Here is a 110113-nt window from a genome sequence, read left to right on the forward strand (position 1 = left end):
TCCCAGCAGTGCCAGCGTCGCCCGTTGGACCTGCGCCGCATCTCCGTTGCCCTGCGCCACCACCGCCATCAGATCGCAACGGTGCGACAGCGCGATGCCGATCGCGATGCGCTTCTCTTTGGGCATCCCGAGGTCATAGGCCCTGATCCGTCCGTGCATGTCGGCGACATCGACCACATCGCCCGCCTTGCGCGCCGCGAAGCGCGGGCTGATCATGTCGACGTCGGAGACGCGATCGACTTCGTCGTCATCGGCGACGCCGCTGTCGCAATTACAGAAGCCGAGCTTTGGCCGGAGATAGATCTCGACCTCGGCGCCGCACTCCGCCGCACCGCAGCGGAAGGCGCGGCCGGCAGGCCAGCCGTCGCGCGGGAACGGCCAGGCGATCTCGCGCCACTGCGCCGCGCGCGGCGGCGCCATCTCGTAGCCGGCAACGGTCGAGAGGCCGCCGAGCGCCAGGAACATCGCCGCGATGACCGGCCACGCGCGCGTCATCGAACGCTCACGGCAGGCCGGCGATGGCGCGCGCCTCGCCGGTCAGTTCGAGGATATGCAGGCCGGTGTCGGCACGATCGACCGCATAGATGTAGCCGCGCTCGTCGGTCTCCACATTGTTGGTCTGGATCGCGACTTTGCAGCGGTCACGGCCGTCGATCGTGACGCAGCGCTTGTCGGTCGCCGCGGTGATGGAGGGAATGAAGTACCCGACTTCCTTTGGGTGATAGGGATCACGGATGTCGAGCGCCCGGACGCCGGCGTTGAAGAAGGCAATGAAGGCGAGCTTCTTGTAATAGACCGGCGCCATGCTCTCGTTCGACGAATGCGAGCCGAACCGGCCGCCGCGCGCGCAGAACGCGCCGGAGGCCTCCGGTACCGTGTAGCTCGAGATCAGCATCGGCCGCGCCTCGGTGGTGACGTCGGCGAACCACACCATCTGCCGCGCCTCGCCGCATTCGTTCTGGATCGCCTCGTCGACGATCATGACGATGTCGCGGGTCTTGCCGTCCTTGTCATGGGCGAATTCCGCGATCGGCATGCCCGGCATCGGAAACACCGTGTGCGCGCCGTTCATCGCCGAGAGCGGCATCCGCGCGATCTCCGGGAATTGCAGATTGTCCGGCGTCGGCTCCTTCGGCCCGTTGAGCAGCTTGTCGCGATCGACGATCTGCAGGAAGCCGCCCTTGTCGGTGCCGTAGCCGAAATAGACGCGGTTGCCTTGCGGCCCGGTCGAGATCGGCCCGTGCAGTTCGGTCGGCACCGCGCCGGTCGCGCCCGGCTGCTGCCCGGGCAGGCCGAAATCCCTGATCTTCACCGGATGCGCCGGATCGGAGAGATCATAGATCTGCGTCATCCGCCTTGTGCGCCAGTCCGGCGCGCCCGACACCAGATAAGCGATGCCGGTGCTGCACTCCCAGAAATTCTTGTGCGTGTCCTTCAGGCCCTCGCCAATGCGGGTGACGAGAACCGGATTGGCGGGGTCGGCCACGTTCCAGATCTCGTGCCCTTCGGTACCAACCGCGCGCAGCATGTAAACCGCATTGCGGTCACCCTTCGGCAGATCCTTGCCGTCGCAGATCCGCACCATCTGTGCGCCGCCGGATTCATACTTGCCTTCCTGCCCGGGAATGTGCCGCAGATATTTGGGATGCGCGGGATCGGTGACGTCGACGATCGAGGTGCCATTTGGTTCAGGCTTGCCGGTCATCGGATTGACGGGATCCGGAATATCGTCGGTGCCGCCGTGATGGCCGATATAGGCGATCCATTTGTCGCCCTGGTGATGGATGGTCGGCTGATAGGGGCTGCGGGCCTGCAGATCGCTGGTTCCAACCAGCCGCATGTTGGAGGCTTCGGGCGGGTCGCCGATCTTCTGCTGCGCGCTCGCGCCATTCGCGAGCAGGACGAGAACAAACGTGCAGCAGACTGCCGTAACGCGACCACCCATGCGCACCACCCCGAATTCCCCGCCAATCTGCGTCGGCTGCGCGGGACGCTAGCACGGCGGTAGCAGCGCCCAAACACACGCTCTTGACATGCAACCATTTGGTTGCCTATTATCCGACCCATGGATGAAGTCTTCAAAGCCCTCGCGGATGCCTCACGGCGAACGCTGCTTGACCGGCTTCACGAACAAAACGGGCAGACGCTCGGTGAGCTCTGCGACGGCCTCGACATGACGCGCCAGGCCGTCACCAAGCACCTTGTGATTCTCGAGGAGGCCAACCTCGTCACCACGATCAAGCATGGCCGCGAGAAGCTGCATTACCTCAACCCGGTTCCGATCCATCAGATCGGCGAGCGGTGGATCAGGAAGTTCGAGCGCGGGAAACTCGTCGCGCTCAGCGAATTGAAACGGCAATTGGAGAAGCGTGATGAGTAAACCGGACTACGTCTACGTCACCTATATCGAGACCACGGCCGAGAAGCTGTGGAACGCGCTGACCTCGAGCGAGTTCACCGAACGCTTCTGGTTCGGCTATCGCGCCACCTCCGACTGGAAGGTCGGCTCTCCCTGCAACCTCTCCAAGGACGACCGACGCAGCGTGCAAGGCGAGGTGCTGATCGCCGATCCGCCGAACCGGCTCGCCTACAGCTGGGACGTGGTGAAGGAAGGCGCCGCGCGCGAGCAGGTGTCGCGGGTGACCTTCGACATCGAACCATATGGCGGGGTCGTCAAGCTAACCGTGACGCATGATAATCTCGGTCCGAAGACGCTGCGCGACATCTCCGGCGGCTGGCCGATGGTGATCGCAAGCCTGAAGAGCTTCCTCGAGACCGGGCGCGAACTGCCGGCCGACCTGCTCACCAGCGGCGCCAGGGAGCCCTACCATGCCTAAGCCCGAATTCGTCTATGTCACCTATATCGAGACCACGCCGGAGCAGCTGTGGGACGCGCTGACCGAGAGCACGTTCACCCGGCAGTACTGGTTCGACACCGAGCTGCAATCGGACTGGAAGGTCGGCTCGCCGCTGGCGCTGGTGATGGGCGGCAAGACCACCGACACCGGCGAGATCCTCGAGGCCGACCGGCCGCGGCGCCTCGCCTACACCTTCAAGCATGTGCTCGACGAGGACATGCGCAAGGAGCCGGCGACCAAAGTGATCTTCACACTCGAGTCCCATGGCAAGATCGTGAAGCTGATCGTGACCCATGAGGGCTTCGGCGTGGGCAGCAAGCTGCTCGACGGCATTTCCAAGGGCTGGCCGGCGATCCTGTCCGGGCTCAAGAGCCTGCTCGAAACCGGCAAGGCGGTCACCATCCCGCCTGCCGCGCTTGGGATCGACGGCTTCGAATGACAATGAAGATCTATCGAAGGACACGTGCGGACATGAACATCGAAAAATTCAGACCGGCGATCGTCTACGCCATCTACATCGCCGCCACGCCCGAGAAGGTGTGGCAGGCGCTGACCCTGGCCGAGCTGAGCCGGCAGTATTTCTCCGGCAACACAGTCGAGGTCGACCTTCGCGTCGGCGGCGCTTACATCGTGCGCACGCCGGATGGCGCGCTGCATATTTCAGGCGAAGTAATCGAGTGCGATCCGCTGAAGCGGCTGACCGTTACCTTCAACGTCAACTGGCCGCAGCTGGTCGAAAAGCTCGGGCCGACGCTCGTCACCTGGGAGATCGAGCCGGCCGGCGACGGTGTGAAGCTGACCTTGCTGCAATCGCATGACCGCCCGATCAGCGACGACATCCTGTCCGGCGGCCGCACCGGCTGGCCGGCGATCCTCTCCAGCCTCAAGAGCATGCTGGAGACCGGCAAGGCCATGGTGATCCCGATGCAGCCGCCGCAGCGCATGCTGGCCGCGCTGAAGGAACTGGGAATCCCGATGCCGGGGTGAGGTTTACTCCGCCGTCGTCCCGGCGAAGGCCGGGACCCATAACCACAAATGCTTGTGTTGCGCGACGCTGTGGCCCCAGCGAACTCTAATCGCTTAGAGCGGTGGTAATGGGTCCCGGCCTTCGCCGGGACGACGGTGGAGAGAGCTAGCCCAGCGCCCGCAGCTCGCGGCGCAACACCTTGCCGGTCGCCGTCATCGGCAGAGTGTCGGCGAACTGCACGAAGCGCGGATATTCGTGGGCGGCGAGCTGGACCTTGACGAACTCCTGGATCTCGCGCGCCAGCTCATCGCTCGGCGCGAAGCCAGGGCGCAGCACGATCCAGGCCTTGATCGATTCGGTGCGGATCGGATCGGGGATGCCGACCACCGCCGACATCGCGACCGCCGGATGCTTCATCAGCGTGTGCTCGATCTCGGACGGACCGACGCGATAGCCCGCGGTGGTGATGACGTCGTCCTCGCGGCTGACGTACCAGAAATAGCCGTCCTCATCCTGCACGCCGAGATCGCCGGTCAACAGGAATTCGCCGGCATACTTCTTCGCGGTGGCTTCCGGATTGCGCCAGTACTCGATCATGGTGCAAGGGCACGGCTGGCGCACGCCGATGATGCCGCGCTGTCCGCGCGGCAGTTCCTCGCCCCTGTCGTTGACGATGCGGACGTCGAAGCCCGGCGTGGCGCGCCCCATCGCGCCCGGACGGATCGGAAACAGATTGGAGTTGCTGCCGATCACGAGATTGCATTCGGTCTGGCCGAACACCTCGTGAGCGTCGATGCCGAAGGTCTCGCGGACCCAGCCGAGCAATTCGCCGCCGAGCGACTCGCCGCCGGTGAAGATGCTGCGCAGCCTGACGCCGGCATTCTTCACGTCGGCCTGACGCATCAGCTTCAGCGCGGTCGGCGGCAGGAACACGTTGCGGATGCCGAGCTCCGCCATCATCTGCATCGCGGCCTGCGGTTCGAACTTGCGGGCGCGGTGACCGACCATCGGGATGCCGTGGTACCAGAACGCGAACAATCCGTTTATCAGGCCGCCGATCCAGGCCCAGTCGGCCGGCGTCCACATCAGGTCGCCGGGCCTGGGCAGGAAGTCGTGGCACATCTCGACATTGGGGAGATGGCCGAGCACGACGCGATGCGCATGCAGCGCACCCTTCGGATTGCCCGTGGTGCCGGAGGTGTAGATGATCAGGGCGGGATCGTCGGCCGAGGTGTCGACGGTGGCAAATTCCGGCGACGCCGCCTTGATCGCGCTCCAGAACGGTTTTGTCCCCGCCGGCGTCTTGTCGCCGACGATATAGACGCTCTTCAACTCGGGCAGCCGGTCGCGGATCTTCGCTATCTTCTCCCAGCCGGCCTCATCGGTGATGACGGCTTTCGCCGCCGAGTTCGATAGCCGGAATTCCAGCGCGTCCTCGCCGAACAGCGCGAACAGCGGGATCGAGATCAGCGCGGCGCGGAATGCCGCGAGATGCGCAACCGGCAATTCGAGCGATTGCGACAGAAACACCGCGACGCGGTCGCCGCGCACCAGGCCGTCGGCGGTCAGGACGTTGGCGAAGCGGCGCGAGGCGTCGGCGACCTCGTCGAACGAGGTCCGCGTGGTGCCGCCATCCTCGTCGACATAGATCAGCGCAAGCCGACCGGTGCCGTCAGCATGGCGATCGCAGCACGCGGTCGCCATGTTGAAGCGTGCCGGAATCTCCCAGCGGAAGTTGCGGTAGATCTCGTCGTAGGTGGCGGCTTGCTTGAGCATGGCGGCGGCGTTCCTCGATATCGGCCATGCCGCGGCATGGCTTGCAGGGCTTGTCGGCGCCCCTTGGCAGTGGAGTTCACTCTCCCTGCATATAGCGGACCGGATTTTCCTTGTCCGCCTTGAAGATGTCGGCGGCCTCGGCGAACAGCGCAGCGATGGCGGGGCCGTTCAGGTCGCCGAACGCGACAAAGCTGAAATTGTTGCCGCCCGCGCGCAATTCACCGAGCTTGCCGGCGTAGCAGGACACCAGCGGCTTGCCGCCACGGGTCACCGCGACATAGATGCTGATGTAGTTCTTCTGCAGCGCCAGCCCGATCACCGGCCAGACCGCCGTCTTGCCGGACTTGATCGCGTAGCGAAACTGACCGTAGCCGATCAGATTCATGCGCATGCCGGCCTCGCCGGTGGGCGAGCCGGCATGAAAGTGCCGCTTGAGCGAAGGCGCGGCCTTTCGCATCACCGCATGGACTTGTTCGAGATCCGCGGTCCGGCCGGGATCGAAGGCGAGGTAGGCTTCCAGACTGTCCGCCGCGACACGAAACATCGGAAGCCTCCGCCATCCGACCCGCATAGGGCAGGTCATGCGTAGCCCGGATGAAGCGAAGCGTAATCCGGGGTCTCACCAAACGGATAGCTTCACCCGGATTTCGCTTCGCTGCATCCGGGCTACGAAATCAGGACGATAGCGCCGCCTTGACCAGGCCGCTGGCCTTGCCGAAATCCATCTGGCCGGCGTATTTCGCCTTCAGCGCGCCGATCACCTTGCCCATGTCCTTGATCCCGGCAGCATTGGTCTCGGCGATGATGGCCGCGATCGCGGCCTTCACATCGTCATCCGACATCTGCTTCGGCAGATAGGCGGAGATCACGGCGATCTCCTCGCGCTCCTGGGCAGCGAGCTCGGCGCGGCCGCCCTTGTCGTAGAGCTCGACCGACTCCTGGCGCTGCTTGATCATCTTCTGCAACACGCCGAGGATGTCGGCATCCGACAGCGGCGGCTTGCCCTGCCCGCGCGCATCGATATCGGCGTTCTTGATGGTCGAATTGACCATGCGCAGCGTGGAGAGCTTGCGCTCATCCTTCGCCTTCATCGCTTCCTTGACCGCAGTGTTGATATCGTCGCGCAGCATTCTGGTGTCCTTAAACTAGCAATCCACTCATGTAGGCAGTTTGCGGCGACAGAACAACCTAACTCCGCAACCATTCGACCAGCGCATCGGCGCACGCCTTCGGCTGCTCCAGCTGCGGCAGATGACCACAATTCGAGAGGACGACGAGCTTTGCCCCGGGAATGCCGCCCGCCATCTCGTCCGACAATGAATTCGGCACGGTGTTGTCGGTATCCGAGGTCAGCACCAGGGTCGGGCACTTGATCCAGGCCATGCTCGGCCGCGAATCCGGCCGGCTCAGCACCGCGTTCTGCTGGCGGATGAAGGCCTCGGCGCCGACGTCCTCGCTCATGTCGTCGACAATCTGGCGCAGGCCGGCGTCGCCCTGCCGCGACGGATGCACGAAGCCGGGAAACAGCTCGTCGACCACGCTGCGATATTGGCCGGTTTTGGCACGCTCGATCATGCCGCGGCGGCGTACGGTCGCCTCCGGCGTGTCGGCCCGCGCCTGGGTGCTCATCAGCGCCAGTTTCGCGACCCGCTCCGGGGCCTGCCGCATGATCTCGAAGGCGATGTAGCCGCCCATCGAGTGCCCGGCGAGGGCGAAGCGCGGCGGCGCCTCGGCCAGGATCCGGCGGGCGATGGCCCCCATATTGTCGTCCCGGACGTGGTTGGCGACCGTGACCGGCCCGAGCCGCCACAGCGCCGGGATGACCGGGGCAAAGATCCGCGGCGAGCAGATAAGGCCCGGGACGAGCAGGATCGGCATCGTGTTGTCCATACGGGAGCTCCGGACCGGGTCATTTTCGGCAAGCAAACGGCCGCTTCAGGGAACTTTAGATTAAAAGGCCGTTCCGGCCTGTCAAATCGACGGACATTGCCGTGTGAATCCCTGCCCTTTCGCTTTGACGCCGCAGGGTGCGGCGACTATTTAAAGGGCTCATGACAACCCCCGAAAACGCTCCCGCCTGGCCGGACCACAAACCGACCGCGGTCCTTGTGCTCGCCGATGGTACCGTGCTGGAAGGCTTCGGTCTCGGCGCCGAAGGCCACGCCGTCGGCGAGGTCTGCTTCAACACCGCGATGACCGGCTATGAGGAGATCCTCACCGATCCGTCCTATGCCGGCCAGATCATCACCTTCACCTTCCCGCATATCGGCAATGTCGGTACCAACGAGGAAGACATCGAGACGGTGAATATGGCCGCGACACCCGGCGCGCGCGGCGTGATCCTGCGCTCGGCGATCACGGATCCCTCGAATTATCGCGCCACCCGCCACCTCGACCAGTGGTTGAAGGCGCGCGGCATCATCGGCCTGTCCGGCATCGACACCCGCGCGCTGACCGCGCTGATCCGCTCCAAGGGCATGCCCAATGCGGTGATCGCGCACGCAAAGAGCGGCGAGTTCGACCTGCACGCCCTGAAGGAAGAGGCCCGCGAATGGCCCGGCCTCGAGGGCATGGACCTGGTGCCGATGGTCACCTCCGGCCAGCGCTTCACCTGGGACGAGACCCCCTGGGTGTGGGGCAAGGGTTTTGGCCAGCAGACCGCACCGGAATTCAACGTGGTCGCGATCGACTACGGCATCAAGCGCAACATCCTGCGCCTGCTCGCCGGCGTCGGCGCCAAGGTAACCGTGGTGCCGGCGACAACGGCGGCCGAGGACATCCTGGCGATGAAGCCGGACGGCGTGTTCCTGTCGAACGGCCCCGGCGATCCCGCCGCGACCGGCAAATATGCCGTGCCCGTCATCCAGAAGGTGATCGCTTCGGGGACGCCGACCTTCGGCATCTGCCTCGGCCACCAGATGCTCGGCCTCGCCGTCGGCGCCAGGACCATGAAGATGCATCAGGGCCATCACGGCGCCAACCATCCGGTCAAGGACGAGACAACCGGCAAGGTCGAGATCACCTCGATGAACCACGGCTTCGCGGTGGACCAGGCGACGCTGCCAAAGGGCGCAACGCAGACCCACATCTCGCTGTTCGACGGCTCCAATTGCGGCATCGCGCTCGAGGGCAAGCCGGTGTTCTCGGTGCAATACCACCCGGAAGCCTCGCCCGGCCCGCGCGACTCGCACTACCTGTTCCAGCGCTTCGCCGATCTGATGCGGAAGAAGAAGCAGGCCGCGTAGACCGCGGCCATCAGCGCAGTCCTTCAGAGAATGCCGCATGCCCGGACCACCAGGTCCGGGCATGATCTTTTGTCACGCCTTGCATGAGCGGACACTGGCAAGCTACTCGTCGTATGACGACGATCGTCACGCAGCAGGATTGCCCGCCATGACCGACAGCGCCACCCCGAAGCCCGTCTACGGCGTCTCCTCGCTGGCGGTGACGGCATCGATGCCGGGGCTCGACTTCGTGCGCGGCATCTTCGCCCGCACCCTGCCGGAGCCGCCGATCATGGAGACGGTCGAGCCGTTCGACTGCACCGCCGAGACCGGCCACGTGGTGATCCACAGCATCCCCGGCCTGCGCCACTACAATCCGATCGGCTCGGTGCATGGCGGCTACGCCGCGATCCTGCTGGATTCCGCGATGGGGCTCGCGGTGCAGAGCACGCTGCCGCAGGGCTTTGGCTACACCACGCTGGAGTTCAAGATCTCGTTCGTCCGCGGCATGAGCCAGGACACCGGCACGATCCGCACCGAGGGCCAGGTGCTCAACGCCGGGCGCCGGGTTGCGACCGCCGAAGCGCGGATCACCGACAACAAAGGCAAGCTGCTCGCGCATGCCACCACGACCTGCCTGGTGTTCGAGCTGCCCAAGAATTCCTGAAAGCAATCGCGTCTTCGCGCAAGGGAGGCATGACGAAGCGCGCTGGATTGGCGGCCGCGCTCTGTGATTGAGTCTCCCTGTCCGAGATCAGGCAACATGATCCGGCCTGCGAAGGGAAACGCCCGATGATTTCAGCCAATCCAGACATGACCATCCGCGACATCCGCGTGACGATGCTGCGGCTGCCCTGGGCGGCCGATCCCTGGCTGAAGGGCGCAGCGCTCGGCGCGACGCGCGACATCCTGGTCTGCGACGTCGAGACGTCAGGCGGCATCACCGGCATGGGCTATCTGTTCGTGTTCCGCCCGGCGATGCAATCGATCGCAGCCTGTCTGCACGAGTGCATCATCCCGCGCGTGATCGGCAAGGACGCCACCGCGATCGAGGCGATCTGGCGCGACCTATGGACGGCAACGATGACCTATGGCCGCGGCGGCATTGCCGCGATGGCGATGTCTGCGCTCGACATCGCGCTGTGGGACGCGGTCGGGAAGCGCGCCGGGCTGCCGCTGCACCGGCTGTGGGGACACTATCGCTCGGAAATCCCGATCTATGGTTCCGGCTGCTTCCGGGGCGCCGGTGGCGACGGGATGATCGAGAAGGCGCTGCATTTCGTGAAGCAGGGCTACAAGGCGATCAAGATGCAGGTCGCCCATGTCCACACGCCGGCGCAGGACCTCGACAATGTGCGCCGCATGCGCGAGGCGCTCGGACCCGACATCGACATCATGATCGACGTCAACATGGGCTGGAGCGCCGATGTCGCCATCGAGATGGGACGCAAGTTCGAGAAGTACGACATCTACTGGCTCGAGGAGCCGGTGCCGGCCGATGATTTCGCCGGCTATCAGCGCATCGCGGCGGCGCTCGACATGCGCGTCGTCGGCGGCGAGACCCATTTCACGCGCTACGACCTGCGGCCGTTCTTCCTCAATCCCTGCCTGCCGATCCTGCAACCCGATCCGATGCGCGGCGGCATGACCGATCTGCGCAAGATCTCAGCGCTCGCGGACACGTTCGGCATCACCATCGCACCGCATCTGTTTCCCGAGCTCAATGTGCACCTGCTGGCTTCGATCCCGAACGGCATCTGGTGCGAGAACATGGCGCTGATCGACGACCTCTGGGTCGATCCGCCGCAGATTGCCAACGGCATGATCACCGCGCCGGAGCGGCCGGGACACGGGCTCAGGTTCAAGGACGAGGTGCTGAAATTCAAGATCTAGCGGGAACGGTTTCCGGACCGACGGTTTGGTTTGTCCTGATATCATCGCCGCTCGCAACGCTGGAGAGCCGCTATGCCGGTGGTGAGCAAGGATGTCGAACCCCTGACCATCGTGTTCAAGGACGATGGTCTCGTGCCAAACAATCCGATGCCGTTCCTGGTCTACAAGGGCGCGGTCGACATCGGCAGAAATCCTGAGGCCACGATCGAGCAGCTGTTCGGCGACAATGGCTGGGGCGCGATGTGGCGCAACGGCGTCTACGACTTCGCCCATTACCATGCCACCGTCCACGAGGTGCTGGGCGTCGCCCGCGGCCGCGCGCGCGTGCAATTCGGCGGCCCGCATGGGCGTGCGCTCGAGATCGCGGCCGGTGATGTTGCGATCCTGCCGGCCGGCACCGGACATCAATGCCTGTCGGCGAGCGACGATTTCAGCGTGGTCGGCGCCTATCCGCCGGGCCCGCCCATGGACCTGCAACGGCCGACGCCGGAGAACCATGCGAAGGCGGTGAAGACGATCCCGCTGGTTGCGATCCCCGCGACCGATCCGGTGATGGGCAAGGATGGCCCGCTGCCGCGGCTGTGGCAGCGCTGACGCCTACGCCGCGTTGCTGCCTTCCTGGCGGCTTGCCTCGAACAGGAACCAGGTGCGCCGCTCGGTTTCGTCGATGAAGGTCTCGAGCAGGCCGGCGGTGCCGGAATCCTCATGGTCGTCGGCAAGCTTGTGCGCCTTGCGCATCGCCGCCGCCATGTGCTTGTTGTCCTCCATCAGCTCGCGCAGCATTTCGCGCGGCGGGACGTAAGCCTCGTCATTGTCCTTGATGGTCTGATGCCTGGCGACGTCGCCGATCGACCGCAGCGTGGCGCCGCCGAGCTTGCGCACCCGCTCGGCGAGCTGGTCGGTGGTCGCGAAGATCGCGTCCGACTGCTCGTCCAGCAACAGATGGTAATCATGGAAATGCCGGCCGCTGACATGCCAATGGAAATTCTTGGTTTTCAGGTACAGCGCGAAGGCGTCGGCCAGCAGCGTATTGAGCGAGGCCGAGATCGTGTCCACCGCAGCCTGCGACAAGTCACTCGGCGTATCGAGATCGGGCGATATCTTCTCAGTCTTGGCTTTGCTCACGGTAAACCTTCCTGTTAGGAACCCCGTATTTCGGCGCATTGAACATTGGCCGCCGGACCGCTAACGCATCATCAGCCCACCCGTTCCTGGACGTCAGGAACCCGTTCTGCCGGATACCAAGCGCGATGGATGAATGGATCGATTATTACGATTCCACACATACGATTTATGCGAGCCGACTGCACCGCGACCTGCATTTCCAGGTCATCGCAAACGACATCATCGGCTACATCTCCTCGCCCAACGCCGTGGTGCTCGACTATGCCTGCGGTGAGGCACTGTCGGCGACGAAGGTCGCTAATGCCTGTGCGCAGCTCTATCTGGCGGAGCCTGCGCCCGGCGTCCGTGGGCGGCTGGTCGCGCGCTTTGCACCCGACACCAGGATCCGCGTCCGCTCGCTCGACGATCTGAAGCACATGGAGGCCGATACGATCGACCTCGTGGTGATGAATTCGGTGGCGCAATACATGACGCCGCAGGAACTCGACAATGCATTCGACGTGATCCACCGCCTGCTGAAGCCCTCGGGCCGCTTCGTGCTCGGCGACATCCTGCGGCCCGAAGTCGGCATGGCGAGGGATGTCATCGCGCTGCTGCGCTTTGCGGCGACCCACGGCTTCCTGCGCGATGCGCTGGTCGGGCTCGCTTCGACCGCGCTGTCCGATTACCGGCAGCTGCGTACCAAGATCGGGCTGCAGCGCTACCGCGAGGACGAGATGATCGCAAAGCTTGGCGCCGCCGGCTTCAGCGCCACGCGCGCGCCGCGCAACATCGGGCACAACCCGTGGCGGATGACATTCGTGGCCCACCACTGACCCAAGGTTGCAGAAAAAATTAGGGTTAACCAAAAGTAAACGTGGCGGCCGCTGAAATAATCAGCAATGATCCACTCGGCCCGGTGGCGGAAGCGTCGACGCGGCAGTGGTGCAACACTGTTTATCCTGGTTCAAATCCAGGCCGGGCCTCCACGCTTCGCCCTGACGGGCTACGCGTGGCGCAGCCACGCTGAGCGGCGGGGCAAAGCGTGTCCGGCGTAGCTTGAGCGTAGCGAAAGCGTAGACGGACTGGGGCGGCGAGCCAGCCGGGCCCCCTCCGAGCACTCCCCCTGAGCACCCCCAACCGGGCATACGCCGAATGCGGATTTTCCCCCAGAATCGCGGTTGATTGGGCGTTTTTGGGGGTTTCGCGGGTGCGGAAACTGGTCTAAAGACCACCCGCGCGCGAGGGATCGCGCTTCCGGCGCTACAAGATGTAGCGCATGGCTCGAGGGACGCGCGGGAAGCGCGCCCTTTTTTTGTGCCCAAATTCCAGTCCGCGAGAGCTGATGCCCAAAAGAACCGACATCTCCACCATCCTGATCATCGGCGCCGGTCCCATCGTGATCGGCCAGGCCTGCGAATTCGACTATTCCGGAACGCAGGCGGTGAAGGCTCTGAAGGAGGAGGGTTACCGCGTCGTCCTCGTCAATTCCAATCCGGCCACCATCATGACCGACCCGGAACTGGCGGACGCGACCTACATCGAACCGATCACGCCCGAAATCGTCGGCAAGATCATCGAAAAGGAGCGCTACGTCATCCCGGGCGGCTTCGCGCTGTTGCCGACCATGGGTGGCCAGACCGCGCTGAACTGCGCGCTGTCGCTGCGCCGTCAGGGCACGCTCGACAAGTTCGACGTCGAGATGATCGGCGCCACCGCCGACGCCATCGACAAGGCCGAGGACCGCCAGCTGTTCCGCGAGGCCATGACCAAGATCGGGCTCGAGACGCCGAAATCGCGGCTCGCCAACGCCTCGGCGCTGAAGAAAACCTACCGCGACAAATACCTCGCCGAACGCGAGAAGCTGTCCGGCGAGGCGCTGGAAGAACTCGAACGGCAGTGGACGCTCGGCGAGAACGACCGCCGCAAGCGCTATCAGGAGCACGCCTTCGGCGAGGCGCTGATGGCGCTGTCCGAGATCGGCCTGCCCGCGATCATCCGTCCTTCCTTCACGATGGGCGGCACCGGCGGCGGCATTGCCTACAACAAGGAGGAATTCCTCGACATCATCGAGCGCGGGCTCGATGCCTCGCCGACCAACGAGGTGCTGATCGAGGAAAGCGTGCTCGGCTGGAAAGAGTACGAGATGGAGGTGGTGCGCGATAAAAAGGACAATTGCATCATCATCTGCTCGATCGAGAACCTCGATCCGATGGGCGTGCACACCGGCGATTCCATCACCATCGCGCCAGCCCTGACCTTGACCGACAAGGAATATCAGGTGATGCGCGACGCCTCGCTGGCGGTACTGCGCGAGATCGGGGTCGAGACCGGCGGCTCCAACGTCCAGTTCGGCATCAACCCCGTCGACGGCCGCATGGTCGTGATCGAAATGAACCCGCGCGTGTCGCGCTCGTCGGCGCTTGCGTCAAAGGCCACCGGCTTCCCGATTGCCAAGGTCGCGGCTAAGCTCGCGGTCGGCTACACGCTCGACGAAATCGCCAACGACATCACCGGCGGCGCCACGCCCGCCTCGTTCGAGCCGACGATCGACTATGTCGTCACCAAGATTCCGCGCTTTGCGTTCGAGAAATTCCCCGGCGCTTCCTCCACGCTGACCACCTCGATGAAGTCGGTCGGCGAAGTGATGGCGATCGGCCGCACCTTCCAGGAAAGCCTGCAGAAGGCGCTGCGCGGCCTCGAGACCGGGCTGACCGGCCTCGACGAAATCGAGATCGAGGGGCTTGGCCGCGGCGACGACAAGAACGCGATCCGCGCCGCGCTCGGCACCCCGACGCCGAACCGCATCCTGCAGGTCGCGCAGGCGATGCGACTCGGCTGGACCGACGAGGAGATCTTCAACTCCTGCAAGATCGATCCCTGGTTCCTTGCGGAGATGCGCGCCATCGTCGAGATGGAAGACAAGGTCCGCAGCAACGGCCTGCCGCCGAACGCGTTCGGAATGCGGACGCTGAAGGCAATGGGCTTCTCGGATGCGCGGCTCGCCGTGCTCACGGAGAGCACCGAAGCGGACGTCACCGCCAAGCGCCACGCACTCGGCGTGCGTCCGGTGTTCAAGCGCATCGACACCTGCGCGGCGGAGTTCGCCTCGCCCACCGCCTACATGTATTCGACCTATGAGCGGCCGTTCGCCGGCGAGCTCGCCGACGAGAGCGCGCCGTCAGACCGCAAGAAGGTGATCATCCTGGGCGGCGGACCAAACCGCATCGGCCAGGGCATCGAGTTCGACTATTGCTGCTGCCACGCCTGTTTCGCGCTCGAGGACGCCGGCTACGAGACCATCATGGTCAATTGCAACCCGGAAACGGTGTCGACCGACTATGACACCGCGAATCGGCTGTACTTCGAACCGCTCACCGCAGAGGACGTGCTGGAGATCGTCGCGACCGAGCGCAAGAACGGCACGCTGCATGGCGTGATCGTGCAGTTCGGCGGTCAGACCCCGCTGAAGCTTGCCCGCGCGCTCGAAGCCGCCGAAGTGCCGATCCTCGGCACCTCGCCCGACGCGATCGATCTCGCCGAGGACCGCGACCGCTTCAAGCGCGTGCTCGACAAGCTGCGCCTCAAGCAGCCGAAGAACGGCATCGCCTATTCGGTCGAGCAGGCGCGCCTGGTCGCCGCCGATCTCGATCTGCCGCTGGTGGTGCGTCCGTCCTACGTGCTCGGCGGCCGCGCGATGCAGATCATCCGCGAGGAGACCCAGCTCAACGACTATCTGCTCGGCACCCTGCCCGAGCTGGTGCCCGCCGACGTCAAGGCGCGCTACCCGAACGACAAGACCGGGCAGATCAACACCGTGCTCGGCAAGAACCCGCTGCTGTTCGACCGCTATTTGTCCGACGCGACCGAAGTCGACGTCGACTGCCTGTCCGACGGCAAGGACACCTTCGTCGTCGGCATCATGGAGCACATCGAGGAAGCCGGCATCCACTCCGGTGATTCCGCGTGCTCGCTGCCGCCGCACTCGCTCGACGCAGGCATGATCGAGGAGCTGGAGCGGCAGACCCGCGAACTGGCGCTCGGCCTCGACGTGGTCGGCCTGATGAACGTGCAATACGCCATCAAGGACGGCGAGATCTACGTGCTCGAGGTCAACCCGCGCGCGTCCCGCACCGTGCCGTTCGTCGCCAAGGTGGTCGGCACGCCGGTCGCCAAGATCGCGGCGCGGATCATGGCCGGCGAGAAGCTCGCCGACTTCAAGCTGAAGAAGAAGAAGCTCGGCCATGTCGGCGTCAAGGAATCGGTGTTCCCGTTCGCGCGCTTCCCCGGCGTCGACACCGTGCTCGGACCGGAGATGCGCTCGACCGGCGAAGTGATGGGCCTCGACCGTTCCTTCGAGGTCGCGTTCGCCAAGAGCCAGCTCGGCGGCGGCACGCGCGTGCCGCGGCAGGGCACGGTGTTCGTCTCGGTGCGCGGCGACGACAAGATGCGCATCGCGGACGCGGTGCGCCTGTTGCACTCGCTCGGCTTCAAGGTGATGGCAACCTCGGGCACGCAACGCTATCTCAGCGACAACGGCGTGCCGACGGAAAAGGTGAACAAGGTGCTCGAAGGCCGACCGCACATCGTCGACGCCATCACCAATGGCGACGTCCAGCTGGTCTTCAATACCACCGAAGGTCCGCAGGCGCTGGCCGACAGCCGCTCGCTGCGGCGGGCTGCCCTCTTGCATAAAGTGCCATATTACACCACTCTTTCAGGCGCGGTGGCGGCCGCACGGGGGATCCGGGCCTATCGGGACGGGGACCTTGAGGTCCGCACGCTTCAGAGTTACTTTTCCGAAAGCTGACCGCTGCCTGGGCTGAAGGCTCGGCGCGGTCAATTAGCCGAATGGCTGGAACTCACCGCGCGCTTGGATTGTTGTCACGGCCCTTAGCGGGGCCGATAATCACTGGGCTTCCGGGCGCATTCACGCCCTGATTCCTGCGTTAGCTGAACTGGATATTCGTGCACGGCCGCCGGGCGCGCACGATGAAGGACGAAGATGATGGATAAGGTTCCGATGACCGCGGGCGGATACGCCGCGCTGACGGACGAGTTGAAGCGACGCCAGTCGGAGGATCGTCCGCGCATCATCGAACACATCGCGGAAGCGCGCTCGCACGGCGATCTCTCGGAGAACGCCGAGTACCACGCCGCCAAGGAAGAGCAGTCGCATAACGAGGGCCGCATCGCCGAGCTCGAGGACAAGCTCGCGCGCGCCGACATCATCGACATTTCGAAACTGTCCGGCGACACCATCAAATTCGGCGCGACCGTGACGCTGATCGACGAGGACACCGAGAAGAAGGCGGTGTGGCAGATCGTCGGCGAGGTCGAGGCCGACGCCAAGAAGGGCCGCATCTCCATCACCTCGCCGCTCGCGCGCGCGCTGATCGGCAAGAAGAAGGGCACCACCGTCGAGGTGATGGCGCCGGGCGGCGCCAAGGCCTACGAGATCACCAAGGTCGAGTGGCGGTAGTTACCTTGATGTGACTGGTGCAAAAAGGCCGCGTCCTGCACGCGGCTTTTTTTGTGCCCGCAGTCTGACGGCAATGTGAGTGGAGAGGCGTCGCGGTCCATACTAGGGAGGCCGCGACATGTTTATGCAGTATAATCATGTCGGGGGCGGAGTTCGGGCCGACGATTGCGCCGCAACACGCGGCGCTGCGTGTCACCGTGTCACTGCCGCGTTGTCCCGCAACGGCCGTCGCGCGAGGAATGATTCCAGGCGCGAGGTGTTGACATCACACTCCGGCGGCGGACACCGTGTGTTTCTGCTTCGTGCAACGTTCCAGTGTGTCAAACAGGGGGTAAATGACAATGGACCAGATGTTCTCCAGATTTCAACCGATGGCGCTCAGCCTGTTCCGGTTCATCACCGGACTGCTGCTGTTTCAGTTCGGCGTCGCCAAGCTTTTCAAATTCCCGCCAGGGACGATGTTCGAGAAGGTCGAGCTGTTCTCATTGATCGGGGCGGCCGGCACGCTCGAACTGATCCTGGGGGGGCTCCTGATGATCGGCCTCTTCTCGCGGATCGTGGCCTTCATCCTGGCAGGCGAAATGGCCTTCGCCTACTTCATGGGCCATTTCCCCAAGGGCTTCTATCCGCTGCTGAACAACGGCAGTCTGGCGATCGCGTTCTGTTTTGCCTGCCTGTATCTCGCGACCTCGGGCCCCGGTCCGATCAGCGTCGATGCCGCCATGGGCAAGCGGTAACGAACAACATCGTTGTTGCAAGCCAACGGGTCGCGCGAATGCGCGCCCGATGACAGGCTCCGCGAAGCAATCCACCTCACCGCAAGCGGGAGCATGGATTGCTTCGTCGCTTCAGCGCAAAATTGCTCCGCAATTTTGTCGCGAGCTCCTCGCAATGACGATTGAATGCGGCGTCAGCCCGCCACCTTGACGCCGAGCGGCACCGCGGCTTCGTATTTCGAATTGTGCAGCACCAGCGACGTCCTGACGTTGCGCACATGCGGCGCGGCGGTCAGGTGGGTGACGAAATCCTGGAACGTCGCCATGTCGGGGGCGACGCATTTGAGGATGAAATCGACTTCGCCCGACAGCATCCAGCATTCGCGCACCAGCGGCTCGGCGCGCACGAAATTCTCGAAGGCGCGCAGATCGGCGTCGGCCTGGCTCGACAGGTGCACCGAGGCGAACACCGTGACGTCGTAGCCGAGGCGGCGCGGATCCAGCAGGCCGCGGTAGCCCTGGATGTAGCCCTCCTCCTCCAGCGCCCGGACCCTGCGCAGGCAGGGCGGCGGCGAGATTCCGACGCGCTTGGCGAGTTCCACATTGGTGATTCGGCCATCAGCCTGGATCTCGGCGAGGATTTTGAGGTCGATCTCGTCAAGGTTCTTCGACACGCGACTTGGGTTCCCTAAGGGTTTGGAAGGCTTGGCAGGTCCGCCGGCAACTCTCATAGCGCAGCCAGCCGGCATTGCGCAATTTTATTGCGCGTGCAGCGCAGGATTTCGCGAATGTGACTTCAGTTCCGGGGAAAAATCGCTGCCATGGATTGCAAATCTTGCATAGCTTGCCAGATATCCTAGACTTGGATTTGACACTTTTAGCACCGCCGTGACCCGCTCCGGGGTGCTTCCCACACAAGTCCCCGTCAAAGTCCCCAGCAGAGAGGGATCAGCTAATGCCCGCGCCTGTCCACGCCAAGGTCGTCATCATCGGGTCCGGCCCCGCCGGTTACACCGCAGCGATCTACGCGGCACGCGCGATGCTCGAACCGATCCTGATCCAGGGCATCCAGCCGGGCGGGCAGCTCACCATCACCACCGACGTCGAGAACTATCCGGGCTTCGCCGATGTGATCCAGGGCCCCTGGCTGATGGAGCAGATGGAGAAGCAGGCGGCCCATGTCGGCACCAAGATCGTCACCGACCTCGTCAACAAGCTGGAACTCGGCCAGCGCCCGTTTCGCCTGACCTGCGATTCCGGCGACGTCTATCTCGCGGAGACCGTGATCCTCGCCACCGGCGCCCAGGCACGCTGGCTTGGGCTGCCCTCGGAGGAGAAGTTCCAGGGCGGCGGCGTATCGGCCTGCGCGACCTGCGACGGCTTCTTCTACCGCGGCAAGGAAGTCGTGGTGGTCGGCGGCGGCAACACCGCGGTCGAGGAAGCGCTGTACCTGACCAATCACGCCTCCCAGGTCACCATCGTGCATCGCCGCGATCACTTCCGCGCCGAGCGCATCCTGCAGGAGAGGCTGTTCAAGCATCCCAAGATCAAGGTGGTGTGGGATTCCGCGATCGACGAGATCTGCGGCACCGAGAACCCGAACAAGGTCACCCATGTGCGGCTGAAGAACGTCAAGACCGGCGCACTGACCGACCTCAAGACCGACGGCGTCTTCGTCGCGATCGGCCATGCGCCGGCGACGGAGCTCGTCAAAGGCCAGATCAAGCTGAAGCCATCGGGCTATGTCGAGGTGGCGCCGAATTCCACGGCGACCTCGGTGCCCGGCCTGTTCGCCGCGGGCGACGTGGCGGATGAAACCTTCCGGCAGGCGGTCACCGCCGCCGGCCTCGGCTGCATGGCAGCACTCGAGGCCGAACGTTTCATAGCTCTTCGCGCGAGCGATCGCGCAGCGGCGGAATAATCATGGCACGATCTCGCGACGGATTTACGGATATGGATTGGGACAAGCTGAAGGTCTTTCACGCAGCGGCGGAAGCTGGCAGCTTCACGCATGCCGGCGAGCAGCTTGGCCTGTCGCAATCGGCGGTCTCCCGCCAGGTCAGCGCACTGGAGCAGGAGCTCTCGGTCTCGCTGTTTCACCGCCATGCCCGCGGCCTGATCCTCACCGAGCAGGGCGACCTCTTGTTCCGCACCGCGCATGACGTCTTCATGCAGCTGCAGGCGGCGCGCGCCAAGCTCACCGACAGCCGCGAGCGGCCGAGCGGCGACCTCAAGATCACGACGCCGCCGGCGCTCGGCATCAACTGGCTGATCCCGCGGCTCGACGAATTCACCGCGCTCTACCCCGACATCCGGATCTCGCTGATCGTCACCGACGAGGATCTCGATCTGTCGATGCGCGAGGCCGACGTTGCGATCCGCACCCGCAAGCCGACCCAGCCGGACCTGATCCAGCGCAAGCTGTTCTCGATCGGCTTCCATGCCTATTGCTCGCCGGAATACATCAAGCGCTTCGGCACGCCGCGGACGCTGGACGATCTCGACTCGCACCGCATCATCATGCTCGGCGACTCGCAGGTGCCGCCGCATCTGCAGAACCGCAGCTGGCTGATCGATGCCGGCCGCAACGGCTCCGGTCCGCGCGAACCCTACTTCAAGGTCAACAACATCCTGGGCCTCGTGCGCGCCTGCCAGCAGGGCCTCGGCATCGCCGCGCTGCCGGACTATCTGGTCGAACAGAACAACCTCGTGCAGCTGTTTGGCGAGTCCGACTCGATCGCGCTCGACACCTACTTCGTTTATCCGGAAGAGCTGAAGACGGTGGCCCGGGTGCAGGTGTTCCGCGACTTCGTGGTCAGCAAGGCGCAGCGCTGGCCGTCCTGATTAAGCCGGCCTTATAGGACTGGTTTATAGGGATTCCGCTCTGCCCGAAGAGCCCCCTGAATCTCCGCATGACTGACATGCGACCTGGATAGTTGCTGCATGGCGTCGATGGGGATCATAGTGTTGATACGCTGAGCGGTCGCGTCGCGCATATGTCCCCCTCCTCCAGTGGCGCGGAAGTTCAGTAATCCCTCTTGGAAGGTGATTGTGTCGGCCTCACGTGGCCAATACCTTAAGCCGGGCTCATTCGAGCCCGGCTTTTTTTCTTCGGTATGCCTTTCACCTCAATGTCATGCGCAAACGTGCCGCACGCCACGGTCAGCATGTGCATTGACAACAACCTCGCAGCGCAGCATCATTGTCGCATGATCACGACTTCGTGCGCCGTTCTGTCGTCGAAAAAAGCTCCCCTCCCGGGGACACGAGATCGCGCGCGATAAGATCACCTTCGCATTCAACCGATCCCGAGACCCCGCCGCTTGGACGGGGTTTTTTGTTGGTCCCGTCTCCGGCTTTGCCTTCTCAAGGAGATGGAACATGACTGAGCTACACCAGCAATTGCAGGGCCTCTGGCTGCCCCTGATCACGCCGTTCCGCGACGGCGAACTCGACGCCACCTCGCTGCGCCGCCTCGTGCGGCATTATGCCGGCGGCCCCGTCGACGGCTTCATCCTCGGCGCAACCTCCGGTGAAGGCATGGCGCTGAGCACCGATGAGCTGGAAGGGCTGGTCAGCGTCGTGCTCGACGAGCTCAGTGCCAACTCCCGCCATCTGCCGGTCTGCCTCGGGCTCTCCGGCGCCTCGACCGCCAAGATGAAGGAGACGCTGGATGATACGGCCGATTGGCCGATCAACGGCTATCTGATCGCGAGCCCCTACTACACCAGGCCGTCGCAACGCGGGCTGGTGCAGCACTTCAACGCGCTGGCCGATCACGCGTCGTGGCCGATCGTGCTCTACAACATCCCCTATCGAACGGCGGTGAACCTCACCAACGAGACACTGCTGACGCTCGCCGAACATCCCAACATCGCCGGCATGAAGGATTGCAGCGCCGACCGCGCACAGTCGATCGACTTCCTCAACCGGCGGCCGGCCGGCTTCCGCGTGCTGACCGGCGAGGATGCGCAAACCTTCGACGCACTCTCGGACGGCGCCGACGGCGCGATCCTGCTGTCCGCACATCTGGAGACCAACATTTTCGCCTCGATCCGCACGCTGCTGCAGCAGGGCAAGCGCGATGCCGCGCTGACGGCCTGGCAGAGCGTCGTCGGCCTGACCCGGCTGCTGTTCGCCGAACCGAGCCCCGCACCGGCCAAGCACTGGCTGTGGCGGCAGGGGCTGATCGACAGCCCCGAGGTGCGGCTGCCGATGGTCGAGGTGAGCGAGGATCTCGCGACCTGGCTCGATGCCGAAATGGAGTGCCGTGCGCAGCTGTTGCTGCCGGCGTGACTCTTGTAGGCTCGTAGCCCGGATGGAGCGAAGCGTAATCCGGGGTCGTCACCACGCGGTGAGACCGACCCGGATTACGCTGCGCTTCATCCGGGCTACGCACCGCATGTCCCTCGCCCAGCGTGCAGGCGAGGGACAAAGACTTCAATCCAGCTTCACCCTCGACAGCCTGAGCGCGTTGCCGATCACGCTGACCGAAGACAGCGCCATCGCGGCGGCGCCGACCATCGGCGACAGCAGGATGCCGAACAGCGGATAGAGCACGCCGGCGGCGATCGGCACGCCGGCGGCATTGTAGACGAAGGCGAACGCCAGGTTCTGGCGGATGTTGCGCATGGTCGCGACCGACAGGCGCCGCGCACGGATCAGGCCCATCAGGTCGCCGGTCAGCAGCGTGATCCCTGCGCTCTCGATCGCGACATCGGTGCCGCCGCCCATCGCGATGCCGACATCGGAAGCCGCCAGCGCCGGCGCGTCGTTGACGCCGTCGCCCGCCATCGCGACAATGCGGCCCTCGCCGCGCAGCCGCTGCACCACCTCGCTCTTGCGCTCCGGCAGCACGCCGGCCTCGACCTCGTCGATGCCGAGCGTCTTCGCCACCGCGCGCGCGGTGGTCTCGTTGTCGCCGGTCAGCATCACGATGCGCAGGCCCTCGGCACGCAGCGCCTGCAGCGCGCCGGCCGCCGACGGCTTGACCGGATCGGCGATCGCGATCACGCCGGCGACGCGGCCGTCGACCGCGACATAGATCGCCGTCGCGCCGTCGCGGCGCGCGGCTTCGGCGGCCTCATCGAGCGCTGACGTTGCCACCTTCAGTTCGCCCATCAGCATCGCATTGCCGAGCGCAACCTGCTTGCCCTCGACCGCGCCGGTCGCGCCCTTGCCGGAGGGCGAGGCAAAGTTGCTGACGGCGGAGGTAGCGAGCTTGCGTTCCCCGGCGGATGCGATGATGGCCCGCGCCAGCGGATGCTCGCTGCCCTGCTCGACGCTGGCGGCAAGGCGCAGCAGATCACCCTCATCGAACCCCTCGGCGGCGATGATGCGCACGACCTTCGGCTTGCCCTCGGTGAGCGTGCCGGTCTTGTCGATGACGAGCGTGTCGATCGCCTCCATGCGCTCCAGCGCCTGGGCGTCGCGGATCAGGATGCCGGAATGCGCGCCGCGGCCGACGCCGACCATGATCGACATTGGCGTGGCCAGTCCCAGCGCGCACGGGCAGGCGATGATCAAGACGGTCACAGCGGCGACCAGCGCGAAGGTCAGCCGCGGCTCGGGGCCGAACACCGTCCAGGCGATGAAGGCGAGCGCGGCGGCGGCGATCACCGCCGGCACGAACCAGCCGGCGACGCGATCGGCGAGCCGCTGGATCGGCGCGCGCGAGCGCTGCGCCTTCGCCACCATGTCGACGATCCGCGACAGCATGGTGTCGCGGCCGACCTTGTCGGCGCGCATCACGAGGCCGCCGCTCTGGTTGACGGTGCCGCCGATCACATTCGCGCCTTCGGCCTTCGTGACCGGCATCGATTCACCCGTGACCATGGATTCGTCGATCACGGCGCTGCCCTCGATGACGACGCCGTCGACCGGCACCTTCTCGCCGGGACGCACGCGCAGGCGATCGCCGACCTTGATGGCGTCGATGTCGATATCCTCGTCACCATGTTCGGTGATGCGGCGCGCGGTCTTGGGCGCGAGACCGAGCAGCGCGCGGATCGCGCCCGAGGTCTGCGCGCGGGCGCGCAGTTCCAGCACCTGGCCGAGCAGCACCAGCACCGTGATCACGGCGGCCGCCTCGAAATACACCGCGACCGCGCCATGCATGTCGCGGAATGCCGGCGGGAACAGCTGCGGCGCCAGCGTCGCGACCACGCTGTAGAGATAGGCGACGCCGGTGCCCATCGCGATCAGCGTGAACATGTTGAGATTGCGCGTCACGACCGATTGCCAGCCGCGCACGAAGAACGGCGCGCCGGCCCACAGCACGACCGGCGTCGCCAGCACGAACGAGATCCAGTTCGACCAGCCCATCGGCACCAGCTGCATCAGCCCGAGATGGCTGCCCATCTCGAGCACGAACACCGGCAAGGTCAGCGCGAGACCGATCCAGAACCGCCTGGTCATATCGATCAATTCGGGATCGGGGCCGTCGTCGAGCGAGACCTGCTCGGGCTCCAGCGCCATCCCGCAGATCGGGCAGGAGCCGGGGCCGACCTGGCGCACCTCAGGATGCATCGGGCAGGTGTAGATCGTGCCGGCGGGCATCGGCGGCTCAGCCTCGCGCGGCTTGAGGTACTTGTCCGGCTCGGCCTCGAAACGCTCGCGGCAGCGGCCGCTGCAGAACAAATACTCCTCGCCCTGGTAGCTGAAGCGATGCTTGGCGGTCGCCGGGTTGACCTTCATGCCGCAGACCGGATCGATCGCGAACGCGGCCTCGGCCGGCGTGGCGGCGTGCTCATGCTTGCCGCCGCAGCAGGAATGCCCGGCCGCGCCATGATGGTGGTGATCCGCGTGCGAATGGTCGTGCTCTGCGTGTGCCACGAAACTCTTCCCGGCCGGTATTCCGGCCTCTTGATTTACATACCCTAGGGGGGTATATGAGCCCCATGAGAGACGACGTCAAGACATCCTGTTTAAAACGGCTCAAACGGATCGAGGGTCAGATCCGCGGATTGGCTGCCATGGTCGAGGACGACCGCTATTGCATCGATGTGGTGACGCAGATCGCCGCCGCGCGCGCAGCACTGCGCCGCGTCGAGGAGGAAGTGCTGCGCGATCATGTCGCGCATTGCGTGGAGCATGCGATCTCGTCCGGCGACAAGGCCGACCAGCGGCGCAAGATCGCCGAGCTGATGGACGTGATCGGGCGGGCGGATAGGTAGAGTGCTGTTTGGCTGTGCGCTCTCAGCACACCCCGTGTCGTCCCCGGTCGCGCTTCGCTTGCCCGGGACGACGAATGGAGAAATCGAAGCTAGACCGCGCTCAGGTATTGAACCTGAAATGCATCACGTCGCCGTCGGCGACGACGTACTCCTTGCCTTCCAGCCGCAGCTTGCCGGCATCGCGGGCGCCGGCTTCGCCGTTGCCGGCGATGTAATCGTCGTACGCAATGGTCTCGGCGCGGATAAAGCCCTTCTCGAAATCGGTATGGATCACGCCGGCGGCGGCGGGCGCCTTGGTGCCGCGGTCGATGGTCCAGGCGCGGGCTTCCTTCGGGCCGACGGTGAAATAGGTGATGAGGTCGAGCAGCCGGTAGCCGGCGCGGATCAGGCGATCGAGCCCGGCCTCTTCGAGGCCCAGCGTCTCCAGGAAATCGGTACGCTCCTCACGCGACAGCGTCGCGATCTCGGATTCGATCTTGGCCGAGATCACCACCGCGACCGCGCCCTCTTCCTTGGCGCGCTCGAACACCGCCTTGGAGAAATTGTTGCCGTCTTTCGCCGAGCCTTCCTCGACGTTGCAGACATAGAGCACGGGCTTCGAGGTCAGGAGCCCAAGCATCCGGAAGGCACGCTCCTCCTCCGGCTTGCGCTCCAGAGCACGCGCCGGCTTGCCGTCGCGCAGCAGCACCAGCGCGCGGTTGACCAGCTCGAGCTGCTCCTTGGCTTCCTTGTCGTTACCCTTGGCCTTCTTCGAGAGATTGTCGACGCGCTTCTCGAGGCTGTCGAGATCCGACAGCATCAGCTCGGTCTCGATGGTCTCGATGTCGGCGAGCGGCGCGATCTTGCCTTCGACATGGGTGATGTCGGAATCCTCGAAGCAGCGCACCACATGGGCGATGGCGTCGACCTCGCGGATGTTGGCGAGGAACTGGTTGCCGAGGCCTTCGCCCTGCGAGGCGCCGCGCACCAGGCCCGCGATATCGACGAAGGTCAGCCGGGTCGGGATGATCTGCGCGGACTTGGCGATCGCCGACAGCTTCTCCAGCCGCGGATCGGGCACCGCCACCTCGCCGACATTCGGCTCGATGGTGCAGAACGGATAGTTGGCCGCCTGGGCGGCCGCCGTCTCGGTCAGCGCATTGAACAGCGTCGACTTGCCGACGTTAGGCAGCCCGACGATCCCGCATTTGAATCCCATGTCTTCCTCTATCGATCCTCGTCATGCCCGGCGTCGTGCCGGGCGCGACCACAAGGGGATCAGGCCGGCTTCTCGCCGCCGTTCTCACCCTTGTCGAAAAATCCCTTGGCCTGCATCGTCAGATGCACCTTGTTCGCAAACGACGCGTCGTGCCCCGCCGCCAGCAGGCCGGCATTGTCGGCGACGGCCTGGCACAACGCCTCCACCCACCCCCGGTCGCTCTTGGCGAAGTCCGACAGCACGTGGCTGTGCACCAGCTCCTTGACGCCGGGATGACCGATCCCGAGCCGCACCCGCCGATATTCGTTGCCGATATGTGCCGAGATCGAGCGCAGCCCGTTATGGCCGGCAATCCCGCCGCCGATCTTGACCCGCACCTTGGCAGGCGGCAGTTCGAGCTCGTCCTGGAACACGGTGATATCGGCGGGGGCGAGCTTGAAGAAGTTCGCTGCTTCCTGCACCGCGCGCCCGGACTCGTTCATGTAGGTGGTCGGCTTCAGCAGCACGATCTTGTCACGATCGACGACGCCTTCGGAGGTCTCGCCCTGAAAGCGACGGCGCCATGGTGCGAAACCATGACGCCGTTGAATCTCGTCGACCGCCAGGAAACCGATATTGTGCCGGTTGCTGGCGTATTTCGCGCCGGGATTACCGAGACCGACAAAAAGGCGCATGGCACGGCATCCCGCGCCGGCGCGCCATCAGACGATCGCGCGCCGACCTGATCGATTACTTCTTCTTGTCGCCACCGGCGGGGGCCTTGGCACCCGCGGCCGGAGCCGCAGCACCCGCAGCCGGAGCGGCAGCAGCCGGAGCCGCAGCACCCGCGGCCGGAGCCGCAGCGCCACCGGCAGCCGCCGCAGCTGCGGCCTTCTGCTCTTCGGCGTAGCCGGACGGCGGCACGATGGTGACCAGCGTCGCGTCCTCGCAGGTCAGCGACTTCACGCCCTGAGGCAGTTTGACGTCGCTCAGATGCAGCGAATAGCTGATCTCCAGCGCACCGACATCGGCCTCGATATATTGCGGGATGTTATCGACCGCGCATTCGAGGTCGAGCGTGTGGGTGACGATGTTGACGGTGCCACCGCGCTTGACGCCCGGCGAGCTTTCGCCATTCACGATGTGCAGCGGCACGCTGACGCGGATGGTGGCGCCTTCGCCGAGCCGCATGAAGTCGACATGGACCGGGAAGTCCTTCACCGGATCGAGGTGGTAGTCGCGCGGAATCACGCGATGCTTCTTGCCCTCGAGATCGATGTCGAACAGCGTGGTCAGGAACCGGCCCGCCAGGATGCGCTGGCGCAGTTCACGATCGTCGACCGAGATGGTGACGGGGGGCTGGTTGTCTCCGTAGATCACTCCGGGAACTCTCCCGGCGCGACGCTCTGCCCGGGCGGCCCCCTTGCCGCTCTTCGGACGCGCGGTCGCCTTCAATTCCTTGACGGTCGCCATAGCGTTAAGTCCTTGTATTTAAAAAGTTAAAGGCCGCAGCGCGGCCCATGCTCAAGTCCACAGCAAGCCTCCAGGGGTGCGGGGGCCGCGGACGTGGCGGGCTTTTAGCCCCAAAGGGCAGAAATGACAAGGAAATGAAGGGATTTTTCTCACCCTCCCCTGGAGGGGGAGGGTCGGACCGCATGCAGCGAAGCGGAATGCGGGCCGGGGTGGGGTGATCTCTCAACACGGGCACCGTTTGGGGTGGAGGGACCGTCACCCCACCCCGCCTCACATTCGCTGCGCTCATTGTGAGGCGACCCTCCCTCTCCAGGGGAGGGTGAAAAAGATCAGCTCGCCGAACCGCCGAGCTTGGCTTCCAGCGCGGCGATCCGGGCCTTCAGCGCCTCGTTCTCCTCGCGGGCCAGGCGGGCCATGTCCTTGACCGCGTCGAATTCCTCGCGCTTGACCACGTCGAGGTCGCGCAGGATGCGCTCGGCCTGGTTGCGCATGACCGTGTCGACCTCGCGCTTGACGCCCTGGGCGGCGCCCGCGGCATCGTTCATCAGACGGCCGATCTCATCGAAAAACCGGTTGCTGGTCTGGGTCATCTCGCAAAACTCTCCGCATTCACTGGCTCGCGCAGAAGACAATGGCGATGTCCGCCATCCGGTTCAAGTCCGCCGCGAATGGCAGGCCTCCCGAGGCTTGCCTTGTCATGCTCCGGTTTCCTTGCAATCGTATGAACTCACAACAGAAATCGCACACATAACGCGAGCAGAAACGCCATGATCGAACAGACCGTCGAGATCCCGACCAAGGACGGCAAGACCACCACCTTCATCACCCATCCCGAGCGCGGCGGCCCCTTCCCGGTCGTCATCTTCTACATGGACGCACCGGCGATCCGCGAGGAGCTGCGCGACATGGCGCGCCGGCTCGGCACGTCAGGCTATTATGTGATGCTGCCGAACATGTATTACCGCGCCGGCGTGATGGAGCTCGGCCCGATCAATCCCGACCCGGAATCACCGGAGCGCAAGCGGATGTTCGAGCTGATGCACTCGCTCAACATTCCCCTCGTCATGGAAGACACCAGGGGCCTGCTCGCCTATGCCGAGACGCAGAAGGCGGCCAACACCAAGATCATCGGCACCGTCGGCTATTGCATGAGCGGCCGCTATGCGGTGAACGCGGCGACCCATTTCGGCGATCGGGTCAAGGCCGCCGCCTCGGTCTACGGCACGCATCTGGCGACCGACCAGCCCGACAGCCCGCATCTTGCCGCGCAAAAGACCAAGGCCGAACTCTATTTCGCCTGCGCCGAGACCGATATCTACGCGCCTCAGGAAATCATCGAGCAGGTGAAGGCCGGCATGAAGGGATCGAACAACGAGGTCGAGATCTATCCCGGCACCCATCACGGCTTTGCGTTCCCCAAGCGCCCGGTCTATGACCGCGACGCCGCCGAACGCCATTGGGAGCGGCTGCTCGCGCTTTACCGGCGCAACCTCGTGAACTGAGTCTCAACCCGCACGATGCCGTTCCTGCTGATCGACTTCCCGGTGTTCAACCCCGTCGCGCTCGCGCTCGGGCCGATCGTGATCCGCTGGTACGCACTGGCCTACATCGTCGGCATCGTGCTGGGCTGGATCTACGCCCGCTCGCTGATCAAGAAAGAAAGGCTGTGGGGCGGGCCGGCGCCGATCACGCTGCCGCAGCTCGACGATTTCATCCTCTGGGTCACCATCGGCATCATCGTCGGCGGCCGCACCGGCTACGTGCTGTTCTACAATCTGCCGTTCTTCATGGCGCACCCGTCCGAGATCCTGGAACTGTGGAAGGGCGGCATGTCGTTCCACGGCGGCTTCCTCGGCTGCGTCGCCGCGGTGATGCTGTTTGCCCGCCGCAACAACATCCCGATCCTGTCGCTCGGCGACATCACCACCGCGGTGGCGCCGATCGGGCTGTTCCTCGGCCGGCTCGCCAATTTCATCAACAGCGAATTGTGGGGCCGGCACGCCGAGGCGAGCCTGCCCTGGGCGATGATCTTCCCCAACGGCGGGCCGCTGCCGCGGCATCCGAGCCAGCTCTATGAGGCCGGGCTCGAGGGCATCGTGCTGTTTTTGGCGCTGGCGATCATGATCCGGATGGGCGCACTGAAGCGGCCCGGCCTGATCCTCGGCAGCTTCATTGCGATCTACGGCATCGCCCGAATCATCGGCGAGCATTTCAGGGAGCCCGATCCGCAACTCGGTTTCCTGTGGGGCGGATTAACCATGGGCATGCTGCTGTCGGTGCCAATGATCATCGTGGGCGCTATCATCATCACGGCCGCCGTCCGCCGCCCGGCGAACGAGCCGGCGCCAAGTTCGACCTCAACAAGTTCGACGTGACGCAAGTGCAATCCCAAGTGCAATCCAAGGAAGGCCGTGAACGAACCCTCCCCGCTGCTGGATGAGATCAGGAAGCTGATCAAGCTGTCCGGGCCGATGCCGGTCTGGCGCTACATGGAATTGTGCCTGATGCATCCGCAGTACGGCTATTACCTGTCGCGCGATCCGCTCGGCCGCGAGGGCGATTTCACCACCGCGCCCGAGGTCAGCCAGATGTTCGGCGAGCTGCTCGGGCTATGGAGCGCCTCGATCTGGCGCGCGATCGGCTCGCCGGAGACGCTCCGCCTGATCGAGCTCGGGCCCGGCCGCGGCACCATGATGTCGGATGCGCTGCGTGCGCTGCGCGTGCTGCCGCCGCTCTACCAGTCGCTCAGCATCCACCTCGTCGAGGTCAATCCGGTGCTGCGCGAGAAGCAGTACGCCACGCTGACCGGCGTGCGCAACATCACCTGGCACGACAGCATCGACGACGTGCCCGAGGGGCCGGCGGTGATCCTGGCCAACGAATATTTCGATGTGCTGCCGATCCACCAGATGGTCCGCCGCGAGACCGGCTGGCACGAGCGCACGGTCGGGATGGATGCCAATGGCAACCTGTATTTCGCGCCCGCCTCCGAGCCGACGCCGCATTTCGAGGTGTTGCTGCCGCCTTTGGTGCGCGCCGCCCCGCTCGGCGCGGTGTTCGAATGGCGGCCCGACAACGAGATCATGAAGCTCGCCACGCGGGTGCGCGACCAGGACGGCGCCGCGCTGATCATCGATTACGGCCATTTGCGCAGCGACGCCGGCGACACCTTCCAGGCGATCGCGCGCCACAGCTTCGCCGATCCGCTGAAGAACCCGGGACAGGCCGACGTCACGGCGCATGTCGATTTCCAGGCCCTGGCCCGCGCCGCCGAAGATGTCGGCGCCCGCGTCCACGGGCCGGCGACGCAGGGCGACTTCCTCAAGCGCCTCGGCGTCGAGGCGCGCGCCGCCGGGCTGATGGCGAAGGCAAGCCCCGAGGTCTCCGCCGACGTCGCCGGCGCGCTGAAACGCCTGACCGATTCCGGCCGTGGCGGGATGGGCTCGATGTTCAAGACGATCGCCGTCTCCAATCCGCATCTCACCACGATCGCTGGCCTCAGCGATCAGCCTGACGAGACCGAACAATGACCTTGGGATCATCGCTGCTGTCGGCCATTCCGGGCCTGCGCCATGCCTTCTTCTCGCGCGAGGGCGGCGTCTCGCACGGCATCTATGCCGGCCTCAATGGTGGGCTCGGCTCGCGCGACGATCCGGCCAGGGTCACGGAGAACCGGCGGCGGATGGCGGAGCAGCTCGGGGTGCCGCTCGACCATTTGATCAGCGTGCATCAGGTGCACTCGCCCGACGTCGTCGTGGTGGACAGCCCGTGGAACGGCGCGCCCCGTCCGAAGGCGGACGCACTCGTCACGCGCACCGAAGGGCTTGCGATCTCGGTCACGACGGCCGACTGCGGCCCGATCCTGTTCGTCGATCCCAATGCGCGGGTGATCGGCGCGGCGCATGCCGGCTGGAAGGGCGCGCTGACCGGCGTGCTGGAATCGACCATCGATGCGATGGAAAAGCTCGGCGCCGAGCGCGGCGGCATCGTCGCCGCGATCGGCCCGCTGATCCGCAAGGAGTCCTACGAAGTCGGCAACGAATTCGTCGAACGCTTCATCGAGGCCGACGCGGAGAACGGCATGTTCTTCATGCCTGCCGAACGCGACGGACATGCGATGTTCGATCTCGCCGGCTTCATCCGGATGCGGCTGGAAAATGCCGGCGTGCTGATGATCGACGATCTCGGCATCGACACTTATTCCGACGAGCGCTGCTTCAGCTACCGCCGCTCCGTGCACCGCAAGGAAGCCGATTACGGCCGGCTCGTTCACGCCATTGCGCTGGAAGGCTGACGCCGGGCGGCGTCCTCCTCATTTTTGTGCGACAAGCGTCTTGACTCTCCACCTGCTGGAGGCCGGACAAGCGGCGCATGACACAACGCACCTACAGCATCGGCGAGGCGGCGCGGCTCAGCGGAATCAGTGTCCGCAAGCTCCGCTTCTATTCGGACCAGGGGTTGCTGCCGCCGGCCGGCCGCACCGCGAGCGGCTATCGCGTCTTCACCGACGACGAGTTGGTCCGCCTCGACCTGATCCGCTGCCTGCGCGATGCGGGGCTCGGTCTCGACGCCATCCGTGAGGTCCTTTCCAAGGAGCTCTCGCTGGTCGAGGCACTGAAGCTCCGCCTCGAAACGCTGGAAGCGGAGATCGCGGCGCAGCGCCGGGTCGCCTCGGCGCTGCGGGCTGCGTTGCGCTCACCGCAACTCACCGAAGCAGATTTGAGGAGATTCCTGACCATGACGCAGCTGTCCCGCGCCGAGCGCCGCAACGTCGTCGAAAGCTTCTTCGAGAAAGTGTCCGATGGCATCAACATCGATCGGAAATGGGTACGGCAGATGATCGAGACGACGGTGCCGGAATTACCCGACGAGCCGACACCCGAGCAATGCGATGCTTGGATCGAGCTTTCCGCGATTCTCGACGATCCATCCTTTGTCGCCAACATGCGCGCCAATGCCAGCGACGCCTGGGATCGCGACGCCTTCGATATGGAGGCCTGCGGGCTGCGAGCGACGCCATCGTGCGCGAGGCAAAGCAGGCGATCGACGACGGGCTCGAACCAACGTCTGACAACGGCAGCGCGATCGCGCGACGATGGCTGGAAGCCTCGGCCCGATTGATGGGCCGGCAGCCCGACCTGGATTTCCGCAACTGGCTTCGCGCCAAATACGCCCAGCATGACGACCGCGCCGCACGGTATTGGGAATTGGTCGCTATCATGCGGGGGCAGCGGCCCGACAGCAGCCCAAACCGGGAATGGGCCTGGATCGTCGATGCCATGCGGCATCATCTCGCTGACTGACGAGGAATTCGATCCTGTCCCCGCGCCGCGGCCGACCGGTCGACTGTTAAGCGCTGTGGCCGTCCTGCCCTAGACGTTAAGCCATTTTAACGATATCGCAGGACGCAATGAGGGAAGCGTCAAACCACCAGTTTCAAACTGGGACAGTCGTGCGTGCCGCGATCGCAGCCGGATGGCTGGCGATCGCATGCACCCTTGGCGGCTGCGCGGCCGGCGGCAACGTCGCCGACTCCTACGCAATGGCCACGCCGGCGAGCGGCGGCGCAACCGTCGCGTTCGAATCGATCGACGGCCCGCCCCCCCAGGTGTTCGACCGCATGGTGGGCGTGCTCGACAGCGAATCCAAGCTGCGCAGCCTGTCGATCGTGTCGCGCGAGGGCACCGCCGCCTATCGCGTGCGCAGCTATCTGTCGGCGCAGGTGGTGCGCGGCCGCACCGTGATCGCGTGGGTGTGGGACGTCTACGACAGCAACCAGCAACGGGCTCTGCGGCTCTCCGGCGAGGAGCCCGCCGGCAAGGCCGGCCGCGACGCCTGGGCCGCCGCCGACGATCTGGTGCTGCGCAAGATCGCCCAGGCCGGCCTCAGCGGCCTGTCCGGCATGATCAATGGCGGCCCGGCCGATGGCCCGGCGCCCGCCCCGGCCCCCGAGCTCCGAGGACCCGCGATGGTCAGCGCCCCGGCCGCGCCGGAGACCGTGGCGCTCAGCTATTCCGCCAACTAACCCCCGGTATCTCCCGGGGAAAGGCGTTTTTTGCCCAGGAAAACCGCAGTCGAGGCGGGCTAATGGGTTGCCATCCGAGCCGCCTGCCTGATATTCCCTCGCGCACCGAAAACCCGCCGGTTCTGTAAGGACTTGAGATGCTGAACGTCGTATCCAGCAAGGCGCGGGGGGAAGCATCGATGTCGGCAAAGAACGGATCAATCAAGCTCGTCGCCGGCAACTCCAATCCTGCGCTGGCGCAGGACATCGCCAAGGGACTTGGCATCGAGTTGACCAAGGCCGTGGTCCGGCGCTTCGCCGACATGGAGATCTTCGTCGAGATCCAGGAGAACGTCCGCGGCTCGGACATGTTCATCCTGCAGTCGACGTCGTTTCCGGCGAACGACAATCTGATGGAACTCTTGATCATCACCGACGCGCTGCGCCGTTCCTCGGCGCGCCGCATCACCGCGGTGGTGCCGTATTTCGGCTACGCCCGGCAGGATCGCCGGTCCGGCTCGCGCACCCCGATCTCGGCGAAGCTCGTCGCCAACCTGATCTCGCACGCCGGCATCGACCGCGTCATGACGCTCGACCTGCACGCCGGCCAGATCCAGGGCTTCTTCGACATCCCGACCGACAACCTCTTCGCAGCACCCTTGATGGTGCGCGACATCAAGGAGAAGTTCGACCTCGCCAAGGTGATGGTGGTGTCGCCCGACGTCGGCGGCGTGGCGCGTGCCCGCGGCCTCGCCAAGCGCATCAACACCCCGCTCGCGATCGTCGACAAGCGCCGCGAGCGCCCCGGTGAGTCCGAGGTGATGAACGTGATCGGTGACGTCGCCGGCTACAACTGCATCCTGGTCGACGACATCGTCGATTCCGGCGGCACGCTGGTGAACGCGGCCGAGGCGCTGATCGCGCACGGCGCCAAGGAGGTCTCGGCCTACATCACCCACGGCGTGCTGTCCGGCGGCGCCGCCGCGCGGATCGCCTCGTCGCGCCTGAAGGAGCTGGTCATCACCGACTCGATCCTGCCGACGGAAGCCGTCAACAAGGCGCCGAACATCCGCCAGATCTCGATCGCCGGCCTGATCGCCGAAGCGATCGGCCGCACCGCGGCGGAAGAGTCGGTCTCGAGCCTGTTCGATTAAGCCCCACTGTCGTCCCGGCGGAAGCCGGGACCCATAACCACAGCCTGGGTCGTTGCGCGGGCTGTGGCTCCAGCGTTGTAAGCCAATACAAATTCGTGGTTATGGGTCCCGGCCTGCGCCGGGACGACACTGAATATGCGGCGGCTGCTTCGTCAAAACCCCGGCCGCGGCACGTGGCTCATCAGCGTCCGCGCATAGCCGCCATCGACGATGATCTCCTCACCATTGATGTAGGACGAGCGATCGCTCGCCAGGAACAGGGTCGCATCCGCCATGTCCTGCGGCGCGCCGATCCGGCGCATCGGCACCACGGCGGTGCGCCGCTCGGTGACCCCGGGCGTGTCGTAGAACGCCTGGCTCATCGGCGTCACGACGAGGCCCGGACTGACCACATTGCTGCGGATGCCGTGCGGTCCCCATTCGGCGGCGAGCTGCTGCGAGAGCATCACGACGGCGGCCTTGCCGACGCTGTAGGCGCCGCTCTGCCCTTGCGCGTTGCTGGCGGCGATCGAGGCGATGTGGATCAGGCTGCCGCCGCGCGCTTTACGCATCTGGCGGCCGAATGCCTGCGCGCAGATGAAATAGCCGGTGAGATTGATCGCGAGCACCGCGTTCCATTCGGCGAGCGGCAGCGTGTCGAGCCCGCCAGGGCGCAGCACGGCGGCGGTGTTGACCAGGATGTCGCAAGAACCGAGCGCGCGCCCGACGGCGTCAGCGGCGGCCGCGACGTTGTCCTCGCTGGTCGTGTCGCATGTTGCGACGAGATGGCCGTCGCCGAACTCGCGCAGCTTTGCCTTGGTCTCGGCAAGCCCGCGTTCGTCGCGATCGAGCGCGGCGACCTTGACGCCGGCGCGCGCAAAACTGACCGCGGTGGCACGGCCGATGCCGCCGCCTCCGCCGGTGACGACGGCAACGCGGCCCGAGAGGCCGAGCCAGTCGGAGGAATGTTGTTCGGTCATGAGCGCCTCCCGCGCGTTCTGATTTATGCCGGCAAGCATAACCGAACACGCGGGCGGCGAGAGCGACCCCGGCACGCATGCCGGAGCAGCTTTTGCGTTGGGCCTTGAGCTAGCCGGGAATCCCCGCCGCGACCTGGCCGCGCAATCGCTCGAGGCTGTGCAGCGTGTTGGCGCAGGCCTCCGCGACCTCGATCCCCTTGATCACGAAGTGCTTGCGGAAGAAGTCGTAATGCACCTCGGTCTCGTGGAATTGCTGCGGCGTCAACACCGCCGAGAACACCGGCACCTCGGTGCGCAGCTGCACATCCATCAGCGCCTTGATCACGGTGTCCGCGACGAATTCGTGGCGGTAGATGCCGCCATCGACGACGAGCCCGGCGGCGACGATCGCGGTGTAGCGGCGCGTCTTCGCCAGCAGCTGCGCGTGCAGCGGGATCTCGAACGAACCCGGCACCTCGAACACATCGACATTGGTGATGTGGCGCGCCTCGATCTCCTTCAGGAACGAGATGCGGCACTCTTCCACCACATCGCGGTGCCAGGACGATTGCACGAAGGCAACGCGCTGCGGCTTGGCAAAATGCGGATGCTCCGGCGTCGGCGGACTGGCCGGCGTATCGGGAACGCTTTCTGTCTGGGAGGTGTGGGCTTGAGAAGCTTGGACGTCTTGGTCTTGCAACATCTGATTCATGGCTTTCCTCTTTCAGGACCAGAATCAGGGCACACGGACAACGACACGAGCCCACGCGAAAATCGCGTCGGCTGCCGCAACCGTTCTCTTTCATCCGGACTGTAACCGTCGGCTTCGGAATTGCACCGAATCTGCTGACCCTTTTTCCGGCTTCGCGGAACAAGGCGCTCGCGGGCTTGGGCTCATCGCCCTTTACCGCCGGTGGGGATTTTCACCCCGCCCTGAGAACATCGGCACGCCCGGGATGGACGCGCCTGAGACGAAATATGACCAAAGCGCGACAGCCGGGCAAGGCCTTTGGCATGGGCAAACAGCATGTCCCCATGAGCGCGTTGCGGCCCTTGCGGGGGCGATGCGAGCGCCCGGAGGCTGATTCACGCGTGCGGCGAAACGCCTGCAAATGGTTAACAAATCGTTACTCGAACGCGGAGATTCCGATTTGTTCGCAAAATCACAAGTGTGGCGGAGATCAGCTGTGGACGATGCGCGCTTTGGCTGTGGACGGACTCGGCGTGCGGTTGCGCGGATTCCGCAAATCACATCACTTCATCGGCGTCAGGTCCAGGGGCATCCGGAAGCCCACATCAGGAGCTGTACTCGGCCACGACGCAGTATGTCGCAAGTGCCGGCTTCCGTGTGCGTATCAAGCGATCATAAGAACAAGGTCCGAGACGGCATGTCCCTCCTCGAAAGCATTATCGATTCCCGGAACAACCCGCTTGCGGTGGTCGAGGATATCGCCACCGACAACAACTGGGCGTTCGAGCGTTCCGGCGAAGACGAGGTGACGATCGTCTCCAAGGGAGACTGGATCGATTATCAGCTCTCCTTCACCTGGATGGGAGAGATCGAGGCGCTGCATCTTGCCTGCGCCTTCGACATGAAGATGCCGCAGGCGCGCCGCGCCGAGGTGCAGCGGCTGGTCGCCGCGATCAACGAACAATTGTGGGTCGGCCATTTCGATCTGTGGACCCACACCGGCATGGTGATGCATCGTCAGGCGCTGGTACTGCCCGGCGGGCTCACTGCGTCCACCGCGCAATGCGAGGCCATGGTGGTCAACGCGATCCACGCCTGCGAACGCTACTATCCGGCGTTCCAGTTCGTGGTGTGGGCCGGCAAGTCGACCGCCGAAGCGATGGCGGCTGCGATGTTCGACACCGAGGGCGAGGCGTAAGCGTTTCGCTTCAGCGGCTCCCCCCAAATTCGGTGTCGTCCCGGCCTAGTGCGCAATTGCGCACGGGGGCCGGGACCCATACTCCGCGGCCACGGAGTTTAGGCAAACTGCTTGTGGCTGATCGCTCGTCTCACTAGAACCGGCTGTGGTTATGGGTCCCGGCCTTCGCCGGGACGACGTGAGAATTTGCGGAGCCAGCCGTGAACACAAGCAGCGCACTAAAAAACACCACCGGCACCATCGCGCTTGCGGGCGCGGGCAAGATGGGCGGCGCCATGCTGACCGGCTGGCTCGCGCAGGGTCTTGCGCCCGCGCGTGTCGCGGTGATCGATCCGTATCTCTCGCCGGAGATTTCCGCGCTCGCCGCCAAGGGCGTGCGGCTCAACCCGCAGGCGGCGGAGCTCGGCACCGTCGACACGCTGGTCGTCGCGGTGAAGCCGCAATCGTTCCGCGACGCCGGCGCGGCGCTGAAGGCGCTCGTCGGTCCGTCGACGCTCGTGGTCTCGATCATGGCTGGCACGACGATGTCAGCGCTGGAAGAAGTGGTCGGCGGCGCGGTGGTGCGCGCGATGCCGAACACACCGGCGGCGATTGGCCGCGGCATCACGGTCGCCGTGCCGTCAGCGCGTGTCACTGCCGCGCAGCGCGCGATGACCGATGCGCTGCTGAAGGCGACCGGGCTGGTCGAATGGGTCGACGATGAAGGCTTGATGGACGCGGTGACCGCGGTCTCCGGCTCCGGCCCGGCCTATGTCTTCCTGCTCGCCGAGGAGCTCGCCCGCGCCGGCGTCGCGGCCGGCCTGCCCGAGCAGCTTGCGACCACGCTGGCGCGCGCGACCGTCGCCGGCTCCGGCGAATTGCTGCATCGCTCGGATCTGCCGTCGGTAACCCTGCGGCAGAACGTCACCTCGCCCGGCGGTACCACGGCGGCCGCACTCGAGGTGCTGATGGCGAGCGATGGGATGCAGCCGCTGATGACCCGCGCGATCGCCGCGGCGACAAGGCGCTCAAAGGAATTGGCGAAGTAGCACTCTAACAAACCCGTCACCCCCGCGCAAAGGCTTCGCCTTTGTCGCTGGAGGCGCTCGCGCCAGCGAGCCTCGAAGGGTGCACGGCCTGTGGCCCATCCTTCGAGGCTCGCTCCGCTCGCACCTCAGGATGACGTGGAGTATGCGGGCTACGTCGCCCCGAGCCGCTTGTTAAAACTCTCGACATTGATCAGGCCGCGGGCGTGGCGGCCTTCGCCGAGCTTGCGCGTGCCCTCGAAGGCTTCGACCTCGAAGCGGATCACGCGGCGCTCGACCGCGATCACCTTTGCGGTGGTCCGCACCGTAGCCCCGACCAGGGCAGCGGCGAGATGACGGATATCGACCTCGGTCCCGACGGTGACCCAGCCGGGCTGCAACGCGGCGCGGATCGCATCGCCTGACGCCATCTCCATCTCGAGGATCATCATCGGCGTCGCATAGACCATCGGCATGCCCGGCACGAAATGCCCGACGGTGCGCTCCGGCGGCACCACGAGCATGCGCTCGGCGCTCATGCCGATGGTGATGAAATCGCGTGCGTCCATGGGTGCCTCAAAACAGATGTCGTCCCGGGCAAGTGAAGCGCGACCCGGGACCCATAACCACGGATATCAATTGGTCGAAGGCTGGGGCTCCAGCGAGCGTAAGAACCGGCATCGGTGGTTATGGGTCCCTGCTTCAGTGCGCAATTGCGCACAAGGCAAGGACGACCCGTGGAGAGATGGGGGCTATTTCTTCGCCGCAGCGGCGCGCTCGACGAAGGTCTTGCCGCCCTTCATCTTGTGATGCAGCGGCGCTTCGTTGATCTGGATCACGACGGCATCAGCGTCGACGCCGAGGTTCTTCACCAGCGCCTGGGTGATGTCGCGCATCATGCCGGCCTTCTGCTCGTCGGTGCGGCCGGCGGCCATGCTCACGGTGATCTCAGGCATCGGAATAACTCCCTGGTTGTCGTTGACGCGCAAACCGATCATCTGCCGGTCCGGCGGGCGCGCCATCTTTTTGAAGATGGCTGCGCGGGTCAAGCCCGCGCATGGCAAACCAGCTATCCCCACGCCACGTCATGCCGCGCCAAGACCTCGCGGACCTTGGCGACCAGATCGGCCTCGGCGCAGGAGAATTGCGCCGGGCGCGTTTCGCGCCATTCCTGGTTGGAGGCGATCGCGGCCGCAGCCTTGGCGCCTTCGATCAGATCCTTGATCTGCACCTCGCCGCGCGCCTTCTCATCCGAGCCCTGGATGATCACGCAGGGCGAGTTGCGACGATCGGCATATTTGAGCTGGTTGCCCATGTTCTTCGGATTGCCGAGATAAAGCTCGGCGCGGATGCCGGCCTGGCGCAGCTGCGCGACCATCTTCTGATAGTCGGCGACGCGATCGCGGTCGAACACGGTGACGACGACGGGGCCGAACGCGGCCTGGGTATCGAGCTGGCTGAGCATCGTTAGCGCGGCCTGCAACCGCGAGACGCCGATCGAGAAGCCGGTCGCCGGCACCGGCTCGCCGCGGAAGCGCGAGACCAGGCCGTCATAGCGGCCGCCGCCGCCGACCGAGCCGAACCGCACCGGGCGGCCCTTCTCGTCCTTGGTGTCGAGCAGCAGCTCAACTTCGTAGACCGGGCCGGTGTAATATTCGAGGCCGCGAACAACGGTCGGATCGATGCGGATGCGATCGGCGCCGTAGCCGGACGCCGCGACCAGCTTGGCGATCTCTTCGAGTTCGCTCACGCCGGCCCGCCCGACTTCGCTCTTCGCCAGATAGGTCTCCGCCGCGGCAATGGCCTCGCGCCAATCCGCGCGCTGCTGCGTGACGGCCAGCACGATATCGGCATCCGCCGGGCTCAGCTCGGCGCCCTTGGTGAAGTCGCCCTTGCCCTCTTCGCCGCCATCCCAACGACCGGGGCCAAGCAGCTTGCGAACCTCGTCGGCGGGAAACTTGTCGAGCTTGTCGATCGCGCGCAGCACGGTGAGCCTGCGGCCTGCGTTGTCGTCGCCGCCGAGACCGATCGCCTCGAGCACACCGTCGAGCACCTTGCGGTTGTTCACCTTCACGACATAGGAGCCGCGCGGAATCCCGAGCGCTTCCATCGTGTCGGCCGCCATCATGCAGATCTCGGCGTCGGCCGCCGGCGTCGCCGAGCCAACCGTGTCGGCGTCGAACTGCATGAACTGGCGGAAGCGGCCGGGACCGGGCTTCTCGTTGCGGAAGACATAGCCGAACCGGTACGACCGGTACGGCTTCGGCAGCGCGTCGAAATTCTCAGCGACATAGCGCGCCAGCGGCGCGGTCAGGTCGTAGCGCAGCGAGATCCACTGCTCGTCATCGTCCTGGAACGAGAACACGCCCTCGTTGGGACGGTCCTGGTCGGGCAGGAATTTGCCGAGCGCGTCGGTATATTCCATCGCCGGTGTCTCGACCGGCTCGAAGCCGTAGAGCTCATAGACGGCGCGGATCTTCTCGACCATCGCCCGCGTGGCATTGATCGCGGCCGGGCCGCGATCTTCCAGTCCGCGCGGCAGGCGCGCCTTCAGTTTCTGGGGTTTTTTGGGTTTCTCGGCCATTGGCGGCATTTATCAGTGGACGCGCAAAGCGGCAACCCGCTCTGCGCCCCGCCGCGGCCAAAACGCCGGCCCTCAGGGCTGCTCCATCCGCGCGCGCAGGGCGTCGGCGTCGGCCTTCGGCATCGATTTCAACAGCGGCTTGATGGTCTCGCCGCCGACGATTTTGCCGTTGCGCATGAACATCCAGTCGGAGATGTCGGCCTCCTTGAATTCGACGAGGTCGCCGGCCCGCTTGCCCGGCAAGTCGCGCGGCTGGTTGGCGAACCGGCCCGAATAACTGCCATTGGGTAGCTTCTTCACTTCGCGCAGCCAGATGTGCTCGCCCTCGTTGCGATGGGTCGGAAAGCGGACCTTGAGCGAGTGCTGGGTCTCCGAGGGCTTCGGCGCCTCGTAGGAGGCCCAGAACGCCGAAAGGGTCTCGCGCGCATGGCCGATGGCGGCGTTCATCTCCGGGTCGGCGGTGCGGACATCGATCACCGGCGAGCGGTCCTCGGCGCGGGCGGTGTTGGTTCCGGCGAGCGCACATGCAGCCGCGATCAGCACGGCACAGGTCAGACGAGCTACGGGAGTTTTGGTCATGTCATCACGCAAATGGGGGATTGTTGGAAGCGGAGGCGAGACTTTGTCGCGCGCTCGCGGCAGGCCGTTCATGCGATGACGGCCGACAACACGGAAAAATGACGACCGAGGCGAAGCGTCTGCGTGCTTGCTGGAGTTCCAAAGCGAAAGCGCCTCTTCCTTTGCAAAGGAAGAGGCGCCAAATCGAAGTCAGCAGTGGAACCGCTTGCGCGTCAGGCGACGTTTCGGATCCAGTTATGCGGGTCGTTGGTGCGACCATACTGGATGTCGACCAGCTGCTTGCGCAGCCCCATCGCGACCGGGCCGGCGACGCCGCCGCTGATCTGGAAGTCGCCGCTCGCCGAGCACACCTTGCCGATCGGCGAGATCACGGCCGCGGTGCCGCAGGCGAACGCCTCCTTCAGCTTGCCGCTGGCGGCGTCAGTGCGCCATTGCTGGATCGTGTAGGGCTCCTCGCGCACGCGCGTGCCAGCATCCTTGGCAAGCGCGATGATCGAGTCGCGGGTGATGCCGGGCAGGATGGTGCCGAGCGGAGGCGTCGAGAGCGAGCCGTCTTCGAACGCGAAGAAGATGTTCATGCCGCCAAGCTCCTCGATGTAGCGGCGCTCGACCGCATCGAGGAACACGACCTGGTCGCAGCCGCGCTCGATCGCCTCGGCCTGCGCACGCAGGCTCGCGGCATAATTGCCGCCGCACTTGACGCCACCGGTGCCGCCGATCGCGGCGCGGGTGTAATTCTCCGACACCCAGATCGACACCGGCGCAGGGCCGCCCTTGAAATAGGAGCCGACCGGCGAGGCGATCACCGAGAAGATGTATTCGGCCGACGGCTTGACGCCGAGGAAGATCTCGCTCGCGATCATGAAGGGCCGCAGATACAGGCTGCCCTCGCCGCCCGGGATCCAGGCGCGATCGATCCGCACCAGTTGCTCGACCGCCTCGATGAACACTTCGTCGGGCAGCGGCGCCATCGCCATGCGCTCGGCCGAATCGCGGAAGCGGCGCGCATTGGCGTCGGGGCGGAACAGGTTCACGCCGCCATCGTCACGCTTGTAGGCCTTGAGACCTTCGAAAATTTCCTGGGCGTAGTGCAGCACCGCGCCGGCCGGATCGAGCGGAAAATTGGCGCGGGCCTCGACACGGGCGCTGTGCCAGCCCTTGCCCTGGCTGTAGCGCACGATCGCCATGTGATCGGTAAAGACACGGCCGAAGCCCGGGTCCACGAGCTTCGCCGCGCGATCCTTGTCGGATGTCGCATTCGGCGAAGGCTGGATGTCGAATTTCAAAGTCATTGTTCTTGCTTTCCGCTGTCGGAACCGGCGCCATATCGGGCGCCGGCCTGTTTCCCCGGAGCCATCAGGCTCGGCTGGCCCGGACCTCACCACAGCCGGCAACCCGGCCGGTTTCCATCGCCAACATGCCGTTGAGACATGCTTTTGCGGAGTGCTGAAGTCCAGTATGTTTGCCGAAATGCCGCTCGACAATCGCACGGTAGTCCAATTTGCGGCCCAAACCGCCTCACAGGCTCTTTCAGGCCGATTCAAACGCTGTCGAGGACAAAACGACCTAATGTTTCGTCGTGACAGGCAGTTTTGTAACATTGAACCCAAGATACGTCAATATGACTGACATAAATTTCTCAGGCATGGCTGCCAAGCCCGATTCGCAGGGAGATGACCACGCTCCCGCGGCGGGCGCACGCGACCTACGCTGGGACATCATTGAACTCTTGTTCTTCGCCTACCGCGACTTTGTCGGTGACGCCGACCAGGAGCTGGAGGCGTTCGGTTTCGGCCGCGCGCACCACCGCGTCATCCATTTCGTCACCCGCTATCCCGGCCTGAAGGTCGCCGACCTGCTCGACGTCCTGCGCATCACCAAGCAGTCGCTCGGGCGCGTGCTCAAGCAGCTGCTCGACGAAGGCTACATCGTGCAGAAGACCGGCAACAACGACCGCCGGCAGCGCCTGCTCTACGCCACGCCGAAGGGCGAGGCGCTGGTCGCCAAGCTCGCAGGGCTGCAGACCGATCGCATCAACCGCGCGATCGCCGGCATCGATCCGGCCGGGGTCGAGACGGTCCGCCAGTTCCTCCGCGCGATGATCGACCGCGACGATCCCGACAAGGTGCTCGAAGCGATCTTCGGCGGTGGCCGAAAAACAAGGGAGTGAACCTGGTGCAGGCTGCAACCATGATGCGGGCGCCGGTCGAGCCGGCCGATGACGCGCCGCATCTTCTGCTGGTCGACGACGACCGGCGCATTCGCGACCTGTTGTCGCGCTTTCTCTCCGGCGAGGGCTACCGGGTCACGACGGCCATGAGCGCCACCGACGCGCGCGCCAAGCTGCTCGGGCTGCATTTCGACCTGCTCATCCTCGACGTGATGATGCCCGGCGAGAACGGCTTCGATCTCGCGCGCTTCATCCGCAGCTCCTCGACCGTGCCGATCATCATGCTGACCGCGCGCCACGAGGCGGAAGCCCGCATCGAGGGCCTGCAGATCGGCGCCGACGATTATGTGGCAAAACCGTTCGAGCCGCGCGAGCTCGTGCTGCGCATCGGCAATATCCTCAAGCGCACCGCGCCGCCGCAGGTCGTGACCGTCGAGCAGATCGCGTTCGGCCCCTACATCTTCCACATCGAGCGCAGCGAGCTGCGCCAGGGCGAGGAGATCATCCATCTCACCGACCGCGAGCGCGAGATGCTGCGGATCCTCGCGAGCGCCCCCGGCGAGACCGTGCCGCGCGCCGAGCTGACCTCTGGCGGCACCGTCAACGAGCGCGCGGTCGACGTCCAGATCAACCGGCTGCGCCGCAAGATCGAGCACGATCCCGCCAATCCGCTGTTCCTGCAGGCGGTGCGCGGCATCGGCTATCGCCTGGTGGCTTCGCCATAGACATCGCATGAGCACGCTCGACTCCGGCCTTACCCTGATCAAGAACGCCTCGCAGCGCGTCTCGAAGGCGAACGGCTGGATGGGCAACGCGTTCAAGAGCTGGATGCCGACCGGCCTCTATGCCCGCGCGCTACTGATCATGATCGTGCCGATGGTGATCCTGCAGACCGTGGTGGCGTTCGTGTTCATGGAGCGGCACTGGAACACGGTGACGCGGCGCCTGTCGGCCGCGGTGGTGTCCGACATCGCCGCGCTGATCGACGTCTACAAGAATTATCCGCAGGACAAGGACCGCGCGCAGCTACGCCACATCGCCCAGAAGCTGCAGCTCGTGGTCGATTTCCTTCCTGCCGGAGACATGCCGCCGCCGGGACCGAAGCCGTTCTTCTCGCTGCTCGACCAGACGCTGTCGGTCCAGCTCGGCCGCCAGATCAGCCGTCCGTTCTGGATCGACACCGTCGGCAAGTCCAATTTGGTCGAGATCCGCGTGCAGCTCGACGATTCCGTGATGCGAATCTTCGCCCAGCGCAGCGCGGCCTACGCCTCCAATTCGGAGATCTTCATCTTCTGGATGGTCGGCACCTCGTCGATCCTGCTGATCGTCGCGGTGCTGTTCCTGCGCAATCAGATCAAGCCGATCCTCAGACTGGCCGATGCCGCCGAAAGTTTCGGCAAGGGCCGCGAGGCGCCGAACTTCCGGCCGCGCGGTGCGCGCGAGGTGCGGCGCGCGGCGCAGGCCTTCATCGAGATGAAGGCGCGCGTCGAGCGCTCGATCGAGCAGCGCACCGCGATGCTCGCCGGCGTGTCGCACGACCTGCGCACCATCCTGACCCGCTTCAAGCTCGAGCTGGCTTTGATCGGCGAAGGCCCGGAGATCGACGCGATGCGCAAGGACGTCGACGAGATGTCGATGATGCTGGAGGATTACCTGGCGTTCGCGCGCGGCGATTCCGGCGAGGTCGCGCAGCCGACCGACATGGCGATGGCGCTGGAGGAACTGCGCAGCGACGCCGAGCGCCACGGCCACACCGCGACCGTCGCGTTCCACGGCCTGCCGGTCGTCACGGTGAAGCCGGCCTCGTTCAAGCGCTGCCTCGGCAACCTCGTCTCCAACGCGGCGCGCCACGCCAACACGATCTCGATCACCGGCCAGCGCGACCACCGCTATCTCAACATCACGGTCGACGACGACGGGCCCGGCATTCCCGCCGCGATGCGCGAGGAAGTGTTCAAGCCGTTCCTGCGGCTCGACGATGCCCGCAACCAGGACGAGGGCGGCAGCGGGCTCGGGCTTGCGATCGCCCGCGACATCGCCCGCTCGCATGGCGGCGACATCATGCTCAGCGAAAGCCCGATGGGCGGCCTGCGGGCCGTGGTGCGGGTGCCGGTGTAACACAGCGTTTTCGAGCGAAGTGGACCCCGGTTCGCGTGAAGAAGACGCGTCCGAACAACAATCTTGAACTACCAGCGATAGGACAAGGTGCCGATGACCTGACGCCGTTCGCCGGCATAGCAGTAGCCGGACTGGCAGGTCTGGAAATGCGTGTCGAACAAATTGGTCGCGTTCAGACGCGCGCTGGCACCGAGCAAGCGCCGGTCGAGCTTGCCGAGATCGTAGTCGATCACGGCGTCGAACAACGTCGTCGCGGCATTCTGGAACGTGTTCTGGTCGTTGCCGAAGTTGGTTCCGATGTAGCGAACGCCGAGGCCGAGTCCGAGCCCTTCGGGGGCGCCGGACTGGAACGTGTACTTGCCGAACGCGGCGAATGAATTTCTCGGAATGCCCGAGAGCTCATTGCCGGTCGTGTCGGGATTGCCCTGGGTGATCACGACGTTGAGATGGGTGTAGGCGGCGGTGAGATCAAAGCCCTGCTTGAGCGCGAGCTTCGCCTCGAGCTCCACGCCCTTGGATTCGACCTGCCCGGTTGCGGCCTGGAACGCCATGTTGCCGGGATCGGTGCGCAGCACATTGTCTTGCGTGATATCGAACACCGCGGCGGTCAGCAGAACCGGCAGCTGCGGCATCTGGTACTTGATGCCGATTTCCTTCTGCTCGCCGGTGGTCGGCTTGAACGGCGATCCCGACGCGTCGACGCCGACCTGCGGGGCGAATGAAGTCGCGTAACTGATATAGGGCGCGATGCCGCTGTCGAAGACGTAAGCGAGGCCCGCACGGCCGGTGAAGGCGGTCGCCTTTTGCGTCGACGGCACGCCGTCGAGACCCGCCGTCGTCGTCTGCGATACCCAGCTCTGGCGGCCGTTCAGCGTCAGGACGAACCCGCCGAGCTTGGCCTGCTCCTGCGCGTAGACGCCGACCTCGTCGGTCGACTGCTTGTTGTAGATCGAGAACGCCGGCGTCGCGATCGCCTGGGCGCCGTAGTTCATGGTCAGGAGATTGAGATCCGGCGCCGGTCCGTAACCGATCTTGTCGTTATAGGTGGAGTGGCCGTAGTCGACGCCGAACAGCGCCGTGTTCTTGATCGCGCCGAGCATGAACTTGGCCTCGGCCTGGTTGTCGAGCGTCACGGTGTTGAAGCTGTCCAGGATCCGCCAGGCCGACCGCGATGCGAGATTGCTGCTGCTGTCGATCGAATCGACCTGGGTGTATCTCGCGTCGACGTCCACCTGGTAGAAGCGGAAGTTCTGCCGCACCGTCCAGACGTCGTCGACATTGTGCTCGAAGGCGTAACCGATGCGGTACTGCTTCTGATCCATCGCGCTGAACGCCGGATCGTTCGAGTAGATGTTGGTCAACTGTCCGTCAGGCGTACGGAAATTTCCGATACTCGCGGCGGTCCGGCTCTTTTGATATTCGCTGAGGATGGTCAAGGACGTGTCGGCATCCGGCCGCCAGGTCAGCGCCGGCGCGATGTAGGTTCGATCGTCGTCATTGCCGGGATACCAGGTCTTTGCCTCACGCAGCAGACCGGTCAGCCGGTAGTACAACTGATCGCTGCCGGGCACCGGGCCGCCGACATCGAAGCTGCCCTGGTAACGGTCGTAGGTGCCGCCCTGCAGCTGCACCTCGCCGAACGGCGTCAACGGCGGCCGCTTGGTGGTGACGTCCACGATGCCTCCTGGCGAGCCAAGCCCATAGAGACCCGAGGCCGGCCCGCGCAGGATCGACACGCTGTCGAGGCCGTAGGGCTCGATCTTGGGAATGGCGAAGTTGCCGCCGCCCTGGCGCAGGCCGTCGCGATAGATCCCGGTATAGGTCGCATCGAAACCACGGATGTAGAAACTATCGAACCGGGGATCGTAGCCGAACGCCGTGGTCGTCACGCCGGGCGTGTAGCTGACCGCATCCTTGAGCGTCTGAACATTGCGATCCCTGAGCTCCTTTTGCGTGACGACCGAAAGCGACTGCGGCGTCTCGATCAGCGCCGTGTTGGTCTTGGTGCCGGCGGTGCTGCCGGTCGCGACGTAGCCGGTCGTCACACCGGTCGCGCCCGTTGCGCCTTGCGATCGCGGCGCCGGGCTCGGTGCGGGTACCGCAGCAGCACGGCGCCGGCTCGCTGCGACCGCGCGCGAAGACCTGGTGTTCTGACTGGAGGTGGCGGCATTGCGCTTCTTTGCGGCACCGGGTTGATCCACCGTCACGGCAGGAAGCACGCTGACATTGTTCTGCGATGCGCTGGTTTGCGCTTGTGCGCCGGCGACGCCTGCACCGACCGGCACCAGCATCACCGAACCGAGAAACGCTGCATTGATCGCAGCCGTTGATCCAGGCAAGCCGCGCCTGCTCCGATACGAAGCCATTCCCACCAAACAAATCCCCAGACGCCCAGAGCAATCTCGATCGCACCGCGCGTTCGTCGTGAAGCGGGCATCGATTGCGGCGGACTTCTATCGGCGGGATGATCGAAATTCCACACGCACAAAATAGAATTGCTTGAAGCGCACACGGAGCGAAACACTGGAATGATTCAAGATGTGCGCATTTGAGCGATTCAAGAATGACATGTTGTCGCAGCAAACTTGCAGCACAGCGAATGCGACGCGCGTCCTCGCTCTCTCGAATTGCTCGAACGCGAACAACGCTGCGATCATGCAACGATGTTGGTATCGTCCGGTCATGCGCAGCGTTGCGCGCGGCCGGCGCGTGACGTCTCGCACGATATCCAGTTTGCTTTGAAGGATGAGCGGCCGGTGGCAGCGATGCTGCGAGACGCGCGCTTTGTACGTTCCTCGGCGTCGTGCACCCGAGCGACCGATGATCCCGGAAACAAGATGGCCGGGACAAGCCCGGCCATCACGGAGAAAGCATCAGCTAGATATGCGGCCGCGACGGAATCCGCTGCGCGCCTACTTCTGCTTGGGCAACAGGCCCTTCAGCTTTTCCATGTCCTTGACGTTCATCTTCATGCCGCCGGGCATGATGATGTCACCGGGCTTCTGGTCGCTCTTGCAGGCGCCGAGCCATTTCGCCTCGACGGTCATCGTGGTGTCGCGCGAGCCGGCTGCGCCGCCCTCGGCATGCGAGGTGCTCTTGACCGTGTAGGCGGAATTGAAATCGCCGACGATCTCGGCATGGCTCTGCATCGACATCCCCGCGACGCTGCACACGCTGTCGCTGACATAGCCGGTCGCGGTCTTCTGGATGTCCTGCTTGGAGCAGATTTCCTTGGCCATCGGCGAGGCCGCCGCGCTCATTTCCTTGTCGGTGGTCTCGTCGGTGCAGTGCTGCATGGTGATTTCCGGCATCGGCCCGCCGGTCCGCACCATCTTCATCTCCCACAGACCGGCCTTGCGGATCGGCAGGTCGACAGCGCTTGCAGCGCTGGCGGACAGGACAAGGCAAACAGCCGAACCAAGCAAGGCAAGCTGTCGGGTCATGCGGTGAGCTCCCGGCTGAACGATTAAACGATTTGGAGCGCGCTCAGTAGAGCGTGCGCACCGGCCTCTGGGCCGAGCCGTAGGGTACCCAGCGGCAGGCGAAAGAAATGTAGCCGCCCGGATAGCGCTGCACCGCAAGGAACTTAACGACCTTGCCGTAGGAGGCGCAGTGATCGACGGCCAGCTGCCGGGCGTCGGTCTGGGCCGCGAGCGTATAGGCGATGATCCCGCCGGTATCGTTGCCCTTGAACGGTGGTACCGGCTGCAGCCAGTCGGCTTGCGCCGGACCAACGGCCAGCATCCCGCAAACGGCAACCAGGCACGCGGCCAATTTCCTTCGCATCGCAGACTCCATTTCGCTTGGAGCCAACATAGAGTGCGCCGGCGACCGTGAAAAGAACGACCCGGCTGCCAAGAGTGGACTTCTCGGCAGGTGTTGCCGCGCTGCACTTGACCTTGCCGGGGCTTCGCGGCACCGTCCGCGGCATCGGAAATTCGGGTAGATTCCCATGCGCAACCTGTTCAACTCCCCCAACAAACTCGGCCAAAAGCTTGGTCTCGGCGCCGCACTCGTGGTCGGCCTGCTGGCTTTCGGGGGCACCGCCCAGGCCGCCAATCCGTTCGAGCTGAATTTTTGGCTGTCCGGCCCGCGCTATGACGGCAACGTGGCGCCCTGCGAAAAGGCGCTGAACGCCATCAGCGATCAATTCCACGAGAAGGAAGCCACTTTCTGGAATTCGCCGCTGGTGATCACCGGCTTCAGCCGAATTCACGAAACCGCGTTCCGCCCCTGGCAGTCCGACAATATTCCGCGCCGCTATTGCTCGGGTGATGCGCTGATGAGCGATGGCAAGGTGCGCAAGGTGCACTATTCGATCATCGAGGACGGCGGCTTTGCCGGCATCGACCAGGGCGTCGAATGGTGCGTCGCCGGGCTTGACCGCAACTGGGCCTACAACCCGTCCTGCAGGGCCGCCCGGCCCTGATCTCCGACCAGATTGGGATAAACGGAAGCCGCCGCCCTTGAGACGGCGGCTTTTGTTCTTGAAATGTTCCGCAAGCCTGTTAGGCTCGAAACGGTCGTTTGAGGGGAGCGTTTGATGCCTCGGTTGGTCACAATTTCCCGATTCCTGATTTCAGCTGCCTTTGTTCTCTGTGGTGCGGTTGGGGCCTCGGCCCAGGATCGCCGCCAGAATGCACCCGGTGAGTTCGACTTCTATGTGCTGTCGCTGTCGTGGTCGCCCTCGTTCTGCGAGGCGGCGAGCGAGCGCGGCAGCAACGGCCGCGGCACCCAGGCGCAGTGCGGCGGACGGCCCTATTCCTTCGTGGTGCACGGCCTGTGGCCGCAATATGAGCGGGGCTTCCCGGAATACTGCCAGCGGCCCTCGCCGCGTCTCGCCCGCAACATCATGACCTCGATGCTCGACCTGATGCCCGCGCCCGGCCTGATCTACAACGAATGGGACAAGCATGGCACCTGCTCCGGTCTCGGCGAGCGCGCCTATTTCGAAGCCATCCGCAAGGCCCGCGCCGCGGTGAAGATCCCCGAGGAATTCCTGCAATTGTCGGAGCCGAAGACGATCGCGCCCGACGAGCTGGAGACCGCGTTCATCAAAGCCAATCCCGGGCTCAGCAACTCCGCGATCTCGGTGACCTGCGACAGCAAGCGGCTCAGCGAGGTGCGGATCTGCCTCAGCAAGGATCTGCAATTCCGCTCCTGCGAGGAAATCGATCGCCGCGCATGCCGCCGCGATCAGGTGCTGATGCCGCCGGTGCGCGGCGGCTGAAATCCTCAGCGTCATTGCCGGTCGGACCCGCACGGCGCGCCGCCGCGCGGAATGCCCGACCGTCGACGCAGTCACGAAGCAGGATAGGGCATGGATGCCCGCGAGCCGGCGACGCCAAGGCTTCGCCGAGCTCGGACGTTAATCCTGCCGAAGCCTGAGCGAAAGCCGGGACAGACCGGGCATGACGAAGTACAACATGCGCACCCTCTGGAGCGCAGCGCGATCAGCTCATGAATTACCGACACGCCTTTCATGCCGGCAACTTTGCCGACGTCATCAAGCACATCGTGCTGGTGCGCATGCTTACCTATCTGCAGGAGAAGCAGGCACCGTTCCGTGTCATCGATACCCATGCCGGCGCCGGCCTCTATGATCTGACCTCGAGCGAAGCGCAGCGCGGCGGCGAATGGCTCACCGGCATCGCGCGACTGATGCAGGCGCGGCTCTCCGACAAGGCGTTGCCGCTGATCGCGCCCTATCTCGACATCGTCAGGGCATTCAATCCGCGAGGCGAACTGAAAGCCTATCCCGGTTCGCCGCTGATCACGCGAGCGCTGCTGCGTCCGCAAGACCGCCTCACGGCGTGCGAGATCGAACCGACCGCGCGCAAGCAATTGATCGATGCGTTGCGGCGTGATGCGCAGGCGCGCGTTGTCGATCTCGACGGCTGGATGGCGCTGCCCGCATTCGTGCCGCCGAACGAGCGGCGCGGCCTGGTGCTGATCGATCCGCCATTCGAAGCGAAGGACGAGTTCGAGCGGCTGGCCAGTGCTTTTGCGGAAGCGTTTACGAAGTGGCCGACCGGCGCATATCTTATGTGGTACCCCGTAAAATCCCGGAGAGCCACCGACGAGCTCGCACGCAGCGTCGCTGCTGCAGCGGCGACCGGCCGGCCTGCAGGCAAATGCTTGCGCCTGGAATTCAGTGTGGCGCCGCAAGAAGCCGACGCTGGCCTCGTTTCCACCGGCCTTTTGATAGTGAATCCGCCGTGGACGCTGGCGGGCGAGCTGAAGATCATCCTTCCCGAACTCGAGAAGCCGCTTGGTCAGGGCGGCGCGGCGCGCTTCAGACTCGAAACGCCTAAACCTTGATCTACAGCACCCACTGAAAAGTCGATTTTGAGCATAGGCAATTTGCGCGGAACCGTATTATGCTCATCCTGTTACGACTGGCTTTACGTTCCGCTTCCGCGAATGGTTGCGGCGGAGTGACAAGGCCGAAATAAAATCCAGGCAGACCGGTGGCGTGACGCCGGCCTGTTCAGGTGGCCAAGCTTCCGACAAGCGAATGTCGGTCAACCGCTACGCGGCGTGCGCGTAGCGGTGGAGCAATACGGGGGAGGAGTTTCCCGATGGCCATGACTGGGACAGTCAAGTTCTTCAACGGAGAGCGTGGCTATGGCTTCATCAAGCCTGATGACGGCGGCCGCGATGTGTTCGTTCACATCACAGCTGTCGAGCGTGCAGGTTTGAAGGACCTGACTGAAGGACAGCGCATTACGTTCGAGGTTGAACCCGACAAGAAGGGCAAGGGCCCGAAGGCGGTCAACCTGGTGGTTTCATGACGAGCGGCTCGCGATGCGCGGCTCGTCATGAACGGCGAATGAAGCGTTGCGTGTGAACTGACTGCCGGGCGCGCGGCTCGCGCTCGCTGCATGATCACCTGCATGATGCGGACGCAACTGCCCGTGCCGCATGTCCGAGACGTGCGGCCCACGGACTGGCTTTGCGAACGCGGTCGTGTGCGTGCCGTCGCGCGATGTCGAGATCGTCAGCACAAAGAAAAACCCGGCCGCGCCAGGCGCAGCCGGGAGTTGATGGTCGACGTCTTCTTGTTCTCAGAAGTGATAGTTGATGCCGGCGCGAACCAGGCTGAAGCTGTAGCCGTTCGACGCGCCGCCGGTGATCGTGAAGTTGCTGTTGGCGAGATCGACGTAGAGATACTCGATCTTGGCGCTCCAGTTCGGCGCAAAGCCCATCTCGGCGCCGGCGCCGACGGTGAAGCCGGCGTTGGTGTGCGACTCCGTGATGCCGAACGTCTCGCCGCGCAGCTCGCCGAAAGCGAGACCGCCGGTCGCATAGAACAGCACGTTGTTGACCGCATAGCCGGCGCGGCCGCGCACCGTGCCGAACCACGGGTTGGAGAACTTCCAGGGCGCGAACCGGTCGTCCGCGGTGGTGCCCTGAATATCGGCCTCGATGCCGAACACCCAGGGGGAGCCGTTCTGGAAATTGTAGCCCGCCTGCACGCCGCCGACGAAGCCGGACGGCTTGGTCGGGTTGTTTTCCACCGAACCCCAGCCGTAGCCGATATTGCCGCCGAGATAGGGACCGGCCCAGCTATAGGCGTTGAGCGGCTGATAGACGGTATAGGGCGAGCCGTAGTTGAGGTCCGCCGACGCCGCCGAGGTCGTCCAGCCTGCGACGATCAGTGCCAGCGCACGCGCAACAAACCGGGTCATTGATACTCTCCACCACGCAACTGCCGCAGCCCGCTGGCCGAAGGCCGGCGTGGTTACGGAATTCCACTTTTTTCGCTAAGGTTTATCGAGAGTTTTAAGTTAAAGGGCTGTTAAGCCCGGTTACCGGGGCGCTCATCAGTCTTAACAATGTGTTACCCGCCAGCTGCCGCCACGGCGCGGGGTCGGTAACCTGCTGCGATCGGGGCTGTTTTCCGGTGCCGCCAACGCTGGCGAGCGGTCCCCCAAGCGCTTAGTTTACGGCCCATGGTTCACGATTCTCCCGAGCGCCCCACGCCGGCCCCCAAGGCGCGGCGCGGTTCAAAGTCCGACCTGCCGCAGGACGACCTGACGCTCGACACCAGCGATGTCGATCCCGAAACCTCCGCCGCCGAGGAGGAGGATGACGCACGTCTGCCCGAGGCGTCCGAGGACACCGTCGAGGTGGTCGCCGAGGGCACGCTCTCGATCGGGCATGCCGCGATCGAGAACGCGGTCCGCCTCGCCCCGACCTCGCCCGGCGTCTACCGCATGCTCAACGCCGCCAACGACGTGCTCTATGTCGGCAAGGCGAAGAACGTCAAAAAGCGGCTGTCGTCCTATGCGCGGGCCAACGCGCCGCTGCCGGCACGCATCCTGCGCATGATCGCGGCGACCACGCATGTCGAGATCGTCTCGACCATGACCGAGACCGAGGCGCTGCTGCTCGAAGCCAATCTGATCAAGCAGCTCCGCCCGCGCTTCAACGTGCAGCTGCGCGACGACAAGTCGTTTCCCTATATCCTGATATCAGGCGACCATTGGGCGCCGCAGATCCTCAAGCATCGCGGCGCGCAGTCCAGGCCCGGCCGCTATTTCGGCCCGTTCGCCAACGCGGGCGCGGTCAACCGCACCATCACGGCGCTGCAGCGCGCCTTCCTGATCCGCTCCTGCACCGACGGCTTCTTCGAAAGCCGCTCGCGGCCATGCCTGCTCTATCAGATCAAGCGCTGTGCCGGCCCCTGCACCCGCGAGATCGACTTCCCCGGCTATAGCGAGCTGGTGCGCGAGGCGACCGAATTCCTCTCCGGCCGCAGCCACGCGGTGAAGGAGCTGCTCGCGGCCGAGATGGAGAAGGCCTCCGGCGAGCTCGAATTCGAGACCGCGGCGCTGTACCGCGACCGCCTCGCGGCGCTGTCGGCGATCCAGTCGCAGCAGGGCATCAACCCGCGCACGGTCGAAGAGGCCGACGTGTTCGCGATCCACCAGGAGGGCGGCTATTCCTGCGTCGAGGTGTTCTTCTTCCGCACCGGCCAGAACTGGGGCAACCGCGCCTATTTCCCGAAGGCCGAGAAGAGTTTTACGCCCGAGGAGGTGCTGTCCTCGTTCCTCGCCCAGTTCTACGACGACAAGCCGCCGCCGAAACTGATCCTGCTGTCGCACGAGATCGAGGAAAGCGCGTTGCTCGCCGACGCGCTGTCGGTGAAGGCCGGATCCAAGGTCGAGGTCTCCGTGCCCAAGCGCGGCGAGAAGAAGGAGCTGATCGGCCACGCGCTGACCAACGCGCGCGAGGCGCTCGGCCGCAAGCTCGCCGATACCGCAACCCAGAGCCGGCTGCTGGAGGGCATGGTCGCCACGCTCGGCCTGCCGCGCACGCCGAAGCGCATCGAGGTCTACGACAACAGCCACATCCAGGGCACAAACGCGGTCGGCGCGATGATCGTGGCGGGGCCCGACGGGTTCATGAAGAACCAGTACCGCAAGTTCAACATCAGGTCCGAAGGGCTGACGCCCGGCGACGATTACGGGATGATGCGCGAGGTGTTGGAGCGCCGCTTCAAGCGGCTGCTGAAGCCGCCGGAGGGCGAGGCCGCGAAAGCCAAGGAAAACGATAAGGCGGATGACGATTCATTCCCGCAATGGCCCGACCTCGTCATCATCGACGGCGGCCGCGGCCAGCTCAACGCGGTCAGGGAGATTTTCGAAAATCTCGGGCTGACCCAGGTCTCGCTGATGGCGGTGGCCAAGGGGCCGGAGCGCGACGCCGGGCGGGAAACCCTGTTCATGCCGGACCGCGAGGCCATCAAGCTGGAGCCGCGCGACCCGGTGCTGTATTTCATCCAGCGGCTGCGCGACGAGGCCCACCGCTTCGTGATCGGCTCGCACCGCAAGCTGCGCAAAAAGGACATCCGCGAGGCCGGCCTGCAGGAGATCCCGGGCATCGGCCCGTCGCGCAAACGTGCCTTGCTGCACCACTTCGGAACGCTCAAGGAGATCGAACGGGCCTCGATCGCCGACCTCGGCAAGGTTCCCGGCGTCAGCGCCGAGAGCGCCCGCAAGATTTTCGAGTTTTTCCACGCCCAGCCGGGTTAAACCAAAGGCGAGTCATCAGGGCGTCGCCTGCGACAGGGCATCTGGGGCATGATGCGACAAAGTGCGAAGCAACACTCCGAAAAGATCACGCATAAACAAGGGACTAAGGCGCAATGACGATTCAGGATAATCTCGCCGCGCTGTGACGCCCGCACGGTTGACCTTCTCGCTTCAGCGGTATTGGTAGAACGGATGAACATCGCCACGACCCGGGGACAGACCAAGACCTTGTCCCTCCCGAATATCCTGACCTACGCCCGGATCGCCGCCATCCCGGTGGTCATCGGATGCGTCTATTGGCAGTCGATCCTGGACGGCCCGCTGTGGCTGCGCTGGGTGGCGCTGGCCGTGTTCATCGCGGCGGGGGTCACCGACTATCTCGACGGCTATTACGCCCGGATCTGGGACCAGCAGTCCGCCTTCGGCCGGATGCTCGATCCGATCGCCGACAAGCTTTTGGTCGCCTCCAGCCTGCTGATGCTGGCCGCCGACAACTCGATCCACGGCTGGACGCTGTGGGCGGCGATCGTGATCCTGTGCCGCGAGATCCTGGTCTCGGGCCTGCGCGAATATCTCGCAGGCTTGCGGGTCAGCGTTCCCGTCACCAAGCTCGCCAAGTGGAAGACCACGATCCAGCTGGTGGCGATCGGCTTTCTGATCGCGGGCGAAGCCGGCGAGCAGGTGTTCCCGGCGACCACCCTGATCGGCATCGTGCTGCTCTGGATGTCGGCGATCTTCACCATCTACACCGGCTGGGATTACTTCCGCGCCGGTATCCATCACCTCATCAAGGAGGATGAGGGATGAAGCTGAAATATTTCGCCTGGGTGCGCGAGCGCGTCGGCAAGGCCGAAGAGATCGTCGAGCCGCCGGCCGAGGTGCGCACCGTCGGCGAGCTGATCGGCTGGCTTGCCGCGCGCGACGATAGCTACGCCCATGCCTTCGAGAAGCCCACGGTGATCCGCGCCGCGATCGACCACGCCCATGTCAAAGCCGATGCTGCGATCGCGGGCGCCCGCGAGATCGCGTTCTTCCCGCCGATGACCGGCGGCTAAACCTGCTCATGACTGTCACAGCGACCATCCGCATCCAAGAAGCCGACTTCGACGTCGCGCAGGAGATCGCGGCCTTGAGCAAGGGCCGCACCGATGTCGGCGCGGTGGTCAGCTTCAGCGGCATCTGCCGCGGCAGCGAACAGGGCGAGCCGATCGCCGCGCTGACGCTGGAGCATTATCCCGGCATGGCTGAAGCCGAGATCGCGCGCCATGCCGACGAGGCGCTGGCACGCTGGCCGTTGCAGGGCCTCACCATCATTCATCGCTTCGGCCGCATCGCGCCGGGCGAGAACATCGTGCTGGTCGTGACCGCCTCGGCGCACCGGCAGGCCGCGTTCGAGGCAGCCGAGTTCCTGATGGACTATCTGAAGACCAACGCGCCGTTCTGGAAGCGCGAGGAGAGCGCGCGCGGCACCAGCTGGATCGAGGCTAAGGGCCATGACGACGCGGCCGCTGCGCGCTGGACCAAATCCTGATGGCCAAGCGCAGCAAAGTGCCGGCCAGGCGCGGCCTCGCCGCGCCGAAAGCGGCCGGGAAGGCACCGAAGGTCGGCGCCGGCGAGCTTCACAGCCTGTTCGATTTCCTGCGCTACGCGGTGAGCCGCTTCAACGCCGCCAAGCTCGTGTTCGCGCACGGCACCACCGATCCGGTGGTCGAGGCCGCGTTCCTGATCTGCGAGACGCTGCATCTGCATCCCGACCAGTTCGAGAATTTTGCCAACGCGCGCGTCACCATCGCCGAAGGCAAGCAGATCCTCGACCTGATCGAGCGGCGGATTTCGACGCGCAAGCCGGCCGCCTATCTCGTCAACAAGGTCTATATGCGCGGCCTGCCGTTCTATGTCGACGAGCGCACCATCGTGCCGCGCTCCTTCATCGGCGAATTGCTCGACTCGCATTTCGGCGGCGACGAGGACGGCACTTCGCTGATCGGCGATCCCGAGGAAGTCGGAAGCGTGCTCGACCTCTGCACCGGCTCCGGCTGCCTTGCGATCCTGGCCGCGCGGCATTTTCCCAACGCCGCGGTCGATGCGGTGGACATCTCAAAGGACGCGCTGGAGGTCGCCGCGCGCAACGTCGCCGACCACGGCCTCAACGACCGCCTGACGCTGCATCGCGGCGACCTGTTCAAGCCGCTCGGCGACGCCAGCTACGACCTGATCATTTCGAACCCGCCCTATGTCGATGCCGAGGGCATGGCGGCGCTGCCGCGCGAGTGCCGCGCCGAGCCGAAGATCGCGTTCGACGGCGGCGCTGACGGGCTCGATATCGTCCGCCGCCTGCTGGATCAGGCGAAACAGCACCTGACCCCGCAGGGCGGGCTGCTCTGCGAGATCGGCCGCGGCCGCGACAATCTCGAGGCCGCCTATCCCAACCTGCCGCTGCTCTGGCTCGACACCGAGGACTCCGAGGGCGAGGTGTTCTGGATCGCCGCTGCCGACCTCTGACCGCCGGCTCCGGTGATTTACGGAGCCCGATGCGAGCCAAGCGAAAATCGTGTGCAGTTCCAGCCGGTTCCGAAGATCGCTGGCCCGTCGAATCAACAATGGTGCTAAGCTTGCGCTCCGGGGACGTTCGGACAGAGGGCGCGGGCGCGCGACATGATTCGCATTTCGACGATCTTCATCGCCATCTGCATGGTGCTGGTCGCAGCTTCGCTCGGCTTCGTGCTGTATTCGGTGGCGGGCATCAGCGGATCGGAATCGGCGATCGTGGCGCTGGCCGCCCTCACCTGCCTGATCCTCTATAACGCGGTCTCGATGCGGTTGCGCGACCGCAGCGACGTCGGCGGCCAGATCGCGGATCTGTCGCGCGGCACCGCCGACCTCGCCCGCCAGGTCGCCGAATTCGGCCGCCGGCTGGCCGCGGTCGAGGGCCGCGTCGCCTCGGCCAATTCCACCGGCGCCGACCGGATGCAGAGCATGGCCGGCGAGATCAGCGAGCTTGGCGGACTGGTGCGGCAGCTTGCGGCATCCGTCGCCCATCATGAGGATCTGCTGACAACTGCTCCAGCGGAGCAACCGGTCGCGTCGGCGCGCGACGATCTGCTGCAACCGGCTGCACCCGCGCCGACCGTCGTGTTCGCGCCACCGCCGCCCCCCACCGCCCCGTCGGCGATCTCGCGCAGCCAGAGCCAGCTGATCGGCGCGATCAAGCACGCCATCGACGAGAACCGCCTCGACATCTACCTGCAGCCGATGGTGACGCTGCCGCAGCGCAAGGTGCGCTACTACGAGGCGGTGACGCGGCTGCGCGACGAGCGCGACCAGGTGCTGGCCGCCGACGATTTCATCGAGGCGGCCGAGGCCGGCGGCCTGATCGGCCGCATCGATCACATGGTGATGCTTCGCTGCGTCCAGGTGCTGCGCCGCCTGATGATCCGCAGCAAGGATGTCGGCGTGTTCTGCAACGTCTCGGCGGGCACCTTGGCAAGCCCGGCGCACTTCACCCAATGTCTCGACTTCCTCGAGGCCAACCGCGCGCTGGCGCCGTCCTTCGTGCTCGAGTTCAAGCAGGCCACCTTCCGCAATCTCGGCCCGGTCGAAAGCGAGAACCTCGCGGCGCTGGCGCAGCGCGGCTACCGCTTCTCGATCGACCATGTCAGCGATCTCCGCCTCGAGCCGCGCGAGCTCGCCGATCGCGGCGTCCGCTTCATCAAGGTGCCGGCGGCGCTGCTGCTCGACACCAGGCAGAGCGCGACGTCGGATATCCATCCGTCCGATCTGTCCGACCTGCTCGGCCGCTACGGCATCGACCTGATCGCCGAGCGGATCGAGGGCGAGCGCTCGGTGGTCGACCTGCTCGACTATGATGTCCGGTTCGGCCAGGGCTTCCTGTTCGCGCCGCCGCGGCCGTTGCGGCCGGAAGGGGCATCTGCTACCGCCGAGGCTCCGCAAGCCAACCCACAGGATCTTAATGGCGCCGGCACTTCAGCACCCGTCTCCAGCCCCGCAGCGCCGCCGCGCGCAACCGGCAGCGCCGCACTGGCACGCCGCGCGCTCGGTCCGAATTAGCCGGCAGATCGCATCATGAATTCGCTGCGTTTCGTGGAGCGGCTGCGCGACCTCACTGCCGGCGTCGACGTCGTGCTGTCGGACATCTGGGGCGTCGTGCACAACGGGCTCGAATCCTTTCCCGAGGCCTGCGAGGCCCTGCACACATTCCGCAAGCAGGGCGGCACCGTCATCCTGATCACCAACGCGCCGCGGCCGGCCGATTCCGTGCAGCGCCAGCTGCGCAAGCTCGGCGTCGCCGACGAGACCTATGACGCGATCGTCTCCTCGGGCGACCTGACGCGGCACTTCGTGGCTGATCATCCCGGCCAGAAGATCTTCTGGATCGGCCCGGAGCGCGACAGCTCGATCCATCGCGGCCTCGACGCCACCATGGTGCCGCTGGAGCAGGCCGACTACATCATCTGCACCGGCCTGTTCGACGACGAGACCGAATCTGCCGAAGACTATCGCGACACGCTATTGAAGGCGCTGGCGCGCAAGCTGACGCTGGTCTGCGCCAACCCGGATATCGTGGTCGAGCGCGGCGACCGGCTGATCTACTGCGCCGGCGCGGTCGCCGAACTCTATCGCGAACTCGGCGGTGAGGTGATCTTCTACGGCAAGCCGCACCGGCCGATCTACGAGCGCGCCATGCGGCTTGCCACCGAGCGCCGCGGGCATCCGACCGAACTCAGCCGCGTGCTTGCGATCGGCGATTCCGTGCGCACCGACCTGACCGGCGCCCACAACTTCGGCATCGATCTCCTGTTCGTCACCCGCGGCATCCATTCCGAACAGTTCGAGGGCATCGAGCAGCTCGATGCGGCCTCGATCAAGGAATTGTTCGGCCATCCGCCGCGCGCGCTGATGCGCGAGCTGAAATGGTAGCGGCCCCCCAAAGGGGCCCGCCGCCAAAAAATCGAAAACAACCCCATGCACAGTAGCCGGTGGCGGCGGAACGTCGACCAGGCGGCTTGACACGTCGGGCAACTCAGGGATACATTTCTAATATTCCGAAGCAGTGCAAGTGCCATCCAGCGTCATCATCCGCGCAGGCGGGTGATCCAGTATTCCAGAGGCGGTCGTGCTTGAGCCGATGGGCTGCGGCGTACTGAATCGCCCGGTTGAACCGGGCGATGACAGGTGAGGATGACGACGCAGCTAGCCAGCGCGAAGACGCGCTTCTGCCCGGGCCTGACCTGAATTCAGTCGATGCGATCGATGTGGGCGCTTACGCCGTCGCCATGTCAGGGAAAACCGCCTCGATCTTGGTCTTCAGCGTGGCGGCGTTGAACGGCTTGACGATGTAATTGTTCACGCCGGCCTTCTTGGCCGCGATCACGTTCTCGGTCTTGGATTCCGCGGTGATCATGATGAAGGGCGTGGTCGCGAGGTTGGGATCGGCGCGGACTTCCTTGAGCAGATCGTAGCCGGTCATCGGCTCCATATTCCAGTCGGAAATCACCAGGCCGTACTTCTTGCCGCGCATCTTGTTGAGCGCGGCCGAGCCGTCGGACGCATCGTCGATATTCTCGAATCCAAGCTGCTTGAGAAGATTCCGGATGATGCGGATCATGGTGCTGTAATCATCAACCACCAGAACCGGCATGGACAAATCAACCGCCATCTTTCCCCCCAAAACCACTAACGCAACTTGGCTTCTGCACAAACGCAGCTTTCCGCCAACGACTAACAGCAGGCGTTAAACAGCGCGTTAACCGGCTGAATCCGGATTGTTACGGATTTGACGCGATTTTCGCTATGCTTGACTTCCACGCCGCCGCCGCGTCACGGTCCGGCCCGCAACAATCATGCTTAAGAATCCTTGAAGAATACCTGACATGAGCACCGGCTTTACCGTTATCCGCGACAACACCCCCGAAAGCGTCATTCCGAAGGGCGCCGTGGTCGCGATGGGAAATTTCGACGGCGTGCATCTCGGTCACCGCGCCGTGATCGGCGCGGCGCTGGCGATGGGCAAAACCCACGGCGTGCCCGCGCTCGCGGTGACCTTCGAGCCGCATCCGCGCAGCTTCTTCAGCCCCAACACCCCGCAATTCCGCCTCACGGACGAGACCAACAAGCTGCGGCTGCTCGCGGCCACCGGACTCGCCGGCGCGGTCGTGATGACCTTCGACAAGGCGCGCGCCGGCACCACGGCACAGGATTTCATTCACCATGACCTGATCGGCCGGCTCGGCATCAGCGGCATCGCGGTCGGCTACGACTTCCATTTCGGCAAGGGCCGGGTCGGCTCGCCGAGCCTCCTGGTCAGCGAAGCGCCGCGGCTCGGCATCGAGGTCGACGTGCAGGCCCATGTCGACATCGAGGAGCGTCCGGTCTCCTCCAGCGCGATCCGCATGGCACTCGCCGAGGGCGAGATCACTGAGGCCACCACGATGCTGGGCGGCCCGTGGTTCGTCACCGGCAAGGTGATCCACGGCGAGAAGCGCGGCCGCGACCTCGGCTATCCCACCGCCAACATCCGCCTCGACAAGCATTGCGGTTTGAAGCACGGCATCTATGCGGTGCGGGTCGGCAAGGCCCACGACAATGACAAGGTACGGTTCAACGGCGTCGCCAGCTTCGGCCGCCGCCCGACCTTCGACAATGGCGCGCCGCTGCTCGAAGTGTTCCTGTTCGATTTCAAGGGCGATCTCTACGACACGGTCCTTGATGTCGCATTCATCGGTTTCATTCGCGAAGAGCTGAAATTCGACACCATCGAGGCGTTGATACGCCAGATGGATGACGACAGCGCCAAGGCCCGCGCATTCCTCGCCGCGGCGCCGGACGCGTTCCCGCAGCTCGGAGTGATTGGTTGAAAACAGAGAAAGAGAAAATGCTGGCGGGCGAGCTGTATCGCCCGGATGCCGAGCTCGCCGCCGACCATGCCGCGGCGGAACGATGGATGGCCCGCTACAATGCGTCGGGCGCAGCGTCCGCAGCCGAGCTGCACGCATTGCTCGCCGAGCGTTTCGGACGGGTCGGCAAGGACGCCGTGATCCGCCCGCCGTTTTTCTGCGACTACGGCAGCAATATCAGCCTCGGCGACGGCGTGTTCCTCAACTTCAATTGCGTCATCCTCGACGTCGTCGCGGTCACAATCGGCGATCGCACCCAGATCGGGCCCGCGGTGCAGATCTATACCGCCGACCACCCGCGCGATGCCGAAACCCGCCGCGCGGGCCTGGAATTCGGCCGCCCGATCCGGATCGGCAGCGACGTCTGGATCGGCGGGGGTGCCATCATCCTGCCCGGCGTCACCATCGGCGACGGCGCCCTGGTCGGGGCCGGCAGCGTGGTGACGCGGGACGTCGCCCCCGGGACGATCGTGGCGGGCAATCCGGCCCGGCGGCGGCCGGTTTAGAGGCCCTTGCCCGGACCGATTTAAGGTGGCGGGGCCTTTGCGATTTCCCCGTCTGGCTGCTATGGAAACCCCATGTTTTCGCGGCGCATCATACGGATTAGCGGCCCGGCTTCCGCCTGAGCCTGAAGGCTCGGCGCAAGACCGGGACTTTCGCCGTTTTCACCCGCGATTGATCGCGTATCCGCGCCCGCACCTGCCAAATCAGAGCTTTCATGTCCGACAAGCCGCAAAAGACCGACGCTAACGACTATTCCAAGACCCTTTACCTGCCGCAGACGGAATTCCCGATGCGCGCCGGCCTGCCCCAGCGCGAGCCCGAAATCCTGAAATACTGGAACGACATCGGCCTCTACGACAGGCTGCGCCGGAAAGCCGACGGCCGCGCCAAATTCGTGCTGCATGACGGCCCGCCCTACGCCAACGGCAACATCCATATCGGCCACGCGCTGAACAAGATCCTCAAGGACGTCGTGACCAAGAGCCAGCAGATGCTCGGCTTCGACTCCAATTACGTGCCGGGCTGGGACTGCCACGGCCTGCCGATCGAATGGAAGATCGAGGAGGAGAACTACCGCTCCAAGGGCAAGCAGAAGCCCGACTTCCGCGACTCCGCCGCGATGGTCGCGTTCCGCAGGGAATGCCGCGCCTATGCGACGCACTGGATCAACGTGCAGCGCGAGGAGTTCAAGCGGCTCGGCATCATCGGCGACTGGGATCATCCCTACCAGACCATGAGCTATCCGGCCGAGGCGCAGATCGCCCGCGAGCTGATGAAGTTCGCCGCCAACGGCACGCTGTATCGCGGCTCCAAGCCGGTGATGTGGAGCGTGGTCGAGAAGACCGCGCTCGCCGAGGCCGAGGTCGAATATGAGGACTACACCTCCGACATGGTGTGGGTGAAATTCCCGATCACCTCGCCGGCGCATGGCGCGCTGGCCAATGCCTCGGTGGTGATCTGGACCACCACGCCGTGGACGCTGCCCGGCAACCGCGCCATCTCGTTCTCGCCGAAGATCGCCTACGGCCTCTACAAGGTGACGGACGCGCCGGCGGACAATTGGGCGAAGACCGGCGATCTCCTGATCCTGGCCGATGCGCTCGCCGCCGAAGTGTTCAAGCAGGCGCGCGTGACGTCCTATGAGAAGGTCCGCGATATTCCCGGCGACACGCTGGATGCGGTCGAATGCGCCCATCCGCTGCGCGGCTTTGGCGGCGGCTACGAATTCACCGTGCCGCTGCTCGCCGGCGAACATGTCACCGACGACACCGGCACCGGCTTCGTGCACACCGCGCCGAGCCACGGCCGCGAGGACTTCGACGTCTGGACGGCCAACACCCGCGAGCTCGATGCGCGCGGCATCCCGACTGCGATCCCCTACACGGTCGACGAGAACGGCGCTTACACCGCGCAGGCGCCGGGCTTCACCGGCAAGCGCGTGCTCAACGACAAGGGCGAGAAGGGCGACGCCAACGAGGCCGTGATCAAGGCGCTGATCGAGGCCGGCAAGCTCTTGGCGCGCGGCCGCCTCAAGCACCAGTACCCGCATTCCTGGCGCTCCAAGAAGCCGGTGATCTTCCGCAACACGCCGCAATGGTTCATCGCGATGGACAAGCCCATCGTAGACGCCCCGGGCAAGCCCGGGGCTACGGACATCGCCGAGAACGGCCATGCCAAAAAGGGCGACACGCTGCGCGCCCGCGCGCTGCACGCGATCTCGGTCACCCAATGGGTGCCGCCGGCCGGCGAGAACCGCATCAACGGCATGATCGCCAACCGTCCGGACTGGGTGATCTCGCGGCAGCGCGCCTGGGGCGTGCCGATCGCCGTGTTCGTGCGCGAGAACGCTGACGGCTCGGCCGAGATCCTGCAGGACGAGGTGGTCAACCAGCGCATCACCGAGGCGTTCATGGAGGAAGGCGCCGACGCCTGGTACATGGACGGCGCCCGCGAGCGCTTCCTTAGGGATCGCGCGTCCGAGAACTGGAAGAAGGTCGACGACATCTGCGACGTCTGGTTCGATTCCGGCTCCACGCATGCCTTCGTGCTGGAAGACCGCCAGAACTTCCCGCAGCTCGGCAACATCGTCCGCAAGATCGACGGCGGCGATGACACCGTGATGTATCTGGAAGGCTCCGACCAGCATCGCGGCTGGTTCCACTCGTCGCTGCTGGAAAGCGCCGGCACCCGCGGCCGCGCGCCGTACGACATCGTGCTGACCCACGGCTTCACGCTCGACGAGAACGGCCGCAAGATGTCGAAGTCGCTCGGCAACACCGTCGAGCCGCAGAAGGTGATCAAGGATTCCGGCGCGGACATCCTGCGCCTGTGGGTGTGCGCCACCGATTATGCCGACGACCAGCGCATCGGCCCTGAAATCCTGAAGAACACCATCGAGACCTATCGCAAGCTGCGCAACTCGATCCGCTGGATGCTCGGCACGCTGCATCATTTCAAGCCGAGCGAGCAGGTCGCCTTCGACGAGATGCCCGAGCTCGAGCGGCTGATGCTGCACGAGCTGGCCGGCCACGCCGAGACCATCCGCGAGGCCTATGCCGCGTTCGACTACAAGACCGTGGTCGCAAGCCTCGCGGCCTTCATGAACTCCGAGCTGTCGGCGTTCTATTTCGATATCCGCAAGGACACGCTGTATTGCGATCCGCCGTCCTCGGTGGCGCGCAAGGCGGCGCTGACCACGATCGATATGCTTTGCGACGCGATCCTGAAATGGCTGGCGCCGATCCTGAGCTTCACCACCGACGAAGCCTGGCGGATGTACCGGCCGAACGCCGAGCCTTCGGTGCACCTCACGCTGTTCCCCGAGGGTCTCGAGCAGTTCCGCGACGATGCCCTCGCTGCGAAGTGGGAGACGATCCGCAACGTCCGCCGCGTCGTCACCGGCGCGCTCGAGCTCGAACGCGCCGCCAAGCGGATCGGCTCGTCGCTCGAGGCATCGCCGGTGATCTACGTCGCCGACCGCGCGATGCTGGCAACGCTGTTCGACATCGACCTCGCCGAGGTGTGCATCACCTCGAATTACGAGGTGCGCGAGGGCGAGGCGCCGGCCACGGCCTTCCGGCTCGATGCGGTGCCCGGCGTTGCCGTGGTGGTCGAGAAGGCGGTCGGCACCAAATGCGCGCGTTCGTGGAAGATCCTGCCGACAGTGGGCGAGGACCCTGAATATCCCGACGTCTCGCCGCGCGACGCGCAGGCGCTGCGCGAGTGGAAGGCGCTGGGGGTCAGCGTCTCCTAATTGTCCGTCGTCCCGGCCTAGTGCGCAATTGCGCACGGGGGCCGGGACCCATAACCCCCGCTGTCTCGAATGGACGAAGGCTGATGACCCCGAGTCATTCAAACAACACCCGGCACGGCGTATGGGTCCCGGCCTTCGCCGCGACGACACCTTTGGCGGGGCTCCGATGAGTTCGCCCCTTCGCGCCGGCGTGCTGGCGGCGGTCATCACCCTGATCGCCGACCAGGCCTCCAAGCTCTGGCTGCTCTACATCTTCGGCATCGCCCACCGCGGGGCGGTGCAGGTGACGCCGTTCTTCGACCTGGTGCTGGCCTGGAACCCCGGGATCAGTTTTGGCTGGTTCCAGAGCGAGTCCCCGACGGCCCAGATCCTGCTGATGGGCATCAAGGCCGCCGCCGTGATCGCGCTGGCGATCTGGATGGCGCGCTCCCGGACCTGGCTCGCGACCGTGTCGCTCGGCCTGATCATCGGCGGCGCCATCGGCAACGGCATCGACCGCTTCGCCTACGGCGCCGTGGTCGATTTTGCCCTGTTTCATGTCGAGATCGGTGGAAAAACCTTCAATTGGTACGTCTTCAACCTCGCCGATGTGGCGATCGTTGCCGGTGTGGCCGCCCTATTGTATGATTCCGTGATGGGGACCCCCGCCGTAAAAGCGCCCTGATCCCGGCCGATACGAGCCGGTCGGCGCGGTTGACCTGCACCCAGCGAAACTGAGCGCTAAGCCAGTGATCGCCTTGGCGAATTTTGAGATGGGAAGAGCGCGATGCGCAACACCAAAGCCCGCGGTTATCTGATCGAGACCTCCCGCCTGCCGCTGCTGCGCGGCCTGCATCTGGCACTGGTCGCGGCCGGAATCGGCCTGGTCATGACGGCCGGCCCGGTGCGCGCCGGCGACGACGATGATGACGGCGATGACGGCCTGACCTTCGAAGAGCGGATCGTCGACAATCTGATGACCGGGCTCGGCGCCAAGAGCGCGGCCAGCAAGGGTATCGACTACCGCGAGCGCTCGCCGCTGGTGGTGCCGCCGAAGATCGACCTGCCGCCGCCCGCCTCCGCCGCCCAGGCCACCGCGCCGAACTGGCCGAAGGACCCTGATATCGCCGCGCGCAAGGCTGCGATCGCGGCGCGCAAGAAGGAAGTCAAGAAGGAGCCGTGGCAGTCGGCGGTGGCGTTGACGCCGGCCGAGATCGAGGCCGGCCGCAAGCAGCAGACCGCGACCGACGGCCGCAAGGAGCCGCTGGAGCCCGGTGCCAACACCAACCCGTCGCTGATGCCGAGCCAGCTCGGTTACACCGGCGGCCTGCTCGGCGTGTTCAAGGGAAACAGCAGCGAGTCCAAGCCGTTCAAGGGCGAGCCGACCCGCGAATCCCTGACCGAGCCGCCGCCTGGCTACCAGACCCCGTCCTCGGGCTTCGCCTATGGCACCGGACCGATGAAGCCGAAGGTGAACGAGGGCCAGTACGACGTCATGACCGGAAAACCGATCCAGTGACGTTTGTTCTGTGACGCCTGTTCAGTGACGTTTGGCCTGCCCGGGCGAAGGCTGACATGAGCAAAGCTTAATGCGAGGCGGCGAGTGTCTCTCCGCTTCGTGAGGACGGGCACGGGCATGACCGTGTACGATGGCTCGCTTTCGCGCCCCGGCCGCGTGTCCGGGCTTTCATAAGGACCATGATGCGCTCTCGCCGATCGATTGCCCTGTTCGCTGCCGCATTTGTTTCAACCATCCCGCTGTCGGGCGCCAGCCTCCGCGCCCAGACCACCGTCACCTCGGAACGTCCCGCCAGCTTCACGCTCGACAACGGCCTGCAGGTCGTGGTGATCCCGGATCACCGCACCCCGGTCGTGACGCAGATGATCTGGTACGAGGTCGGCTCGGCCGACGAGACGCCCGGCAAATCGGGGCTGGCGCATTTCCTCGAGCATCTGATGTTCAAGGGCACCGCCAAGCATCCGGCCGGCGAGTTCTCGCAGACCGTGCTGCGCGTCGGCGGCAATGAGAACGCCTTCACCTCGACCGACTACACCGGCTACTTCCAGCGCGTGCCGCGCGATCAGCTGCCGACGATGATGGAGTTCGAGGCCGACCGCATGACCGGCCTGATCCTGAAGGACGAGAACGTGCTGCCCGAGCGCGACGTCGTGCTCGAGGAATACAACATGCGGGTTGCCAACAACCCGGATGCGCGGTTGACCGAGCAGATCATGGCCGCGCTCTATCTCAACCATCCCTACGGCCGGCCGGTGATCGGCTGGCATCAGGAGATCGAGAAGCTCGACCGCGAGGATGCGCTCGCCTTCTACCGGCGCTTCTATGCGCCGAACAACGCGATCCTGGTCATCGCCGGCGACGTCGACGTCAAGGATATCCGTCCGCTGGTCGAGAAGAATTTCGGCCCGATCCCGGCACAGAAGGCGATCCCCGAGAAGCGCCTCCGGCCGCAGGAGCCGACACCGGTTGCGCCGCGCACGGTGACGCTGTCCGATCCGCGCGTCGAGCAGCCGAGCCTGCGCCGCTCTTATTTGGTGCCGTCGGCGACGACGGCGGCCGCGGGCGAGAGCCAGGCGCTCGACGTGCTCGCGCAATTGATGGGCGGCGGCGCCAACTCCTATCTCTACCGCGCGCTGGTGATCGACAAGGGCCTCGCGATCTCGGCCGGCGCCGGCTATCAGGGCACCTCGCTCGATCCGTCGCAATTCTCGATCTCGGTGACGCCGAAGCCGGGCGTCGAGTTCGCGCAGATCGAGGACGCGATCGACAAGGTGATCGCCGACCTCGCACAGAACCCGGCGCGCGCCGAGGACCTCGAACGGGTCAAGACCCAGCTGATCGCCGAGGCGATCTACGCCCAGGACAACCAGGCGACGCTGGCGCGCTGGTATGGCGGGGCGCTGACCACCGGGCTCAGCATCGACGACATCAGGAGCTGGCCGGACCGCATCCGCGCCGTCACCGCCGAACAGGTGCGCGCGGCGGCCGCCAGCTGGCTCGACAAGAAGCGGTCGGTGACCGGCTATCTGATCAAGGATACTGCGCCGAAACGCGAGGAGAAGCGCTCGTGATCTATTCCCTCACCCGCCGCGCGGCGCTGATCGGCGGCGCCTGCGCCGCGCTGCTGACGCTGACATCGGCACCCTCACAGGCCGCGGCCAAGATCCAGCGGCTGGTGTCGCCCGGCGGCATCGAGGCGTGGTTCGTGCAGGACGCGACCGTGCCGCTGATCGCGATGGAATATTCCTTCAGCGGCGGCGCCAGCCAGGATCCGGCCGGCAAGCCCGGCGTCGGCAATCTGGTCGCCGACCTGCTCGACGAAGGCTCCGGCGATCTCGATTCCAAGACCTATCATGAGCGGCTCGAGCGCCGCGCCATCGAGCTCAGCTTCGCGTCGAACCGCGATCAATTCCGTGGCTCGCTGCGCATGCTCAAGGACAACAAGGACGAAGCCTACGATTTGCTGCGGATGGCGCTGACCTCGCCGCATTTCGAGCCGAAGGACGTCGAGCGCATCCGCGCCCAGGTGATCTCGAACCTGCGCCGTGAATCGACCAATCCGTCCTCGCTGGCCGGCCGCAAGTTCCTCGAGCTCGCCTTCGGCGACCATCCCTATGGCCGGACCGCCACCGGCACGCTGGAGAGCGTGCCGACGATCGATATCGCCGATCTCAAGGAATATACCCGCCGCATCATCGCCAAGGACACGCTGCGCATCGCCGTGGTCGGCGACGTCGATCCCGATACGCTCGGCAAGCTGCTGGACAAGACCTTCGGCAGCCTGCCGGCGAAAGCCGAATTGACGCCGATTGCCGACGTCGTGGCAACCAAGCCGCCGCAGCGCGCCTTTGTCCCGCTCGACGTGCCGCAGACCGTCGTCACCTTCGGCGGCCCCGGCATCAACCGGCATGATCCGGACTTCATGGCCGGCTATGTGGTGAACCACATTCTCGGCGGCGGCGGGCTGTCGTCGCGGCTGTACAAGGAAGTGCGCGAGAAGCGCGGGCTGGCCTATTCGGTCTATGAAGCGCTGGTCTGGATGGACCACTCCGCGCTGTTCATCGGCAACACCGGCACCCGCGCCGACCGCGCCGGCGAGACCGTCGATGCGATCGACGCCGAGATCCGGCGGATCGCCGAGCAAGGTCCGACGCAGCAGGAGCTCGATGAGGCGAAGTCCTATCTGAAGGGCTCGCAGATGCTGGCGCTCGACACCTCCTCCAAGCTCGCGCAGGCGATGCTGCAATACCAGCTCGACAAGCTGCCGATCGATTACATCGAGAAGCGCAACGCGATCGTCGATGCGGTGACGCTCGACGATGCCAAGCGGGTCGCCAAGAAGCTCTGGGGCGACGGCCTGCTCACCGTGATCGTCGGCCGCGCCCCGCAAGCCGCCGCGCAGCCGGCATCGGCGCCGCCGAAGGCCGCCAACTAACGTTCTCGGCGCGCCACTTCTTCACACCACCGTTGTGGCCACCCCTCTCCCCACCCTCCCCCGCAAGGGGGGAGGGTGCCTGAGAGGCGTGCTCACCTTACATCGTGTCCAACTCGCGCTGACGCTTCGATCGGCTCGGGCGCTTCATCGTTAGGGACGCACCAGCGGATGGGCTCCCTCCCCCTTGCGGGGGAGGGTTGGGGAGAGGGGTGGCCCCGCACTCAGACGCCGATGTGACGAACACTGCATCCACGCCCTCCAAGCGCATCCATCGCAAACCCGCTATCCTGCGGCGGCCGATTCTTCCCCCCACGGGTGCTGTCATGCTGCGGGTGTCCCGCGACCTTGCGATCGACGAGAACGACATTGAGATCGTGTTTGTCCGCGCCTCCGGTCCGGGCGGGCAGAATGTCAACAAGGTCTCGACCGCGGCGCAGCTCCGCTTCGACACCCGCAAGATCACGCTGCCGGCGGACGCCGAGCAGCGGCTGGCGCGGCTGGCCGGCAGCCGCATGACCAAGGACGGCGTGATCGTGATCCAGGCGTTCCGGTTTCGCACCCAGGAACGCAATCGGGCCGACGCGATCGAGCGGCTGCTCGAGATGTTGAAGGAAGCGATGGTGCGGCCGACGCCGCGGCGGCCGACCAAGCCGACGTTCGGCTCCAAGCAACGCCGGCTCGAAGGCAAGAAGCATCGCAGCGACATCAAGGCCGGCCGCGGCACGCGCCGTTTCGACGACTAGAGCGTTTTCGAGCGAAGTGGATACCGGTTCGCGTGAAGAAAACGCATCAAGACAAGAATCCAGAGCCCCGTTCCGATTCTATCGGAACGGGGCTCAAGAAACTGCGGATGCAGCGCACATGCGGCGCTGCATCCGATATCCCACGATCGCGGAACTAGTACTTCTTGGCTCCGGGCGCCATCTCGGAACCACCGGACTTCGGTGACGTTGCGTGGCCGCTGCTACTGCCGACCGTTCCCTTGCTGCCGGACTTGGCGGTGGCAGCGCCCTTCTGCGTTGCCGTGCCGGGCTGTGCCGCCATTTCCTCATCGCCGCTGCCGGACATGCCGCCGCCCTGCTGCATGGTCCCACTGCCCGCTGCACCGCCGCGAAGCTGGGTGCCCGATCCACCTGCCCCCTGGGCCAGGACGGGACCGGCCATCGCGGCCGAGATGGCAAGGGCGAGCACGCTGGTTTTTGCAAACGTCATCCATTTCTCCAGAACTTTGATTGACGACTTTGATTGACGATGGACGGAGCGGCGCGGATGTGCGCCGTTTGCAGCGCCGACCCTAAACCCCATCGCGCGAGACTGAATTTCCGCAAACGGCGCACACGCAATGCAAGCTGCGTCGTGTGGTGATCGTGCAGGAATTTCGCGGTCATTTTGCGAAATTGTCGTCCGCATATGCGGCAACCTTCGGTTCCCGCCAGATCAGCGCCCAGCTTTGTTCTTGCCGTGAAACAGCCCGCTACTACCAACGGCCGATGTCAGCCCCCTACAGTCAACGGACAGAGGCGGTGATGTATATGACAAAGCTGCGCGCAGGATCGACGGCAGGCTGGACGATGGCGCTGGGATTTTGCGGCGCAATGCTTGCAGTGCAAATCGCAGCCGCGCAGATGCCCCTGCCCGCCGCCAAGCCGCCCGATGGGGCGACGCTGTTCAAGCAGCAATGCGCGACCTGCCACACGTCAAATACGTCGGATCCCGTGCGGCAAGGACCGTCGCTCTACAAGATCGTCGGCCGCCAGGCCGGCAAGGCTGACGGCTTCAAATATTCCGCAGGCTTCGCCAAGGCCGATTTCGTCTGGGACGACGCCAGGCTCGATGCCTGGCTGACCAATCCACAAGAGCTGATCCCCGGCGCCGTGATGGCCTATCGCCAGGCCAAGCCGGAAACCCGCGCCCTGATCATCGCCTATCTGAAGGAATTGAATTGAATGGCAAAGCCCGTGCATTCGATGATCCGCGTGTTCGACGAGGCCAAGGCGCTCGACTTCTATCATCGCGCCTTCGGCCTCGAGATCGCGGACAATCTGCGCTTTCCGGATTTCGCGCTGGTCTATCTGCGGCATCCGTCCTCGCCGTTCGAGGTCGAGCTCACGGTCAATTTCGATCGCAAGGAGCCTTACACGCTCGGCGACGGCTACGGCCATCTCGCCGTCATCGTCGATGACGTCGATGCCGAGCACGCCCGCTTCGAGCAGGAGAAGCTGTCGCCCGGGCCGCTGCGCGACTTCAAGCATGACGGCAAGACGCTGGCGCGCTTCTTCTTCGTCTCCGATCCCGACGGCTACAAGATCGAAGTGATCCAGCGCGGCGGGCGCTTCGGCTGATTCAACGACAAAATAATTGATGGAGGAAACCCATGAGAGAAATCGATCGACGCAGCAAATATGACCGGCGAGTGTTCCTCAAAGGCGCGGCCGCCACGGCGCCCGCCGTCGCGATTGCGACCTCGACCGGGCTTGGCATCACCGATGCGTGGGCCGACGAGGCCGGCACGCTGACGCCGGCCACCATGAAGACATTGCTGAAGATGGCGCGCGACATCTATCCGCACGACTTCCTCGGCGACAGCTACTACATCACGGCGGTCAAGCCGTGGGACGACAAGGCCGCGAAGGATCCGGCGATCAAATCGCTGATCAATGACGGCGTCACCAGGCTCGATCAGGCGGCCAACGACCGCCACAAGATGCCGTATGCGCAGGTCGCCTGGGAAAACGATCGCGTCGCGCTGCTGCAACAGATCGAGGCGAGCGCGTTCTTCCAGAAGATCCGCGGCGACCTCATCGTGTCGCTCTACAACAACAAGGAGGTCTGGCCGCGGTTCGGCTACGAGGGCTCCTCCGCCGAGCATGGCGGCTACATCAAGCGCGGCTTCGCCGACATCGACTGGCTGCCGAAGGCTTGAACTGATAACGCCCAGGAGGAAACAATGGCAAAATTCGATCTGAATGACAGCGGCGTTGTCGTGATCGTCGGCTCCGGTGCCGGCGGCGGAACGCTCGGCAACGAACTGGCGCAGAAGGGCGTCAAGGTCGTGATCCTGGAAGCCGGCCCGCGCATCGAGAACCAGGACTTCATCAACGATGAATGGGACAGCTTCACGCAACTCGCCTGGTCCGACGCGCGCTCGACCTCGGGCAGCTGGCGCGTCCACCAGGATTTCCCGGGCCTGCCCGCCTGGATCGTGAAGGCGGTCGGCGGCTCGACCACGCACTGGGCCGGCGCCTCGCTGCGCTTCGATGAGCACGAGTTCAGGATCAAGTCGGCCTATGGCGGCATTCCCGGCGCCAATTTGATCGACTGGCCGATCACGCTCGCCGAGATGGAGCCGTGGTACGCCAAGGCCGAGGACAAGATGGGCGTGACCCGCACCAACGGCATCCCCGGACTGCCCGGCAACAATAACTTCAAGGTGATGGAGGCCGGCGCCAAGAAGCTCGGCTACAAGGAGGTGCACACCGGGCGAATGGCGATCAACAGCGAGCCGCGCGATGGCCGCGGCTCCTGCCAGCAGATCGGCTTCTGCTTCCAGGGCTGCAAGTCGGGCGCCAAATGGTCGACGCTGTACACCGAGATTCCGAAGGGCGAAGCCACCGGCAATCTCGAAGTGCGCCCCGGCAGCATGGTGATCAAGATCGAGCACGACCCGTCCGGCAAGGTCACCGGCGTGGTCTATGCCGATGCCACCGGCGCGATGCAGCGCCAGAAGGCCCGCGTGGTCGCGGTCGCCGGCAACTCGATCGAGAGCCCGCGGCTGCTGCTCAACAGCGCCTCCAGCATGTTCCCGGACGGGCTCGCCAATTCGTCCGGCCAGGTCGGCCGCAACTACATGCGGCACATGACCGGCAGCGTGTATGCGAGCTTCGAGAAGTCGGTGCACATGTATCGCGGCACCACGATGGCCGGCATCATCCGCGACGAGGCCGCGAACAACCCGAAGCGCGGCTTCGTCGGCGGCTACGAGATGGAGACGCTGTCGCTCGGCCTGCCCTTCATGGCCGCGTTCCTCAATCCCGGCGCCTGGGGCCGCAGCTTCAGCAGCGCGATCGAGGGCTATCCGCGGATGGCCGGCATGTGGCTGGTCGGCGAGGACATGCCGCAGGAGACCAACCGCGTCACGCTGGATCCGACCATCAAGGACAAGTTCGGCATGCCGGTCGCCAGCGTACATTTCGACGATCACCCGAACGACATCGCGATGCGCGATCACGCCTACAAGCAGGGCTCCGCGGTCTATGAGGCGGTCGGCGCCACCGTGACCTACCCGACGCCGCCCTATCCCTCGACCCACAACATGGGCACCAACCGGATGAGCGAGAAGCCGCGCGACGGCGTGGTCAACAAGTTCGGCCAGACCCACGACATCAAGAACCTGTTCGTCTCCGACGGCAGCCAGTTCACGTCAGGCGCGGCGTGCAATCCGACGCTGACGATCGTGTCGCTGGCGATCCGGCAGGCCGACCACATCGCCGGCGCGATGCAGCGCAAGGAGATCTAGCAAGAAAATACAATTCCCCTCTCACTGAAACGGCCTTGTCCAGTCAGGACAAGGCCGCTTGTCTTGTTGCGCGAAGGGATGGCGCGAAAACTATTCCGCCGCGTCCATGATGGCCGCCGTGCCGCGATAGTCCGGCACAACCGCCGGTGCGTTCGCCTTGGCGCGGTAGATCAGGCAGGAGCAGCGCAGCAGCGAGGCGAAATTGTTCACCTCGCCGTGATGGTCGAGCACCTCGTTGTGCAGGGTGGTGAGGAACTTGGCCAGGGTCATGCCTTCCTTGGCGGCGATCTCCTCCAGCGTATCCCAGAACGACATTTCCAGCCGGATCGAGGTGCAATGGCCGTCGATCCGCAACGATCGGGTCTGCGATTCATAGTCGCGTTGCGGCTGGTGCGCGAAAAGATGGCACATGGCGTTCCTCCGGCGAGACCTTATAATTTTTCTAAACGATATACCTGTGCGCACGGCCCCACAATCGGGACGTAGGGCGTAACGCGCCGGCCGCCGAAGCCAAGCGTCTTCAAGGCGATAGGCCGGAATCATCCCCAACATCGAGCGGGTCGGCCGGGCACTCCCATGCATTTGCCGGCGTAGCGACTTATAGTAACGGCAAGCCTCGAATCGCTCTCCGACCGTTCCATCCATGCCCGTCCGCCAGCTTCCCGAACAGCTCGTCAACCGCATCGCCGCCGGCGAAGTGGTCGAACGCCCTGCGAGCGTGGTCAAGGAACTGGTCGAGAACGCGATCGACGCCGGCGCGAGCCGGATCGACGTCTTCACCGATGGCGGCGGGCGGCGCCGGATCGGTATCACCGACGACGGCGGCGGCATGACGCGCGCCGACCTCGCGCTTGCGGTCGACCGCCACGCCACCTCCAAGCTCGACGACGAGGATCTGCTGCGCATCCGCACGCTCGGGTTCCGCGGCGAGGCGCTGCCGTCGATCGGCGCGGTCGCCAAGCTCGGCATCACCACGCGCCATGCTAGCGAGCCGCATGCCTGGTCGCTGGCGGTCGAAGGCGGCGAGAAGTCGGAGATCATGCCGGCCGCGCTCGGCCAGGGCACCCGCGTCGAGGTCAACGAGCTGTTCTATGCGACGCCGGCGCGGCTGAAATTCCTCAAGACCGACCGCACCGAGGCGGAGGCGATCCGCGAAGTGGTGCGCCGGCTCGGCATGGCGCGCCCGGACATCGCCTTCGCGCTGGCCGGTGAGGAGCGCGCGCCGGTCACCTGGGCCGCAGCGCTGCCCGGCGCGGCGGGCCGCTTGACGCGACTCGGCGATATCCTGGGCGCGGATTTCCGCAGCTCCGCGATCGAGGTACGCGCCGAGCGCGAGGGCGTCGTGGTCGAGGGATTTGCCGCCGCGCCGTCGCTGACCCGCGCCAATGCGCTCGGACAATATCTGTTCGTCAACGGCCGCCCGGTACGCGACAAGCTGATCTTAGGTGCGGTACGCGCGGCCTATTCGGACTATCTGCCGCGCGACCGTCATCCTGTCGTCGCGCTGTTCGTGACCTGCGACCCGCAAGAGGTCGACGCCAATGTGCATCCGGCCAAGACCGAGGTGCGCTTCCGCAATGCCGGCCTGGTGCGGGCGCTGATCGTGCACGCGCTGAAGGAGGGTCTGGCGCGCGAGGGCAAGCGCACCGCGGCCAACACCGCCGACGGCGCGACGTTGCAGGCGTTCCGGCCTGCGTTCACGGCGCCGCGTCCCGGAAATTGGGACTGGCGCAGTTCGCCGTCCTATCCGGTCAACCCGATGCGCGGCTTCGAGGGCGCGGCCGCAGCCGCCTTCGCCGAGCCCGGGCAGGCGGCCTTCGACGTCGGCACCCCGACCGCCGACGTGCGCTTCGAGGCGGCGCCGACGCCTGACCTGCTCGACCGTCCGCTGGGCGCCGCGCGCACCCAGATCCACGAGACCTACATCGTCTCGCAGACCCGCGACGGCCTGATCGTGGTCGACCAGCACGCCGCGCATGAGCGCATCGTCTATGAGAGACTGAAGGCTTCGCTGGCGAAGAACGGCGTGCAACGGCAGATCCTGTTGATCCCGGAGATCGTCGAGCTCGACGAGGCCACCGTCGAGAAGCTGCTCGATCGCGCCGAGGAGCTGGCCTCGTTCGGGCTTGCAATCGACTCCTTCGGCCCCGGCGCGGTCGCGGTGCGCGAAACGCCCTCGCTGCTCGGCAAGGCCAATGCGGCCGGGCTGCTGCGCGATCTCGCCGAGCACATGGCGGAGTGGGACGAGGCGCTGCCGCTGGAGCGCCGGCTGATGCACGTCGCCGCCACCATGGCCTGCCATGGCTCGGTCCGCGCCGGAAGGCGCCTCAAGCCGGAAGAGATGAACGCGCTGCTGCGCGAGATGGAAGACACCCCGAACTCCGGCCAGTGCAACCACGGCCGCCCGACCTATGTCGAGTTGAAGCTCAGCGATATCGAGAAGCTGTTCGGGCGAAGGTGACCGCCGCACACACAACTGTCATCGCCCGGCTCGACCGGGCGATCCAGTACGCCGCGGCTGTTGTGATCGAACGAGAGGCCTCGGCGTACTGGATCACCCGCATGTGCGGGTGATGCCAGCACAACAAGCGGCAATGTCACGCCTCGAAGGAACACGAACTCGGTATCGCCTTAGCCGTATGGATGGGTTTCGCTTCCGCCTTCGCTCTTCGAGCTACGGCGGACAAGTCGCTCTACCCATCCTACGAATTCTTGCTACGAATTCTTGCGCGCGAACGCCTGCAACGCCGTGCGCAACTGCGCAATCCATTCGTCGCCGTGCTCAAACCTGCCTGCGGCGATCCGCTTGCAGACCTGATCGAGATCTTCACCGCCGGCCTGGCCCCTGGCAAGTTGCTGCGCGATCGCAATATAGCCGTCCGTCAGCAGCACCAGGCCGGGCGCGCTCGCGTCGGCGTAATGCCGAAGCACACCGCGAAAGATGTCGATCGCCTCGAGATAGCGGCCAAGCGCCAGATCGAAGGCTCCCACCAGCCAGGCGCCCGTGCCCAGCCGCAACGGCCCGAGCCCCAGCTCCTGCACGAGGTCCAGCGAACGCTCGGCAAGCTCGCGCGCCGCCAGCAAATGATCCGACTTGGCCGGCATGCCCGAAACGCTCCAGCCCGGCCAGCAATCGGCCGCGGCGTTGAACGTCATCCGCTGCACGATCTTGAGCGCGTCACGCTCGTCATCATCCTGTGCGCCGCGACGGCGCTCGATCTGGTCGGCCGCATCGCGCGCGGCCGCCAGCAGCGCCGCATCATCGCCCGCGCTGCGCAACGCCTTGACGCGCGTCTCCAGCTGACCGGCCAGCGCGGCAAGAGTGTCGGCCATGGTTCGCCCCCGCGAATGGCGATGAAACTTCGTCCGGTGGATTAGCCGAATCCGTGCGCCGCCATAAGGTCGGCCGAGCGCCCTGACGCCAATTCGCCCTACACTTTTTCGCGAAGAAACACGAACTCGGTGTCGTCATAGGCGCGCCGCTCGAGCTCCTCAAAGCCCTCGGGCGCCACGAAGGAAGCGGCCTTCGCCTCCTCGACCACGAGCAGCGCGCCCGGCGTCAGCCAGCCGCCGTCGCGCAACGAGGCGAGCGCCTTGTCGGCGAGACCCTTGCCATAGGGCGGATCGAGAAACACCAGCGAGAACGGCTCGACCGGATGCGCAGGCCCGAGATCGGTGGCATCGCGGCGATAGACCTTGGTGGTCCCGCCGAGGCCGAGCGACTCGACATTGTTGCGCAGCAGCGCCCGCGCCTCGGCGCCGTTGTCGACGAACAGCGTGAACTTCGCACCGCGCGAAGCGGCCTCGATGCCGAGCGCGCCGGTGCCGGCAAACAGATCGAGCACGCGCGCATCCAGAATCGGATTGTCGTAGGCGTGAACGAGGATGTTGAACACGGACTCGCGCAGGCGGTCCGCGGTCGGACGGATCTCACGGCCCGACGGCGACGCGAGATTGCGGCCCCTCAGCCTGCCCCCGACGACACGCATTGGCCGTTACTCGTCCTTCGGCGTGAGATCGCGCTTGCCGTGATAGCCGCGCTTGGGGCGGCGCGGCGGGCCGTAGCCGTTGGCCTCGTCCTCGTTGCGGGCGCGGGCTTCCTCGCTGCCGGTGCGCTGCACCAGCACGCGGCGGCCCTTGCGATCGTTGATCGTCTCGCGCTTGCTCGGCTTCGGCTTCCTGGCGGGCGCATCGTCGCCGTCGGTCGCGTCGCGCTGCTCCGGCCGCGTGAAGTCGGCACCGGCGATCTTGGCGATCTTCTCGCCGAGCTGCTCGCGCAGCACCCGCGTCTTGACCTCCTCGACCTTGCCCTCCTCGAGCTCACCGAGCTGGAACGGACCATAGGAGATCCGGATCAGCCGGTTCACCTCGAGGCCGAGATGCGCCATCACATTGCGCACCTCGCGGTTCTTGCCTTCGCGGATCGCGAACACCACCCAGACGTTGGAGCTCTGGTCGCGCTCCAGCGTCGCGTCGATCGGCCCGTATTTGACACCGTCGACCTCGACGCCGTCCTTGAGCTGGTCGAGCTGGCCTTGCGTCACCTCGCCATGCGCGCGCACGCGGTAGCGGCGCAGCCAACCGGTGTCGGGATGCTCCAGCGTTCGCGCCAGCCCGCCGTCATTGGTCAGCAGCAGCAGGCCTTCGGTGTTGAAATCGAGCCGGCCGATCGAGATCAGCCGCGGCAGGCCTTCGGGCAGATTGTCGAACACGGTCGGCCGCCCCTCGGGATCGGCATGCGTCGTCATCAGCCCACGCGGCTTGTGATACATGAACAGCCGCGTCCGCTCGCGCGGCGGCAACGGCTTGCCGTCGACCGCCACGACGTCGTTGTCGGTGATATCGAGCGCCGGCGAGTTGATCACCCGTCCGTTGACGGTGACGCGGCCTTGGGTGACGATCTCCTCGGCATCGCGGCGCGAGGCGAGACCGGCGCGCGCCAGCACCTTGGCGATGCGTTCGCCTGACTTCTTCGGCTTCGGCTCGGGACGCTCGCGTTCCCGGCGATCGTCGTAAGAACGCTCGCGATAGGCACCGCGGCCGCCGAAGGCCGGGCGCTTCGCAAACACCTTGCTGTCGTCCTCATTGTCGCGGCGCGGGCGATCGCCGAAACGGCCCTCGCTGCGCGGATGCTCCTGCCAGTCGGTGCGGCCTTCGGGCCGCTCGCGGCGGCGATTGTCGCGGTCACCGCCCTCGCCATCGCGCTCCCCGGAGTCGCCCTTGCGATCCCAGCGCGGCCGGCTGAACTTCGGACGGTCACCTTGCTCGCGATCGTCGCGGGACCGGGAGAACCGCGGCCGCTCGCCGCCGCCGCGATCGTCGCGCGGCCTGTCGTAGCGCGGCTTGTCGAAACTGCGCGGGCCGTCGCGGAACGGACGCGAACCACGCTCCGGACGATCGGAACCGCCCTCGCGCTTCTGCCACGGCTTGGATTCGCCGCGCGGCGGCCGATCGCCAAAGTCCCTGCGCGGGCCGCGATCGCCACCGCGATCCCGATCGCCACCGCGCTTGAACTTGCTGTCGCCGCCGAATTTGCGCGCGGGCCGATCGCCATCACGGGAAGGACGGTCGCCGAACGATCGCTCGCCACGCGGCGTGTAGGGCCGCTTCTCTCCATCACGGTCGCGCGGCGCGTAAGGCTTGCGGTCGCCGAATTTCCGGTCGGACGACCGTCCCGCCGGGCGGGCATCGTCGCGATCGCGGCGCGGTGCGCGATCATCGCGATTGTAGTTCGGGCGGTCACCGCGCGGCTTGAACGAACGCTTTTCGCCATCGCCATCGCGGTCAAACCTCGGCCGGTCGCCGCGGGGCTTGAAGGTGCGCTTCTCGCCGTCGCCGTCGCGGGCCGGACGGTCACGGAAAGGTCGATCTCCGCGGGGACGGTCGCCGTCGCGGCTGAATCTGGGCTTGTCGCCGAAATCGCGGCGCGGCGGACGGTCTTCGCGATCACCGCGATAGGGCCGCTTCTCGCCATCGCCCCTGCCGGCCGAATCCTTGGCACCAAAGCCGCGCTTGGCGAATTTCTTGTCGGGTCCGCGGGCGGCGCCGGAGCGGCCTTTGCCACCGCCGGCGCGGCCTTTTGCATCGCCGGCGCGGCCCTGGCCACCGCCGGGCCGATCACGCCGGCCGCGGGAATCGTTGTGTTTGTCGCTATCGCGGGGCATGAATGTTCTCGCCTGGGCGTTCAATTGGGGTGCAAGGGCAACCGGTCGTACGCGCCCCGTGGGCAGCGCGCTTGACGCAAAACCGGCATCCACTTTTGCTGAAGGCGAAGCTACTAGCAGGTTTCTTCCGATGATACGAGGCATGACAGCCCCTTCTTTCATGGATTTGGCGCTGAAAACGGCCGAAAATGCCGGAAAAGCTGGCGAAGTTCCGATCGGATGCGTGATCGTCCGGGGCTACGAGGTGATCGCCGCCGCCGGCAACCGCACCCTGACCGACCGCGACCCCACCGCCCATGCCGAGATCCTGGCGATCCGGCAGGCCGCTGACGCCATCGGCACCGAACGGCTGGTCGATTGCGACCTCTACGTGACGCTGGAGCCCTGCACGATGTGCGCCGGTGCGATCTCCTTCGCCCGCATCCGGCGGCTGTATTACGGTGCCGCCGACCCCAAGGGCGGCGCGATCGAGTCCGGCGTCCGGTTCTTCGCGCAGCCGACCTGCCACCACGTCCCGGAGGTCTACGGCGCGGTGGGTGAGAGCGAGGCGGCGCGGCTGTTGCGCGAGTTCTTCAGGGAGCGGCGGTGAGACATCCGTAGCCCGGACGAAGTTCCCCTCGTCGCCCCGGCGAAGACCGGGACCCATAACCACAGGGTTAAGCTGTTAGATGGCTGCGGCCCCAGCGTCGCGAAACAATGTCCTTCGGTGGTTATGGGTCCCGGCCTTCGCCGGGACGACATCGAGTATGTTGCGTGATCGAGAGACATACATTCACGGTGTCTCTGGATGACGGTGAACGGAGCCGCATCAAGCAGCCAGGAAGAACTCGCGCAGCAGCTTCGCGGTCGCGTCCGGGGCCTCCTCGGGCAGGAAATGCCCCGACGGCACCGGCGCGCCGCTGACATTGCTGGCCCAGTTCTTCCAGGTGTCGAGCGGCGTGGTCGCGGCGCTGGCCACGCCGGCATCGCCCCACAACGCCAGCATCGGGATCGTGATCTTGTTGCCGGCATCGACATCGGCCTTGTCGATTTCATAATCGGCATAGGCGCCGGCGCGGTAGTCCTCGCACATCGCGTGGATGCGGGCGGGATCGCGGAACGGCGCGAGATAATGCGCGAGCGCGCGCGGATCGATCGCCTCCAGCGTCTTGGTCCGGGTCTGGCTCGCCATCTTCTCCTTGAGGAAGAATTCGCCATTGTTGGAGATCAGCGTCTCCGGCAGCGGATAGGGCTGCGCCAGGAACGCCCAGTGGTAGATCTTCAGCGCCGAGAGGCGATTGAGCTTCTGCCAGTAATCATAGGTCGGCGCGATATCGAGCACCGCGAGCTTCGACAACCGGCCGGGATGATCGAGCGCCAGACGGTACGACACCCGGCCGCCGCGATCGTGGCCGGCGAGCGCGAAATGCACGTGACCGAGCTGCTCCATCATTTCGATCATGGTCTTGGCCCAGGCCCGCTTGGTGTAGGGCGTATGATCCTTGTCGCTGTCGGGCATGTCGGACCAGCCGTAGCCCGGCAGGTCGGCGATGATCAGCGTGAACCTGTCATCGAGCTTCGGCGCGACCGTGTGCCACATCACATGGGTCGAGGAGAAGCCGTGCAGCAGCAGCAAGGGCGGGCCCTTGCCGCCGACGCGGGCGAAGATGCGGCCCTGCGAAGTGTTGATCCATTTGGATTCGTAGCCGGGAAAAAGATCAGCGAGATCAGGCATCGGTGGCTCCTCCCGGTTGCGTTGCGCCGTGCTTCAAACTTTGTTCGGCGTTGCCGCTGCTTTCGGCGAGGTTTATGCCATCCTCAAGCCTATCCAACAACAACATGAAACGAGGAAGTGCCATGTCGATCGATTTCGAAATTCCGGCCGAAGCCAAGGCGATCCGCGAGAAGGTTCGCAAATTCGTCCACGACGAGTGCATTCCGGCGGAAAAGGAACTCGACACCAAGCCGCTTGCCGAGGTGCTGGCACCGCTGCGGAAGAAGGCCCGCGCGCAGGGCCTGTGGTGCCCATTCGTGCCGAAGGAGTATGGCGGTATGGGCCTCGGCCCGCTCGCCAATGCGCTGGTGCAGATGGAGCTCGGCGAGAGCATGCTCGGCGCGCTCTCGATGAACACGCAGGGCCCGGACGACGCCTCGATGATGACGATCCTGGCGCACGGCACCGAGTACCAGAAGGAAAAATTCCTCAAGCCGCTGCTCAACGGCGAGAAGCGCATCTGCTTCTCCATGACGGAGAAGGCCGCCGGCGCCGATGCCACCGGCATGCAGACCTCCGCAGTGAAGGACGGCAACGAGAACTACATCCTCAACGGCGAGAAATGGTTCTCCTCTTCGGCGAGCGTCGCCGACATGGCGCTGGTCATGGCGAAGACCGATCCGAACGCGCCGCGCCACAAGCAATATTCGACCTTCATCGTCGAGCTGCCCAACCCCGGCTACCGCATCAAGCGCAACGTCGCCAACATGGCGATCGAGGGCCCGCATGACGACGTGATCCATGGCGGCCATTCCGAGATCGAGATCAAGGATCTGAAGGTACCGGCCGACAATCTGCTCGGCGGCGAAGGCAACGGCTTCAACATGGGCCAGCACCGCCTCGCCTACGGCCGGCTGCGCCACGGCATGCACAATGTCGCCAAGGCGCAGCGCGCGCTCGACATGGCGGCGGCCCACGTCACCAAGCGCTCGACCTTCGGCCAGCTGCTGGCCGACCGCCAGGCGGTGCAGTTCATGCTCGCCGACTGCGCCAGCGAGCTCTATATCGGCCGGCTGATGCTGCTGCACATCGCCTACAAGGCGGAGAAGGGCCTCGACATCCGCCAGGAGAACTCGATCGCCAAGATCTTCCACGCCCACATGGTGCACAAGGTGATCGACACCGCGATCCAGCTGCACGGCGCACTCGGCTTCAGCCAGGATACGCCGCTCGCGAAATGGTACACCCAGGTGCGCTCGCAGCGGCTGGTCGACGGCCCGGATGAAGTGCACAAGTGGAAGATCGGCAAGAACGTCATCAAGGCGTTCCGCGAGCACGGCACCACCGCGTCGGCGGCGGGCGGGGACTTGCTGTAACTTTCACCGTCATTGCGAGCGAAGCGAAGCAATCCACGTCTCCATGCGGAGATAGATGGATTGCTTGGTCGCTTCAGCGCAAAATTGCTCTGCAATTTTGTCGCGAGCTCCTCGCAATGACGCGGCGCTAGCCCTTTTCCTGCTCCACCGCCTGCCAGGCGATGTCGCGGCGGCAGAATCCGTCGGGCCATTTGATGCGGTCGACAGCCTGATAGGCGCGGTCGCGCGCCTCGGTGACCGTCTTGCCCATGGCGCAGACGTTCAGCACGCGGCCGCCATTGGCGAGGGTGGCGCCATCCCTTGCCACCGTGCCGGCGTGGAAGATCTCGACGCCCTCGACCTTGGCGGCGTCATCGAGGCCGTCGATCCGGGTGCCCTTGAGGTAGTCGCCGGGATAGCCCTTCGCCGCCATCACCACCGTCAGCGCCGGGTCCGGATACCAGCGCAGATCGAAATTCTTCAACTGCCCGTCGATCGAGGCGAGCAGCGCCGGCACGATGTCGGACATCATCCGCAGCATCAGCACCTGGCATTCGGGATCGCCGAACCGGACATTGTATTCGAAAAGTTTCGGGCCCTGCGCGGTCAGCATCACGCCGGCATAGAGCACGCCCTTGAACGGCGTGCCGCGGCTCTTCATTCCGGCGACCGTCGGCAGGATGATCCGGGCCATGATCTGGTCGTGCACCTCCGGCGTCACGAACGGCGTCGGCGAATAGGCGCCCATGCCGCCGGTGTTCGGGCCCTTGTCGTGGTCGAACACCCGCTTGTGGTCCTGCGCGGTAGCCAGCGGGATCGCGGTCTCGCCGTCGCACAGCGCGAAGAAGCTGATCTCGCGGCCGGAGAGGAATTCCTCGATCACGACCTCGGCGCCGGCCGAGCCGAACGCGCCCTCGAACATCATCGCAATGGCGGCCTCCGCCTCACCCAGCGTCTGCGCCACCACGACGCCCTTGCCGGCGGCGAGCCCGTCGGCCTTGACCACGATCGGCGCGCCCTCGGCGCGGACATAGGCGGTCGCGTCCTTCGCATTGTCGAAGCGGCGATAGGCGCCGGTCGGAATGGCGAACTCGCTGCAGAGGTCTTTTGTAAAACCCTTGGAGCCCTCGAGCTGGGCGGCCTGCCTGCTCGGCCCGAACGCCTTGATGCCGACGGCGGCGAGATCGTCGACGATGCCGGCAGCCAGCGGCGTCTCCGGGCCGACCACCACCAGGTCGACCGCATTGCGCCGGCAGAATGCGATCACCGCGGCATGGTCGGCGACGTCGAGCGCGATGCATTCGGCCTCGCGCGCGATCCCGGCATTGCCCGGCGCGCACCACAGTTTCGTCACCAGCGGGGATGCGGCGATCTTCCACGCCAGCGCATGTTCGCGGCCGCCGGAACCGAGCAGGAGAATGTTCATCAGAGACAGGCTCAAAAGGGTGCAAGAGCTGTGTCGGTCGCACGAATCCCGGCCGGCCTGCAAGGGGCGACGAGGCCGATTCCCCCGTCATTCCGGCCTCACGGCTGCTTGCCGGCGATGATCTCCTGCAAGGTCGCGACATGGCGGCCGAAGGCGCCACGGCCGGCCGCCGTCGCGGTCACGGTGGTCTGCGGCTTCTTGCCGACGAAGGCCTTGTCGACCGCGACATAGCCGGCCCTGGCCAGCGTCTCGATATGGGCGCCGAGATTGCCGTCGGTGGCGCCTGTCAGCTTCTTCAGCCGGGCGAATTCGAGCCCGGTCGCAACCGGCAGCACATTGAGCGCCGCCATGATCCGCAGCCGCAGCGGCTGGTGGATGATCTCGTCGAGTTCCGCCATCGCGTCAGATCCGGCGCATCCAGAGGCCGCCGAGCACCAGCGCGCCGCCATGGACCGCCGCCATCCACAGCAGCAGGGCCGGGCCGGCGTAGAAATAGCCGATCACGATCAGCGCAGTGCTGCCGAGCGCGATCACGATGAAGGCATAGCCGAACCACAGGCCGGCGAGCGCGTAGAACAGCATCGTGAAGACCGGCCAGAACACCAGCATCTGGCGCGGTCCGAAATGGCCGAGCACCACCGAGCAGAAAATGCCGAATGCGATGAACAGCAGAAACGCCATCAGCAGCCGGATGGCGAAGGCGCCCGCCCCCCGACCGACGCCGCCGAACGCGGCAATCCCGATCGAGCCCGCGATTCCGACGAGGTCGACGACCAGCCAGATCGCATAGCCCTGCGGCGACCATGTGTAATTGGCGATGTAGCCCACGAACACCAACACGCCCCACATGATGATGATCAGACTGGCGATCTGATAGATTTGCGATTGGCGGACGCGATGCACGACGTCGTTGATGTCGCTCAGCGCCGCGCTGGCCTGCCGGCTGTCGATCATGACGCCACTCCATTTTGCTCGGCGAACTTGGCGGACACCGGAGGCGCCTCGGCCGGCGGACGATATTTGCCGATCAGCACATAGGCGACCGTCATGGTCATGATCGACAGCGCCAAGGCCACCAGCCCGACCTGCCCGCGCGTCGTCAGCGGCAGCAGCCGCACCATGATTTCGGTTGCCGCCGCCGAGATCAGCGACACGTAGGACCACGAGATGAAATAATAATGGGTCAGCCGCCAGTTCGCCGGGCGCGGGCTGCGCAGCAGCGGAACGATCGCCGCCACGATGCAGGCGAAGTTCACCATCGCGGCGAGATGGAACAGGTTGAGCTGCTGCGGAATGAACGAAGCTTGCCAACGTCAACTGCGACATCATCCGCCAGCCCTCCAGCCAGGTCGCATCATTCTCTATGCAGAGAACTCTGTATCACAGAGTATATGGACAAACAAGCCCGTGCATTGGCGATGGCGGGTAAAAGTCCCTACGTTGCTTTGAAGCCCACAAACAGCCGAATCACCTGCAAATGACTGCTGCCGCGCCAAATCTCGTCAACGCGCCCGAATTCACCGTCTCGGAACTCTCCTCCGCGCTGAAGCGGACGGTGGAGGACCGGTTCGGCCATGTCCGCGTCCGCGGCGAGATCTCCGGCTTTCGCGGCCCGCACTCCTCCGGCCACTGCTATTTCGCGCTGAAGGACGAGAACGCCAAGATCGAGGCGGTGATCTGGAAGTTCGCCCACGCCCGCATGCGCTTCAAGCCGCAGGAGGGCCTCGAGGTCATCGCCACCGGCAAGCTGACCACCTATCCGAACTCCTCGAAGTACCAGATCGTCATCGATTCGCTGGAGCCGGCCGGCGTCGGCGCGCTGATGGCGCTGATGGAGGAGCGCAAGAAGAAGCTCGCGGCCGAAGGCCTGTTCGACGAGGCCCGCAAGCAGCTGCTGCCCTGGCTGCCCGAGGTGATCGGCGTCGTCACCTCGCCGACCGGCGCGGTGATCCGCGACATCCTGCATCGGCTCGAGGACCGCTTCCCCCGCCGGGTGCTGGTGTGGCCGGTCAAGGTGCAGGGCGACGGCTCGGCCGAGCAGGTCGCCGCCGCGATCCGCGGCTTCAACGCGCTGCCGGAGGGCGGCCGGATCCCGCGGCCCGATCTGTTGATCGTCGCGCGCGGCGGCGGCTCGCTGGAGGATTTGTGGTCGTTCAACGAGGAGATCGTGGTCCGCGCCGCGGCCGAGAGCCATATCCCGCTGATCTCGGCGGTGGGCCACGAGACCGACATCACGCTGATCGACTTCGTCGCCGACAAGCGCGCGCCGACGCCGACCGCCGCCGCCGAGATGGCGGTGCCGGTGCGCAGCGAGCTGTTCGTCGAGGTCACAGCGCTCGCCCGCCGCACCATGGTGTGCTGGCAGCGGGCCCAGGAGGCGCGCCGCGCCGAGTTGCGCGCCGCCGCGCGGGCGCTGCCGGCGGCGAACGAATTGCTGGCTATCCCGCGGCAGCGGCTCGATCATCTCGCCGCCGGGCTGCCGCGCGGGCTGAAGGCCAATACGCACGCGCATTTCCGCCGCTTCGCCGCGTCGAGCTCGCGGCTCACCATCGGCGTGCTGCGCGGCCAGGTCGCGCATGCGCGGCAGCGGCTGACCGCATCGGGTGAACGCATCACGCTGTCGGCGCGCGCGCTGCTGCATCGCCGCCGCGAGCGCTTCAATGGCCTCGAGATCCGGCTCAAGGCCTCGAAGCTCGCCAATGCCAAGGCCCAGCGCAACGCGATCGCGCGCGATCTCGAGCGTACCCACCGCCTTGCCGAGCGCGCCCACCGCGCGCTCAAGACGACGCTGCAACGGCTCGAGGCACGGGTCGCGCATCGCAGCCAGCTGCTGTCGGCGCTGTCCTATCGCGGGGTGCTGGCGCGCGGCTTCGCGCTGGTGCGCGATGCGCACGGACACGCGCTGCATTCCGCCGCGGCGGTCGGGCCGAACGCCGGCCTGTCGATCGAGTTCGCCGACGGCCGCGTCGCCGCCACCACTGACGCCGATCAGCCCGCGGCGACGGCGACGCCCGAGAGCGAGCCGAAGCCCCCGCGTGAGACGAAACCGGCGGCGCCGAAGCGCGTCACCAAGCCGGTCGATCAGGGCAGCTTGTTCTGACGCGACAATAACTGGTTCAGCGCGACAGCCACTCGACGACCTGCTTCTGCGCATCCTTGCGCGCATCCGCATCGGTGCCGATGTGGCCGCGCTCGGCGATCTCGGCATCGGAGGCCGCGACCGCGTGCAGCGGCAAATTGGCGCGATCGAAATCGTGATAGGCGTCGGGATAGACCACGATCCGCGCCAGCGCGCTGCGGCCGCGCGCGCCGTCGACCATCTGGTGGCAGGCCGATGACGACGTCACGTCGTCGCGCGCGCCGATCAGCACCAGTGTCGGCACCCGCGCGCTCCAGCCGAGGCCGAACGAGGTGCGGCAATCCGGATAGAACGCGACCGCCGAGCGAAAATCCGGCTCGGCATTGCGCGACCACATCTGCGGCCGCACCGCCCACAGCAGCGCGGCGGCGCCGTTGCCCCAGCCGATCAGGCTGATGCGGCTCTTCGCCACCCATTTCTGCTGCACCAGCCACTGCCGCGCCGCGTTGATGTCGGCAACCCGCGCCCGCCGGGTCTGCACCTGGTGCTCCCTGATGCGGCACTGCGGACCCAGCTCGCGCGAGCCGTAGCTGTCCGGCAGCAGCACCGCATGGCCTGCCGTGAGCAATTGCTCGGCCCAGTCGCGATAGCGCGGCGCGACCTGCTCGGACTTGCCGGCGAGACCGCCGCAGCTGTGCAGCGCGATGACGGTCGGGAACGGTCCGTCGCCATCGGGCCGGTAGAGCTGGGCGTGCAGCGTGACATTGCCTTCGGGAATCTCGACCTGATGCGGGGCCGGGAGCGGGGTCGCCGCGGCCGGCACCGCAAGCATCGCGAGACACATGAAAACTGAAGTGAGGCGCATCCGATCCGGCCGGCTCGTAATGGCGCTGCCAACACAGCGGACCACGGCTGCAACGCTACCATGCACGTCTGCCGCCAAATCATCACAAGTCGGTGGTTTAACGGGCGGACATGCCCCACTATCTATGATAGACGGCTGCATGAACATTTAAGGCTGCCTCGTCCGAGGCAAGGCGGAGAGCTCAATCGTGCTGAACAAGTTCGGTCCCTCGGGCCATGGCGAAGCGCAGGTGCAATATCTCGACGGCGATTTCCGCGTGATCTCGCCCGGCACCTTTGTGCGTTGTGCCATCACCGACGTCCGGATTCCGCTCGACGAACTGAAGTACTGGAGCGTCGACCTGCAGGAGGCCTACGCCACCCCGACCGCCGTGCTGCAGCGCCACCATCCCGGCATGGTCAAGTCGCAGGCCTAGGCTCAACGCCGGGTTCATTTGCCCAGCCTCCTCTCCCTTGCCTTGAATAGCTGATCGCTCACGAAGCGTCGCAGCGTATCAGGCTGTTCGAACTGCATCGTCACCGCGAACGGCACGATCGCCTGCGCCCAGGCCGGCATCCCATCCGGTCCACGCAACCGTGCCAGATCCTTTTCCGTCGTCACCAGCGTCAACCCGTCGCGTTTCGCGTCGGCAACGAGTTGCTCGATCTCGTCCTTGGTGAAGGCATGGTGGTCGGCGAAAGCCGTATTGCGCACGACGTCGACGCCGCTTGACCGCAACGTGTTGAAGAAGCGCGCGGGATCGCCGATGCCGGCAAAGGCGAGTGCACGCTTGCCGCTCAGCGCCGCCAGCGAAGCCTGCTCAGGCTTCAGATGCGCGGACAGCACCGGCTTGCCGCGTGACTCGATCTCGATTTCGATGGTCCGCGCCGCATAGCCATCGCCGACCACGATCAGCGCATCTGTGTTCGCCAGCTGCGGCGACAAGGGCGCACGCAGCGGGCCTGCCGGAATGACGCGAGCATTGCCGACGCCACGCATCCCGTCGATCACGATCAGGCAGCAATCCTTCGTCACGGATGGATTCTGGAAGCCGTCATCCATCAGGATCACGCTCGCATTCTGCGCCCGCACCAAGGCAATGCCCGCAGCGCGGTCGCGCGACACCACGACCGGCAAACTCGCGGCCATCATCAGCGGTTCGTCGCCGACATCGGTCGCCGTGTGGTTGTCGCGATCGACCTTGACCGGGCCGGCGAGCCTGCCGCCATAGCCGCGGCTGAGCACCACCGGCCGCTCATCGAGCTCGCGCAGCAGCTTGGCCAGCGCCAGCACCGTCGGCGTCTTGCCGGCGCCGCCGACATGGTAGTTGCCGACGCAGATCACGGGAATGCCGGCATCGGTGCCGGAGCGCTGCATCCGCCGCACGGCGACCGCGCCGTACAGCGCGGCAAGAGGGCTCAACAGAAATGCAGTCCAAGACGACGGCCGGTGCCAGAAGGCCGGCTCACGCATTGGCGGCTCCCATCTCGAGCCGCAGCTGCAGCAGATAGGGCTCGAGCGCCGTCACCGTGCGCTCCAGCGCGCCGCCGAGCTGTTCGACGACGCGCTCGGAGGCGACCAGCGACGTCTCGCGCGCCGCGGGATCGGCGAGGAACTGGCCGAGCTGCTTGACCAGCGCCTCCAGATCGTCAGCGCGCCGCGCGCCGCCGGCACGATCGAGCGCCTCGTAGACGTCGGTGAAATTGAAGACGTGCGGGCCGTGCACGATGGCAGCGCCAAGCTTGATCGCCTCGATCGGATTCTGGCCGCCATGCGCGACCAGCGAGCCGCCCATGAACACGATCGGCGCCAGGCGATAGAACAGCCCGAGCTCGCCCATCGTGTCGGCGACGTAGATATCGGTGGTCGCGACCGGCAGATCCTCGTGCGAGCGCAGGCCGGGACGCAGGCCGGCGTCGGTGACGAGCCGCGCCACCGCCTCGCCGCGCGCGGCATGCCGCGGCACGATCACGGTGAGCAGACCGGGGAAGTATCCGGCGAGCGATCTGTGCGCCTCGATCAGGAGTTCTTCCTCGCCCGGATGGGTGGACGCGGCGACCACGATCGCGCGGCCGCGCGTCACCGACATCAGCCGTTCCAGCTTGGCCGGATCGGCCGGCGGCGCGGCGACGTCGAGCTTGAGGTTGCCGGTGACGACGACATTCTGGCTGCCGAGCGCGGCAAAGCGTTCGGCGTCGGTGTTCGACTGCGCGAGACAGATGTCGAACCGTCCGAGCAGCGCCCCGATGGTGTTGGAGACCCGGCGCCAGCGCGGGAACGAACGCTGCGACATCCGCCCGTTGATCAGGACCATCGGCAGCCGCCGCGCGGCGCTCGACAGGATCAGGTTCGGCCACAGATCGGACTCAATGAACAGCGCCAGCGACGGACGCCAGTGATCGAGGAAGCGCGCGACGTAACGCGGCGAGTCATACGGCACGTACTGGTGGATCACGTCGGGTGGAAAGCGCTTGGCGACGATCGCGGCCGAGGTCACGGTGCCCGAGGTGAGCAGGATGCGCAGGTTGAGCGCGCGCAGCCGCTCGATCAGCCCGGCCGCCGCCAGCACCTCGCCGACGCTCGCGCCGTGGATCCAGACCAGCGGTCCCTGCGGCCTGACATCGGCGCTCATGCCGCGCCGCTCGCCGACACGTTCGGGATCTTCCTTGCCGAGCTTGAGCCGCCGCTTGATCAGCGCAGGCACGACCGGCACCATCGCGGACGACAGCTTGCGGTAAACGCGCAACGTCATCGGGAGCGAGTTAGCCAAGCGTTGCCTCCGGCCGCCCGACGGCTGCATAGGCGCGCCGGGTCGCTTCGTTGAGAAGATCCTCCACGTGCTGCCGAAGCTTTTCCATCGTCGCGGCATCGGCATCGGGCGGCACATAGACCGGCTCAATACCTACCACTGCGCCGCGCCCGAATGGCAAATTGATGGTCGTGGAATCCCAGTTTTTCAACCGGATGAATCGGCTGGTGACCATCGCAAAGGGGATGATCGGCCGGCCGCTTTCCCGCGCCAGCATGATGGCCCCGAGACCCGCCACCCGCGCCCGCTTCGGCACGTCGGCCGTGGTCGCCATGTTGCAGCCGTCTTCCAGCGCCCGGACCATCTCCAGGAAGGCGCCGACGCCGCCCTTGCGATGGAACGCGCCGGAATGATCGCCGGAACCGCGGATCGTGCCGATGCCGAGCCGTTCCACCGCAAGCGCGTTGAACTCGCCGTCGCGGTGGCGGGAGATCAGGACCTTGGCGCGGTAGCTGTCCTTGGTCTTGATGAACGGCGTCATGAAGTGCTGGCCGTGCCAGAACACGAAGATCGCCGGCATCAAGGGCTCGACGATCCCGTAAACGTCATGCGGCTGATAGATGAAGCGGTTGGTGTACCACACCAGCCGCAGATACTCGGCCGCAAGCACACCCAGCGCGCGCTGCACGAAGCCGCTGCGCAGCAGATCGCGAAATAGTCGTTTCAATGGGAATGCTTTGCGTCCTGCTCAGGATCGAGCAACCGGTGGAGATGAACGACGAAATAGCGCATCTGGGCGTTGTCCACGGTCGCCTGCGCCTTCGCCTTCCAGGCCGCATAGGCGGTCGCATAGTTCGGGTAGACGCCGACGATCTCGACTTCGTCCAGGTTCTTGAAGGTGTTGTGCTCGAGATCGGTCAACTCGCCACCGATCACGAGGTGAAGCAGCTGAGGCTGGGCATTGTCTGACATGATGCTGTTTTCCTAACGAGATGCCCGGCAAAGCAAAAGAAGTCGTGGTCGTCACAGTTACAAGTCTGGCGGTAACAAAGTCTGGTCGTCACAGGTCTGTCGTAACAGCTCTGGCCGTCACAACGGGAAACGTGGCGCGGATCGGCGGGACCTCACGGCAATGGACGGTTACGAAAATGCTCGACAATGCGTGCATGACGTTCGCGTCCTGCTGCCACCAGCACCCCATGCGTCACCTCCCGGCGATTGTATTCAATCGCATCCCCCGAGAGCGCGGTCATCTTACCACCCGCTTCCTGCACGATCAAATTCGCGGCGGCAAGATCCCAGTCGCGGCTTTGCCCGCCCGCAAAAGCGGCGTCAAGTCGACCTTGTGCTACACGGCACAACCGCAAGGCCAGCGATCCGATCCGCGGAAACAGCGTGATCTCGTCCGAGGTCGGGCTGAGCCGCTGCACCAGCGGCTTCGGTCCGGCCATGCGGGGAAAATCGAAATCGGTGCCTGTCGTCGCGTGCACGGCGCTGTCGTTCAGCGTGGCGCCCTGGCCGCGGGCGGCGAAGAAGAATTCCTCGGTCACCGGTGCATACACCGCCGCGAGCACCGGCTGCGCATTTTCAACCAGCGCCACACTGACGCACCAGTCCTCGCGGCCGGCGAGATAGGCGCGGGTGCCGTCGATCGGATCGACGATCCAGGTGAAGCGCTTGCCGAGCCTGCTCGCGTCGTCGGCGCTTTCCTCCGAGAGCCAGCCATAGGCCGGCGTGGCCGAACGCAGCTGTTGCTCCAGCAGGTCGTTGACCGCGATGTCGGCCTCGGAAACCGGCGAGGACGCGCCCTTGATCCAGTTCTTCAATTCGGTGCGGAACATCGACAGGCCGAGCCGGCCCGCCTCCTGCACTGTCTTGGTCAGCAAGGCGGCGTCGCGCGCCTTGGTCCAGTCGTCCGTATCAGCGTCCGCCAAGCGTCAGGCCCTCGATGCGCAGGGTCGGCGAATTGACGCCGAAGCGGAATTCCAGGTCGTTGGCGGCGACCAGCGACTTGAACATCGGCAGCAGGTGACCGGCGATGGTGACTTCGCTGACCGGATAGGTGATCTCGCCGTTCTCGATCCAGAAGCCGGACGCGCCGCGGCTGTAATCGCCGGTCACGCCGTTGACGCCGGAACCGATCAGGTCGGTGACATAGAAGCCCTGCTTGATGTCGGAGATCAGCTCTTTCGGCGTCACCGCACCCGGCTCGAGATGCAGATTGTACGTTCCGGGCGACGGCGAGGACGACACGCCGCGATGCGCATGGCCGGTCGTGACCAGACCGAGCTCGCGCGCGGTCGCGGAGTCGAGCACCCAGGTGGTCAGCACGCCTTCGTCGATCAGCGCGATCTTCTTCACCTTGACGCCCTCGGCGTCGAAGGTCTGCGAACGCAGGCCGCGCACCCGCAAGGGATCGTCGATGATGCGGATGTCTTTGGAGAACAGCTGCTCGCCGAGCTTGTCCTTCAGGAAGGAGGTCTTGCGCGCGATCGAAGCGCCGTTGATGGCGCCGACCAGATGGCCGACGATCGAGCCGGCAACCCGCGGATCGAACACCACGGGCACCTTGCAGGTCTCGACCTTGCGCGGATTTGCGCGCGCCACCGCGCGCTCGCCGGCCTTGCGGCCGACGGTCGTGGGTGAATCGAGATCGGAGGCATGCGGCGCGCTGGTGAAATCATAGTCGCGCTCCATGCCGGTGCCCTCACCGGAAATCGCAGTCGTCGAGATGCCGTGGCTCGAACGAAGGTAGGAACCGTGGAAGCCGGTCGACGTCACCAGCACCATGCCGCCGATCCCGGTCGAGGCCGACGCACCGCCGGACTTGGTGACACCCTTGACCGCGAGCGCCGCGGCCTCGGCCGCGATGGCGCGCTGCTCGAGTTCGGCGGTGGCCGGAACGTTGCGGTCGAGCAGATCGAGATCGGGGAAATCATGCGCAAGCAGCGCGGGATCGGCGAGGCCGACATATTTGTCGTCCGGCGCCACGCGCGCCATCGCGACCGCGCGCTCGGCGAGCTTGGCGATCCCGTCGCCGCTGACGTCATTGGTCGACACTACCGCCTGGCGCTGGCCGACGAACACCCGCAAACCGACGTCATCGCCTTCGGAGCGCTCGGTTTCCTCGACGCGACCGTCGCGCACCTCGACGCCCTGCGAGACGCCGCGCACCGCGATGGCATCGGCGGCATCGGCGCCGGCGCGCTTGGCAGCCTCGACCAGACGCTGCGCGAGGTCGCTGAGACCGGATTGGTCGAACAGGTCGGAGGTATCACCGTGTCGCGATGCAGATGGTGAAGAGTTCACGAACAAATTCCTGCGGATGGAGGGGGGCCCGGAACGGCGTCGACAGACCTAACCAGATGTGCCGGATTCACAGGGATTTCAAGCACTTTGCGCCGGCGGGCAACAAAGATTTGAGTGATCGGGGCAAGGCTTCGTCAATCATGCGGGCCAACCTCTTGTCAATCATGGCGCGAGGTGAGGAGGGGTTAACCAGGCTTTTTAAGCTGAAACCGCCATCGCTCGGCTAGGCTCTCACACATCGACCGGGAACATAATCCCGGCGGGGAGACTAAGGCTTTGAGGCGTCAAACACCAACAAGCGGAATCAATTCCGCCGGGTCGAGCTGCGCATTGCGGCTCGACCCCCTTTCCCTTCCGCTCTCTTTCCACGCGCAGGACGCGCGCGCGGATGGCGGCATGCGGCAGGTCGAGCTTCATCGCGAACATGTCGTGCTGCGCCGCGCCGTTCTCGGCATGCGGATGGCGGTCAATGTTCGCGTCAGCGATTTCCTCGGCGTCGCGCTGCGCGGCATCGACGACGCGCAGACGCTGGTGCTGGTTCACCGCGATCCCGCGCTCAGCATTCCACTCGGCTCCAGTTCGGATGCCGACGAAATCACTTCGGCCTGGCAGATGTGGAGCGACATCTTCCGCCTGCCGCAACTGACCGAGCCGGCACCGCGGACGCCTGCCGCGCGCCGCCGTCGCCGCAACGCGATCCGTGCCCGCCGCCCGAAATTCCTGGTCCGCCGCCGCGCCGGCGTTCAGCTCAACGAAGCCAGCGTGCATCGCGACGAGCGCGAGATCATCGCGCGGGATTAGCTTTATCGTTTCTCGTACGCAGTTCGCCTCACAACCGCTGTCGTCCCTGCGAAGGCAGGGACCCATAACCACAGGGTTGTGTTGTTGGAGCAAGCTGTGGCCGCAACGTAGCAAATCAACGGACATTCGGGGTAATGGGTCCTGGCTTTCGCCAGGACGACGATGAGGATGGGACGCGATTCAAGGCGTCACACCACGCGCTGTCATCGCCCGGACGAGCCGGGCGATGACAGGTGTGGATTACGAGGCAGCTTCGCATTCTCTCCCCGTCATTCCGGGACGTGCGAAGCGCGAGCCCCGGAATGACGAGAGCTGAAGTTACCCCGCGCGCAGCACGGCATCCACGACCAGGCTCGCGAACAGGATCAGGCCGGCGTCGCGGTTGGACTTGAAGATGCGGAGGCAGAGCGCGCCATCGGCGATGTCGAGCCGGCGGACCTGCCAGGCCAGATGCAGCGCGAAGGCCGCGAGCCCGATCCAGGCCGGCCAGCGCGCGCCGGCGAGCGCCAAGGCCGTGCCGATCAGCAGCACGGCGAGACCATAGAAAATCGTCAGCGCCAGATGGGTGCGCGCGCCGAACAGGCGCGCGGTGGATTTGACGCCGATCAGCGCATCGTCCTCGGCGTCCTGATGGGCGTAGATGGTGTCGTAGGCGATCACCCAAGCGATCGATCCGGCGTACAGCGCGATCGCGGTCAGATCGATGCGCTGGAGCGTCACCGCAAATCCCATCAAGGCGCCGTAGGAAAAAGCGAGGCCGAGCACGACCTGCGGCCACCAGGTGATCCGCTTCATGAACGGGTAGATCGCGACGATCGCGAGCGAGGCGATGCCGGTCATGACAGCGAAACGGTTGAACTGCAGCAGCACGAGCAGCCCGATCAGCGCCTGCAGCACCATGAAGGCGACCGCCTGCGTCACCGTGACCTGCCCGGCCGGGATCGGCCGCGACCGCGTGCGCTCGACCTTGGCGTCGAGATCGCGATCGGTGATGTCGTTCCAGGTGCAGCCGGCGCCGCGCATCACGAAGGCGCCGATGAAGAACAGCAGCACGACGAGCGGGAGCGAGCGAACATCGTGCGCGACGCCGGCGGCAAGCGCCGCCGACCACCAGCACGGCATCAACAGCAGCCAGGAGCCGATCGGGCGGTCGTAGCGCGCCAGCCGCAGATAGGGCCGCGACCAGACCGGCGCATGGGTATCCACCCAGTTGCCTGTGGAGTCGGCAACGCGGGCGGATACGTCGCTCATGGCTGGTCAATCATCGGGTGAGGACGTTGCCGTTCAGCGTGTCAAAGGTGCTGCCGCCCTTCTTGGTCGGGGTCGCTTCCGGCAGCGAGGCCGACGAGCCCAGCACGTCGCTCAGCGACGGCCCCGCGGGCCCGCGCGGCTGCGCCGCCGCCTGCTCGGCGACGTTGCAGACCTTCTTCAGCAAGGCTTCGGTGTTCTTGTGACCGTTCTTGAGCTGGTCGGAGATCTGCGCCGGAATCCCGCACTTCGACGCGTTGGTGTCGACATATCTGATCATCTTGATCTCGGCCTGGCTGTAATAGCCGATCAGCTTGCAGGCCTCCTGCGGGCTGGCGTGGCGATCGCTCGCCGCCTTGATCGCCTTGCCGCGCTTCTCTGCATCCTCACGCAGCGGGACGAAATCCTTCATGCAGGCATCGCCGCCGCCAGCGGCGCTCGGCGGGGGCGGCGGAGATGACAGGCCGCCGCCGGCGATCGGCGCCGCGCCAGCGCTCGGAAACGGCGATGGTCCAGCGCCGACCCTGGCCGCCGGCGCGCCGTTGACCGGCGGGAATGCAGGATCCGAGGCGCTGCCGGCCTGGCTTGGACGCATACCGTTGACCGGCGGGAACGCGGGATCCGAGGCAGTGCCGGCCTTGCCCTGTTGATTGGGCAGCGGCGCCGGAAAAGCGCTCTGGGCAGCGGCATGCCCCGCAGACAGGGCGGTCGCGGCAACAGTCAACATGATCAGTCGGCGGATCATCGAGGGTGTTTCTCCGGCAAAAGGTCCAGGCAACCCCAGCGCAACAAAACGAAGCAACGAATTTTGGGGGCGTTTTACGATTCCTGTGACGCCTTAACAACCCGTGGATTTGGGCGACAGCGCGGCGTAGGGCCACACCGGCCACATTAAATTGTTCCCCGATTCTAAGCCTTTAGGCTACGAACGGCGGTAAAACCGGACCATCAAATCTGCCTGAACACGATTTTCGGTACGGCCACGCGGGGCGCAAGATTGCCCGAAAGCAAAAGGGGTCGCGTGCAAGCGACCCCTTGGACTTCAAATAAAACTAGGTGACAGAAGCAATGTATCGACACGTCCTTCCTACTTGGCCGACGGGTTCCTGACGAGTCCGCACCATTACGGTGTCGCCCGGTTTGGTAAATTCGCCGCGCCGCAGAGAAGCCGCCTCAGACATGCCTGAACACGATTTTCGCAGCCCCCGCCTGTTTGTCGATGCCGCGCTTGCAGCCGGCGCCAGCGTTCCGCTCGAGCGCGAGCAGAGCAACTATCTCGGCAATGTGCTGCGGCTTGGCGCCGGCGACCCCGTGCTGGTGTTCAACGGCCGCGACGGCGAATGGCGCGCCGAGATTTCCGGCCGCAAGCGCCCCGACACGCTGACGATATCGGCGCAGACCCGCGCGCAGGATCGCCTGCCCGACGTCGCTTGCGTATTCGCGCCGCTGAAGCACGCGCGGCTCGACTACATGGTGCAGAAGGCGGTCGAGATGGGCGCAGCACGGCTGGTGCCGGTGCTGACGCGGTTCACCCAGGTGTCGCGGGTCAACAGCGAGCGGATGCGCGCCAATGTGGTGGAAGCCGCCGAGCAATGCGGCATCATCTCGCTTGCCGAGGTCGCCGATCCCCTCCCCCTCGAGCGCTTCCTGGCGGGGCGCGATCCGGCGCGGCTGCTGGTGTTCTGCGACGAGGCGGCCGAGGTCGCGAACCCGGTGCAGGCGCTGCAGGCGGCAACGGCTGTGAATGGCGGGATCGACGTCCTGATCGGTCCCGAGGGGGGCTTTGCCGAGGAGGAGCGCACGCTGCTGCTGCGCCAGCCCGCGATCCTCCGCCTCGCCCTCGGCCCGCGCATCCTGCGCGCCGACACCGCCGCCGTGGCCGCACTGGCGCTGGTGCAGGCGGCGCGGGGGGACTGGCGCGGTCCGTAGCCCGGATGGAGCGCAGCGTAATCCGGGTAAGTCTCTCGGTGGCGCGAGATACCCCGGATTTCGCTGCGCTCCATCCGGGCTACGGTCACCGACTGCGGGGAACATCTTTCCCTAGCCAAGCCGTCGCAAAATCGTTAACGAACCCAATCATTAAGCCACTTGGCTGATCCCTGTCGAAACCATGGATCGGCCATGCTAAGGGCTCCGCCAGCACCACCCCTTGGAACCTGCGCCGGAACCCGAATCCGGGCCTTTTGGACGTCGAGATGAGCGAAGCTGCCGCACCACGAACCGCCGCCGGATCCGCCCTATGGGCGGATGCGCTGCTGGCCTCGTTCGCGCAGGCCGGCTATCTCAGGTCGGAGCCCGCGATCCTGCAGCCGGCCGAGCCGTTCCTCGACCTTTCCGGCGAGGACATTCGCAAGAGCCTGTATCTGACGACCGACCCGAGCGGCGAGGAGCTCTGCCTGCGCCCGGATCTCACGATCCCGGTGGCGCGCGACTACCTCGCCTCGCCCCGTGCCGGCCAGCCGGCCGGCTTCAGCTATCTCGGCCCGGTGTTCCGCTATCGCGGCGGTGCGCCGAGCCAGTTCCTGCAGGCCGGCATCGAATCGTTCGGGCGGCAGGACCGCGCCGCGGCCGACGCCGAGATGCTGGCGCTGGCGCTGGAGGCAACCACGGCATTCGGGTTGAAGGACGTCGAGATCCGCACCGGCGACGTCGCACTGTTCAACGCGCTGATCGATGCGCTCGAGCTTTACCCGGTGTGGCGGCGCCGGCTGATCAAGGATTTCAACCGCAAGGTCTCGCTGACCGACGATATCGAGCAGCTGACCCTGGCCACCGCGCCGGGCCGCAACGAATATGAGGGCGTGCTCGCGGCACTGGCCGGCTCCGATCGCAAGGCGGCGCTGGCGCTGGTCACCGACCTGATGTCGATCGCCGGCACCACCAATGTCGGCGGTCGCACCGTCGCCGAGATCGCCGACCGCTTCCTCGAGCAATCGACGCTGAAGGGCGGCGCGCTGCCGCGCGATGCGGTCGCCACCATCAAGCGCTTCCTGTCGATCGCAGGTGATCCCGACGATGCGGTGGCGCAGCTGCGCGCGCTCGCCGCCGACGCCAAGCTGAATCTCACGGCCGCGATCGACCAGCTGGAGAGCCGGGTCGGCTTCATGGCCGCGCGCGGCATCGACATCCGCAAGACGCGGTTCTCGACCGCGTTCGGCCGCGGCCTCGACTATTACACCGGCTTCGAGTTCGAGCTGCACGCCAAGGGCAACGGCGCCGAGCCGCTGGTCGCGGGCGGCCGCTATGACGGGCTGATGACGCAGCTCGGATCGGCCAATCCGATCCCCGCGGTCGGCTTCTCGGTCTGGATCGAGGCGATGAACCGGCATGGCAAGGCCGGCGGAGGCGCCCCATGAGCACGCCCTTCGTCGTCGCGGTTCCCTCCAAGGGACGCCTGCAGGAAAATGCCGAAAGCTTCTTCGCCCGCGCCGGGCTGACGCTGTCGAAGGCCGGCGGCGCGCGCGACTATCGCGGCACCATCGCCGGTGTCGACAATGTCGAGATCGCCTATCTGTCGGCGAGCGAGATTGCGGCCAATCTGGCGCGCGGTACGGTGCATCTCGGCGTCACCGGCGAGGATTTGGTGCGCGAGAGCATTCCGGATGCCGACAAGCGCGTTCTGATGATCGAAGGTCTCGGCTTCGGCTATGCCAATGTCGTGGTCGCGGTGCCGCAGGCCTGGATCGACGTCCGCACCATGGCCGACCTCGACGACGTCGCGTCGGGCTTCCGCGAGCAGCACAATCACCGCATGCGGGTCGCGACCAAATACATCAACCTGACCCGCGGCTATTTCGCCAAGCACGGCGTCGGCGACTACCGCATCGTCGAGAGCGCCGGCGCCACCGAGGGTGCGCCCGCGGCCGGCACCGCGGAACTGATCGTCGACATCACGACCACGGGCGCCACGCTCGCCGCCAACGGGCTCAAGGTGCTCGACGACGGCGTGATGCTGCGCAGCCAGGCCAACCTCGTTGCGTCGCGGGATGCCGACTGGTCGACCGGCGCCCGCGAGACCGCGCGCGTCATCCTCGACCACATCGCCGCCCGCGCCCGCGCCAGCAAGTACCGCGAGGTCCGCACCCGCTTTGCCGGCTGCAACGACGCGCTGCTGTCGGAGGCGCATAACCGCTTCGGCGTGGTCGCCCCGTTTGGTGGGCCAACGTCGTCAGGCATGCTTACGCTGCACTGCCCACCGGGCAAGCTCTACGCGCTCGGCAGCTTCCTGCGCGAACACGGCGCCGAGACCGTGTCGGTGGTGTCGCTGGACTATGTGTTCGACCGCGAGAACCCGCTGTTCGCCAAGCTTGAGGCGTTCCTGCGACAATGAGCCGGCGACGCCGTTCATGTTGGCGACAGCCGGCCGTCGGTACCATATTGTGTTCATGATCTCTCGTTGTGACGCGCGTTCCTCACGCGAAGCCGGGCTTCGCTGGAAAATGCTCTAGTTCTGGAACCTGACCGATGCTGCTGGGCTCTGACGTCTCCAGCCTGACCACAACCGCCAAGACCGCCGCCGCGCAGGGTCTGTCCATCGTCGTGCCCGTCTACAACGAGGCCGCGGGGCTTGCGGCACTGCACCAGCGGCTGGTCGACCTCGCCAAGTCGCTACGCACCCGCTACGGGCTGAATTGCGAAGTGGTCTATGTCGACGACGGCAGCGCGGACAATACGCTCACCATCGCCCGCGGCCTGCCCGCCGACGGGCTCGATTTGCAGGTGGTATCGCTGTCGCGCAATTTCGGCAAGGAGGCGGCGCTGATGGCCGGCCTCGACCATGCCCGCCGCGGCGCGGTGCTGTTCATGGATGGCGACGGCCAGCATCCGCCGACCCTGGTCGAGCAACTGGTCGCGCACTGGATCGATGACGGCTACGACGTGGTCTACACCGCGAAGGCGCATCGCGACAATGAATCGGCGCTGCGGCGGCTGTCGGTGCGCGGCTTCTATGCGCTGATCAATTGGGGCGCGCGGCAGAAGATCCCCGAGGACGCCGGCGACTTCCGCCTGCTGTCGCCGCGCGCGGCGCTGGCACTGCGGCAATTGCCGGAGCGCAACCGCTTCTTCAAGGGCCTCGCCAGCTGGATCGGCTTCAGGCAGATCCGCGTCGACTACGAGCCGGCGCCGCGCGCGCATGGCGTCACCACCTTCAACGCCGGCCGGCTGATCGGCCTCTCGATCGAGGGCCTGACCTCGTTCTCGGTGGCGCCGCTGCGCTTCGCCAGCCTGCTCGGTGCGCTGCTCGCGGGCGTCGCCTTCCTGTTCGGCCTCTCGATCCTGTGGGAAGTGCTGACCACCGGCAAGCAGGTGCCAGGCTATCCGTCGCTGATGATCGGCATGATGACGATCGGCGGCGTGCAGCTGATCATGATCGGCATCGTCGGCGAATATATCGGCAAGATCCTCTCCGAGCTGAAGGCGCGGCCGATCTACTTCGTCGCCGAGCACACCGAGAAGCACGCCGACGGCGGCGCGGCGCAAAATGCCTCCGAGCGGACCGCCGCCGAATGAACACGGATGCGCCGCGCCGGATCTGGCTGTGTGCTGACGATTATGGCTTGAGCGACGGTGTCAACCGCGCGATCCGCGACCTGATCGAGCGCGGCCGCCTCAACGCGACATCGGTGATGATGGTGACGCCGGCGATCGGCCGCGAGGCCGCCGCCGCGCTGCAGGCATCGGTCGCGAAGAGCCCGCGCTGCGCAATCGGGCTGCATGTGACGCTGACCGCGCCGTTCCGGCCGCTGACGATGCATTTCCGTCCGCTCGACGGCGACATGTTCCTGCCCTTCCCGCGGTTGCTGCGCGCCGGGCTGATGCATCGGCTCGACGCCGAGCTGGTGCATGCCGAGGTGCTGGCGCAGCTCGACGCCTTCCACGAATTGTTCGGCCGCGCGCCGGATTTCGTCGACGGCCACCAGCACGCGCAGCTGTTTCCGCAGGTGCGCGACGGCTTCCTGCGTGCCGTCAAGGAGCGCGCGCCCCACGCCTGGGTGCGGCAGTGCGGCCGCGAAGGCCCGCTGGCGCGGCAGCTGGCGGCACCGAAGGCGCTGGTGCTGAACGTGCTCAGCACGCAATTCCGCATCAAGGCGCAGCGCGCGGGCCTGCGCTTCAACCCGGCCTTCGCCGGCGCCTATGATTTTACACGCGGCAGTGAATTCGCGGCGCTGATGCAGGGTTTCCTCGACGGCATGCCCGAGGACGGGCTCGTGATGTGCCATCCCGGTTTCGTCGATGAAACTTTGAAGAACCTCGACCCGCTGACGACGCAGCGCGAGACCGAGCATGACTATCTCGCCGGCGAGGATTTCCCCGCGCTGCTGGCCCTGAATAAAGTTACACTGGCCTGAGACCCTTGTTTTGACGCGTTTTCTTCACGCGAACCGGGATCCACTTCGCTCGAAAACGCTTCAGGTTCACGAAAAACCGCCGGTCGTATTGTCGCATACATAAATTTAATTCTGGCCCCCACTCCTTGCGCCACAAACCCCGTCCTACATCAGCCGCGCGCCGATTCGATCGACGCGATGGAGAACGCCATGACACCGCAAGAACGCCAATTGATCGACGATCTCTTCGACCGGCTCGCCAAGCTGGAGAATGCCCCGCGTGACAGCGAGGCCATGTCCGCGATCATGCAGGGCCTGCGCAGCGCGCCGAATGCGGTCTACGCACTGGTGCAGACCGCATTGGTGCAGGACGAGGCGCTGAAGCGCGCCCATGACCGGATCCAGGAGCTCGAGGCCGCGGTCGGCCAGCAGCAAGGAGCACAGCAGCAGGGCGGCGGTTTCCTCGATTCGATGCGCGATGCGATCTTCGGCCAGGGTCAAGGACAGGGCCAGCAGCCGCACGGCTCGGTGCCGCCGGTGCGCGCGCCCGATATCGGCGGCGGACGCCCGGTCTGGAACTCGGGCCAGGCAATGCAGCAGGCCGGCGGCTATGGCCAGAACTACGGCCAGCCGCCGCAGCAATATGGTCAGCCCCAATACGGTCAGCCCCCGGCCCTCGGCGGCGGCGCTCCCGGCGGCGGTGGCGGTTCGTTCCTCGGCACCGCCGCGGCGGCCGCGGCCGGCGTGGTCGGCGGTGGTCTGCTGCTCTCCAGCATCCGCGGCATGATGGGTGGCGGCGGCCACCAGTCGCTGGCCGATGCCGGCGGCCTCGGCGGCGGATCGCGTCCCTGGGGCGGCGACCAGTCGTCGAGCGACCTGGCGCGTGACGCCGGGATCAACGATGTCGGCTCGTCCGGTCGCGGCGGTGATTCCGGCTCGCGCGCCGGTGCATTCGACCAGGCGCAGGCCGACCGCGACAGTGACGATGATCAAGACGCCGACGACTTCGACAATGACGACGGCGGCTTCGATGGTGGCGGCGGCGGCGACGACAGCAACTACGCGTAAACGCGATCGCCGAAACGACAACGGCCGCTCCAATCGAGCGGCCGTTTTGATTTGATCAATCCGTAGCCCGGATGCAGCGAAGCGCAATCCGGGGAAATCCTTCAGCTTGGAAGACTGTCCCGGATTTCGCTTCGCTCCATCCGGGCTACGAAGACAACCTTACATCACGACGACCCTGGCGCCGACATTGACGCGGCCGTAGAGGTCGATGACGTCCTCGTTGCGCATCCGGATGCAGCCGGACGACACGTTGGTGCCGATCGTCCAGGGCTCGTTGGAGCCATGGATGCGGTAGAGCGAGGACCCCAGATACATCGCCCGCGCGCCGAGCGGATTCTCCGGGCCGCCTTCCATGTGCCGCGGCAGATCGGGACGGCGCGCCAGCATTTCCGGTGGCGGCGTCCAGGCCGGCCATTCCTTCTTCGCCGAGATCGTCTTGACGCCGGCCCAGGTGAAGCCGGGCCGTCCGACGCCGATGCCGTAGCGCAGCGCGCGGCCGTCGCCCTGCACCAGATAGAGGAACTTGTTCGGCGTATCGACGACGATGGTGCCGGCGCCTTCCTTGCCGCTGTAATCGACCAGCTGCTTCTCGTATCGCGGATCGAACGGACGCTGGGTCGGATCGCCCGCGGCCTCCTCCTGCTGACGGATCATCTGCTGCTGCGGATCCATCGGCGGCAGCCCCTGGCGGTTGCCGTAATAGCCGGGCTGCTGCTGATACATCGGCTGTGGCGAATAACCCTGCGACGATGGCGCATCGCCGAACAGGAATTCGATGAAGCCGCCGCCCATGTTGGAGCGCTGCGGCTGCACATAGGCGGTGCGCATCGGCGGCTGCGGTGCGCCCTGGTTGGCGTAGATCACGCTGGGCTCGGGCTGAGCCGACGCGTCGATCGCCATGGCGGAATGGGGAATTGCAATAAGGGAAGAAGCGCCGGCGAGCAGCGCAAGCGTGGTTTTCCTGAACATCGACGTACTCTGTACTGGTTTCGTCGTGACGTGATGCGCGAGGGCGCCGACTTGCGCCGTTGCACGTGGTCAATAAGCAATGAAAACCGCATCGGTTTGGTAAACGGATCGGCGGTTTGGATTCACCACGTCGGCAATGCAGCGCGGTTTTGCCCGACAGCGTTTATTTTGCGTGAACGCCGCAGCAACATGGTTAATCACCGGTATCGCGACGGTCGCGCGCGCCGCGGGCAAACTGTTCCGGCGTGAACCTGACGTTAAATCACCTCTCGCTAGAACGGACCTCAGTGAAGGGGCGGGAATGAAAATCATGTCAGTGAAGCGGAAGCGTTTTCGTGTCGAGCAGGCGATGGGTGAGGTTGTGATGCCGGAGCCGGAAATGACTGGCGGCGCCGATCCTGGTCCGATGCATCGCGAGATCATGGCCGAGCTTCGCTCGATCCGCGCCCAGATGGCCGCGGCCCCATCCCAGCGCACCGGCGAGGGCGTCGATGCCGCCGTCGCCCGCGAGGTCGCCGAGACTCACGCGCTGCTCGAGACCTACCGCGCGCAGGTCGAACAATGCGAGAAGCTCAAGGTCGAGCTCGACCTGATCCATGACGCGATCAGCCGCACCAAGCGCGAGATCGCCGTGCTGCACGGCAAGAGCTTCAACGGCGAGGAGATGGCCAAGGTCAACGGCGAGCTCGGTGCCGTGGTCGGCGGCACCGAACAGGCCACCCAGCAGATCCTCGAAGCGGTCGAGGCGATCGACCAGGCCGCGAGTGCACTCGCCAACAACGTCACGCCGGACCAGCAGAAGCGGCTCAGCGAAGATATTCAGGAACGCGTGGTCTCGATCTTCGAGGCCTGCAACTTCCAAGACCTCACTGGCCAGCGCATCAGCAAGGTGATGCAGACGATGAAGTTCATCGAACAGCACATCAACGAGATGATGAACATCTGGGGCGGCGTCGACGCCATCAAGACCCACGTCCCGCCGATCGTCGACACCCGCGAGGGCGATGCCCGCCTGCTCAACGGCCCGAAGCTCGACGGCGACGCCGGCCACGCTTCGCAGGACGATATCGACGCGATGTTCAACTGAGTTTTGTCGGATCAAGACAAAAACGCCGGCCCTCGGGCCGGCGTTTTTGTTTGAGGGTGATCCAGCTCCGTGAGGGATCGCCGGGCAAAGTTGTCAGGCGATCACGGCGGCTTTGCAAAGAGTGAGTCTGCGCGGCAGCCTTCGTTGCGTGCACGTCACGTGACATTCATCAGAACCTCCGCATGCAGTTTGTGCCAATTGTGACACTTGCAAATTTGCTGGCAGGTTCGCTGTCGCGGGCGCATACTGCCGGTGAGGGAAATTGTCATGCGTGTACCGGGAGCCAACATTGGGTGCCGGTTGCATCGGACTTCCGGAGTGAATCCGGTCGCCCCGAGCGGGGCTTTGTACTTCCAAACAGCACAGCACAGATTTGCGGGCCGCGCGTTGCGCGCATCCGACGAGGGCAAGCAGGCTTCGCCCAGGCGCGGCCGCGATGCGCGACCGTTATTGAAATTGTGACGATGCGCGGCGGGCTGCTTTCGCGCTGATACCCGCGCTTTGCTTTCGAATCACGGATTGGGGGGAGCCACTGGAGTACCCAACACTGGAGATTGAACATGACGCAAAGAATTGTCAGAAATGCCGCAATCGCGTTCTCGACTTTCGCCTGTGCGACACTGTTCTCCATCACCTGGTCTGATCAGGGCGGCATCTCCGCGTCGGTCGAAAGCGCCCAGGCGCGTGTCGGCCGGCCGCTGACGCCGGTGAGCGTCGCCGGCGTTGCGCGTCGCCAGGCCCGGCGCGGTGCCTACGGTTACGGGATTGGCGCAGGTGTCGCCGCGACGGCAGCCGTCGCCGCAGCGGCCGCTACCGCGCCGGCCTACGCCGGGTGGGGCACAAACAACTGGACCGATGCATATGCGGCCCAGACGGATCCGAGCTTTGGCCAGCCCTACTATCCAGCACGGGCCTATTATGGCGGCAGCCCGTATTACGGCTATGCCGGATGGGCGGACTACAAGGCAGCCAATGGGATCACTTGCGAACCTGGTACGATGACGAAAATGGCCGACGGCCACAGTTACGTTTGTCAGTGACGTCGACGCAACGGCACTCCAAGAGGGCGGCTCGTTGAGCCGCCCTCATTCTCGATGAGGCAAATCGATCTCACTGAGCGACGGGTCCCGACCGCCATTGATCTACGTCAACATCACCTCTCTCTTGCCGCTGACGATAACCTTGGGCCGCATCTGAAGCGGCGCCATCACCTTTCGGTTCGCGTGCGATGAGGAGGATCACCATGCGTCGGACGAACACTCTTTCGACCAGGTCCGTGACGCTTGCGGGCGTTGCGACGAGCCTCTTGTTGGGGATCGTCGGTGTCGCCGTCAGCTCAGCACCGGCCAAGGCCGTCGTTTACTGCACTTATGTCGGTTATCCGCAGGGTTGCGTGGCGAGGGCGGGCGTCGTGCTCAGGCCTCGTCCGGTGGCACGAGCTGCGGTTCGTCACAACGCGGGCGGCAATTTGAATGGCGGCGTCAATCGGGTTGGCGTGCGGCGGTAAGGCAGGTCTTTGCGGGTCGCGACCGTAGCGCGCACGTCAAGGTTCCTCGCCTGAGGTTCGGTCAGAGGGGTTCTATTCGCGAAATGAAAGAGGGTCGCTCGCGGAGAAATACCCCTCACCCGGATCGCATCTGGCGATGCGATCCGGCCGCTCCCACAAGGGGAGAGCCGAACTGCCGATGTGGCTCTGGCTGAAGATAAGCGGAGGGCCTGCCGTTACGCCCTCGGGGCGCAGCGGACGTAGACCATGTTGCCGTAGCGGGTGGCGGCGTCCTTGTCGACGAAGCGGGTGATCAGCACCCGGCCGTCGAACGAGATGATCTCGCGGTCCTGCTCGCCGGGCACAGGTCCGGGCGGGCCGATATAGTTCTTGCCGCTCGGGGAACCCTTCAGCCGCAGTTCCTGCGGGGTGGCCTGGTCGGCCAGATGCATGATGACGCCGCCGTTCTGGCCGGCACCGATCACGTAAGGCTGCTTGCACTGGCCGCGCGCGGCGGCCTCGGTGCGGGCGCGGTCGGCGGGATTCTGGAACGAGGCGAGA

At 65.4% G+C, this 110113-nt stretch carries 111 protein-coding genes, 1 tRNA gene, 1 pseudogene and 1 riboswitch (2 of these 114 running past the window's edge); of the genes and pseudogenes, 67 read left to right on the forward strand and 46 right to left on the reverse strand.

Annotated elements, in window-relative coordinates:
* Both BRSPCE3_RS26580 and BRSPCE3_RS26585 read right to left on the reverse strand, forming a co-directional pair.
* Positions 1-495 carry the 5' portion of a hypothetical protein gene (locus BRSPCE3_RS26580; RefSeq protein WP_244069244.1) on the reverse strand. Its footprint begins 51 nt before the window's first position, so the window shows 495 of its 546 coding nt (coding positions 1-495); its start codon is at positions 493-495; the stop codon falls past the left edge of the window.
* Between the two features lie 7 nt (positions 496-502).
* Positions 503-1945, reverse strand: a complete 1443-nt coding sequence (locus tag BRSPCE3_RS26585) for an LVIVD repeat-containing protein (RefSeq protein WP_244069245.1) — start codon at positions 1943-1945, stop codon at positions 503-505.
* 120 nt (positions 1946-2065) lie between these two features.
* Between BRSPCE3_RS26585 and BRSPCE3_RS26590 the strand changes: the two genes are divergently transcribed.
* Genes BRSPCE3_RS26590 through BRSPCE3_RS26605 form a run of 4 tightly spaced genes read left to right on the forward strand, consistent with a single transcriptional unit; the run spans position 2066 to position 3845 of the window.
* Positions 2066-2380, forward strand: coding sequence for a helix-turn-helix transcriptional regulator (locus BRSPCE3_RS26590; protein WP_244069246.1), 315 nt, complete (start codon positions 2066-2068; stop codon positions 2378-2380).
* Positions 2373-2837: an SRPBCC family protein gene (locus BRSPCE3_RS26595; RefSeq protein ID WP_244069247.1), complete on the forward strand. Its 465-nt coding sequence runs from the start codon at positions 2373-2375 to the stop codon at positions 2835-2837. The genes BRSPCE3_RS26590 and BRSPCE3_RS26595 overlap by 8 nt, the downstream gene beginning before the upstream one ends.
* On the forward strand, positions 2830-3297 hold the full coding sequence (locus tag BRSPCE3_RS26600; RefSeq protein WP_244069248.1) for an SRPBCC family protein: 468 nt from the start codon (positions 2830-2832) through the stop codon (positions 3295-3297). Before BRSPCE3_RS26595 ends, BRSPCE3_RS26600 begins: the two co-directional genes overlap by 8 nt.
* 32 nt (positions 3298-3329) lie before the next feature.
* Positions 3330-3845, forward strand: a complete 516-nt coding sequence (locus tag BRSPCE3_RS26605; protein ID WP_244069249.1) for an SRPBCC family protein — start codon at positions 3330-3332, stop codon at positions 3843-3845.
* Positions 3846-3990: 145 nt separating this feature from the next.
* On the opposite strand, the gene BRSPCE3_RS26610 is transcribed toward BRSPCE3_RS26605, so the two are convergent.
* From BRSPCE3_RS26610 to BRSPCE3_RS26625, 4 genes are all read right to left on the reverse strand, one after another.
* Positions 3991-5601, reverse strand: coding sequence for an acyl-CoA synthetase (locus BRSPCE3_RS26610; protein WP_244069250.1), 1611 nt, complete (start codon positions 5599-5601; stop codon positions 3991-3993).
* 76 nt (positions 5602-5677) lie between these two features.
* A complete protein-coding gene (locus BRSPCE3_RS26615) occupies positions 5678-6145 on the reverse strand; it encodes a hypothetical protein (protein ID WP_244069251.1) in 468 nt (155 codons plus the stop codon).
* A gap of 130 nt (positions 6146-6275) precedes the next feature.
* Positions 6276-6731: a GatB/YqeY domain-containing protein gene (locus BRSPCE3_RS26620; protein WP_244069252.1), complete on the reverse strand. Its 456-nt coding sequence runs from the start codon at positions 6729-6731 to the stop codon at positions 6276-6278.
* Between the two features lie 58 nt (positions 6732-6789).
* Entirely contained in the window at positions 6790-7491 is a 702-nt protein-coding gene (locus BRSPCE3_RS26625; protein WP_244069253.1) for an alpha/beta fold hydrolase, read from the reverse strand.
* 161 nt (positions 7492-7652) lie between these two features.
* Between BRSPCE3_RS26625 and carA the strand changes: the two genes are divergently transcribed.
* The 4 genes from carA to BRSPCE3_RS26645 all read left to right on the forward strand — a co-directional run bounded on the left by carA (position 7653) and on the right by BRSPCE3_RS26645 (position 11312).
* The gene (gene carA, locus BRSPCE3_RS26630) at positions 7653-8846 is read left to right on the forward strand and encodes a glutamine-hydrolyzing carbamoyl-phosphate synthase small subunit (RefSeq protein WP_244069254.1); all 1194 of its coding nucleotides are present in this window, start codon (positions 7653-7655) and stop codon (positions 8844-8846) included.
* 148 nt (positions 8847-8994) lie between these two features.
* On the forward strand, positions 8995-9492 hold the full coding sequence (locus BRSPCE3_RS26635; protein ID WP_244069256.1) for a PaaI family thioesterase: 498 nt from the start codon (positions 8995-8997) through the stop codon (positions 9490-9492).
* Between the two features lie 125 nt (positions 9493-9617).
* Positions 9618-10718 (forward strand): mandelate racemase/muconate lactonizing enzyme family protein, encoded by a 1101-nt coding sequence (locus BRSPCE3_RS26640; RefSeq protein WP_244069257.1) that lies wholly within the window; start codon positions 9618-9620, stop codon positions 10716-10718.
* 72 nt (positions 10719-10790) lie between these two features.
* The gene (locus BRSPCE3_RS26645; RefSeq protein WP_244069259.1) at positions 10791-11312 is read left to right on the forward strand and encodes a cupin domain-containing protein; all 522 of its coding nucleotides are present in this window, start codon (positions 10791-10793) and stop codon (positions 11310-11312) included.
* Positions 11313-11315: 3 nt separating this feature from the next.
* Here the strand turns inward: BRSPCE3_RS26645 and BRSPCE3_RS26650 are convergent, their stop codons facing one another.
* The gene (locus tag BRSPCE3_RS26650; protein WP_244069260.1) at positions 11316-11843 is read right to left on the reverse strand and encodes a Dps family protein; all 528 of its coding nucleotides are present in this window, start codon (positions 11841-11843) and stop codon (positions 11316-11318) included.
* Between the two features lie 125 nt (positions 11844-11968).
* Here BRSPCE3_RS26650 and BRSPCE3_RS26655 point away from each other — a divergent pair, with 125 nt between their 5' ends.
* The 5 genes from BRSPCE3_RS26655 to BRSPCE3_RS26675 all read left to right on the forward strand — a co-directional run bounded on the left by BRSPCE3_RS26655 (position 11969) and on the right by BRSPCE3_RS26675 (position 18041).
* Positions 11969-12658: a class I SAM-dependent methyltransferase gene (locus BRSPCE3_RS26655; RefSeq protein WP_244069261.1), complete on the forward strand. Its 690-nt coding sequence runs from the start codon at positions 11969-11971 to the stop codon at positions 12656-12658.
* 77 nt (positions 12659-12735) lie between these two features.
* Positions 12736-12811, forward strand: a tRNA-OTHER gene (locus BRSPCE3_RS26660).
* A 356-nt stretch (positions 12812-13167) separates the two neighbouring features.
* Positions 13168-16632, forward strand: a complete 3465-nt coding sequence (carB, locus tag BRSPCE3_RS26665; protein WP_244069262.1) for a carbamoyl-phosphate synthase large subunit — start codon at positions 13168-13170, stop codon at positions 16630-16632.
* A gap of 198 nt (positions 16633-16830) precedes the next feature.
* Positions 16831-17304, forward strand: coding sequence for a transcription elongation factor GreA (greA, locus tag BRSPCE3_RS26670; protein ID WP_089025704.1), 474 nt, complete (start codon positions 16831-16833; stop codon positions 17302-17304).
* 341 nt (positions 17305-17645) lie between these two features.
* Complete coding sequence (locus BRSPCE3_RS26675) at positions 17646-18041, forward strand: DoxX family protein (RefSeq protein ID WP_244069263.1); 396 nt, start codon at positions 17646-17648, stop codon at positions 18039-18041.
* A gap of 173 nt (positions 18042-18214) precedes the next feature.
* On the opposite strand, the gene BRSPCE3_RS26680 is transcribed toward BRSPCE3_RS26675, so the two are convergent.
* Positions 18215-18694, reverse strand: a complete 480-nt coding sequence (locus tag BRSPCE3_RS26680; protein WP_028333106.1) for an Lrp/AsnC family transcriptional regulator — start codon at positions 18692-18694, stop codon at positions 18215-18217.
* A gap of 281 nt (positions 18695-18975) precedes the next feature.
* On the opposite strand from BRSPCE3_RS26680, the gene trxB reads away from it, so the two are divergent.
* The 3 genes from trxB (at position 18976) to dapA (ending at position 22316) form a co-directional block, all read left to right on the forward strand.
* Entirely contained in the window at positions 18976-19941 is a 966-nt protein-coding gene (trxB, locus tag BRSPCE3_RS26685; RefSeq protein ID WP_244069264.1) for a thioredoxin-disulfide reductase, read from the forward strand.
* Positions 19942-19943: 2 nt separating this feature from the next.
* Positions 19944-20864, forward strand: a complete 921-nt coding sequence (locus BRSPCE3_RS26690; protein ID WP_028344089.1) for a LysR family transcriptional regulator — start codon at positions 19944-19946, stop codon at positions 20862-20864.
* Positions 20865-21401: 537 nt separating this feature from the next.
* Positions 21402-22316, forward strand: coding sequence for a 4-hydroxy-tetrahydrodipicolinate synthase (dapA, locus tag BRSPCE3_RS26695; protein ID WP_244069265.1), 915 nt, complete (start codon positions 21402-21404; stop codon positions 22314-22316).
* Positions 22317-22460: 144 nt separating this feature from the next.
* On the opposite strand, the gene BRSPCE3_RS26700 is transcribed toward dapA, so the two are convergent.
* Positions 22461-24854: a heavy metal translocating P-type ATPase gene (locus tag BRSPCE3_RS26700; protein ID WP_283843171.1), complete on the reverse strand. Its 2394-nt coding sequence runs from the start codon at positions 24852-24854 to the stop codon at positions 22461-22463.
* 65 nt (positions 24855-24919) lie between these two features.
* Here BRSPCE3_RS26700 and BRSPCE3_RS26705 point away from each other — a divergent pair, with 65 nt between their 5' ends.
* The gene (locus tag BRSPCE3_RS26705; protein ID WP_244069266.1) at positions 24920-25195 is read left to right on the forward strand and encodes a metal-sensitive transcriptional regulator; all 276 of its coding nucleotides are present in this window, start codon (positions 24920-24922) and stop codon (positions 25193-25195) included.
* Positions 25196-25295: 100 nt separating this feature from the next.
* Here BRSPCE3_RS26705 and ychF read toward each other — a convergent pair whose 3' ends face one another.
* The 4 genes from ychF to BRSPCE3_RS26725 all read right to left on the reverse strand — a co-directional run bounded on the left by ychF (position 25296) and on the right by BRSPCE3_RS26725 (position 28435).
* On the reverse strand, positions 25296-26393 hold the full coding sequence (ychF, locus tag BRSPCE3_RS26710) for a redox-regulated ATPase YchF (protein WP_244069267.1): 1098 nt from the start codon (positions 26391-26393) through the stop codon (positions 25296-25298).
* A gap of 59 nt (positions 26394-26452) precedes the next feature.
* Entirely contained in the window at positions 26453-27067 is a 615-nt protein-coding gene (gene pth, locus BRSPCE3_RS26715) for an aminoacyl-tRNA hydrolase (RefSeq protein ID WP_244069268.1), read from the reverse strand.
* A gap of 55 nt (positions 27068-27122) precedes the next feature.
* A complete protein-coding gene (locus tag BRSPCE3_RS26720) occupies positions 27123-27845 on the reverse strand; it encodes a 50S ribosomal protein L25/general stress protein Ctc (RefSeq protein ID WP_244069269.1) in 723 nt (240 codons plus the stop codon).
* Between the two features lie 329 nt (positions 27846-28174).
* A complete protein-coding gene (locus tag BRSPCE3_RS26725; RefSeq protein ID WP_244069271.1) occupies positions 28175-28435 on the reverse strand; it encodes an accessory factor UbiK family protein in 261 nt (86 codons plus the stop codon).
* A 177-nt stretch (positions 28436-28612) separates the two neighbouring features.
* On the opposite strand from BRSPCE3_RS26725, the gene BRSPCE3_RS26730 reads away from it, so the two are divergent.
* The 7 genes and pseudogenes from BRSPCE3_RS26730 (at position 28613) to BRSPCE3_RS26760 (ending at position 35003) form a co-directional block, all read left to right on the forward strand.
* Positions 28613-29347, forward strand: a complete 735-nt coding sequence (locus BRSPCE3_RS26730; RefSeq protein WP_244069272.1) for a dienelactone hydrolase family protein — start codon at positions 28613-28615, stop codon at positions 29345-29347.
* Positions 29348-29362: 15 nt separating this feature from the next.
* Positions 29363-30220 carry a prolipoprotein diacylglyceryl transferase gene (gene lgt / locus BRSPCE3_RS26735; protein ID WP_244069273.1) on the forward strand — a complete coding sequence of 286 codons (858 nt, stop codon included), beginning with the start codon at positions 29363-29365 and terminating at the stop codon, positions 30218-30220.
* A 96-nt stretch (positions 30221-30316) separates the two neighbouring features.
* On the forward strand, positions 30317-31375 hold the full coding sequence (locus BRSPCE3_RS26740; RefSeq protein WP_244069496.1) for a class I SAM-dependent methyltransferase: 1059 nt from the start codon (positions 30317-30319) through the stop codon (positions 31373-31375).
* A complete protein-coding gene (pgeF, locus tag BRSPCE3_RS26745) occupies positions 31372-32139 on the forward strand; it encodes a peptidoglycan editing factor PgeF (protein ID WP_244069274.1) in 768 nt (255 codons plus the stop codon). Before BRSPCE3_RS26740 ends, pgeF begins: the two co-directional genes overlap by 4 nt.
* Before the next feature lie 77 nt (positions 32140-32216).
* Positions 32217-33148 (forward strand): annotated as a pseudogene (locus BRSPCE3_RS26750) (MerR family transcriptional regulator).
* A gap of 107 nt (positions 33149-33255) precedes the next feature.
* Positions 33256-33870, forward strand: coding sequence for a hypothetical protein (locus BRSPCE3_RS26755; RefSeq protein ID WP_244069277.1), 615 nt, complete (start codon positions 33256-33258; stop codon positions 33868-33870).
* Between the two features lie 179 nt (positions 33871-34049).
* The gene (locus tag BRSPCE3_RS26760; RefSeq protein ID WP_244069278.1) at positions 34050-35003 is read left to right on the forward strand and encodes a ribose-phosphate pyrophosphokinase; all 954 of its coding nucleotides are present in this window, start codon (positions 34050-34052) and stop codon (positions 35001-35003) included.
* A 152-nt stretch (positions 35004-35155) separates the two neighbouring features.
* Here the strand turns inward: BRSPCE3_RS26760 and BRSPCE3_RS26765 are convergent, their stop codons facing one another.
* Positions 35156-35962, reverse strand: coding sequence for an SDR family NAD(P)-dependent oxidoreductase (locus BRSPCE3_RS26765; RefSeq protein WP_244069279.1), 807 nt, complete (start codon positions 35960-35962; stop codon positions 35156-35158).
* Positions 35963-36071: 109 nt separating this feature from the next.
* On the reverse strand, positions 36072-36653 hold the full coding sequence (locus BRSPCE3_RS26770) for a 6,7-dimethyl-8-ribityllumazine synthase (RefSeq protein ID WP_244069280.1): 582 nt from the start codon (positions 36651-36653) through the stop codon (positions 36072-36074).
* 78 nt (positions 36654-36731) lie between these two features.
* Positions 36732-36886: riboswitch (FMN riboswitch) on the reverse strand.
* Positions 36887-37329: 443 nt separating this feature from the next.
* Here BRSPCE3_RS26770 and BRSPCE3_RS26775 point away from each other — a divergent pair.
* On the forward strand, positions 37330-37830 hold the full coding sequence (locus tag BRSPCE3_RS26775) for a YbjN domain-containing protein (RefSeq protein WP_016844492.1): 501 nt from the start codon (positions 37330-37332) through the stop codon (positions 37828-37830).
* Positions 37831-38093: 263 nt separating this feature from the next.
* Entirely contained in the window at positions 38094-38858 is a 765-nt protein-coding gene (gene proC, locus BRSPCE3_RS26780) for a pyrroline-5-carboxylate reductase (protein WP_244069497.1), read from the forward strand.
* 149 nt (positions 38859-39007) lie between these two features.
* Here proC and BRSPCE3_RS26785 read toward each other — a convergent pair whose 3' ends face one another.
* The 5 genes from BRSPCE3_RS26785 to BRSPCE3_RS26805 form a co-directional block, all read right to left on the reverse strand.
* Complete coding sequence (locus tag BRSPCE3_RS26785) at positions 39008-39403, reverse strand: thioesterase family protein (protein WP_244069281.1); 396 nt, start codon at positions 39401-39403, stop codon at positions 39008-39010.
* Positions 39404-39586: 183 nt separating this feature from the next.
* On the reverse strand, positions 39587-39790 hold the full coding sequence (locus BRSPCE3_RS26790; RefSeq protein WP_044538952.1) for a tautomerase family protein: 204 nt from the start codon (positions 39788-39790) through the stop codon (positions 39587-39589).
* A gap of 113 nt (positions 39791-39903) precedes the next feature.
* On the reverse strand, positions 39904-41418 hold the full coding sequence (hisS, locus tag BRSPCE3_RS26795) for a histidine--tRNA ligase (protein ID WP_244069282.1): 1515 nt from the start codon (positions 41416-41418) through the stop codon (positions 39904-39906).
* A gap of 72 nt (positions 41419-41490) precedes the next feature.
* Positions 41491-41997, reverse strand: a complete 507-nt coding sequence (locus BRSPCE3_RS26800) for a YegJ family protein (RefSeq protein ID WP_244069283.1) — start codon at positions 41995-41997, stop codon at positions 41491-41493.
* Positions 41998-42209: 212 nt separating this feature from the next.
* Positions 42210-43289: a branched-chain amino acid aminotransferase gene (locus BRSPCE3_RS26805; protein WP_244069284.1), complete on the reverse strand. Its 1080-nt coding sequence runs from the start codon at positions 43287-43289 to the stop codon at positions 42210-42212.
* A 329-nt stretch (positions 43290-43618) separates the two neighbouring features.
* On the opposite strand from BRSPCE3_RS26805, the gene BRSPCE3_RS26810 reads away from it, so the two are divergent.
* The 3 genes from BRSPCE3_RS26810 to BRSPCE3_RS26820 are packed head-to-tail and all read left to right on the forward strand — an operon-like array spanning position 43619 to position 46285.
* Positions 43619-44167, forward strand: coding sequence for a MarR family winged helix-turn-helix transcriptional regulator (locus BRSPCE3_RS26810; protein ID WP_375709962.1), 549 nt, complete (start codon positions 43619-43621; stop codon positions 44165-44167).
* Positions 44168-44187: 20 nt separating this feature from the next.
* Positions 44188-44892, forward strand: a complete 705-nt coding sequence (locus tag BRSPCE3_RS26815; protein WP_375709968.1) for a response regulator — start codon at positions 44188-44190, stop codon at positions 44890-44892.
* 7 nt (positions 44893-44899) lie between these two features.
* A complete protein-coding gene (locus tag BRSPCE3_RS26820) occupies positions 44900-46285 on the forward strand; it encodes an ATP-binding protein (protein ID WP_244069285.1) in 1386 nt (461 codons plus the stop codon).
* Between the two features lie 68 nt (positions 46286-46353).
* Here the strand turns inward: BRSPCE3_RS26820 and BRSPCE3_RS26825 are convergent, their stop codons facing one another.
* From BRSPCE3_RS26825 to BRSPCE3_RS26835, 3 genes are all read right to left on the reverse strand, one after another.
* Positions 46354-48624, reverse strand: coding sequence for a TonB-dependent siderophore receptor (locus tag BRSPCE3_RS26825; RefSeq protein ID WP_244069286.1), 2271 nt, complete (start codon positions 48622-48624; stop codon positions 46354-46356).
* A gap of 573 nt (positions 48625-49197) precedes the next feature.
* Entirely contained in the window at positions 49198-49728 is a 531-nt protein-coding gene (locus BRSPCE3_RS26830; protein WP_244069287.1) for a DUF3617 domain-containing protein, read from the reverse strand.
* Positions 49729-49771: 43 nt separating this feature from the next.
* Positions 49772-50071 (reverse strand): hypothetical protein, encoded by a 300-nt coding sequence (locus BRSPCE3_RS26835; protein ID WP_244069289.1) that lies wholly within the window; start codon positions 50069-50071, stop codon positions 49772-49774.
* 166 nt (positions 50072-50237) lie between these two features.
* Between BRSPCE3_RS26835 and BRSPCE3_RS26840 the strand changes: the two genes are divergently transcribed.
* The 4 genes from BRSPCE3_RS26840 to BRSPCE3_RS26855 all read left to right on the forward strand — a co-directional run bounded on the left by BRSPCE3_RS26840 (position 50238) and on the right by BRSPCE3_RS26855 (position 53079).
* Positions 50238-50714 (forward strand): hypothetical protein, encoded by a 477-nt coding sequence (locus BRSPCE3_RS26840; RefSeq protein WP_244069291.1) that lies wholly within the window; start codon positions 50238-50240, stop codon positions 50712-50714.
* Between the two features lie 114 nt (positions 50715-50828).
* Complete coding sequence (locus tag BRSPCE3_RS26845; protein ID WP_244069294.1) at positions 50829-51515, forward strand: ribonuclease T2; 687 nt, start codon at positions 50829-50831, stop codon at positions 51513-51515.
* A 230-nt stretch (positions 51516-51745) separates the two neighbouring features.
* Positions 51746-52606, forward strand: coding sequence for a 23S rRNA (adenine(2030)-N(6))-methyltransferase RlmJ (locus BRSPCE3_RS26850; protein ID WP_244069296.1), 861 nt, complete (start codon positions 51746-51748; stop codon positions 52604-52606).
* A gap of 260 nt (positions 52607-52866) precedes the next feature.
* Positions 52867-53079 (forward strand): cold-shock protein, encoded by a 213-nt coding sequence (locus BRSPCE3_RS26855; RefSeq protein WP_016844477.1) that lies wholly within the window; start codon positions 52867-52869, stop codon positions 53077-53079.
* A 273-nt stretch (positions 53080-53352) separates the two neighbouring features.
* Here BRSPCE3_RS26855 and BRSPCE3_RS26860 read toward each other — a convergent pair whose 3' ends face one another.
* Positions 53353-53976, reverse strand: a complete 624-nt coding sequence (locus tag BRSPCE3_RS26860; protein WP_244069297.1) for an outer membrane protein — start codon at positions 53974-53976, stop codon at positions 53353-53355.
* A gap of 264 nt (positions 53977-54240) precedes the next feature.
* On the opposite strand from BRSPCE3_RS26860, the gene uvrC reads away from it, so the two are divergent.
* The 7 genes from uvrC to BRSPCE3_RS26895 all read left to right on the forward strand — a co-directional run bounded on the left by uvrC (position 54241) and on the right by BRSPCE3_RS26895 (position 61263).
* The gene (uvrC, locus tag BRSPCE3_RS26865) at positions 54241-56325 is read left to right on the forward strand and encodes an excinuclease ABC subunit UvrC (RefSeq protein WP_244069299.1); all 2085 of its coding nucleotides are present in this window, start codon (positions 54241-54243) and stop codon (positions 56323-56325) included.
* A gap of 192 nt (positions 56326-56517) precedes the next feature.
* Positions 56518-57132 carry a CDP-diacylglycerol--glycerol-3-phosphate 3-phosphatidyltransferase gene (pgsA, locus tag BRSPCE3_RS26870; RefSeq protein ID WP_244069301.1) on the forward strand — a complete coding sequence of 205 codons (615 nt, stop codon included), beginning with the start codon at positions 56518-56520 and terminating at the stop codon, positions 57130-57132.
* Positions 57129-57380, forward strand: a complete 252-nt coding sequence (gene moaD, locus BRSPCE3_RS26875) for a molybdopterin converting factor subunit 1 (protein WP_244069303.1) — start codon at positions 57129-57131, stop codon at positions 57378-57380. The genes pgsA and moaD overlap by 4 nt, the downstream gene beginning before the upstream one ends.
* A gap of 8 nt (positions 57381-57388) precedes the next feature.
* Positions 57389-57856 (forward strand): molybdenum cofactor biosynthesis protein MoaE, encoded by a 468-nt coding sequence (locus tag BRSPCE3_RS26880; RefSeq protein ID WP_244069305.1) that lies wholly within the window; start codon positions 57389-57391, stop codon positions 57854-57856.
* The gene (prmB, locus tag BRSPCE3_RS26885; RefSeq protein WP_244069308.1) at positions 57856-58827 is read left to right on the forward strand and encodes a 50S ribosomal protein L3 N(5)-glutamine methyltransferase; all 972 of its coding nucleotides are present in this window, start codon (positions 57856-57858) and stop codon (positions 58825-58827) included. Before BRSPCE3_RS26880 ends, prmB begins: the two co-directional genes overlap by 1 nt.
* 153 nt (positions 58828-58980) lie before the next feature.
* On the forward strand, positions 58981-60393 hold the full coding sequence (locus BRSPCE3_RS26890; RefSeq protein ID WP_244069310.1) for an EAL domain-containing protein: 1413 nt from the start codon (positions 58981-58983) through the stop codon (positions 60391-60393).
* A gap of 15 nt (positions 60394-60408) precedes the next feature.
* Positions 60409-61263, forward strand: a complete 855-nt coding sequence (locus BRSPCE3_RS26895; RefSeq protein WP_244069312.1) for a TIGR01459 family HAD-type hydrolase — start codon at positions 60409-60411, stop codon at positions 61261-61263.
* A 343-nt stretch (positions 61264-61606) separates the two neighbouring features.
* Here BRSPCE3_RS26895 and BRSPCE3_RS26900 read toward each other — a convergent pair whose 3' ends face one another.
* Positions 61607-62002, reverse strand: a complete 396-nt coding sequence (locus tag BRSPCE3_RS26900; protein ID WP_016844467.1) for a response regulator — start codon at positions 62000-62002, stop codon at positions 61607-61609.
* Positions 62003-62216: 214 nt separating this feature from the next.
* Here BRSPCE3_RS26900 and BRSPCE3_RS26905 point away from each other — a divergent pair, with 214 nt between their 5' ends.
* From BRSPCE3_RS26905 to arfB, 8 genes are all read left to right on the forward strand, one after another.
* Positions 62217-63200 carry a bifunctional riboflavin kinase/FAD synthetase gene (locus BRSPCE3_RS26905; protein WP_244069314.1) on the forward strand — a complete coding sequence of 328 codons (984 nt, stop codon included), beginning with the start codon at positions 62217-62219 and terminating at the stop codon, positions 63198-63200.
* Between the two features lie 17 nt (positions 63201-63217).
* Entirely contained in the window at positions 63218-63745 is a 528-nt protein-coding gene (locus tag BRSPCE3_RS26910; RefSeq protein WP_244069500.1) for a sugar O-acetyltransferase, read from the forward strand.
* 212 nt (positions 63746-63957) lie between these two features.
* Positions 63958-66996 carry an isoleucine--tRNA ligase gene (gene ileS, locus BRSPCE3_RS26915; protein WP_244069316.1) on the forward strand — a complete coding sequence of 1013 codons (3039 nt, stop codon included), beginning with the start codon at positions 63958-63960 and terminating at the stop codon, positions 66994-66996.
* 166 nt (positions 66997-67162) lie between these two features.
* Complete coding sequence (gene lspA / locus BRSPCE3_RS26920; protein WP_244069317.1) at positions 67163-67660, forward strand: signal peptidase II; 498 nt, start codon at positions 67163-67165, stop codon at positions 67658-67660.
* Between the two features lie 102 nt (positions 67661-67762).
* Complete coding sequence (locus BRSPCE3_RS26925; RefSeq protein WP_244069320.1) at positions 67763-68494, forward strand: hypothetical protein; 732 nt, start codon at positions 67763-67765, stop codon at positions 68492-68494.
* A 179-nt stretch (positions 68495-68673) separates the two neighbouring features.
* On the forward strand, positions 68674-70065 hold the full coding sequence (locus tag BRSPCE3_RS26930) for a pitrilysin family protein (protein WP_244069322.1): 1392 nt from the start codon (positions 68674-68676) through the stop codon (positions 70063-70065).
* Positions 70062-71429: a pitrilysin family protein gene (locus BRSPCE3_RS26935; RefSeq protein WP_375709963.1), complete on the forward strand. Its 1368-nt coding sequence runs from the start codon at positions 70062-70064 to the stop codon at positions 71427-71429. Before BRSPCE3_RS26930 ends, BRSPCE3_RS26935 begins: the two co-directional genes overlap by 4 nt.
* Positions 71430-71752: 323 nt before the next feature.
* Positions 71753-72172 (forward strand): alternative ribosome rescue aminoacyl-tRNA hydrolase ArfB, encoded by a 420-nt coding sequence (arfB, locus tag BRSPCE3_RS26940; RefSeq protein WP_244069324.1) that lies wholly within the window; start codon positions 71753-71755, stop codon positions 72170-72172.
* Positions 72173-72326: 154 nt separating this feature from the next.
* On the opposite strand, the gene BRSPCE3_RS26945 is transcribed toward arfB, so the two are convergent.
* Entirely contained in the window at positions 72327-72641 is a 315-nt protein-coding gene (locus tag BRSPCE3_RS26945; protein ID WP_244069326.1) for a hypothetical protein, read from the reverse strand.
* Between the two features lie 413 nt (positions 72642-73054).
* Between BRSPCE3_RS26945 and BRSPCE3_RS26950 the strand changes: the two genes are divergently transcribed.
* Genes BRSPCE3_RS26950 through BRSPCE3_RS26965 form a run of 4 tightly spaced genes read left to right on the forward strand, consistent with a single transcriptional unit; the run spans position 73055 to position 75945 of the window.
* The gene (locus BRSPCE3_RS26950; RefSeq protein WP_244069502.1) at positions 73055-73375 is read left to right on the forward strand and encodes a cytochrome c family protein; all 321 of its coding nucleotides are present in this window, start codon (positions 73055-73057) and stop codon (positions 73373-73375) included.
* Complete coding sequence (locus tag BRSPCE3_RS26955) at positions 73376-73771, forward strand: VOC family protein (protein WP_244069328.1); 396 nt, start codon at positions 73376-73378, stop codon at positions 73769-73771.
* Positions 73772-73803: 32 nt separating this feature from the next.
* A complete protein-coding gene (locus BRSPCE3_RS26960; protein ID WP_244069331.1) occupies positions 73804-74352 on the forward strand; it encodes a gluconate 2-dehydrogenase subunit 3 family protein in 549 nt (182 codons plus the stop codon).
* A 24-nt stretch (positions 74353-74376) separates the two neighbouring features.
* On the forward strand, positions 74377-75945 hold the full coding sequence (locus tag BRSPCE3_RS26965; RefSeq protein WP_244069333.1) for a GMC family oxidoreductase: 1569 nt from the start codon (positions 74377-74379) through the stop codon (positions 75943-75945).
* Positions 75946-76035: 90 nt separating this feature from the next.
* Here the strand turns inward: BRSPCE3_RS26965 and BRSPCE3_RS26970 are convergent, their stop codons facing one another.
* Positions 76036-76356, reverse strand: coding sequence for a ribbon-helix-helix domain-containing protein (locus BRSPCE3_RS26970; protein WP_244069335.1), 321 nt, complete (start codon positions 76354-76356; stop codon positions 76036-76038).
* 232 nt (positions 76357-76588) lie between these two features.
* Between BRSPCE3_RS26970 and mutL the strand changes: the two genes are divergently transcribed.
* Entirely contained in the window at positions 76589-78406 is a 1818-nt protein-coding gene (mutL, locus tag BRSPCE3_RS26975; RefSeq protein ID WP_244069336.1) for a DNA mismatch repair endonuclease MutL, read from the forward strand.
* A gap of 254 nt (positions 78407-78660) precedes the next feature.
* Here mutL and BRSPCE3_RS26980 read toward each other — a convergent pair whose 3' ends face one another.
* From BRSPCE3_RS26980 to BRSPCE3_RS26990, 3 genes are all read right to left on the reverse strand, one after another.
* The gene (locus tag BRSPCE3_RS26980) at positions 78661-79278 is read right to left on the reverse strand and encodes a hypothetical protein (protein WP_244069339.1); all 618 of its coding nucleotides are present in this window, start codon (positions 79276-79278) and stop codon (positions 78661-78663) included.
* A 98-nt stretch (positions 79279-79376) separates the two neighbouring features.
* Positions 79377-79934 (reverse strand): 16S rRNA (guanine(966)-N(2))-methyltransferase RsmD, encoded by a 558-nt coding sequence (rsmD, locus tag BRSPCE3_RS26985; RefSeq protein WP_244069341.1) that lies wholly within the window; start codon positions 79932-79934, stop codon positions 79377-79379.
* 6 nt (positions 79935-79940) lie between these two features.
* The gene (locus BRSPCE3_RS26990; RefSeq protein ID WP_244069344.1) at positions 79941-82109 is read right to left on the reverse strand and encodes a pseudouridine synthase; all 2169 of its coding nucleotides are present in this window, start codon (positions 82107-82109) and stop codon (positions 79941-79943) included.
* Between the two features lie 130 nt (positions 82110-82239).
* On the opposite strand from BRSPCE3_RS26990, the gene BRSPCE3_RS26995 reads away from it, so the two are divergent.
* A complete protein-coding gene (locus tag BRSPCE3_RS26995; RefSeq protein ID WP_244069346.1) occupies positions 82240-82698 on the forward strand; it encodes a nucleoside deaminase in 459 nt (152 codons plus the stop codon).
* A 219-nt stretch (positions 82699-82917) separates the two neighbouring features.
* Here BRSPCE3_RS26995 and BRSPCE3_RS27000 read toward each other — a convergent pair whose 3' ends face one another.
* Positions 82918-83823 (reverse strand): alpha/beta fold hydrolase, encoded by a 906-nt coding sequence (locus BRSPCE3_RS27000; RefSeq protein WP_244069347.1) that lies wholly within the window; start codon positions 83821-83823, stop codon positions 82918-82920.
* A 122-nt stretch (positions 83824-83945) separates the two neighbouring features.
* Here BRSPCE3_RS27000 and BRSPCE3_RS27005 point away from each other — a divergent pair, with 122 nt between their 5' ends.
* A complete protein-coding gene (locus BRSPCE3_RS27005; RefSeq protein WP_244069349.1) occupies positions 83946-85178 on the forward strand; it encodes an acyl-CoA dehydrogenase family protein in 1233 nt (410 codons plus the stop codon).
* Positions 85179-85305: 127 nt separating this feature from the next.
* Here the strand turns inward: BRSPCE3_RS27005 and purD are convergent, their stop codons facing one another.
* The 4 genes from purD to BRSPCE3_RS27025 all read right to left on the reverse strand — a co-directional run bounded on the left by purD (position 85306) and on the right by BRSPCE3_RS27025 (position 87842).
* Positions 85306-86583 (reverse strand): phosphoribosylamine--glycine ligase, encoded by a 1278-nt coding sequence (gene purD / locus BRSPCE3_RS27010; RefSeq protein ID WP_244069351.1) that lies wholly within the window; start codon positions 86581-86583, stop codon positions 85306-85308.
* 98 nt (positions 86584-86681) lie between these two features.
* A complete protein-coding gene (locus tag BRSPCE3_RS27015; RefSeq protein WP_244069355.1) occupies positions 86682-86981 on the reverse strand; it encodes a transcriptional regulator in 300 nt (99 codons plus the stop codon).
* A 4-nt stretch (positions 86982-86985) separates the two neighbouring features.
* The gene (locus tag BRSPCE3_RS27020; protein ID WP_244069356.1) at positions 86986-87537 is read right to left on the reverse strand and encodes a hypothetical protein; all 552 of its coding nucleotides are present in this window, start codon (positions 87535-87537) and stop codon (positions 86986-86988) included.
* Positions 87534-87842, reverse strand: coding sequence for a hypothetical protein (locus tag BRSPCE3_RS27025; RefSeq protein ID WP_244069357.1), 309 nt, complete (start codon positions 87840-87842; stop codon positions 87534-87536). The genes BRSPCE3_RS27020 and BRSPCE3_RS27025 overlap by 4 nt, the downstream gene beginning before the upstream one ends.
* 218 nt (positions 87843-88060) lie before the next feature.
* Between BRSPCE3_RS27025 and xseA the strand changes: the two genes are divergently transcribed.
* Complete coding sequence (xseA, locus tag BRSPCE3_RS27030; RefSeq protein WP_244069358.1) at positions 88061-89683, forward strand: exodeoxyribonuclease VII large subunit; 1623 nt, start codon at positions 88061-88063, stop codon at positions 89681-89683.
* A 16-nt stretch (positions 89684-89699) separates the two neighbouring features.
* Here xseA and BRSPCE3_RS27035 read toward each other — a convergent pair whose 3' ends face one another.
* A complete protein-coding gene (locus BRSPCE3_RS27035; protein ID WP_375709964.1) occupies positions 89700-90527 on the reverse strand; it encodes a dienelactone hydrolase family protein in 828 nt (275 codons plus the stop codon).
* A gap of 187 nt (positions 90528-90714) precedes the next feature.
* Here BRSPCE3_RS27035 and BRSPCE3_RS27040 point away from each other — a divergent pair, with 187 nt between their 5' ends.
* Complete coding sequence (locus BRSPCE3_RS27040; RefSeq protein ID WP_244069360.1) at positions 90715-90942, forward strand: DUF2093 domain-containing protein; 228 nt, start codon at positions 90715-90717, stop codon at positions 90940-90942.
* A 14-nt stretch (positions 90943-90956) separates the two neighbouring features.
* Here BRSPCE3_RS27040 and lpxK read toward each other — a convergent pair whose 3' ends face one another.
* The 6 genes from lpxK to BRSPCE3_RS27070 form a co-directional block, all read right to left on the reverse strand.
* A complete protein-coding gene (gene lpxK, locus BRSPCE3_RS27045) occupies positions 90957-91979 on the reverse strand; it encodes a tetraacyldisaccharide 4'-kinase (RefSeq protein ID WP_244069361.1) in 1023 nt (340 codons plus the stop codon).
* Positions 91972-93306 carry a 3-deoxy-D-manno-octulosonic acid transferase gene (locus tag BRSPCE3_RS27050; protein WP_244069362.1) on the reverse strand — a complete coding sequence of 445 codons (1335 nt, stop codon included), beginning with the start codon at positions 93304-93306 and terminating at the stop codon, positions 91972-91974. The genes lpxK and BRSPCE3_RS27050 overlap by 8 nt, the downstream gene beginning before the upstream one ends.
* Positions 93269-93982: a lysophospholipid acyltransferase family protein gene (locus BRSPCE3_RS27055; protein WP_244069363.1), complete on the reverse strand. Its 714-nt coding sequence runs from the start codon at positions 93980-93982 to the stop codon at positions 93269-93271. Before BRSPCE3_RS27055 ends, BRSPCE3_RS27050 begins: the two co-directional genes overlap by 38 nt.
* Positions 93979-94227, reverse strand: coding sequence for a DUF4170 domain-containing protein (locus BRSPCE3_RS27060; RefSeq protein WP_050403683.1), 249 nt, complete (start codon positions 94225-94227; stop codon positions 93979-93981). Before BRSPCE3_RS27060 ends, BRSPCE3_RS27055 begins: the two co-directional genes overlap by 4 nt.
* Before the next feature lie 152 nt (positions 94228-94379).
* A complete protein-coding gene (locus BRSPCE3_RS27065) occupies positions 94380-95189 on the reverse strand; it encodes a 3'(2'),5'-bisphosphate nucleotidase CysQ (RefSeq protein WP_244069364.1) in 810 nt (269 codons plus the stop codon).
* Positions 95176-96564, reverse strand: a complete 1389-nt coding sequence (locus tag BRSPCE3_RS27070; protein ID WP_244069366.1) for a TldD/PmbA family protein — start codon at positions 96562-96564, stop codon at positions 95176-95178. Before BRSPCE3_RS27070 ends, BRSPCE3_RS27065 begins: the two co-directional genes overlap by 14 nt.
* A gap of 276 nt (positions 96565-96840) precedes the next feature.
* Between BRSPCE3_RS27070 and BRSPCE3_RS27075 the strand changes: the two genes are divergently transcribed.
* Entirely contained in the window at positions 96841-97365 is a 525-nt protein-coding gene (locus tag BRSPCE3_RS27075) for a DUF6101 family protein (RefSeq protein ID WP_244069367.1), read from the forward strand.
* 318 nt (positions 97366-97683) lie between these two features.
* Here BRSPCE3_RS27075 and ubiA read toward each other — a convergent pair whose 3' ends face one another.
* Positions 97684-98616 (reverse strand): 4-hydroxybenzoate octaprenyltransferase, encoded by a 933-nt coding sequence (gene ubiA / locus BRSPCE3_RS27080; RefSeq protein WP_244069368.1) that lies wholly within the window; start codon positions 98614-98616, stop codon positions 97684-97686.
* A gap of 10 nt (positions 98617-98626) precedes the next feature.
* Positions 98627-99358 (reverse strand): hypothetical protein, encoded by a 732-nt coding sequence (locus BRSPCE3_RS27085; RefSeq protein WP_244069369.1) that lies wholly within the window; start codon positions 99356-99358, stop codon positions 98627-98629.
* Positions 99359-99792: 434 nt separating this feature from the next.
* On the opposite strand from BRSPCE3_RS27085, the gene BRSPCE3_RS27090 reads away from it, so the two are divergent.
* From BRSPCE3_RS27090 to BRSPCE3_RS27115, 6 genes are all read left to right on the forward strand, one after another.
* Positions 99793-100542, forward strand: a complete 750-nt coding sequence (locus BRSPCE3_RS27090) for a 16S rRNA (uracil(1498)-N(3))-methyltransferase (protein WP_244069370.1) — start codon at positions 99793-99795, stop codon at positions 100540-100542.
* A gap of 266 nt (positions 100543-100808) precedes the next feature.
* On the forward strand, positions 100809-101969 hold the full coding sequence (locus BRSPCE3_RS27095) for an ATP phosphoribosyltransferase regulatory subunit (protein ID WP_244069372.1): 1161 nt from the start codon (positions 100809-100811) through the stop codon (positions 101967-101969).
* The gene (gene hisG / locus BRSPCE3_RS27100; protein ID WP_244069373.1) at positions 101966-102943 is read left to right on the forward strand and encodes an ATP phosphoribosyltransferase; all 978 of its coding nucleotides are present in this window, start codon (positions 101966-101968) and stop codon (positions 102941-102943) included. Before BRSPCE3_RS27095 ends, hisG begins: the two co-directional genes overlap by 4 nt.
* A gap of 134 nt (positions 102944-103077) precedes the next feature.
* Positions 103078-104124, forward strand: a complete 1047-nt coding sequence (locus BRSPCE3_RS27105) for a glycosyltransferase family 2 protein (protein WP_244069374.1) — start codon at positions 103078-103080, stop codon at positions 104122-104124.
* A complete protein-coding gene (locus BRSPCE3_RS27110; RefSeq protein WP_244069375.1) occupies positions 104121-104963 on the forward strand; it encodes a ChbG/HpnK family deacetylase in 843 nt (280 codons plus the stop codon). The genes BRSPCE3_RS27105 and BRSPCE3_RS27110 overlap by 4 nt, the downstream gene beginning before the upstream one ends.
* Before the next feature lie 189 nt (positions 104964-105152).
* A complete protein-coding gene (locus BRSPCE3_RS27115; protein WP_244069377.1) occupies positions 105153-106010 on the forward strand; it encodes a DUF2076 domain-containing protein in 858 nt (285 codons plus the stop codon).
* Between the two features lie 159 nt (positions 106011-106169).
* Here BRSPCE3_RS27115 and BRSPCE3_RS27120 read toward each other — a convergent pair whose 3' ends face one another.
* Entirely contained in the window at positions 106170-106979 is an 810-nt protein-coding gene (locus tag BRSPCE3_RS27120) for a L,D-transpeptidase (protein ID WP_244069378.1), read from the reverse strand.
* Positions 106980-107289: 310 nt separating this feature from the next.
* Here BRSPCE3_RS27120 and BRSPCE3_RS27125 point away from each other — a divergent pair, with 310 nt between their 5' ends.
* The 3 genes from BRSPCE3_RS27125 (at position 107290) to BRSPCE3_RS27135 (ending at position 109573) form a co-directional block, all read left to right on the forward strand.
* On the forward strand, positions 107290-108066 hold the full coding sequence (locus BRSPCE3_RS27125) for a protein phosphatase CheZ (RefSeq protein WP_244069379.1): 777 nt from the start codon (positions 107290-107292) through the stop codon (positions 108064-108066).
* A 560-nt stretch (positions 108067-108626) separates the two neighbouring features.
* A complete protein-coding gene (locus BRSPCE3_RS27130; RefSeq protein WP_244069380.1) occupies positions 108627-109106 on the forward strand; it encodes a hypothetical protein in 480 nt (159 codons plus the stop codon).
* A gap of 203 nt (positions 109107-109309) precedes the next feature.
* Entirely contained in the window at positions 109310-109573 is a 264-nt protein-coding gene (locus BRSPCE3_RS27135) for a hypothetical protein (protein ID WP_375709965.1), read from the forward strand.
* Between the two features lie 215 nt (positions 109574-109788).
* Here BRSPCE3_RS27135 and BRSPCE3_RS27140 read toward each other — a convergent pair whose 3' ends face one another.
* A protein-coding gene (locus tag BRSPCE3_RS27140; RefSeq protein ID WP_076864932.1) for a hypothetical protein crosses the window boundary here: on the reverse strand, positions 109789-110113 show its 3' portion. The gene runs 194 nt beyond the window's last position; 325 of the gene's 519 nt are visible here — the last part of the coding sequence; the start codon falls outside the window, past its right edge — the gene reads right to left on this strand; its stop codon occupies positions 109789-109791.

The sequence above is a fragment of the Bradyrhizobium sp. Ce-3 genome (assembly GCF_022835695.1).
Classification (GTDB): Bacteria; Pseudomonadota; Alphaproteobacteria; order Rhizobiales; family Xanthobacteraceae; genus Bradyrhizobium.

Coding starts and splice junctions, on each gene's coding strand:
- BRSPCE3_RS26655 (WP_244069261.1), top strand. CDS start 11,969: ATGGATGAATGGATCGATTATTACGATTCCACACATACGATTTATGCG.
- BRSPCE3_RS26835 (WP_244069289.1), bottom strand. CDS start 50,071: ATGCGAAGGAAATTGGCCGCGTGCCTGGTTGCCGTTTGCGGGATGCTG.
- moaD (WP_244069303.1), top strand. CDS start 57,129: ATGAAGCTGAAATATTTCGCCTGGGTGCGCGAGCGCGTCGGCAAGGCC.
- pth (WP_244069268.1), bottom strand. CDS start 27,067: ATGCGCCTTTTTGTCGGTCTCGGTAATCCCGGCGCGAAATACGCCAGC.
- BRSPCE3_RS27105 (WP_244069374.1), top strand. CDS start 103,078: ATGCTGCTGGGCTCTGACGTCTCCAGCCTGACCACAACCGCCAAGACC.
- greA (WP_089025704.1), top strand. CDS start 16,831: ATGGATAAGGTTCCGATGACCGCGGGCGGATACGCCGCGCTGACGGAC.
- BRSPCE3_RS26610 (WP_244069250.1), bottom strand. CDS start 5,601: ATGCTCAAGCAAGCCGCCACCTACGACGAGATCTACCGCAACTTCCGC.
- BRSPCE3_RS26930 (WP_244069322.1), top strand. CDS start 68,674: ATGATGCGCTCTCGCCGATCGATTGCCCTGTTCGCTGCCGCATTTGTT.
- BRSPCE3_RS27120 (WP_244069378.1), bottom strand. CDS start 106,979: ATGTTCAGGAAAACCACGCTTGCGCTGCTCGCCGGCGCTTCTTCCCTT.
- BRSPCE3_RS27115 (WP_244069377.1), top strand. CDS start 105,153: ATGACACCGCAAGAACGCCAATTGATCGACGATCTCTTCGACCGGCTC.
- BRSPCE3_RS26950 (WP_244069502.1), top strand. CDS start 73,055: ATGCCCCTGCCCGCCGCCAAGCCGCCCGATGGGGCGACGCTGTTCAAG.
- BRSPCE3_RS26860 (WP_244069297.1), bottom strand. CDS start 53,976: ATGACCCGGTTTGTTGCGCGTGCGCTGGCACTGATCGTCGCAGGCTGG.
- BRSPCE3_RS26760 (WP_244069278.1), top strand. CDS start 34,050: ATGTCGGCAAAGAACGGATCAATCAAGCTCGTCGCCGGCAACTCCAAT.
- BRSPCE3_RS26590 (WP_244069246.1), top strand. CDS start 2,066: ATGGATGAAGTCTTCAAAGCCCTCGCGGATGCCTCACGGCGAACGCTG.
- BRSPCE3_RS27050 (WP_244069362.1), bottom strand. CDS start 93,306: ATGCAGCCGTCGGGCGGCCGGAGGCAACGCTTGGCTAACTCGCTCCCG.
- carB (WP_244069262.1), top strand. CDS start 13,168: ATGCCCAAAAGAACCGACATCTCCACCATCCTGATCATCGGCGCCGGT.
- prmB (WP_244069308.1), top strand. CDS start 57,856: ATGGCCAAGCGCAGCAAAGTGCCGGCCAGGCGCGGCCTCGCCGCGCCG.
- BRSPCE3_RS27130 (WP_244069380.1), top strand. CDS start 108,627: ATGACGCAAAGAATTGTCAGAAATGCCGCAATCGCGTTCTCGACTTTC.
- trxB (WP_244069264.1), top strand. CDS start 18,976: ATGCCCGCGCCTGTCCACGCCAAGGTCGTCATCATCGGGTCCGGCCCC.
- BRSPCE3_RS26840 (WP_244069291.1), top strand. CDS start 50,238: ATGCGCAACCTGTTCAACTCCCCCAACAAACTCGGCCAAAAGCTTGGT.
- BRSPCE3_RS27000 (WP_244069347.1), bottom strand. CDS start 83,823: ATGCCTGATCTCGCTGATCTTTTTCCCGGCTACGAATCCAAATGGATC.
- BRSPCE3_RS27090 (WP_244069370.1), top strand. CDS start 99,793: ATGCCTGAACACGATTTTCGCAGCCCCCGCCTGTTTGTCGATGCCGCG.
- BRSPCE3_RS27110 (WP_244069375.1), top strand. CDS start 104,121: ATGAACACGGATGCGCCGCGCCGGATCTGGCTGTGTGCTGACGATTAT.
- BRSPCE3_RS26765 (WP_244069279.1), bottom strand. CDS start 35,962: ATGACCGAACAACATTCCTCCGACTGGCTCGGCCTCTCGGGCCGCGTT.
- BRSPCE3_RS26620 (WP_244069252.1), bottom strand. CDS start 6,731: ATGCTGCGCGACGATATCAACACTGCGGTCAAGGAAGCGATGAAGGCG.
- proC (WP_244069497.1), top strand. CDS start 38,094: ATGGGCGGCGCCATGCTGACCGGCTGGCTCGCGCAGGGTCTTGCGCCC.
- BRSPCE3_RS26850 (WP_244069296.1), top strand. CDS start 51,746: ATGAATTACCGACACGCCTTTCATGCCGGCAACTTTGCCGACGTCATC.
- pgsA (WP_244069301.1), top strand. CDS start 56,518: ATGAACATCGCCACGACCCGGGGACAGACCAAGACCTTGTCCCTCCCG.
- ileS (WP_244069316.1), top strand. CDS start 63,958: ATGTCCGACAAGCCGCAAAAGACCGACGCTAACGACTATTCCAAGACC.
- BRSPCE3_RS26855 (WP_016844477.1), top strand. CDS start 52,867: ATGGCCATGACTGGGACAGTCAAGTTCTTCAACGGAGAGCGTGGCTAT.
- BRSPCE3_RS26605 (WP_244069249.1), top strand. CDS start 3,330: ATGAACATCGAAAAATTCAGACCGGCGATCGTCTACGCCATCTACATC.
- BRSPCE3_RS27135 (WP_375709965.1), top strand. CDS start 109,310: ATGCGTCGGACGAACACTCTTTCGACCAGGTCCGTGACGCTTGCGGGC.
- uvrC (WP_244069299.1), top strand. CDS start 54,241: ATGGTTCACGATTCTCCCGAGCGCCCCACGCCGGCCCCCAAGGCGCGG.
- BRSPCE3_RS26755 (WP_244069277.1), top strand. CDS start 33,256: ATGAGGGAAGCGTCAAACCACCAGTTTCAAACTGGGACAGTCGTGCGT.
- BRSPCE3_RS26640 (WP_244069257.1), top strand. CDS start 9,618: ATGATTTCAGCCAATCCAGACATGACCATCCGCGACATCCGCGTGACG.
- BRSPCE3_RS26810 (WP_375709962.1), top strand. CDS start 43,619: ATGACTGACATAAATTTCTCAGGCATGGCTGCCAAGCCCGATTCGCAG.
- BRSPCE3_RS27005 (WP_244069349.1), top strand. CDS start 83,946: ATGTCGATCGATTTCGAAATTCCGGCCGAAGCCAAGGCGATCCGCGAG.
- lspA (WP_244069317.1), top strand. CDS start 67,163: ATGAGTTCGCCCCTTCGCGCCGGCGTGCTGGCGGCGGTCATCACCCTG.
- BRSPCE3_RS26645 (WP_244069259.1), top strand. CDS start 10,791: ATGCCGGTGGTGAGCAAGGATGTCGAACCCCTGACCATCGTGTTCAAG.
- BRSPCE3_RS27095 (WP_244069372.1), top strand. CDS start 100,809: ATGAGCGAAGCTGCCGCACCACGAACCGCCGCCGGATCCGCCCTATGG.
- BRSPCE3_RS26845 (WP_244069294.1), top strand. CDS start 50,829: ATGCCTCGGTTGGTCACAATTTCCCGATTCCTGATTTCAGCTGCCTTT.
- BRSPCE3_RS26900 (WP_016844467.1), bottom strand. CDS start 62,002: ATGGCGGTTGATTTGTCCATGCCGGTTCTGGTGGTTGATGATTACAGC.
- hisS (WP_244069282.1), bottom strand. CDS start 41,418: ATGGCCGAGAAACCCAAAAAACCCCAGAAACTGAAGGCGCGCCTGCCG.
- lgt (WP_244069273.1), top strand. CDS start 29,363: ATGCCGTTCCTGCTGATCGACTTCCCGGTGTTCAACCCCGTCGCGCTC.
- BRSPCE3_RS26625 (WP_244069253.1), bottom strand. CDS start 7,491: ATGGACAACACGATGCCGATCCTGCTCGTCCCGGGCCTTATCTGCTCG.
- lpxK (WP_244069361.1), bottom strand. CDS start 91,979: ATGCGTGAGCCGGCCTTCTGGCACCGGCCGTCGTCTTGGACTGCATTT.
- mutL (WP_244069336.1), top strand. CDS start 76,589: ATGCCCGTCCGCCAGCTTCCCGAACAGCTCGTCAACCGCATCGCCGCC.
- BRSPCE3_RS26955 (WP_244069328.1), top strand. CDS start 73,376: ATGGCAAAGCCCGTGCATTCGATGATCCGCGTGTTCGACGAGGCCAAG.
- BRSPCE3_RS26675 (WP_244069263.1), top strand. CDS start 17,646: ATGGACCAGATGTTCTCCAGATTTCAACCGATGGCGCTCAGCCTGTTC.
- BRSPCE3_RS26770 (WP_244069280.1), bottom strand. CDS start 36,653: ATGAATCAGATGTTGCAAGACCAAGACGTCCAAGCTTCTCAAGCCCAC.
- BRSPCE3_RS26790 (WP_044538952.1), bottom strand. CDS start 39,790: ATGCCTGAGATCACCGTGAGCATGGCCGCCGGCCGCACCGACGAGCAG.
- xseA (WP_244069358.1), top strand. CDS start 88,061: ATGACTGCTGCCGCGCCAAATCTCGTCAACGCGCCCGAATTCACCGTC.
- BRSPCE3_RS26890 (WP_244069310.1), top strand. CDS start 58,981: ATGATTCGCATTTCGACGATCTTCATCGCCATCTGCATGGTGCTGGTC.
- purD (WP_244069351.1), bottom strand. CDS start 86,583: ATGAACATTCTCCTGCTCGGTTCCGGCGGCCGCGAACATGCGCTGGCG.
- dapA (WP_244069265.1), top strand. CDS start 21,402: ATGACTGAGCTACACCAGCAATTGCAGGGCCTCTGGCTGCCCCTGATC.
- BRSPCE3_RS26785 (WP_244069281.1), bottom strand. CDS start 39,403: ATGGACGCACGCGATTTCATCACCATCGGCATGAGCGCCGAGCGCATG.
- BRSPCE3_RS27025 (WP_244069357.1), bottom strand. CDS start 87,842: ATGGTGAACTTCGCCTGCATCGTGGCGGCGATCGTTCCGCTGCTGCGC.
- BRSPCE3_RS26960 (WP_244069331.1), top strand. CDS start 73,804: ATGAGAGAAATCGATCGACGCAGCAAATATGACCGGCGAGTGTTCCTC.
- arfB (WP_244069324.1), top strand. CDS start 71,753: ATGCTGCGGGTGTCCCGCGACCTTGCGATCGACGAGAACGACATTGAG.
- hisG (WP_244069373.1), top strand. CDS start 101,966: ATGAGCACGCCCTTCGTCGTCGCGGTTCCCTCCAAGGGACGCCTGCAG.
- BRSPCE3_RS26965 (WP_244069333.1), top strand. CDS start 74,377: ATGGCAAAATTCGATCTGAATGACAGCGGCGTTGTCGTGATCGTCGGC.
- BRSPCE3_RS26775 (WP_016844492.1), top strand. CDS start 37,330: ATGTCCCTCCTCGAAAGCATTATCGATTCCCGGAACAACCCGCTTGCG.
- BRSPCE3_RS26615 (WP_244069251.1), bottom strand. CDS start 6,145: ATGTTTCGTGTCGCGGCGGACAGTCTGGAAGCCTACCTCGCCTTCGAT.
- BRSPCE3_RS27085 (WP_244069369.1), bottom strand. CDS start 99,358: ATGATCCGCCGACTGATCATGTTGACTGTTGCCGCGACCGCCCTGTCT.
- ubiA (WP_244069368.1), bottom strand. CDS start 98,616: ATGAGCGACGTATCCGCCCGCGTTGCCGACTCCACAGGCAACTGGGTG.
- rsmD (WP_244069341.1), bottom strand. CDS start 79,934: ATGCGTGTCGTCGGGGGCAGGCTGAGGGGCCGCAATCTCGCGTCGCCG.
- BRSPCE3_RS26705 (WP_244069266.1), top strand. CDS start 24,920: ATGAGAGACGACGTCAAGACATCCTGTTTAAAACGGCTCAAACGGATC.
- BRSPCE3_RS27015 (WP_244069355.1), bottom strand. CDS start 86,981: ATGGCGGAACTCGACGAGATCATCCACCAGCCGCTGCGGCTGCGGATC.
- BRSPCE3_RS26910 (WP_244069500.1), top strand. CDS start 63,218: ATGCTGGCGGGCGAGCTGTATCGCCCGGATGCCGAGCTCGCCGCCGAC.
- BRSPCE3_RS26805 (WP_244069284.1), bottom strand. CDS start 43,289: ATGACTTTGAAATTCGACATCCAGCCTTCGCCGAATGCGACATCCGAC.
- BRSPCE3_RS26730 (WP_244069272.1), top strand. CDS start 28,613: ATGATCGAACAGACCGTCGAGATCCCGACCAAGGACGGCAAGACCACC.
- BRSPCE3_RS27060 (WP_050403683.1), bottom strand. CDS start 94,227: ATGTCAGACAATGCCCAGCCTCAGCTGCTTCACCTCGTGATCGGTGGC.
- BRSPCE3_RS26585 (WP_244069245.1), bottom strand. CDS start 1,945: ATGGGTGGTCGCGTTACGGCAGTCTGCTGCACGTTTGTTCTCGTCCTG.
- BRSPCE3_RS26880 (WP_244069305.1), top strand. CDS start 57,389: ATGACTGTCACAGCGACCATCCGCATCCAAGAAGCCGACTTCGACGTC.
- BRSPCE3_RS26945 (WP_244069326.1), bottom strand. CDS start 72,641: ATGACGTTTGCAAAAACCAGCGTGCTCGCCCTTGCCATCTCGGCCGCG.
- BRSPCE3_RS27125 (WP_244069379.1), top strand. CDS start 107,290: ATGTCAGTGAAGCGGAAGCGTTTTCGTGTCGAGCAGGCGATGGGTGAG.
- BRSPCE3_RS26830 (WP_244069287.1), bottom strand. CDS start 49,728: ATGACCCGACAGCTTGCCTTGCTTGGTTCGGCTGTTTGCCTTGTCCTG.
- BRSPCE3_RS26990 (WP_244069344.1), bottom strand. CDS start 82,109: ATGCCCCGCGATAGCGACAAACACAACGATTCCCGCGGCCGGCGTGAT.
- BRSPCE3_RS27035 (WP_375709964.1), bottom strand. CDS start 90,527: ATGCGCCTCACTTCAGTTTTCATGTGTCTCGCGATGCTTGCGGTGCCG.
- BRSPCE3_RS26895 (WP_244069312.1), top strand. CDS start 60,409: ATGAATTCGCTGCGTTTCGTGGAGCGGCTGCGCGACCTCACTGCCGGC.
- BRSPCE3_RS26800 (WP_244069283.1), bottom strand. CDS start 41,997: ATGACCAAAACTCCCGTAGCTCGTCTGACCTGTGCCGTGCTGATCGCG.
- BRSPCE3_RS26600 (WP_244069248.1), top strand. CDS start 2,830: ATGCCTAAGCCCGAATTCGTCTATGTCACCTATATCGAGACCACGCCG.
- ychF (WP_244069267.1), bottom strand. CDS start 26,393: ATGGGATTCAAATGCGGGATCGTCGGGCTGCCTAACGTCGGCAAGTCG.
- BRSPCE3_RS26905 (WP_244069314.1), top strand. CDS start 62,217: ATGAGCACCGGCTTTACCGTTATCCGCGACAACACCCCCGAAAGCGTC.
- BRSPCE3_RS26970 (WP_244069335.1), bottom strand. CDS start 76,356: ATGTGCCATCTTTTCGCGCACCAGCCGCAACGCGACTATGAATCGCAG.
- BRSPCE3_RS26720 (WP_244069269.1), bottom strand. CDS start 27,845: ATGGCGACCGTCAAGGAATTGAAGGCGACCGCGCGTCCGAAGAGCGGC.
- BRSPCE3_RS26635 (WP_244069256.1), top strand. CDS start 8,995: ATGACCGACAGCGCCACCCCGAAGCCCGTCTACGGCGTCTCCTCGCTG.
- BRSPCE3_RS26925 (WP_244069320.1), top strand. CDS start 67,763: ATGCGCAACACCAAAGCCCGCGGTTATCTGATCGAGACCTCCCGCCTG.
- BRSPCE3_RS26995 (WP_244069346.1), top strand. CDS start 82,240: ATGATACGAGGCATGACAGCCCCTTCTTTCATGGATTTGGCGCTGAAA.
- pgeF (WP_244069274.1), top strand. CDS start 31,372: ATGACCTTGGGATCATCGCTGCTGTCGGCCATTCCGGGCCTGCGCCAT.
- BRSPCE3_RS26740 (WP_244069496.1), top strand. CDS start 30,317: ATGCCGGTCTGGCGCTACATGGAATTGTGCCTGATGCATCCGCAGTAC.
- BRSPCE3_RS26820 (WP_244069285.1), top strand. CDS start 44,900: ATGAGCACGCTCGACTCCGGCCTTACCCTGATCAAGAACGCCTCGCAG.
- BRSPCE3_RS26815 (WP_375709968.1), top strand. CDS start 44,188: ATGATGCGGGCGCCGGTCGAGCCGGCCGATGACGCGCCGCATCTTCTG.
- BRSPCE3_RS27020 (WP_244069356.1), bottom strand. CDS start 87,537: ATGATCGACAGCCGGCAGGCCAGCGCGGCGCTGAGCGACATCAACGAC.
- BRSPCE3_RS26725 (WP_244069271.1), bottom strand. CDS start 28,435: ATGACCCAGACCAGCAACCGGTTTTTCGATGAGATCGGCCGTCTGATG.
- BRSPCE3_RS26980 (WP_244069339.1), bottom strand. CDS start 79,278: ATGGCCGACACTCTTGCCGCGCTGGCCGGTCAGCTGGAGACGCGCGTC.
- BRSPCE3_RS26595 (WP_244069247.1), top strand. CDS start 2,373: ATGAGTAAACCGGACTACGTCTACGTCACCTATATCGAGACCACGGCC.
- BRSPCE3_RS26690 (WP_028344089.1), top strand. CDS start 19,944: ATGGCACGATCTCGCGACGGATTTACGGATATGGATTGGGACAAGCTG.
- carA (WP_244069254.1), top strand. CDS start 7,653: ATGACAACCCCCGAAAACGCTCCCGCCTGGCCGGACCACAAACCGACC.